The sequence below is a fragment of the Leclercia barmai genome, from assembly GCF_049312895.1.
Taxonomy (GTDB): Bacteria; Pseudomonadota; Gammaproteobacteria; order Enterobacterales; family Enterobacteriaceae; genus Enterobacter; species Enterobacter barmai.
In genome coordinates this window covers 1-87,383 of sequence record NZ_JBMNWZ010000010.1, presented here as the reverse complement: position 1 = coordinate 87,383, position 87,383 = coordinate 1, and the positions used below count along the sequence as shown (strand labels likewise).

The 87,383-nt window shown below is 56.6% G+C and carries 81 protein-coding genes and 5 tRNA genes; 27 read left to right on the top strand and 59 right to left on the bottom strand.

Annotated features, from left to right (window positions below):
* Positions 1-231: 231 nt before the first annotated feature.
* From hemG to pepQ, 4 genes are read right to left on the bottom strand one after another with little or no spacing between them, the layout of a single operon-like run.
* Complete coding sequence (gene hemG, locus ACOYA6_RS22580) at positions 232-774, bottom strand: menaquinone-dependent protoporphyrinogen IX dehydrogenase (protein WP_039031174.1); 543 nt, start codon at positions 772-774, stop codon at positions 232-234.
* Positions 775-784: 10 nt separating this feature from the next.
* On the bottom strand, positions 785-2,236 hold the full coding sequence (gene trkH, locus ACOYA6_RS22575) for a Trk system potassium transporter TrkH (RefSeq protein ID WP_039031175.1): 1,452 nt from the start codon (positions 2,234-2,236) through the stop codon (positions 785-787).
* 39 nt (positions 2,237-2,275) lie between these two features.
* Complete coding sequence (locus ACOYA6_RS22570) at positions 2,276-2,890, bottom strand: IMPACT family protein (protein ID WP_039031176.1); 615 nt, start codon at positions 2,888-2,890, stop codon at positions 2,276-2,278.
* A complete protein-coding gene (gene pepQ, locus ACOYA6_RS22565) occupies positions 2,890-4,221 on the bottom strand; it encodes a Xaa-Pro dipeptidase (RefSeq protein ID WP_039031177.1) in 1,332 nt (443 codons plus the stop codon). The genes ACOYA6_RS22570 and pepQ overlap by 1 nt, the downstream gene beginning before the upstream one ends.
* A gap of 187 nt (positions 4,222-4,408) precedes the next feature.
* Between pepQ and fadB the strand changes: the two genes are divergently transcribed.
* A complete protein-coding gene (fadB, locus tag ACOYA6_RS22560; RefSeq protein WP_422655453.1) occupies positions 4,409-6,598 on the top strand; it encodes a fatty acid oxidation complex subunit alpha FadB in 2,190 nt (729 codons plus the stop codon).
* Between the two features lie 9 nt (positions 6,599-6,607).
* On the top strand, positions 6,608-7,771 hold the full coding sequence (gene fadA / locus ACOYA6_RS22555; RefSeq protein ID WP_138370958.1) for an acetyl-CoA C-acyltransferase FadA: 1,164 nt from the start codon (positions 6,608-6,610) through the stop codon (positions 7,769-7,771).
* A 185-nt stretch (positions 7,772-7,956) separates the two neighbouring features.
* Here the strand turns inward: fadA and fre are convergent, their stop codons facing one another.
* Together fre and ubiD are read right to left on the bottom strand one after the other, a co-directional pair.
* Entirely contained in the window at positions 7,957-8,658 is a 702-nt protein-coding gene (gene fre, locus ACOYA6_RS22550) for an NAD(P)H-flavin reductase (RefSeq protein WP_039031181.1), read from the bottom strand.
* Positions 8,659-8,692: 34 nt separating this feature from the next.
* Positions 8,693-10,186, bottom strand: a complete 1,494-nt coding sequence (gene ubiD / locus ACOYA6_RS22545; RefSeq protein WP_422655452.1) for a 4-hydroxy-3-polyprenylbenzoate decarboxylase — start codon at positions 10,184-10,186, stop codon at positions 8,693-8,695.
* 183 nt (positions 10,187-10,369) lie between these two features.
* Between ubiD and rfaH the strand changes: the two genes are divergently transcribed.
* Positions 10,370-10,861 carry a transcription/translation regulatory transformer protein RfaH gene (rfaH, locus tag ACOYA6_RS22540; RefSeq protein ID WP_039031183.1) on the top strand — a complete coding sequence of 164 codons (492 nt, stop codon included), beginning with the start codon at positions 10,370-10,372 and terminating at the stop codon, positions 10,859-10,861.
* Here rfaH and tatD read toward each other — a convergent pair.
* From tatD to udp, 9 genes are all read right to left on the bottom strand, one after another.
* Positions 10,858-11,640, bottom strand: coding sequence for a 3'-5' ssDNA/RNA exonuclease TatD (gene tatD, locus ACOYA6_RS22535; RefSeq protein ID WP_422655451.1), 783 nt, complete (start codon positions 11,638-11,640; stop codon positions 10,858-10,860). The two genes, rfaH and tatD, sit on opposite strands and share 4 nt — an antisense overlap.
* 41 nt (positions 11,641-11,681) lie before the next feature.
* Positions 11,682-12,434: a Sec-independent protein translocase subunit TatC gene (gene tatC / locus ACOYA6_RS22530; protein WP_039031185.1), complete on the bottom strand. Its 753-nt coding sequence runs from the start codon at positions 12,432-12,434 to the stop codon at positions 11,682-11,684.
* A 2-nt stretch (positions 12,435-12,436) separates the two neighbouring features.
* Positions 12,437-12,964 (bottom strand): Sec-independent protein translocase protein TatB, encoded by a 528-nt coding sequence (gene tatB, locus ACOYA6_RS22525; protein ID WP_422655450.1) that lies wholly within the window; start codon positions 12,962-12,964, stop codon positions 12,437-12,439.
* 3 nt (positions 12,965-12,967) lie between these two features.
* The gene (gene tatA, locus ACOYA6_RS22520) at positions 12,968-13,222 is read right to left on the bottom strand and encodes a Sec-independent protein translocase subunit TatA (RefSeq protein ID WP_039031187.1); all 255 of its coding nucleotides are present in this window, start codon (positions 13,220-13,222) and stop codon (positions 12,968-12,970) included.
* A 76-nt stretch (positions 13,223-13,298) separates the two neighbouring features.
* On the bottom strand, positions 13,299-14,939 hold the full coding sequence (ubiB, locus tag ACOYA6_RS22515) for a ubiquinone biosynthesis regulatory protein kinase UbiB (RefSeq protein WP_039031188.1): 1,641 nt from the start codon (positions 14,937-14,939) through the stop codon (positions 13,299-13,301).
* Positions 14,936-15,541: a ubiquinone biosynthesis protein UbiJ gene (gene ubiJ / locus ACOYA6_RS22510; RefSeq protein WP_422655449.1), complete on the bottom strand. Its 606-nt coding sequence runs from the start codon at positions 15,539-15,541 to the stop codon at positions 14,936-14,938. The genes ubiB and ubiJ overlap by 4 nt, the downstream gene beginning before the upstream one ends.
* 13 nt (positions 15,542-15,554) lie before the next feature.
* Positions 15,555-16,310 carry a bifunctional demethylmenaquinone methyltransferase/2-methoxy-6-polyprenyl-1,4-benzoquinol methylase UbiE gene (gene ubiE / locus ACOYA6_RS22505; protein ID WP_039031190.1) on the bottom strand — a complete coding sequence of 252 codons (756 nt, stop codon included), beginning with the start codon at positions 16,308-16,310 and terminating at the stop codon, positions 15,555-15,557.
* A 66-nt stretch (positions 16,311-16,376) separates the two neighbouring features.
* On the bottom strand, positions 16,377-17,825 hold the full coding sequence (rmuC, locus tag ACOYA6_RS22500; protein ID WP_039031191.1) for a DNA recombination protein RmuC: 1,449 nt from the start codon (positions 17,823-17,825) through the stop codon (positions 16,377-16,379).
* Between the two features lie 140 nt (positions 17,826-17,965).
* Entirely contained in the window at positions 17,966-18,727 is a 762-nt protein-coding gene (udp, locus tag ACOYA6_RS22495) for a uridine phosphorylase (protein WP_138370961.1), read from the bottom strand.
* A 251-nt stretch (positions 18,728-18,978) separates the two neighbouring features.
* On the opposite strand from udp, the gene ACOYA6_RS22490 reads away from it, so the two are divergent.
* The 7 genes from ACOYA6_RS22490 (at position 18,979) to ACOYA6_RS22460 (ending at position 25,674) form a co-directional block, all read left to right on the top strand.
* Complete coding sequence (locus ACOYA6_RS22490; protein WP_039031193.1) at positions 18,979-19,785, top strand: dienelactone hydrolase family protein; 807 nt, start codon at positions 18,979-18,981, stop codon at positions 19,783-19,785.
* A 180-nt stretch (positions 19,786-19,965) separates the two neighbouring features.
* Positions 19,966-21,777: a beta-glucoside-specific PTS transporter subunit IIABC gene (locus ACOYA6_RS22485; RefSeq protein WP_039031194.1), complete on the top strand. Its 1,812-nt coding sequence runs from the start codon at positions 19,966-19,968 to the stop codon at positions 21,775-21,777.
* Positions 21,777-23,240 carry a glycoside hydrolase family 1 protein gene (locus ACOYA6_RS22480; protein WP_422655448.1) on the top strand — a complete coding sequence of 488 codons (1,464 nt, stop codon included), beginning with the start codon at positions 21,777-21,779 and terminating at the stop codon, positions 23,238-23,240. Before ACOYA6_RS22485 ends, ACOYA6_RS22480 begins: the two co-directional genes overlap by 1 nt.
* Before the next feature lie 23 nt (positions 23,241-23,263).
* Positions 23,264-24,100: a PRD domain-containing protein gene (locus ACOYA6_RS22475; RefSeq protein ID WP_223075761.1), complete on the top strand. Its 837-nt coding sequence runs from the start codon at positions 23,264-23,266 to the stop codon at positions 24,098-24,100.
* Positions 24,101-24,367: 267 nt separating this feature from the next.
* On the top strand, positions 24,368-24,865 hold the full coding sequence (locus ACOYA6_RS22470) for an Hcp family type VI secretion system effector (RefSeq protein ID WP_138370964.1): 498 nt from the start codon (positions 24,368-24,370) through the stop codon (positions 24,863-24,865).
* The gene (locus ACOYA6_RS22465; RefSeq protein ID WP_422655447.1) at positions 24,862-25,230 is read left to right on the top strand and encodes a tlde1 domain-containing protein; all 369 of its coding nucleotides are present in this window, start codon (positions 24,862-24,864) and stop codon (positions 25,228-25,230) included. The genes ACOYA6_RS22470 and ACOYA6_RS22465 overlap by 4 nt, the downstream gene beginning before the upstream one ends.
* On the top strand, positions 25,231-25,674 hold the full coding sequence (locus ACOYA6_RS22460; RefSeq protein ID WP_255296685.1) for a Shiga toxin A subunit: 444 nt from the start codon (positions 25,231-25,233) through the stop codon (positions 25,672-25,674).
* An 89-nt stretch (positions 25,675-25,763) separates the two neighbouring features.
* Here the strand turns inward: ACOYA6_RS22460 and metE are convergent, their stop codons facing one another.
* A complete protein-coding gene (gene metE / locus ACOYA6_RS22455; protein ID WP_422655446.1) occupies positions 25,764-28,025 on the bottom strand; it encodes a 5-methyltetrahydropteroyltriglutamate--homocysteine S-methyltransferase in 2,262 nt (753 codons plus the stop codon).
* Positions 28,026-28,141: 116 nt separating this feature from the next.
* Here metE and metR point away from each other — a divergent pair, with 116 nt between their 5' ends.
* Complete coding sequence (metR, locus tag ACOYA6_RS22450; protein WP_072036703.1) at positions 28,142-29,095, top strand: HTH-type transcriptional regulator MetR; 954 nt, start codon at positions 28,142-28,144, stop codon at positions 29,093-29,095.
* On the opposite strand, the gene ACOYA6_RS22445 is transcribed toward metR, so the two are convergent.
* The 3 genes from ACOYA6_RS22445 to pldB form a co-directional block, all read right to left on the bottom strand.
* The gene (locus ACOYA6_RS22445; protein ID WP_039031199.1) at positions 28,983-29,882 is read right to left on the bottom strand and encodes a carboxylate/amino acid/amine transporter; all 900 of its coding nucleotides are present in this window, start codon (positions 29,880-29,882) and stop codon (positions 28,983-28,985) included. The genes metR and ACOYA6_RS22445 overlap by 113 nt on opposite strands.
* Before the next feature lie 81 nt (positions 29,883-29,963).
* The gene (yigL, locus tag ACOYA6_RS22440) at positions 29,964-30,764 is read right to left on the bottom strand and encodes a sugar/pyridoxal phosphate phosphatase YigL (RefSeq protein ID WP_039031200.1); all 801 of its coding nucleotides are present in this window, start codon (positions 30,762-30,764) and stop codon (positions 29,964-29,966) included.
* A 25-nt stretch (positions 30,765-30,789) separates the two neighbouring features.
* Positions 30,790-31,782 (bottom strand): lysophospholipase L2, encoded by a 993-nt coding sequence (gene pldB, locus ACOYA6_RS22435; RefSeq protein ID WP_422655445.1) that lies wholly within the window; start codon positions 31,780-31,782, stop codon positions 30,790-30,792.
* A 109-nt stretch (positions 31,783-31,891) separates the two neighbouring features.
* On the opposite strand from pldB, the gene rhtB reads away from it, so the two are divergent.
* Positions 31,892-32,512, top strand: a complete 621-nt coding sequence (gene rhtB / locus ACOYA6_RS22430; RefSeq protein ID WP_139563808.1) for a homoserine/homoserine lactone efflux protein — start codon at positions 31,892-31,894, stop codon at positions 32,510-32,512.
* Here rhtB and rhtC read toward each other — a convergent pair.
* The 3 genes from rhtC to pldA all read right to left on the bottom strand — a co-directional run bounded on the left by rhtC (position 32,509) and on the right by pldA (position 35,972).
* The gene (gene rhtC, locus ACOYA6_RS22425) at positions 32,509-33,129 is read right to left on the bottom strand and encodes a threonine export protein RhtC (RefSeq protein ID WP_039031203.1); all 621 of its coding nucleotides are present in this window, start codon (positions 33,127-33,129) and stop codon (positions 32,509-32,511) included. The two genes, rhtB and rhtC, sit on opposite strands and share 4 nt — an antisense overlap.
* Before the next feature lie 61 nt (positions 33,130-33,190).
* Complete coding sequence (gene recQ / locus ACOYA6_RS22420) at positions 33,191-35,020, bottom strand: ATP-dependent DNA helicase RecQ (protein WP_422655444.1); 1,830 nt, start codon at positions 35,018-35,020, stop codon at positions 33,191-33,193.
* Positions 35,021-35,111: 91 nt separating this feature from the next.
* Positions 35,112-35,972, bottom strand: a complete 861-nt coding sequence (gene pldA / locus ACOYA6_RS22415) for a phospholipase A (protein WP_039031205.1) — start codon at positions 35,970-35,972, stop codon at positions 35,112-35,114.
* Between the two features lie 158 nt (positions 35,973-36,130).
* Here pldA and yigI point away from each other — a divergent pair, with 158 nt between their 5' ends.
* Complete coding sequence (gene yigI / locus ACOYA6_RS22410; RefSeq protein WP_039031206.1) at positions 36,131-36,598, top strand: acyl-CoA thioesterase YigI; 468 nt, start codon at positions 36,131-36,133, stop codon at positions 36,596-36,598.
* 51 nt (positions 36,599-36,649) lie between these two features.
* Positions 36,650-37,546, top strand: coding sequence for an EamA family transporter RarD (rarD, locus tag ACOYA6_RS22405; protein WP_422655443.1), 897 nt, complete (start codon positions 36,650-36,652; stop codon positions 37,544-37,546).
* Positions 37,547-37,626: 80 nt separating this feature from the next.
* Here rarD and corA read toward each other — a convergent pair whose 3' ends face one another.
* The 8 genes from corA to lptM all read right to left on the bottom strand — a co-directional run bounded on the left by corA (position 37,627) and on the right by lptM (position 44,555).
* On the bottom strand, positions 37,627-38,577 hold the full coding sequence (corA, locus tag ACOYA6_RS22400) for a magnesium/cobalt transporter CorA (RefSeq protein WP_422655442.1): 951 nt from the start codon (positions 38,575-38,577) through the stop codon (positions 37,627-37,629).
* 151 nt (positions 38,578-38,728) lie between these two features.
* Positions 38,729-38,872 carry a YsgD/CorL family protein gene (gene ysgD / locus ACOYA6_RS22395; RefSeq protein WP_353620505.1) on the bottom strand — a complete coding sequence of 48 codons (144 nt, stop codon included), beginning with the start codon at positions 38,870-38,872 and terminating at the stop codon, positions 38,729-38,731.
* Between the two features lie 62 nt (positions 38,873-38,934).
* A complete protein-coding gene (gene uvrD, locus ACOYA6_RS22390; protein ID WP_039031209.1) occupies positions 38,935-41,097 on the bottom strand; it encodes a DNA helicase II in 2,163 nt (720 codons plus the stop codon).
* A gap of 78 nt (positions 41,098-41,175) precedes the next feature.
* A complete protein-coding gene (yigB, locus tag ACOYA6_RS22385) occupies positions 41,176-41,892 on the bottom strand; it encodes a 5-amino-6-(5-phospho-D-ribitylamino)uracil phosphatase YigB (protein ID WP_039031210.1) in 717 nt (238 codons plus the stop codon).
* A complete protein-coding gene (gene xerC, locus ACOYA6_RS22380) occupies positions 41,892-42,794 on the bottom strand; it encodes a tyrosine recombinase XerC (RefSeq protein ID WP_422655441.1) in 903 nt (300 codons plus the stop codon). The genes yigB and xerC overlap by 1 nt, the downstream gene beginning before the upstream one ends.
* Positions 42,791-43,498, bottom strand: a complete 708-nt coding sequence (locus ACOYA6_RS22375) for a DUF484 domain-containing protein (protein WP_039031212.1) — start codon at positions 43,496-43,498, stop codon at positions 42,791-42,793. The genes xerC and ACOYA6_RS22375 overlap by 4 nt, the downstream gene beginning before the upstream one ends.
* Positions 43,495-44,319, bottom strand: coding sequence for a diaminopimelate epimerase (gene dapF, locus ACOYA6_RS22370; protein WP_039031213.1), 825 nt, complete (start codon positions 44,317-44,319; stop codon positions 43,495-43,497). Before dapF ends, ACOYA6_RS22375 begins: the two co-directional genes overlap by 4 nt.
* Positions 44,320-44,351: 32 nt before the next feature.
* On the bottom strand, positions 44,352-44,555 hold the full coding sequence (gene lptM, locus ACOYA6_RS22365; RefSeq protein ID WP_039031214.1) for an LPS translocon maturation chaperone LptM: 204 nt from the start codon (positions 44,553-44,555) through the stop codon (positions 44,352-44,354).
* Positions 44,556-44,693: 138 nt separating this feature from the next.
* Here lptM and cyaY point away from each other — a divergent pair, with 138 nt between their 5' ends.
* Entirely contained in the window at positions 44,694-45,014 is a 321-nt protein-coding gene (gene cyaY, locus ACOYA6_RS22360) for an iron donor protein CyaY (protein WP_039031215.1), read from the top strand.
* A 91-nt stretch (positions 45,015-45,105) separates the two neighbouring features.
* Here cyaY and cyaA read toward each other — a convergent pair whose 3' ends face one another.
* Positions 45,106-47,652, bottom strand: coding sequence for a class I adenylate cyclase (gene cyaA / locus ACOYA6_RS22355; protein ID WP_039031216.1), 2,547 nt, complete (start codon positions 47,650-47,652; stop codon positions 45,106-45,108).
* 344 nt (positions 47,653-47,996) lie between these two features.
* Between cyaA and hemC the strand changes: the two genes are divergently transcribed.
* From hemC to ACOYA6_RS22330, 5 genes are all read left to right on the top strand, one after another.
* Positions 47,997-48,938, top strand: coding sequence for a hydroxymethylbilane synthase (gene hemC / locus ACOYA6_RS22350; protein ID WP_039031217.1), 942 nt, complete (start codon positions 47,997-47,999; stop codon positions 48,936-48,938).
* On the top strand, positions 48,935-49,675 hold the full coding sequence (hemD, locus tag ACOYA6_RS22345) for a uroporphyrinogen-III synthase (RefSeq protein ID WP_039031218.1): 741 nt from the start codon (positions 48,935-48,937) through the stop codon (positions 49,673-49,675). The genes hemC and hemD overlap by 4 nt, the downstream gene beginning before the upstream one ends.
* 21 nt (positions 49,676-49,696) lie before the next feature.
* A complete protein-coding gene (gene hemX, locus ACOYA6_RS22340; protein WP_039031219.1) occupies positions 49,697-50,869 on the top strand; it encodes a uroporphyrinogen-III C-methyltransferase in 1,173 nt (390 codons plus the stop codon).
* A gap of 2 nt (positions 50,870-50,871) precedes the next feature.
* Positions 50,872-52,071 carry a protoheme IX biogenesis protein HemY gene (hemY, locus tag ACOYA6_RS22335; protein ID WP_039031220.1) on the top strand — a complete coding sequence of 400 codons (1,200 nt, stop codon included), beginning with the start codon at positions 50,872-50,874 and terminating at the stop codon, positions 52,069-52,071.
* A gap of 158 nt (positions 52,072-52,229) precedes the next feature.
* On the top strand, positions 52,230-53,435 hold the full coding sequence (locus ACOYA6_RS22330) for an MFS transporter (protein ID WP_422655440.1): 1,206 nt from the start codon (positions 52,230-52,232) through the stop codon (positions 53,433-53,435).
* Between the two features lie 501 nt (positions 53,436-53,936).
* Here ACOYA6_RS22330 and ACOYA6_RS22325 read toward each other — a convergent pair.
* The 17 genes from ACOYA6_RS22325 to trxA all read right to left on the bottom strand — a co-directional run bounded on the left by ACOYA6_RS22325 (position 53,937) and on the right by trxA (position 69,152).
* Positions 53,937-54,013, bottom strand: a tRNA-Pro gene (locus ACOYA6_RS22325).
* Positions 54,014-54,057: 44 nt separating this feature from the next.
* Positions 54,058-54,143: transfer RNA gene (locus ACOYA6_RS22320), tRNA-Leu, on the bottom strand.
* 21 nt (positions 54,144-54,164) lie between these two features.
* Positions 54,165-54,240: transfer RNA gene (locus ACOYA6_RS22315), tRNA-His, on the bottom strand.
* A 64-nt stretch (positions 54,241-54,304) separates the two neighbouring features.
* Positions 54,305-54,381 (bottom strand) — tRNA-Arg (locus ACOYA6_RS22310).
* 106 nt (positions 54,382-54,487) lie between these two features.
* Positions 54,488-55,870, bottom strand: coding sequence for a bifunctional threonine/serine APC transporter ThrP (thrP, locus tag ACOYA6_RS22305; RefSeq protein WP_422655439.1), 1,383 nt, complete (start codon positions 55,868-55,870; stop codon positions 54,488-54,490).
* Between the two features lie 268 nt (positions 55,871-56,138).
* Complete coding sequence (gene wecG, locus ACOYA6_RS22300; protein WP_138370977.1) at positions 56,139-56,879, bottom strand: lipopolysaccharide N-acetylmannosaminouronosyltransferase; 741 nt, start codon at positions 56,877-56,879, stop codon at positions 56,139-56,141.
* A gap of 12 nt (positions 56,880-56,891) precedes the next feature.
* Positions 56,892-58,244 (bottom strand): ECA oligosaccharide polymerase, encoded by a 1,353-nt coding sequence (wzyE, locus tag ACOYA6_RS22295; RefSeq protein ID WP_422655438.1) that lies wholly within the window; start codon positions 58,242-58,244, stop codon positions 56,892-56,894.
* Complete coding sequence (locus ACOYA6_RS22290) at positions 58,241-59,320, bottom strand: TDP-N-acetylfucosamine:lipid II N-acetylfucosaminyltransferase (RefSeq protein ID WP_422655437.1); 1,080 nt, start codon at positions 59,318-59,320, stop codon at positions 58,241-58,243. Before ACOYA6_RS22290 ends, wzyE begins: the two co-directional genes overlap by 4 nt.
* A complete protein-coding gene (gene wzxE / locus ACOYA6_RS22285; RefSeq protein ID WP_039031226.1) occupies positions 59,317-60,567 on the bottom strand; it encodes a lipid III flippase WzxE in 1,251 nt (416 codons plus the stop codon). Before wzxE ends, ACOYA6_RS22290 begins: the two co-directional genes overlap by 4 nt.
* 1 nt (position 60,568) lies before the next feature.
* A complete protein-coding gene (gene rffA / locus ACOYA6_RS22280) occupies positions 60,569-61,699 on the bottom strand; it encodes a dTDP-4-amino-4,6-dideoxygalactose transaminase (protein WP_422655436.1) in 1,131 nt (376 codons plus the stop codon).
* A 4-nt stretch (positions 61,700-61,703) separates the two neighbouring features.
* Positions 61,704-62,381 (bottom strand): dTDP-4-amino-4,6-dideoxy-D-galactose acyltransferase, encoded by a 678-nt coding sequence (gene rffC, locus ACOYA6_RS22275; RefSeq protein ID WP_422655435.1) that lies wholly within the window; start codon positions 62,379-62,381, stop codon positions 61,704-61,706.
* On the bottom strand, positions 62,378-63,640 hold the full coding sequence (wecC, locus tag ACOYA6_RS22270; RefSeq protein WP_422655434.1) for a UDP-N-acetyl-D-mannosamine dehydrogenase: 1,263 nt from the start codon (positions 63,638-63,640) through the stop codon (positions 62,378-62,380). The genes rffC and wecC overlap by 4 nt, the downstream gene beginning before the upstream one ends.
* Complete coding sequence (gene wecB / locus ACOYA6_RS22265; protein ID WP_138370983.1) at positions 63,637-64,767, bottom strand: non-hydrolyzing UDP-N-acetylglucosamine 2-epimerase; 1,131 nt, start codon at positions 64,765-64,767, stop codon at positions 63,637-63,639. Before wecB ends, wecC begins: the two co-directional genes overlap by 4 nt.
* A 57-nt stretch (positions 64,768-64,824) precedes the next feature.
* Positions 64,825-65,871, bottom strand: a complete 1,047-nt coding sequence (wzzE, locus tag ACOYA6_RS22260; RefSeq protein WP_039031231.1) for an ECA polysaccharide chain length modulation protein — start codon at positions 65,869-65,871, stop codon at positions 64,825-64,827.
* Between the two features lie 12 nt (positions 65,872-65,883).
* Entirely contained in the window at positions 65,884-66,984 is a 1,101-nt protein-coding gene (gene wecA, locus ACOYA6_RS22255) for a UDP-N-acetylglucosamine--undecaprenyl-phosphate N-acetylglucosaminephosphotransferase (protein ID WP_039031232.1), read from the bottom strand.
* Positions 66,985-67,224: 240 nt separating this feature from the next.
* The gene (gene rho / locus ACOYA6_RS22250) at positions 67,225-68,484 is read right to left on the bottom strand and encodes a transcription termination factor Rho (protein ID WP_001054528.1); all 1,260 of its coding nucleotides are present in this window, start codon (positions 68,482-68,484) and stop codon (positions 67,225-67,227) included.
* Positions 68,485-68,822: 338 nt separating this feature from the next.
* Entirely contained in the window at positions 68,823-69,152 is a 330-nt protein-coding gene (gene trxA, locus ACOYA6_RS22245) for a thioredoxin TrxA (RefSeq protein ID WP_006179218.1), read from the bottom strand.
* A gap of 144 nt (positions 69,153-69,296) precedes the next feature.
* Between trxA and rhlB the strand changes: the two genes are divergently transcribed.
* Positions 69,297-70,562, top strand: a complete 1,266-nt coding sequence (gene rhlB / locus ACOYA6_RS22240; RefSeq protein ID WP_039031233.1) for an ATP-dependent RNA helicase RhlB — start codon at positions 69,297-69,299, stop codon at positions 70,560-70,562.
* Between the two features lie 5 nt (positions 70,563-70,567).
* Positions 70,568-72,052, top strand: coding sequence for a guanosine-5'-triphosphate,3'-diphosphate diphosphatase (gppA, locus tag ACOYA6_RS22235; RefSeq protein WP_422655433.1), 1,485 nt, complete (start codon positions 70,568-70,570; stop codon positions 72,050-72,052).
* A gap of 43 nt (positions 72,053-72,095) precedes the next feature.
* Here the strand turns inward: gppA and rep are convergent, their stop codons facing one another.
* On the bottom strand, positions 72,096-74,117 hold the full coding sequence (gene rep, locus ACOYA6_RS22230; protein WP_138370986.1) for a DNA helicase Rep: 2,022 nt from the start codon (positions 74,115-74,117) through the stop codon (positions 72,096-72,098).
* A gap of 112 nt (positions 74,118-74,229) precedes the next feature.
* Here rep and ppiC (ACOYA6_RS22225) point away from each other — a divergent pair, with 112 nt between their 5' ends.
* Entirely contained in the window at positions 74,230-74,511 is a 282-nt protein-coding gene (gene ppiC / locus ACOYA6_RS22225) for a peptidylprolyl isomerase PpiC (RefSeq protein ID WP_039031236.1), read from the top strand.
* Between the two features lie 49 nt (positions 74,512-74,560).
* Positions 74,561-74,842 (top strand): peptidylprolyl isomerase PpiC, encoded by a 282-nt coding sequence (gene ppiC, locus ACOYA6_RS22220; RefSeq protein WP_039031237.1) that lies wholly within the window; start codon positions 74,561-74,563, stop codon positions 74,840-74,842.
* An 86-nt stretch (positions 74,843-74,928) separates the two neighbouring features.
* Here ppiC (ACOYA6_RS22220) and ilvC read toward each other — a convergent pair whose 3' ends face one another.
* A complete protein-coding gene (gene ilvC / locus ACOYA6_RS22215; protein WP_039031238.1) occupies positions 74,929-76,404 on the bottom strand; it encodes a ketol-acid reductoisomerase in 1,476 nt (491 codons plus the stop codon).
* A gap of 149 nt (positions 76,405-76,553) precedes the next feature.
* Between ilvC and ilvY the strand changes: the two genes are divergently transcribed.
* Entirely contained in the window at positions 76,554-77,444 is an 891-nt protein-coding gene (gene ilvY / locus ACOYA6_RS22210) for an HTH-type transcriptional activator IlvY (RefSeq protein ID WP_039031239.1), read from the top strand.
* Here ilvY and ilvA read toward each other — a convergent pair.
* From ilvA to ilvL, 7 genes are all read right to left on the bottom strand, one after another.
* The gene (gene ilvA, locus ACOYA6_RS22205; RefSeq protein WP_138370987.1) at positions 77,441-78,985 is read right to left on the bottom strand and encodes a threonine ammonia-lyase, biosynthetic; all 1,545 of its coding nucleotides are present in this window, start codon (positions 78,983-78,985) and stop codon (positions 77,441-77,443) included. The genes ilvY and ilvA overlap by 4 nt on opposite strands.
* Positions 78,986-78,987: 2 nt before the next feature.
* Positions 78,988-80,838: a dihydroxy-acid dehydratase gene (gene ilvD, locus ACOYA6_RS22200; protein ID WP_039031241.1), complete on the bottom strand. Its 1,851-nt coding sequence runs from the start codon at positions 80,836-80,838 to the stop codon at positions 78,988-78,990.
* A gap of 60 nt (positions 80,839-80,898) precedes the next feature.
* The gene (ilvE, locus tag ACOYA6_RS22195) at positions 80,899-81,828 is read right to left on the bottom strand and encodes a branched-chain-amino-acid transaminase (RefSeq protein WP_039031242.1); all 930 of its coding nucleotides are present in this window, start codon (positions 81,826-81,828) and stop codon (positions 80,899-80,901) included.
* Positions 81,829-81,844: 16 nt separating this feature from the next.
* A complete protein-coding gene (ilvM, locus tag ACOYA6_RS22190; RefSeq protein WP_039031243.1) occupies positions 81,845-82,114 on the bottom strand; it encodes an acetolactate synthase 2 small subunit in 270 nt (89 codons plus the stop codon).
* A complete protein-coding gene (gene ilvG / locus ACOYA6_RS22185) occupies positions 82,111-83,757 on the bottom strand; it encodes an acetolactate synthase 2 catalytic subunit (protein ID WP_422655432.1) in 1,647 nt (548 codons plus the stop codon). The genes ilvM and ilvG overlap by 4 nt, the downstream gene beginning before the upstream one ends.
* Positions 83,758-83,759: 2 nt before the next feature.
* Positions 83,760-83,810 carry a peptide IlvX gene (ilvX, locus tag ACOYA6_RS22180; RefSeq protein WP_205735748.1) on the bottom strand — a complete coding sequence of 17 codons (51 nt, stop codon included), beginning with the start codon at positions 83,808-83,810 and terminating at the stop codon, positions 83,760-83,762.
* A gap of 86 nt (positions 83,811-83,896) precedes the next feature.
* Positions 83,897-83,995: an ilv operon leader peptide gene (gene ilvL, locus ACOYA6_RS22175; protein ID WP_023620831.1), complete on the bottom strand. Its 99-nt coding sequence runs from the start codon at positions 83,993-83,995 to the stop codon at positions 83,897-83,899.
* Between the two features lie 342 nt (positions 83,996-84,337).
* Here ilvL and ACOYA6_RS22170 point away from each other — a divergent pair, with 342 nt between their 5' ends.
* Entirely contained in the window at positions 84,338-85,858 is a 1,521-nt protein-coding gene (locus ACOYA6_RS22170; protein ID WP_138370988.1) for a YifB family Mg chelatase-like AAA ATPase, read from the top strand.
* Positions 85,859-85,883: 25 nt separating this feature from the next.
* On the opposite strand, the gene ACOYA6_RS22165 is transcribed toward ACOYA6_RS22170, so the two are convergent.
* Positions 85,884-86,222 carry a MaoP family protein gene (locus ACOYA6_RS22165; RefSeq protein WP_039031246.1) on the bottom strand — a complete coding sequence of 113 codons (339 nt, stop codon included), beginning with the start codon at positions 86,220-86,222 and terminating at the stop codon, positions 85,884-85,886.
* Between the two features lie 118 nt (positions 86,223-86,340).
* Between ACOYA6_RS22165 and hdfR the strand changes: the two genes are divergently transcribed.
* Complete coding sequence (gene hdfR, locus ACOYA6_RS22160) at positions 86,341-87,162, top strand: HTH-type transcriptional regulator HdfR (protein WP_422655431.1); 822 nt, start codon at positions 86,341-86,343, stop codon at positions 87,160-87,162.
* A gap of 100 nt (positions 87,163-87,262) precedes the next feature.
* Here the strand turns inward: hdfR and ACOYA6_RS22155 are convergent.
* Positions 87,263-87,338: transfer RNA gene (locus ACOYA6_RS22155), tRNA-Trp, on the bottom strand.
* Positions 87,339-87,383 lie beyond the last annotated feature (45 nt).

Sequence of the window (87,383 nt, the reverse complement as noted above, 5' to 3'; positions counted from 1 at the left end):
CGCTTCGCTTTTTCGCTGCGGCGCGGGGTGTGCATATTACGCTTTCCCGCTTCAGAGTCAAGCAATTATTTTTGCTTTTCTCCGTGAGGTTCTTATCGAACCCCGCTGACCCGGCGGCTTGTTTGCCGTTGTTCCGTGTCAGTGGAGGCGCATTATAGGGAGTTATCTGACGGTGACAAGCATAAATCTTAAAAAGTTTTCCGTTCGATTACTTTTCGACCTTTACGTTTATTAAAGCCGCGACATGCGGGTTAATTGCGCAATTTCCCGGGCGAAACTGGCGACCTGTGACCAGTCGGTGTAGACCACTTCTTTACGGGTATCCGTTTCTCCGCCGGTCATCTTCATAATAAGACGGATCATAAAGCGATCGTACCAGCGATAGCGTGGGTAACGCAGGGCACCGGCAAAGACAGCGCAGGCAGCTGGCTTCCAGGGGGAGCTCAGCAAAAACTTGCGCGTATAGCTGTTGGTTTGCGGCGTACGCTTTTCCGCTTTACGTGCCACCAGGTTCACCGAGTAGAAAGCGCCCGGCAGGCTGTTCAGCGTTGCCGTATGTTTTTTCACAAAGCGATCCACCGCCGGATGGAAATGGCCATAACGAATGGAGGCGCCTATCACCACGCGGTCATACTCCTGCCACGCAATCTCTTCGGTGCGGTTCAGATTGATGACATCTGAATAGATACCCTGCTCTTTTAACTCCGAAGCCAGAAAGGCGGCAATCTCCCGCGTCTGCCCGTCGCGCGTTGAAAATAGAATTAATGTTTTCATAACGGTTCCCTTATTCGCGCCAGAATGTTGGTGTAAAGAGGACCAACAGCGTAAAGACCTCAAGACGTCCGAACAGCATGTTAGCAATCAGGATCCACTTCGCGACTGGATTCATGCTGGCAAAGTTGTCTGCAACCACGCCAAGACCTGGCCCCAGGTTGTTCAGTGTGGCGACAACGGAGGCAAACGCCGAGAAGTCATCGACCCCCGTCGCGATAATCGCCAGCATGCTGACAATAAAGACCAGCGCGTAGGCGGAGAAGAAGCCCCATACCGCTTCCAGAATACGTTCCGGCAGCGCGCGGTTACCCAGCTTGATGCTGTAAACCGCATTCGGGTGGACCAGACGTTTCAGCTCGCGGTTCCCCTGTTTAAACAGCAGCAGGATGCGGATCACCTTCAGGCCACCACCCGTCGAACCGGCGCAGCCGCCGATGAAAGCCGAACAGAGCAGCAGGACAGGCAGGAAGAGCGGCCAGCGCGCAATACTGTCGGTGGTAAACCCTGCCGTGGTCGCCATCGACACGACCTGGAAGAACGCCTGGTTAAGAGTAGTGAGCGCCGAGTTATAGACATCGTGTAGCCACAGCACCAGGGTACAGATAGCCACCAGCGTCAGCTGCACGCCGATAAACATGCGAAATTCCGGGTCGCGCCAGTACACCTTCAGGTTACGGCCGCTTAATAAAGAGAAGTGCAGGCCATAGTTACAGCCGGAGATCAGCAGGAAGACCGCAATAATGGTGTTGATCGTCGGGCTGTCAAAGTAGCCAACGCTGGCGTCATGGGTAGAGAACCCGCCAATAGCGATGGTGGCAAAGCTATGGCCGATAGCATCAAAGGCGGGCATCCCGGCGAACCACAGCGCCAGCGCGCAGGCCACCGTCAGCAATACATAGATAAGCCATAACGTTTTGGCCGTCTCGGCAATACGCGGGCGCATTTTGTTATCTTTCAGCGGCCCCGGCATCTCGGCACGATAGAGCTGCATCCCCCCGACGCCCAGTATGGGCAGGATAGCCACGGCCAATACGATGATCCCCATACCGCCGAACCACTGCAGCATCTGCCGGTAGAAGAGGATGGCATGGGGTAACGAGTCCAGCCCCACCAGCGTCGTGGCCCCGGTTGTTGTCAGGCCAGAGAAGGATTCAAAAAACGCATCCGTAACGCTCAGGTTGGGTTGTTCGGAGAAGATAAAGGGCAGCGAACCCACGCTTCCCAGTACGGTCCAGAACAGCACCACGATAAGGAAACCTTCGCGGGATTTCAGCTCCCCTTTCTGACGACGGTTAGGCCACCACAGCAGGGAACCAATCATCAGCGCGACAAAAAAGGTCTGCGTAAAGGCGCGGCCCGCACCATCCCGATAAATAAGCGCCACCAGTCCAGGGAGGATCATCGTCCCGGAAAAAAGTATGACCAGCAATCCAACGATTCGGGTTATGGCACGAAAATGCATCTCTGCCGCTTCCTTAGGTATTCAAAAGTAAGGTGGGGATTATTCTTCAATCGGCCGTAATTGCAACGAACCACGACTAAAATCAGCCAGTTTTGCTGAGAATGCCGGAAGCGACGCCTGGGGTAGCGCCACCCGCAATTGCACCATCGCCTGGTAATCACTGTGCACGATCAGGCCCTGATACTGCTTCAGCAACGCTTCGATGCCGGATAACTGGGCGTAATCGCACAATAAAGTATATTCGGTAAGTGGTGTTTTGCGGAGGGTAGTCAGATGATTCAGCGCCTGCTGGACCCCACCGCCATAGGCCTTGACCAGCCCGCCCGTTCCTAACAGTACGCCGCCGTAGTATCGCACCACGACGGCGGTGATTTCGCCAACGCCGCTGCCCATTAGCTGAGAGAGCATGGGTTTGCCCGCCGTGCCCGCCGGTTCACCATCATCCGAGAAGCCGAGTTTTTGAGAGTCGTCAGGCGGCCCGGCCACCCATGCCACACAGTGGTGGCGGGCGTCAGGATGTTCCGCGCGTACCGACTCAACAAAGGCTTTTGCCGCCTCCACGCCGTCGGTATGGGCCAACAGCGTGATAAAACGACTTTTCTTAATCTCTTCCGTAAAGGTGACCGGCGCTGCCGGTATGAGCCAGCTTTCCATTACGCCAGCTTCAGGTCTCGCGTCATGTTTTCAGTACCGTTTTCGTGGATCACCACGTTATCTTCGATACGGATCCCGCCAAACGGCTTCAGCGCTTCAATCTTCTGCCAGTTGAAGTGTTTGCTGAACTGCCCTTCACGCCACGGTGCCAGCAGCGACTCAATAAAGTAGATGCCCGGCTCGATGGTCAGCACCATGCGCGGCTGCAGGATGCGCGTACAGCGCAGGTACGGATATTTGGACGGCGCTGCCAGATGCGTACCGGTGTCATCCTGCATAAAGCCTGCGGTGTCGTGTACCTGCAAACCCAACGGGTGACCGATGCCGTGCGGCATAAATGGCCCGGTCAGGTCGTTTTCCACCATCGCCTCTTCGCTCATATCGCTGACGATCTGGTGCTTACGCAGCAGCTTCGCAATGCGTTGATGGAACTGGACATGGTAATCCACGTAGCTTACGCCCGCCTTCATGGTGGCGATCAGGGCCAACTGCTCGTCGTTCACGTCTTTGATAAGCGCAGCGAACTCGGTGTCGCTGTTTCCGGCCCAGGTACGGGTGAGGTCAGCGGCATAGCCGTTATATTCCGCACCGGCATCCAGCAGGAAGCTGCGCATTTCGGACGGCGCGCGGTGATCGAGTTTGGTGTAGTGCAGCACCGCCGCGTGCTCGTTCAGCGCCACGATGTTGCTGTAAGGAACGTCGGTATCACGATGGCCGGTGGCCGTCAGGTAGGCCTGGTTAATATCAAACTCGCTCATGCCGGACAGGAAGGCTTCATGCGCCGCACGATGGCCGTTCACCGCGGTTTTTTGCGCTTCACGCATGCACGCCAGTTCATAGTCGGTCTTATAAGAGCGGTAGTAATGCAGATAGTCGATAACGCCTTTCGGGTTGATGTTATCCGCAGCGATCTCCAGACCGCGCGCGCGTTCAGGCACCGGGCCAATATAGGCGATGTTGCCGCGTGCTGCAGGTAACTGGCTGCCAATGCCGTCAGCTTTCGGCAGGGCAATCACCTCGACTTCGTCCGTCCAGAAGGAGGTCGGCAGCGGTTCCACGTTGTGCCAGTAATCCACCGGCAGGTAGAACCACAGTTTCGGCTTGTTCACGCCATCCACCAGCAACCAGCAGTTGGGAACCTGCGTAACCGGCACCCAGGCTTTAAATTGCGGATTCACCTTGAAGGGATAAGCATGATCGTCGAGGAAGACATTGAACAGCTCGCCGGAGTGGATTAGCAGGGCATCCAGCTTAAAGCGAGCCAGTACGTCGCGGGTACGTTCCTGTAAGGTAACAATATGATTTTTGTAGAGCGCGGCCAGTGAGTCCATCATTATTCCTTTCGTTTTGACCTCAAGTCTCCGCATCTTAGCACACCTCAGAAAGGCTGCGTGATCTTCACCGAGCGTGATCGGGCCTACAATTATTTAATGACTAATTTGCATTTCATTAACACAAAACCCACACTCCGATTCATCTGGTATGACCAGATCCAATTGCTGGATTCAGGAGACTGACATGCTCTACAAAGGCGACACCCTGTACGTAGACTGGCTGGAAGGTGGCATTGCCGAACTGGTATTCGACGCCCCCGGCTCAGTGAATAAGCTGGACACCGCAACCGTGGCCAGCCTTGGCCATGCTCTGGACGTTCTTGAAAAACAAACCGATTTAAAAGGTCTGCTGCTGCGTTCCGAAAAAGCGGCATTTATCGTCGGCGCGGACATTACCGAATTCCTCTCGCTGTTCCTGGTGCCTCAGGAGCAGCTGAGCCAGTGGCTGCATTTCGCCAACAGCGTCTTTAACCGTCTGGAAGATCTCCCGGTCCCGACGATTTCCGCAGTCAATGGCTATGCGCTGGGCGGCGGCTGCGAATGCGTACTGGCCACCGATTACCGTCTGGCGACGCCGGATCTGCGCATCGGCCTGCCGGAAACCAAACTGGGCATTATGCCGGGCTTTGGCGGCTCGGTCCGTCTGCCGCGCCTGCTGGGTGCCGACAGCGCCCTTGAGATCATCGCCGCCGGTAAAGATGTCGGTGCCGATCAGGCGCTGAAGCTCGGTCTGGTTGATGGCGTGGTGAAGCCTGAAAAACTGCGCGAAGGGGCAGTGGCGATCCTGCGCCAGGCAATTAACGGCGATCTCGACTGGAAAGCAAAACGCCAGCCGAAACTGGAGCCACTGCACTTAAGTAAGATTGAAGCCACCATGAGCTTCACCATCGCCAAAGGCATGGTGATGCAGACGGCGGGTAAACACTATCCGGCGCCTGTTACGGCGGTGAAAACCATTGAAGCTGCTGCAAAACTGGGCCGTGACGAAGCACTGAAATTAGAAAACCAAAGTTTCGTCCCGCTGGCTCACACTAACGAAGCGCGTGCTCTGGTGGGTATTTTCCTCAACGACCAGTTCGTGAAGGGCAAAGCGAAGCAGCTCACCAAAAATGTCGAGACGCCAAAACAGGCCGCAGTGCTGGGCGCAGGCATCATGGGCGGCGGCATCGCATATCAGTCCGCCTGGAAAGGCGTGCCTGTAGTCATGAAAGATATCAACGACAAATCGCTGACCCTGGGCATGACCGAAGCGGCCAAGCTGCTGAATAAACAGCTGGAACGCGGCAAGATTGACGGCCTGAAGCTCTCCGGGGTGATCTCCACCATCCATCCGACCCTGGAATACAGCGGGTTCGATCGCGTGGACGTGGTTGTTGAAGCGGTCGTCGAAAACCCGAAAGTGAAAAAAGCGGTGCTGGCGGAAACAGAAGAGAAGGTGCGCCCGGATACCGTGCTGGCGTCCAACACCTCGACGATTCCCATCGGCGAACTGGCCAGCGTCCTGAAGCGCCCGGAAAACTTCTGCGGGATGCACTTCTTTAACCCGGTGCACCGCATGCCGCTGGTTGAAGTGATCCGCGGAGAGAAAACCTCCGATGAAACCATCGCCAAAGTGGTGGCGTGGGCCAGCAAGATGGGCAAAACCCCGATTGTGGTTAACGACTGCCCGGGCTTCTTCGTCAACCGCGTGCTGTTCCCGTACTTTGCCGGTTTCAGCCAGCTGCTGCGCGACGGGGCTGACTTCCGCAAGATCGATAAAGTGATGGAAAAACAGTTTGGCTGGCCAATGGGCCCGGCCTATCTGCTGGACGTCGTCGGCATTGATACCGCCCATCACGCCCAGGCGGTGATGGCGGCAGGTTTCCCGGAGCGGATGCAGAAAGATTATCGCGATGCTATCGACGCGCTCTTCGAATCCAGTCGCTACGGTCAGAAAAACGGCCTCGGTTTCTGGCGTTATAAAGAAGACAGCAAAGGCAAGCCGAAGAAAGAGGAAGACGCCACCGTGGATAGCCTGCTGGCAGACGTCAGCAACGCGAAGCGCGATTTCAGCGACGAAGAGATCGTTGCCCGCATGATGATCCCGATGGTCAACGAAGTGGTGCGCTGTCTCGAAGAGGGCATTATCGCCAGCCCGGCGGAAGCCGATATGGCGCTGGTCTACGGCCTGGGCTTCCCTCCGTTCCACGGCGGCGCGTTCCGCTGGCTGGATACGCTCGGCAGCGCCCGCTATCTGGATATGACGCAGCAGTACGAGCATCTCGGCCCGCTGTATCAGGCTCCGGAAGGTCTGCGTAATAAAGCGCGTCACAACGAAGCGTACTATCCCCCGGTTGAGCCTGCCCGTCCGGTTGGCGCACTGAAAACGGCTTAAGGAGTCACAATGGAACAGGTTGTCATTGTCGATGCAATTCGCACCCCGATGGGCCGTTCGAAGGGCGGCGCATTTCGTCACGTGCGTGCGGAAGATCTCTCCGCACATTTAATGCGTAGCCTGCTGGCGCGCAACCCGGCGCTGGAGGCTACCGCGCTGGACGATATCTACTGGGGCTGCGTGCAGCAGACCCTGGAGCAGGGCTTCAACATCGCCCGTAACGCCGCGCTGCTGGCGGAAATTCCGCACTCGGTACCGGCTGTCACCGTCAACCGCCTGTGCGGTTCGTCGATGCAGGCCCTGCACGATGCGGCACGCATGATCATGACCGGCGACGCGCAGGTGTGCATGATTGGCGGCGTGGAGCACATGGGTCACGTGCCGATGAGCCACGGCGTCGATTTCCATCCCGGCATGAGCCGCAATGTGGCAAAAGCCGCGGGCATGATGGGGCTGACGGCGGAGATGCTCTCCCGCCTGCACGGTATCAGCCGCGAAATGCAGGACAGCTTTGCCGCCCGCTCGCACGCCCGCGCCTGGGCTGCGACGCAGTCCGGCGCCTTCAAAAATGAAATTCTGCCAACCGGCGGTCACGACGCCGATGGCGTGCTGAAGCAGTTCTACTTCGACGAAGTGATCCGCCCGGAAACCACCGTCGAAGCGCTCTCGACACTGAAACCGGCCTTTGATCCGGTGACCGGCACCGTGACGGCGGGCAGCTCTTCCGCCCTGTCTGATGGTGCAGCCGCTATGCTGGTGATGAGCGAAAGCCGCGCCCGCGAACTGGGGCTGACGCCGCGCGCCCGTATCCGCTCGATGGCGGTAGTGGGCTGCGATCCGTCGATTATGGGTTACGGCCCGGTACCGGCGTCGAAGCTGGCGCTGAAAAAAGCCGGGCTTACCACCAGCGATATCGACGTTTTCGAGATGAACGAAGCCTTCGCCGCGCAGATCCTGCCGTGCATTAAGGATCTGGGACTGATGGATCAGATCGACGAGAAGATTAACCTCAACGGCGGTGCCATCGCTCTGGGTCATCCGCTGGGCTGTTCCGGGGCGCGTATCAGCACCACGCTTATCAACCTGATGGAACGCAAAGATGCCCAGTTTGGTCTGGCGACCATGTGTATCGGGTTGGGTCAGGGGATCGCGACGGTATTTGAGAGGGTGTAACACCGAGAAAGGTATCTCAAAGCCAATGGCGTCAGAACAAGGCGGCAAGCGAACGAATCCCGATGAGCTTACTGAAGTAAGTGATTCGGGTGAGCGAGCGCAGCCAACGCAGTTATGGCGTCATTGGCGAAGAGAGACAGTTTAGTTGCCGTTTTCCCGCCTGTCAGGGGCGGGTTTTTTTCGTCTCAGATAAACGCAAACGCGTCGCCAAACAGACGATCTTCACGCGCGCCACGCTCGTTGCAGAACAGGTCGCGGGCAATTTTCGCCATCTCGAAACGACCGGCAATATAGATATCGTGGTTTACCAGAGTGCCATGATCCTGCAGTACCGCCGTTAACACGGTGCCGCTGCGACCGCGCCAGCCCTCTTCCGGCTGCTCCACCACTGGCTCAACGCGCAGGTTAGGATGGGTCACGCTCAGCGCTTCCAGCTCGGAGAGATCGTAAAGGTGCTTCGACTCACGGCCACCCCAGTAGATGGTGATATCGCGGTCCGGGTTACGCGCCAGCGCCGTCAGCAGGATGGAGCGCGCGTAGGAGAAACCGGTGCCGCCGGCAATCAGGATCAGCGGACGCTCTTCATCATCGCGCAGCCAGGCTTCCCCGTGAGGGATATCAATCTCGATCTCGTTCTCTTTCAGAATGCGATCCATCACCGCCATCGCATACAGGTTGAGCTCTGACGCCCCAATGTGCAGCTCGATAAACTCTTGCTCGTCCGGCGTGGAGGCCATTGAGAAAGGACGCTTATCCCGCTCATCCATCACCACCATCAGATACTGGCCAGCGCGGAAGGAGAACGCCGATTCAGGTACTAAACGGACGCGATATACAGTGTCGGTGATAGCGTCTACCGAGGTCACTTTACAGCTTAAGGTTGTCATTCGCTCTCTCTGTCAGTCGGTAAGTCTATAAGGCTTAACGGTCGGAATCCGGCGTACCGTTATTCATTATGGCCAGTTCATCCCAGATCGCGTCAATTCGCGCAGTCACCTCAGGATCCTTTTTGATCGGTCGACCCCATTCACGTTGGGTTTCGCCGGGCCATTTATTGGTGGCATCCAGTCCCATTTTTGAGCCAAGACCGGAAACCGGCGAGGCAAAATCCAGGTAATCAATCGGCGTGTTTTCAACTAACACGGTATCGCGTGCCGGGTCCATACGGGTGGTGATGGCCCAGATAACGTCATTCCAGTCACGGGCATTGACGTCATCATCGCAAACGATCACAAACTTGGTATACATAAACTGGCGCAGGAAAGACCATACGCCCATCATCACCCGTTTTGCGTGACCCGCGTACTGCTTCTTAATGGTCACCACCGCCAGGCGATAAGAGCATCCTTCCGGCGGCAGATAAAAATCAACAATTTCCGGAAACTGCTTTTGCAGAATAGGCACAAACACTTCGTTAAGCGCCACGCCGAGTACGGCAGGTTCATCCGGCGGACGTCCGGTGTAGGTGGAGTGGTAAATTGCATCTTCCCGCTGGGTAATGTGCGTCACGGTAAATACCGGGAAGTTGTCAATTTCATTGTAATAGCCGGTGTGGTCGCCATACGGCCCTTCCGGAGCCATCTCACCCGCCTCGATGTAGCCTTCGAGGACAATTTCGGCGCTGGCGGGCACTTCCAGATCGTTAGAAATGCACTTCACCACTTCGGTTTTGGTGCCGCGCAGTAACCCGGCAAAGGCGTATTCGGACAGCGTGTCCGGCACCGGCGTCACCGCGCCGAGAATGGTGGCCGGATCGGCACCCAGCGCTACGGATACCGGGAAGCGTTCGCCCGGATGCGCCGCACACCACTCCTGGAAATCAAGCGCGCCGCCGCGATGCGACAGCCAGCGCATAATGAGTTTGTTCTTGCCGATCAGCTGCTGACGGTAGATTCCGAGGTTCTGGCGCTCTTTATGCGGACCGCGCGTCACGGTCAGACCCCATGTGATCAGCGGGGCGGCGTCTTCTGGCCAGCACTGCATGATCGGAATACGCGTCAGATCGACCGCATCGCCTTCCACAATTTTCTGCTGGCAGGGTGCGCCGCGCAGACGTTTGGTCGGCATGTTCAGCACCTGCTTAAACTGCGGCAGCTTATCAAAGAGATCGCGCAAACCTTTTGGCGGCTCAGGCTCTTTCAGAAAAGCCAGCAGCTTACCCACTTCACGCAACGCGCTGACATCCTCCTGGCCCATGCCCATCGCCACACGCTTTGGTGTGCCAAACAGGTTACAAAGCACCGGCATGGTGTAGCCTTTCGGGTTTTCAAACAGGAGCGCGGGCCCACCGGCACGGAGGGTGCGGTCGGCAATCTCTGTCATCTCCAGATAAGGATCGACAGGAAGGGTAATACGTTTGAGTTCGCCCTGCTTTTCCAGCAGTTCCAGGAAATCGCGTAGATCGTTGTATTTCATGCAGTTAGTCAAGCTCTCTCTGTAAGCGTTTCATTATACGGCGTAAGACTGCGTGATGCTGTATTTTTGTTAAATTAGCGTGAAGATTCATGCCTTCTTCTGCGTACTGCCATTATAATCAGCTTAGCGATCCCGCCAGGGTTTTGATATGCTTGCCGGCATAACAAGCGGAAAAGAGTCATTATGCAGGCCTGGTATTTACTGTATTGCAAGCGCGGGCAACTTCAGCGTGCTCAGGAACATCTGGAACGCCAGGCGGTGAACTGCCTGACGCCCATGATCACGCTTGAAAAAATGGTCCGCGGTAGACGCACAACGGTCAGCGAGCCGCTGTTCCCGAACTATCTGTTTGTTGAATTCGACCCCGAAGTGATCCACACCACCACCATCAATGCGACGCGCGGTGTCAGCCACTTCGTGCGCTTTGGCGTGCATCCGGCTACGGTGCCCTCTTCCGTCATCCACCAGCTCTCGGTCTATAAACAGCCAGAAGACATTACCGATCCTGATACGCCCTTCTCCGGCGATGATGTGGTGATCACCGAAGGAGCGTTCGAAGGGCTGGTGGCGATTTTCGCTGAGCCGGACGGTGAAGCCCGCTCCATGCTGCTGCTGAACTTACTGAATAAAGAAGTGAAGCAGAGCGTGAAAAACACCAGTTTCCGCAAAGTTTAAAATTCAACGCCAAACAGACGGCGCACGTTGTCATCCGTCTGCGCCGCCAGCCACTGCGCATCCTCTGTGCGCCAGTGCGCAACCCGCTCAAGGATATGCCCTAAATACGCCGGTTCGTTGCGGCGTGATGCCGGTTTGGGGCTGAGATCGCGCGGTAGCAGGTATGGCGCATCGGTCTCAATCAGCAGACGATCGGCAGGAATGACCGGCAGCAGCTCGCGTAACTCCAGCCCGCGTCGTTCATCGCAGACCCATCCGGTTATCCCCAGATACAGACCGCGATCCAGACAGTCTGTCGCCTCCTGTCGCGTGCCGGTAAAACAGTGCAGCACCGCACCGGGCAGCTTATCCAGCCATGGCTCCAGCAGCGCCAGAAAACGTTCATGGGCGTCGCGGCAGTGCATAAACACCGGCATCCCCAGCTCCGCTGCCAGCGCAAGCTGGGCGCTGAAGGCGTGTTCCTGCTCGGCGGGAGTAGAGAAGTTGCGATTAAAGTCGAGGCCACACTCACCGATAGCCACCACTTCCGGCGAGGCGGCCAGTGCCCGCAGCCTGTCTGCGCTTTCGGCCGTCCATTGACTGCTGTCATGAGGATGGACGCCCGCCGTTGACCAGCAACGGTCGTAACGCTGCGCCAGCTGGTGCGCCTGCTCACTTTCATGCAGGTTGGTGCCCGTCAGCAGTAATCCGTTTACGCCTGCGGCGAAGGCCCGGGCGACGACCTCATCGCGATCCTGGGCAAACTGCGGGCTGGTCAGGTTCAGACCGATATCAAACATGCTCGCTCCCATATGACAACCGCCCTGGCGGGCGGTTGATATTACTCTTCTGACTCTTCCTCGTGATCTTCACGTCGCTTGCCGGTATAGAAGCGCGAGAAGAAGACACCCACCTCAAACAGGCAATACATCGGGATCGCCAGCAGGGTTTGCGAGAAAACATCCGGCGGCGTTAACAGCATGCCAACCACAAAGGCGCCCACCAGAATGTACGGGCGTTTTTTACGTAAATCTTCCGGGGTGGTGACCCCTACCCAGCAGAGCAGCACGATGGCAACCGGCACCTCAAACGCCACGCCAAACGCCATAAACAGCGCCATGACGAAGCTCAGATAGCTGGCGATATCGGTTGAAACCTGCACCCCTACCGGCGCGGTATTTGCCAGGAAGCCAAACGCCAGCGGGAAGACCACGAAGTAGGCAAAGGCCATGCCGATATAGAACAGCAGCGAGCTGGAGACCAGTAGCGGGATCACCAGACGGCGTTCATGCTTATACAGCGCCGGGGCGATAAAGGCCCAGACCTGATAAAGGATCACCGGCGCAGAGGCAATCAGCGATACCCAGAAGGTCAGCTTGATCGGCGTGAAGAACGGCGAGGCGACGTCGGTCGCAATCATGGTCGCGCCGAGCGGCATCTGCTTAATCAGCGGCGCAGAGACCACCTGATAGATGTCGTTGGCGAAATAGACCAGGCCTAAAAAAATGAGGCAAACCGCAATAATGCAGTTCATCAGGCGCTTACGCAGCTCGATCAGGTGCGTAATCAGCGGTTGAGTTTCATCTACTGCCATGTTTACGATTTATCACTCGACGAGGAGGACGGCTCAGCGGCGGGTGCAGGCTTTTGCTCTGCGGGCGCTGGCGTCGGTTCTTGTTTTTTGATCACCGGCTCTGAAGGCGTCTGTTCGGGCGCACTGGCCTGGTGTTCAGCAGTGGCAGGCGTCACGCCTTCGTGCTGCGCTTCGTTATCTTTGACCAGCGGATTGCGAATGGTATTGGCTTCATCACTCGATTTTTCCGGATCGTTGACGCTGTAGGAGCGCTTCATGGATTCCGCCGCTTCGCGCAGTTCGTCCATAGAGGCTTTGAGTTCCGGCGTCAGGTTATCCATGCTCGCCTTCTCTACTTTTTTCAGGCTATCCTGAAACTCCTGCAGCTTAAGCTCCTGCGCCAGCTCGTTCTGAACCGTTGTCGCCAGCGATCGTAGCGCGCGCACCCAGCCTGCAATTGTTTTGACTGCCACCGGCAGACGCTGAGGCCCCAGAACGATGAGGCCAATCACGAATACCAGCAGCAGTTCGCTAAAACCGATATCAAACACGTATTACACCTGCTCGTTATCGTGGCGTTTAGCATTTTCCTTTTTGACATCGTCTTGTTTATCGGCGATGGATTTAGCAGTGAAATCCGCATCCTGGCTGGATTTATCCTGCTTCTCGTCATCATCTTTGATCGCTTTCTTGAAGCCTTTAATGGACGCGCCCAGATCGGAACCGATAGAGCCAAGCTTTTTGGTACCGAACAGCAGCACGACGATGACGGCAATGATCACTAATTGCCAGATACTGATACCACCCATACATCTTCCTCAGTTGTAGATGATAAATTAATCAGGCCGCATTATACGTTATGCGGCCCTGCGATAGCGATGCAATTCAGCGCGTTTTACGCCATCCCGCCAGCCAGACCACCACGCCGCCGGCCATCAGCCAGGCGGGCATTAACTCCCAGTCAGGGCGGTTTATCAGCAACAGCGTGCCGCTTAACAGCAGCGTGGCGCCAATGCCAAACAGATATCGGGACTGGCCCTGACGCACGTGGTTGGTTTGCAGTTCGCGAGCAATTTTATCCACGCTGTGTTCCAGGTTCTTGCTCTGACGCAAACTGTCATACACCAGTTCCGGCAATTCGGGCATTTTTTCAATCCAGAACGGCGCTTTCTCTTTCAGGGAGCGGAACAGGGCAGGCAGACCCACCTGATCTTTGATCCATGACTCAAGGAAAGGTTTTGCCGTTTTCCATAAGTCTAACTGAGGATAGAGCTGTCTCCCCACCCCTTCAACGTAAAGTAATGTTTTCTGAAGTAAAACTAACTGCGGCTGCACTTCCATATTAAAACGGCGGGCGGTGTTGAACAGGTTCAGCAGCACATGGCCAAACGAGATCTCAGCCAGCGGCTTCTCGAAGATCGGCTCGCACACCGTACGAATGGCGAACTCAAACTCTTCGACGTTGGTATCCGGCGGAACCCAGCCGGAGTCGACGTGCAGTTCGGCCACTTTGCGGTAATCGCGATTAAAGAAGGCGATAAAGTTCTCTGCCAGGTAGCGCTTATCTTCTTTGTTCAGCGAGCCGACGATACCGCAGTCGATGCCGATGTATTGCGGATCTTCAGGATGTTCGTAGCTGACGAAGATGTTGCCCGGGTGCATGTCGGCATGGAAGAAGCTGTCGCGGAACACCTGGGTGAAGAAGACCTGCACGCCACGCTCTGCCAACAGCTTCATGTTGGTGCCCTGCTTTTCCAGGGTCGCGACATCAGAGACCGGGATCCCGTAGATGCGCTCCATCACCATCATGTCCTGACTGCAGTAGTCGGAATAGACTTCCGGCACATACAGCATCGGGCTGTTTTCAAAGTTACGGCGCAGCTGAATGGCGTTTGCCGATTCACGCAGCAGGTTCAGCTCATCAATCAGCGTCTTTTCATATTCGCGCACCACTTCCAACGGGCGCAGGCGGCGGCCATCCGGCAGCAGGCGCGGCACCCAGCGGGCGAGACGGTAGATAAGCTTCATGTCGGCTCTGATGATTGGCAGAATATCCGGGCGGATCACCTTGATGACCACCTCTTTGCCATTCTCTTTCAGCCGTGCGGTATGCACCTGGGCAATGGAGGCCGAGGCCAGCGGTTGAATGTCAAAATCATCAAACCAGCTCTCTACCGGGATATCGCCCATCGCTTTTTCGATCTGCTGCTTTGCCAGCCGACCGTCGAACGGGGCGACTTTGTCCTGCAGCAGGGCCAGTTGATCGGCAATCAGGGGTGGGAAGAGATCGCGGCGGGTCGAGAGCATCTGGCCGAACTTGATCCACACCGGACCCAGCTCCTGCAGCGCCAGACGCAGCCGCTCACCAAGCAGTTTGTCTTTATGACGATTTGGCATCCAGAAAAGCGTTTGCCGCCAGAGGCGCAGCGGCAACGTGATGCGCATTCGAGGGATCAACTCATCGAGCCCGTAGCTCAAAAAGGTGCGGATGATAAAATAGAGGCGCCGAATTTCACCTGGCGTCATTTGCCCTCCAGCTTTTCAAGCCGTTTTGTCAGTGCGTCAACCGAACGCTCAACCGCGGCGGTTTCTTCTGCAAACCATGCCGCTTCCAGCGGCCCGGGCGCCATGCGCCACTCTTCGGTAAGCACTTCCGCAGCATAGCGCTGCTGACGCTGAAGACCTTTCTTCAGAAAAGAGGCGCCGCCGCGCAGCACTTTACCGATCCCCTCTGCGGCAATATCGCCCGTCCAGGGGGCCAGCAGCTCGGCCGGGTCGAATTCCGCCAGATCGGCCAGCGCAACGAAGTTCTGCACCACCTGAATGTCGCCTTCAACCTCCAGCTCACCGCTGCGGATCAGAGCGGTGAGCTGCTGGCGATCGCGCAGTTTAGGCAGCGTGCTCATATGGGTGATAACGGAGCAGTCCGCCTCGCCTTCCCACTCGCCCAGCACGTCGAGTTGGCGCTCGCTGAAAACCAGCACCAGAGGGGTCGAAAACTCTTTTACCACCACCCGCAGCACCTTGCCGTTCAGCCGCTGACGCGCCGTTTTCAGCGCAGGTGAGCGATACAGAAAAGTATTGAGTACGTTCTCAACGCCCGCTGTGATCAAGGGTTTAAACGGCATTCGCCACCTCCACTCAGAACTTGTAACCGCGATGCAGCGCCACAACGCCCGCCGTCATGTTGAAGTAATTAACATTGTCGAAGCCTGCATCCTGCATCATGGCTTTCAGGGTGTCCTGGTTGGGGTGCATACGGATAGATTCGGCCAGGTAGCGATAGCTGTCGGCGTCGTTAGCCACCACTTCGCCAATGCGCGGCAGAATGTGGAACGAATAGGCGTCGTACGCTTTGCTCAGCGGCTCAATAATCGGTTTGGAGAACTCGAGCACCAGCAGGCGTCCACCCGGTTTCAGCACGCGGTACATGGAACGCAGCGCTTTCTCTTTATCGGTGACGTTACGCAGACCGAAAGAGATGGTGATGCAGTCAAAGGTGTTATCCGGGAAAGGCAGCGCCTCGGCGTTAGCCTGGACATATTCAACGTTGCCGACCACGCCGATATTGCGCAGTTTTTCACGACCCATTTTCAGCATGGAGTCGTTGATGTCAGCCAGCACAACGCGACCGGTTTCACCCACCAGACGCGAGAATTTCGCCGTCAGGTCGCCGGTACCGCCCGCCAGATCCAGCACGGTTTGCCCACGACGTACGCCGCTACAGTCAATAGTGAAGCGTTTCCACAAGCGATGAATGCCAAATGACATCAGGTCATTCATTACATCGTACTTCGCCGCCACGGAATGGAATACGTGGGCCACCATGTCAGCTTTCTGCGCTTTAGCGACAGTCTGAAAGCCAAAGTGCGTTGTGTCTTGTGAATCTTCAACCATCTCAGAGCCTGCTTATCAGTCAAATGTACGAGAAGTGTAACAGATTGGGCGCATTTGCCCTACGATTCAACCTCCCCGGGAATAACGCTCCAGGGGGTCTGCCGGTGCGTGAGCATCCGCTAAGGTGTTGTTTGTCTTTTGAACAGCCCCGTCACTGCGCAGCCGGTACTCTTCATCCTGCGCGGTGGCCTGTTCGACCAATTCCGGATTAATCTCGCGTTTAACTTCCACGCCAAGGCTGCGGAAGGATTCGGCCTGTGCCAGCAGGTTTCCGCGCCCGGACGCCAGCTTTTTCATCGCCTGGCGATAGTTCTCCTGGGCGCGATCCAGGCTCTGCCCGACCGAAGACATATCATCGACGAACAGGCGCATTTTGTCGTACAGGCGGCTGGCGCGATCGGCAATCTGCTGGGCATTGCGGCTCTGGTGCTCGTAGCGCCAGAGGTTGGCGATGGTGCGCAGCGCCACCAGCAGCGTGGTCGGGCTCACCAGCATAATGTTGTTTTTCAGCGCCTCGGAGATCAGCTCCGGCTGACGGTCCAGCGCCAGTAAGAAGGCCGGCTCAACCGGGATAAACATCAGCACGTAGTCCAGCGAACGCAGGCCGGGAAGCTGCTGATAATCTTTGCGCCCCAGCAGACGGATATGGTTACGCACCGAGGCGATATGCTCCTGCAGCGCCGCCTCGCGGGTGTAGTCGTCCTCGGCATTGAAGTAGCGCTCATAGGCCACCAGCGTCATTTTGGCGTCGATGACCACGTCTTTTTCCTGCGGCAGACGGACGATGACGTCGGGCTGCATTCGCGCGCGATTCTCCGTTTCAATGCTGACCTGGGTCTGGTATTCATGCCCTTCACGCAGACCGGAGGCTTCCAGCACGCGAGTCAGCACCACTTCCCCCCAGTTACCCTGAGTTTTATTGTCGCCTTTCAGCGCTTTGGTGAGGTTGATTGCCTCCTGCGCCATCTGGGCATTCAGCTGCTGGAGATTGCGGATCTCATGGGCCAGAGTGTGCCGCTCCCGCGCCTCCTGGCCAAAGCTGTCCTGCACCTGGCGACGAAAACCGTCCAGCTGTTCACGCAGAGGCGTCAGCAGGCCGTTCAGGCTCTGGCGGTTTTGTTCATCGACACGGCGATTGCTCTGCTCAAAAATGCGGTTCGCCAGGTTTTCGAACTGCTCGCTCAGACGCTGTTCGCTGTTGATCATCTGGCGGATTTTGTCTTCCGCATGCAGCTGGGTCGATTCCAGCCGGGTGGTGACTTCGCGCAGGTCGGCTTCCAGCGAGGTGTTGATATCCCGCAGATTGCGCAGTTCGTTATTGAGCAGCTCGCACTCGTCGCGCCAGTGCCCGCTTTGGGCAATGTTCTGTCGCAATGCGCTGAGATCGGCCACCATCTCTTCACGTTCGGCCAGCTGATCGGCTTTTTGCTGCGCATGCTGGTAGCTGGCGAACAGCCAGCCCACGCCGACGCTAACCAGCGCAATAACGGCATAAAAAAGGACAGAGATATCCACGACGCCCCCTGCATCAAGGTATGACCCGCACAAAATAGAATTGTGCTGTATAAACGTCCAGTTTGAAAAGAGTTTTCTGCGAGGCGTTACGCAAAGAAAAAGGCCGAACGGGTCGGCCTTTAGCGTAGAAAAGGGGAGAATTACAGCAGGCGGCGGGCCGCTTCCACCACGATTTTCACCGCGTGGCTTTCGGTCTGCTTCATGGTCTCGGCGTTCGGGATCTCTTGCTGAGTCCGGTTAACAATGACACCTGCAACCATACCGGCACGCAGACCCTGGCTTGCGCACATGGTCAGCAGCGTGGCGGATTCCATTTCATAGTTCATCACGCCCATGGACTGCCACTCTTCCATCGAGCCTTTGAAGCGGCTAACCACGCGACCGGAGAAGGTGTCGTAGCGCTCCTGGCCCGGGTAGAAGGTGTCAGACGAGGCGGTTACGCCAATGTGGGTGGTTGCGCCAACGGATTTCGCCGCTTCCACCAGCGCGGTGGTGCACTCGAAATCGGCCACTGCCGGGAACTCCATCGGCGCAAAGTGCAGGCTTGCGCCATCCAGACGAACGGACGCCGTGGTGACCAGCACGTCGCCAACGTTGATATGCGGCTGAATTGCGCCGGTGGTACCGATACGCAGGAAAGTACGGATGCCCAGCTGCGCCAGCTCTTCAACAGCGATAGAGGTAGACGGACCACCGATACCGGTTGAACAGACGATCACCGGTTTTCCGTCCAGCTCTGCGCGCCAGGTGGTGAATTCACGATGAGATGCCAGCTTAACCGGCTTATCCATCAGCGCGGCGATCTTTTCCACACGCTCTGGATCGCCAGGGACGATAGCGAGCGTAGCCCCTTGTAAATCGTTTTTAGTGAGGCCGAGATGAAAAACATCAGACTTAGACATAGAAAACTCCTCTGTGGGTCAGTTTGTCAGCAGAAGCAAAGCGGTACTTTACCGAAGCAAACAGCTTATTTTCGTGACAGACATCACCGGGAATGAAATTGATTGCAGTTAATTACCATAAAAAGGTGACTAACATCACATTAACAAGTTATATCGATCACGCTTGCACAAAAGATAGCCTGTTTCGGGCACTGTGGATTGATAACCTGCGGACTATATTTACCTTTGCGCTAATTGGTACGGAGAATGCCATGACTGGAAAAACTGGATTTGCACCTGCTGCTGACCTACAAACGTCAACCGTAGTCACCACCGCCGGCGATGCGATTTCCGCCGGAGAGACCTCCATTCCGACCCAGGGCGACAATATGCCCGCTTATCATGCCCGGCCAAAAGAGGCGGAAGGGCCGCTGCCGATCGTCATTGTGATTCAGGAAATTTTCGGCGTGCATGAACATATTCGCGACCTCTGCCGTCGTCTGGCGCTGGAAGGGTATCTGGCGGTCGCGCCGGAGCTCTATTTCCGTCAGGGCGATCCGAACGAGTACAGCGACATCCCCACCCTGTTCAGCAACCTGGTGAGCAAAGTGCCGGACGCACAGGTGCTGGCGGATCTCGATCACGTCGCCAACTGGGCAGCGCGCAATGGCGGCGATCCCCATCGCCTGCTGGCGACCGGCTTCTGCTGGGGCGGGCGTATCAGCTGGCTGTATGCCGCGCACAACCCGCAGCTGAAAGCGGCCGTGGCGTGGTATGGCAAGCTGGTCGGCGAGAAGACCCTGAATTCACCGAAGCATCCGGTTGATATTGCCACCGATTTAAACGCCCCCGTGCTTGGGCTCTATGGTGCCGAAGACACCGGCATTCCGCTGGATACCGTCGAGACGATGCGTCATGCCCTGCGGGCGGCAAACGCAACGGCGGAGATTGTGGTCTATCCGGGCGCGGGACACGCGTTTAATGCCGATTACCGACCGAGCTATCACGAAGAGTCAGCGAAAGATGGCTGGCAGCGAATGCTGGCGTGGTTCCGCCAGTACGGCGGTAAAAAAAGTTAAGCGGCTCACATTTCAATACGCAAAGAGACGTGACCGTTTGACTTTTAATCACAATCCGGACGATATAAAAACCACAGGCGTGTAACTACGATCCGTAGGCAAGACCTGAACCCCCTCTCCGTTTTCGAGCGCAGAGGGGGTTCAGGTCTTTTTTTTTGCTCTGGAGACAGGGGCCAGAACATGAACCACTTGCAAACAGCGCTGGAAATCATCGCCCAGGTCGGCGGTGCTGAGAATATCGAACATATCGAACACTGCTCTACCCGCTTGCGGCTGAGCCTGTATGACAATAACAAGGTCAATGAGACGGCACTGGCAAAGGTCGACGGCGTCCTGGGCGTGCGGGTGAACGTGCAGTGTCAGGTGATTATCGGTCATGACGTGGTGCAGGTTTTTGAAGCGGTGCGCTCGCTGGTGGGGTCGCCTCAGTCCGCAGGCCAACACGCGGCGGCTAAAACCTCGCGTGGCGCGCAGATTGTCGATTTCGTCATCAGCGTTTTTCAGCCGCTGGTGCCTGCCATTGCCGGTGGCGGCGTGCTGAAGTCGCTACTGCTGTTGCTGGACGTCATGGGCTGGCTCAGCCGCGACAGTTCAACCTACAAGGTGCTGGATAACATCGGCTCTGCGCCACTCTACTTCCTGCCCATTCTGGTGGCGATCACCACGGCGATGAAGCTGAAGGTGAACGTGCTGGTTGCCGTCTCGGCGGTCTCCGTCATGGTGCTGCCGGCAATGACCAAACAGCTGGCAGACGGCACGGCGTTCATGTCGTTTGATCTGCGCAACGTGGCCTATGCCTCGCAGGTCTTCCCCGCCATTCTGTGCGTACTCTTTTACGCCCAGACGGAAAAGCTGTTTAACCGCTATTCCCCCGGCGCGCTGCGCATTTTCCTCTCGCCGATGCTCTCTCTTCTGGTGACGGTCCCGGTCACGCTGCTGATCCTGGGGCCGCTGGGTTACGAGCTGGGTGCAGGCCTGGCAACGGTGATTTTGTGGCTGTACGGCAAACTTGGCTTTGTGGCAACCGGGCTGCTGGCCGCCGCCCTGCCCTTTATGGTCGCCGCCGGGATGCACAAGCCGATGCTGCCGTACGCCGTGGCCTCCATGAGCCAGTTCGGGCGCGAGATGCTCTATCTTCCGGCCTCTCTGGCGCACAACATTGCCGAGTCCGGGGCTTGTCTGGCGATTGCGCTCAAAAGCAAAGATAAGGTGCTGAAATCCACCGCCTTCTCCGCCGGGATCTCCGCGCTGTTCGGCATTACCGAACCGGCACTCTATGGCGTCACTTTGCTGAATAAAAAAGCGCTCTACAGCGTGATCCTCGGCAGCATCGTGGGCGGGGCATTTATCGGCTGGATGGCGATTGAGGCCTTTGCGCTCGTCGGCCCTGGGCTTGCCAGCATCTCGATGTTTGTCTCGCCGGATAACGCCATGAATATCGTCTGGGCCTTTGCCGGGGCAGGGTTATCTTTTGCCGTGGCGTTTATCAGCGCCCTGCTGCTCTGGCGCGATAAAGCGCCTGAAAAAAGCGACGCGCTGAGTTTCACCCGTCCGGTCGAGGGGCAAATCATCCCGCTTGAGAAGGTAAACGACGACGTTTTCTCCCGCAAGATCATGGGCGATGGGATCGCCATTATCCCTTCTCAGGGGGTGCTGCGTGCCCCGGCGAATGGAACCATCGTGAACGTATTTGAAAGCGGCCATGCGCTGAGCCTGCTCACCGATGCGGGCGTCGAGCTGATTTTCCACATCGGTATCGACACCATCAGGCTGCAGGGCGAAGGCTTTTCCCCACGGGTGGTGGAAGGCCAGCACGTAAAGAGCGGCGACACGCTGATTGAATTTTCTCTCGATACCATCACGGCCGCCGGGCTCGATCCGGTGGTGATGATGGTGGTCACTAACGGCGAACGCTTTTCGCTGACACCAGGTAATACCGACGATAAGAATCCAGACCCGCATATCATCATGACGCTTAAGGAGTCCGTGTAATGGAAAAATCCCTCCCGTTTCCGCAAGGTTTTTTATGGGGCGGCGCGATAGCCGCCAATCAGGCCGAAGGGGCATGGAATGTGGATGGCAAAGGGCCGTCCGTCGCTGACGCCATCACCTGGAAGCCCAACCTGTCCGTGAAGGATTACAGTGGCCATATGGCGCTGACGGACGAGAATATCCGCGACGCGTTTGAAGGTAAAAACGACGCGCGCTACCCCAAGCGCCGCGGCATCGATTTTTATCACCACTACAAGGACGACATCGCCCTGTTTGCCGAGATGGGCTACAGGGTGCTGCGCGTGTCCATCGCCTGGTCACGTATCTTCCCCACCGGCGAAGACAGCGCGCCCAATGAGGCGGGACTGCAGTTTTATGAAGACATGTTCCGCGAATTGCGTCGCCATAACATTGAGCCGCTGGTGACGCTTTCTCACTACGAGATGCCGCTGGCCCTGAGCGAAAAATATAACGGCTGGGTGCACCGCAACGTGGTGGATGCTTTCGTGCGCTTCAGCAACGTCTGTTTTGACCGCTACAAAGAGCTGGTGCGCTACTGGCTGACGTTCAATGAGATCGACAGTATCCACCGCCACCCGTTTACCACCGCGGGCATCCGCGAAGAGAAAAGCGCCCCCGGCAAAGCGCAGCAGGATATCTACCAGGGGCTGCATCACCAGTTTGTCGCCTCTGCGCTGGTGACACGCGACTGCCATGCCAAAATCCCGGGTAGCCAGGTCGGGTGCATGCTGACCAAGCTCACGACCTATCCCCACAGTTGTCGTCCCGAAGATGTGGAAGCGACGCTGAAAAAGAATCTGGAGAACTACTTCTACGCCGACGTTCAGGTATTTGGCGAATATCCGCCGTTGATCCTGCGCGATCTTGCGCGTCGGGATATCCAGATCCAGATGCAGGCCGACGATCGGCATATTTTAAAGGATCATACCGTCGACTTCGTCTCCTTTAGTTACTACATGTCGATGACCGAATCGACCCAGCCGGACGTTGAGCGCATCCCGGGCAATACCGTTCTCGGGGTGAAAAACCCCTACCTGCCCGCGTCCGAATGGGGCTGGCAGATCGATCCTGTCGGCTTGAAAATCTCCCTGCTGGAACTGTACGACCGTTATCAGAAGCCGCTGTTTATCGTTGAGAACGGCCTGGGTGCGAAGGATGTGGTCGAAAACGGCGAGATCCACGACAGCTACCGTATCGACTATTTCCGCGCCCACTTCGAGCAAACTTTGGCAGCTATTAATGAAGGGGTGGATGTGATGGGATTCACCACCTGGGGATGCATCGACATTATCAGTGCGGGCACCTCGCAGATGTCCAAGCGCTACGGTTTTATCTATGTCGATCAGGATGATGAAGGCAACGGCACGCTAAAACGCCTGAAAAAAGACTCCTTCTGGTGGTACAAAAAAGTGATCGCCAGCAATGGCGCAGACATGAGCTAACCGGCCATGCCGCAGGAATAACCGTGATAACGATAAAAAAGTCGCTTAATAACAGTATGCTGCTGGTCGACAGCGATCAGCGGGAGATGATTTTGTTCGGCAAGGGGATCGGCTTTGGGGCGAAACCCGGTACCAATATCGACCTGACGCAGGTGGAGAAAGTATTCCTGCCGCTGAGCGATCTTAAATCCCGCCATTTTTTATCCCTGACGGACACCATTCCTGCGGCCTTCTTCGACATTAGCCATGACATTCTTACCCTCGCGCGCAGCCTGTGCGGAGATAAGCTCAATTCCGTCTTGCTGTTTACCCTGGCGGAGCATCTGCATTTTGCGGTGGAGCGCAGCCGGAGCGGGCAGACAATCCTGAATAAGCTGAGCTGGGAAGTGAAGCGCTACTATCCGCAGGAGTACAGCGTGGGGTTGCAGGCGCGCGCGCAGGTCAATGAGAAGTTTGACGTTGCGTTACCTGAAGACGAGGCGGTAAACATCGCCTTTCATCTGATCAACGCCAGCAGCCAGGACGACGACAGCACCGCTCATCAGCAGGTCGAACTGGTCAACCGCATCGCCGATATCGTGCGCTATAAACTGGGCAAAGCCGTCGATACCCGGTCGGTTAACTACATGCGCTTTATCACCCATCTGCGTTACTTTGCGGAGCGGGTACTGGCCGGGAAAATCGCCCTCAGCGAGACCGAAGATTTTTATCAGGAACTGATGCGCCACCGCCCGGACGCGATGACCGTGGCATGGGCGATCCGCGATTACGTGCAGGATAAATATCAGCTCACCCTGCCGAAAGATGAGTTGACGTGGTTAAGCATTCATATCAGCCGCCTGATGGACGGGCAGGCGTAAAATGCCCGGTGGCGGCTACGCCTTACCGGGCCTACAACGGCAGCGAATTGTAGGCCGGGCAAGCGAATGCGCCTCCCGGCAATCGTGCCGCCGGGATTAACCCTGGCGCAAATTCTGCGCTGCCTTCACCATGTTCGCCGCCTGATTTTGTGAGCCATCACCAAATACAAACGCTTTAAGAAATTAACCAGACTTTTAGGGTTCTCTATTCGGCATGTCAGGCGTACGCTGATTTTAATATCTACTCTTAAAACAGGAGGTTATAAGATGGCTATTCCAGTCTATCTTTGGTTAACAGATTACGCAGGCAATCAGATTAAAGGTTCCGTTGATATACGAGGAAGAGAAGGAAGCATTGAAATTGTAGAGTTTATGCATTCTGTCGATCTTCCCATAGACAACCTTACCGGTAAAATTACTGGCAAACGAATTCATGGTGATTTTGCTTTAATTAAAGAAATAGATAGTTCTTCACCTTACCTTTATAAAGGCGTATCTACCGGTAGTAAATTCAAGCAAGCAGAACTTAAATTTTATCATATAAACCATAATGGTCAGGAAGAAGAGTACTTCCGGATAACGATGATGGATGTCAGGGTGAATGGAATAGAGCCATTAATGTTCGACATCAAAAACGCCACCTTTGAAAGACATAATCATCTTGAAGCTTTTTATTTGGCTTATGAAAAAATCACATGGCATTACCTAGATGGAAATATTATTCATTCAGATAGCTGGGATGCCAAGCAGGAGGCCAGAGTATGACCTGGTTTTATAAAGTTAGTTCACATTCTTTTTATCTGGATGGCACCTATCAATTTGATGGCCAGTATGCGGGTAGGCCTGGCTTTAAGAATAATTCTGAATATGAGTGTGTAAAAAATAAAGGCCCGTTGCCAAGAGGAACCTATACCATTGGGGCTGCCTTCTATCACCCTAAAACTAAAGCATGGACAATGAGGCTAACACCTTATGACGGGAATGACATGTGCGGCAGGGATAGTTTCATGATACATGGAGAAAGTTCATTGCATCCGGGGGAAGCATCCGATGGTTGTATCATTCTGAATATTTCTGGTCGTAAAATTATCGCTGCAAGCAGTGATAAAATATTAGTCGTGGAGGATTAAATGCTTAATAAAATACTCTTGTGTATGATAATCATTATTCCTCTGTTCTCACAAGCGCAAAGTAATAGATGTGCTATTGTCGGAGCGACAATGGAAACAACTTTATTCAATGCGCTATCTCGTGATTTACAGATTGACACTTCGACTATTCATCGAAACAAAACAGTCGTTGATATTATCGATATTTCTCCCGTATCCAGGCTGTATGCTGCAACACTTGCCAGATTTGATTATGAAAGTGCTATGACACAGGGTAAAGCGAATATACCTCAGAGTGCTTATCTTGATAGCTATTACGAAAACAACACCCAATCACTTACAGCAAAATATTCATACATTAATAAAGAAATGAAGAAAGATGTCTTTATTGCTTCCAGCCTTATAAATAAAGACGAATGTTCTGTCAGGTTTAATGGTTATATTGTGCTATCAAGAGAATTTTAATCTCTCTGAAAGGCCCTACCGGACCTATAACGGCAGCGAATCGTAGGCCGGGCAAGCGAACGCGCCGCCCGGCAATCGTGCCGCCGGGATTAACCCTGGCGCAAATTCTGCGCTGCCTTCACCATGTTCGCCAGCGCGGCGCGGGTTTCTGGCCAGCCGCGGGTTTTGAGGCCGCAGTCCGGGTTCACCCACAGGCGCCCGGCCGGGATACGCTGGGCCGCTTTCTGCAGCAGGGCTTCAATCCACTCCACGCTGGGCACATTCGGGGAGTGAATGTCGTATACGCCCGGCCCGATTTCGTTCGGGTAGTCGAACTCTTCAAACGACTCCAGCAGCTCCATATCGGACCGTGAGGTTTCGATGGTGATCACATCGGCATCCAGCGCGGCGATGGAATCCATAATGTCGTTGAACTCGCAGTAACACATGTGGGTGTGGATCTGGGTATCATCCTTGGCCACCGCGGCGTTAATGCGGAAGGCCTCCACGCCCCATGCCAGGTAGGCATCCCAGTCGCTGCGACGCAGCGGCAGACCTTCGCGCAGCGCCGGTTCGTCAATCTGGATAATGCCGATGCCCGCCGCTTCCAGATCCGCCACTTCGTCACGCAGCGCCAGGGCGATTTGCTTGGCGATGGTTTCACGGGTCACGTCTTCACGCGGGAAGGACCAGCAGAGGATGGTCACCGGACCGGTCAGCATGCCCTTCACCGGCTTGTCGGTCAGAGACTGGGCATACTTCGCCCACTCCACGGTGATCGCTTCCGGACGGCTGACGTCGCCGATCACCACCGGCGGCTTCACGCAGCGGGAGCCGTAGCTCTGCACCCAGCCGTTCTGGGTAAAGACGAAACCGTCCAGGTGTTCACCGAAGTATTCAACCATGTCGTTACGCTCGGCTTCGCCGTGAACCAGCACGTCCAGACCCAGGCGCTCCTGCTCCACAATCGCCTGTTTGATGTGTTCAGCAATGCCGGTGCGGTAGTTGCCCGCATCCAGGTTGCCCTTTTTGAAGTCCAGGCGCAGGCCGCGGATCTCGGTGGTCTGCGGGAAGGAGCCGATAGTGGTGGTCGGCCATGCCGGAAGCTTAAAGCGTGCGCGCTGGGCTTCAGCACGCACTTCATAGGCGCTCTGGCGCTGGCTGTCCTGAGCGGTGATGGCGGCCAGACGCTTCGCCACTGCGACATTGTGCACGCGGGTCGAGTGGCGACGGGCCTGGATTGGCGCGCTCCACGCGGTAATCGCCGTGGTATCGCCGCTGTTCAGCGCATCGCGCAGCAGGGCCAGTTCTTCACACTTTTGCAGGGCGAAGGCAAACCAGCTCTTCACTTCCTCATCAAGCCGGGTTTCGACGCTCAGATCGATCGGGCTGTGCAGCAGGGAGCAGGATGAGGCCACCCACAGATCACGAACGCCTGCGATGTCTTTAATCTGGGCATATTTCTCGGTCAGATCGGCACGCCAGACGTTACGACCATTTACCAGACCCGCAGAGAGCAGCCAGTCGGACGGCAGGCGGGCATTCAGTTCCGCAACATCATCTTTACCCTGCACCAGGTCAACGTGCAGGCCCTGCACCGGCAGCGCGGTGATGGTATCGAGGTTCGGCGTGACTCCTTCAAAATAGGTGGTGAGCAGCAGCTTCACCTGACCCGCGAGGGCGTCGTAAGCCGGTTTGAAGGCATCCAGCCACGCCTGCGGCAGCTCCAGCACCAGGGCCGGCTCGTCGATCTGCACCCATTCCACACCGCGTTTTGCCAGCTCGCCCAGCACCTGCTGGTACACCGGGAGGATGTCATTCAGCAGGCTCAGGCGGTCAAACTGCTCGCCCTTCACCTTGCCCAGCCAGAGATAAGTGACCGGCCCCAGCAGAACAGGTTTTACCTTGTGGCCCAGGGCCAGCGCTTCGTCCACTTCGTCCAGCAGTTGGGTCCAGGTCAGTCTGAACTGCTGACCCTTCACAAATTCCGGCACCATGTAGTGGTAGTTGGTGTTGAACCATTTGGTCATTTCCGCTGCGGCAGCCGGTTCACCGGTGGGGGCGCGGCCACGGCCAATGCGGAACAGGGTGTCGAGATCGACCGATCCATCTTTGTTCTGATGACGAGCCGGCACGTTGCCAAGCAGCAGGCTGGTAGTCAGAACATGGTCGTACCAGGCGAAATCGCCCACCGGCAGCAGATCAACGCCTGCCTGTTTTTGCTGATCCCAGTGACGGGCGCGCAGCTCGCGGCCGACGGCCAGCAGCTCGTCACGGGTGGCGTTGCCCGCCCAGTAGCTCTCTTGCGCTTTTTTCAGCTCGCGACGAAGACCGACGCGCGGGAAACCGAGGGTGTGATTAATGATTGTCATGATATGTCCCCTGTGAATTTTTAGGATTTAGCCGTCCAGATGTTTACACTTCCATAATGTGAAGGTACTGTATATTCCTCAAGCGCAAATTGCTCATGGCGAAGTGAAGGACATTCATGATCGAGATTAAACACCTGAAAACGCTCCAGGCGTTGCGGAACTGCGGTTCTCTTGCGGCGGCGGCGGCCACGCTGCATCAGACCCAGTCCGCCCTTTCCCACCAGTTCAGCGATCTGGAACAGCGCCTTGGCTTTCGTCTGTTTGTGCGTAAGAGTCAGCCACTACGCTTTACGCCGCAGGGTGAGATCCTGCTGCAGCTGGCGAATCAGGTGTTGCCGCAGATCGCCAGCGCGTTGCAGGCCTGCCATGAGCCGCAGCAGACCCGACTGCGCATCGCCATCGAGTGTCACAGCTGTATCCAGTGGCTGACTCCCGCGCTTGAGAACTTCCGCCAGCGTTGGCCGCAGGTGGAGATGGACTTTAAATCCGGGGTGACCTTTGATCCACAGCCCTCCCTCCAGCAGGGCGAGCTGGATCTGGTCATGACCTCGGATATTCTGCCGCGCAGTGGCCTGCACTATTCGCCAATGTTTGATTTTGAAGTGCGCCTGGTGCTGGCCCCGGATCACCCGCTGGCCTCCAGAACGCGTATTACGCCGGAAGATCTGGCGACCGAAACGCTGCTGATCTACCCGGTTCAGCGCAGTCGTCTGGATATCTGGCGTCACTTCCTGCAGCCGGCCGGCATCAGCCCGCAGCTGAAAAGCGTGGATAACACCCTGCTGCTGATTCAGATGGTGGCGGCCAGAATGGGCATCGCGGCGCTGCCGCACTGGGTGGTGGAGAGCTTTGAACGCCAGGGTCTGGTGGTGACCAAAACCCTGGGCGAGGGATTGTGGAGCCGGCTGTACGCCGCCGTGCGCGACGGCGAGCAGCGACAACCGATTACCGAAGCCTTTATTCGCTCAGCGCGGAATCACGCTTGCGATCATCTGCCATTTGTCCGGAGCGCGGAGCGACCCAACGGCGATGTACCCACAGTGAAGCCAGGATCACCGTCCCCCCAATAATGAAACTTGGCCAGTGCGGTTGTTCCTGCCAGATGGCGAGGTTCACCAGCAGGCCCGCAGGGACGTGAACGTTGTTCATAATCCCGAGCGTCCCGGCGTCCACCTGCGTGGCGCCATAGTTCCACATGAAGTAACCCAGCCCCGATGCCACTACGCCCAGCCACACCAGCACGCTCCACTGCAGCGTGGTGGTCGGCAGCTTCTGTGGGTTCCCCAGCATGAACCACGCCGCAACCGCAACGATCGCCGCTCCCATATAGAACCAGGCAAAGGCGTTATGCTGCGGCATCGGGCGGGTTTCCATCAGACGCTTGTAGCCCACCATGCCGATGGCAAAGCTGATATTGGCGAGCTGGACGAACATCAGCCCGGTCCAGAAATGGTCGCTTACTTTGTCGTAGCGAATGATCGCCGCGCCCACCACCGCCAGCGCCGCGCTCAGCAGATAGCCCCAGCGCAGTCGGCGTTTGCTGAGCAGATCGTAAATCAGGGTGATATAGAGCGGGGTGAGAACGGTGAACAGCAGGAATTCCGATACCGACAGGTAGACGTAAGCCCGGAAGCTGAACAGATACATGATGCCGAGCTGCATCGCCCCCACCAGCATGTAGAGCAGAATGGTTTTCAACGTTTGCCCGCGCGTACGCAGGAACGGCAGGAACACCAGCGCCGCCAGCCCCACGCGCATCAGCACCGAGAAGTAGCTGTCGACATGGCCGGCAAGGTATTCGCCGATCAGGCTAAAAGAGAAGGCCCACAGGATAGTGGTGATAATGAGTAGCGCCACAATGCTTGTCTCTTGAAAAGATGGACAGGCATTGTAGCGAACTATTCGGTTGACAACTGAACGTTAAATAACCAGGTGAGATTATTCAAGAAACAGCTTACGCAGGTATTTTGGCACCGCGTTGTCAGCGTTGGTGCCGATCACCTCCAGCTCCGGATGGAGATCTTTCAGGCGCTGGTGAGCGTTTTCCATGATGCAGCCCTTACCCGCCATCGACAGCATCTCGGCGTCGTTCATGCCGTCGCCAAAGGCGATGCAGTCCCGCAGATCAAAGCCCAGACGTTTAGCCACCGCTTCCAGGGCATGCCCCTTGGAGACGCCGCCTGCCATCACTTCCAGACAGGTCAGCGTGGAGAAGCTGACGTTAACCCGGTCGCCCCAGCGGGCATTAATCGCCTGCTCCAGCGGGAGCAGCGCTTCGTGGCTGTCGGAGGTGAAGAACACTTTGCTGATGCCTTCCGGATCCAGCAGGCCCGGTTCATACAGCGAATAGTTAAAGACCGCCTCTTTGAAGAAACGCATCTCGTCCGGGCGGTGACGGTTCATAAACCACTCATCATCGCGATACACGTTAGTGATGATGTCGGGGCTGTTATGCATGATACCGAACAGATCGGTGGCAATGTCGCGATCGAGGTTATGGGTGAAGATCAGATTCCCGTCCAGATCGTGCACGCGGGCACCGTTGGAGGTGATCATGTAAGATTTGATCTCCAGATTATCGCGGATCTGCCCCACATCGACGTGGTGGCGGCCGGTAGCGAAGACAAAGTTCACGCCACGGGCGGTCAGGAGTTTTAAGGTCTCTTTCGCGTAAGGCGATAAAGTGTGGTCGGGAGAGAGCAGCGTGCCATCTAAATCAGACGCGACAACCTGGTACATAGAAAAATTTAACCTCTGGTGAATATCAGTTATGCCTGCCGAAAAAGTCGACGATGGCGTGGAGTGCGACTGAGCGCATGGCGTCCTTTTCGAAAAGGATCTCATGGTACGCGCCGTTTATGACCAGCGGTTTACCCCCTTCACAAGGGTGTCCGGCTGCGGCTCGCAGTTCACAAAAGCGGTCGTGCATGCGGTTATCCACCACCCGCTCCTCTTCAGCCTGAAGAATGAGCGTTGGCGTGTCGTCCTGACCTGCACCTGCCAGCGCCTGTTCCCCTGCCAGTATGCCTTCGCGAACCCAGTGCCAGGTGGGGCCGCCAACGCGCAAGCGCGGTTCATCGGCATAGAAACGCAGGTTACGGCGATAACGCTGCTGGCTGTGGGTTAAGACGTTGATGGCAAAAGGCAAAGCCCGCCAGCGCCCTGTTCCGATGGCGTAGCTTTCACGAATGCGCTGATGGCCCTCAGCCCAGTCGAGAAGATGGCGCACCATCCATTCCGGAAAACGTATCACAATGCCATACATTGGCGCGGTAAGCGCAATGGCATCGCACTGGTGATCGTAGCGCTGCAAAAAGAGCGTAGAAATAGCACCGCCCATGGAGTGCGCAAGAATATAGCGCTTGCGCCACGGGCCGGGCTGCACTTCCTGTTGCCAGAATGCGGCCAGATCGTCGACGTAATCACTGAAGTTATCCACGTGACCACGATGGGTATCCGGCAACATCCGACCGGAAAGCCCCTGTCCGCGATGGTCGATAATTAACACATCAAAACCCAGATGGAACAGATCGTACGCCAGCTCGGCATATTTGATGTAACTTTCGATACGCCCGGGGCAGACTACAATCACCCGGTCATTTTTTTCATCACGGAAACGAACGAAGCGTACCGGAATATCCCCGACGCCCGTAAACGCATCTTCCTCACGCTGACGCCAGAAATCGGTCAATGGCCCCATGGAGAAAGCAGCAAATGCCTTTTCTCGCGTTTCCCAGTCTTTATTCTGCTGAAACATCGGGTTTACGCCCCTGTAAGCCAAGGAATATCGTTTTTTCGGGACAGGCCGCATAATGACGTAACATTAGCGTATTGTGGCATAAAAATAGACGATTCGGGAGTTTCAAATGTCCTTCGAGTGGTGGTTCGCTTACCTGCTGACATCCATTATCCTCAGCCTTTCGCCGGGCTCCGGGGCGATCAATACCATGACCACCGCCATGAACCACGGCTATCGCGGCGCAGCGGCATCGATTGCCGGGTTGCAGACCGGGCTGGGCATTCACATCGTGCTGGTGGGCGTGGGGCTCGGCACGCTGTTCTCCCGTTCGGTGCTGGCCTTCGAAGTGCTGAAATGGGCCGGGGCCGCCTATCTTATCTGGCTGGGTATTCAGCAGTGGCGCGCCGCGGGAGCACTCGATCTGAACACGCTCGCCCACACGCAAAGCCGGGGCAAGCTGTTTAAACGGGCGGTGTTTGTGAATCTGACCAACCCGAAAAGCATCGTCTTTCTGGCTGCCCTGTTTCCGCAGTTCATCGTGCCGCACCAGCCGCAGATCATGCAGTACGTGGTGCTCGGCGTAACGACCATCGTGGTGGATATCATTGTGATGATTGGCTATGCGACGCTGGCGACGCGGATTGCGGTATGGATTAAAGGGCCTCGCCAGATGAAGGCCCTGAATAAAGTATTTGGTTCGCTGTTTATGCTGGTAGGCGCGCTGCTGGCTTCAGCAAGGCACGCTTAACGCGACAGGATGAGGTGAATGCCGAAGCCGGCGAACAGCGCGCCGGCAACGCCGTCAATCCACTTCGCCAGACGCTGATAGCCACGACGCATCGACGGCAGCGCAAACAGGCTTGCCACCACGGTGAACCAGGCGAAGGTCTCCACCACGATCAGCAGGAAAATGCCCCAGCGCGCACCGGCGCCGACGTCTTCACCCACGAACAGTGAAAATACCGAGCCGAAATAGATAATCGCTTTTGGATTGGCGAGGTTGGTCAGCAGCCCTTTCACGAAGCTGCGTCCGCCAGCCGCCAGCTCCATTTTTGGCTCTGGCGCTTCGCGATCGTCTTTCTTAAACGCCCCACGCAGCATCTGGTAGCCCATCCAGCACAAATACAGCCCGCCGCCGACCATAATGATGTTATGCAGCCAGGCCATCTTAGCGAGGATCAGGTTCAGACCCAGCAGCGCCAGGGCAGCCCAGACCATTACGCCAAGGGTAATGCCCAGCACGCCCATCATCGCCTCTTTGCGCGAACGGCTCACCGCCGTTTGTGAAACGAAGAAAAAGTCGGGGCCAGGGCTCATCAGCGCCACAATATGCACCAGCGCCACGGTCAGAAACAGGGTTAACATAATTAACTCGCGGGGGAATAGTTCAGGGAGCAATCATCCTGGCACTTTTTTGCCGGGCTGACTACTCCTCATCATCACCATCGGCATGGGAGCGAATAAGCGCCATAAACTCTTTGCCAAAGCGCTCCAGTTTGCGCGTTCCGACGCCGTTGACGCTGAGCATTTCGCTGGCGCTGAGCGGCATCTGCTCGGCCATCTCAATCAGGGTGGCATCATTGAACACCACATACGGCGGGATATTTTCTTCGTCGGCGATGGCTTTGCGCAGCTTACGCAGCTTGGCGAACAGCTTACGGTCATAGTTGCCGCCGTAGGATTTCTGCATCACCCGCGGTTTCAGCGCCACCACGCGCGGCACGGCGAGCTGTAATTCGACCTCACCGCGCAGCACCGGACGGGCGGCTTCGGTGAGCTGCAGCGCCGAATGCTGGGCAATATTCTGGGTGGCAAAGCCGAGGTGGATAAGCTGGCGGATCACGCTGACCCAGTGCTCGTGGCTCTGCTCGCGGCCAATGCCGTAGACCGGCAGCTTGTCATGCCCCATCTCGCGGATACGCTGGTTATTAGCCCCGCGCAGCACTTCCACCACGTAGCCCATCCCGAAGCGCTGGTTGACGCGACCAATGGTGGAGAGCGCCTTACGTGCGTCCATCAGGCCGTCATACTGCTTCGGCGGATCGAGGCAGATATCGCAGTTGCCGCACGACTCCTGTCGGCCCTCGCCAAAGTAGTTCAGCAGCACCAGACGACGGCAGGTTTGCGCTTCGGCAAACGCGCCCATCGCGTTGAGCTTGTGGCGTTCGATATCCTGCAGCGCCCCCTGAGGCTTCTCTTCCAGGCAGCGGCGCAGCCAGGCCATATCCGCCGGATCGTAAAACAGCATCGCCTCGGCGGGCAGGCCGTCACGTCCGGCGCGGCCGGTCTCCTGATAGTAGGATTCGATATTGCGCGGGATGTCGAAATGCACCACAAAGCGCACGTTCGGCTTGTTGATGCCCATCCCGAAGGCGACGGTGGCCACCACGATCTGCAGGTCGTCGCGCTGGAATTTCTCCTGCACGTCGGCACGAATGTGGTTTTCCAGCCCCGCATGATAGGCGGCGGCGCTGAACCCGCGGCTTTGCAGACGGGCGGCGGTGTCTTCGACCTTCGCCCGGCTGTTGCAGTAGATGATGCCGGATTTACCGCGCTGCTCCTGGACATAGCGCAGCAGCTGATCGAGCGGCTTGAACTTCTCCATCAGCATATAGCGGATATTCGGACGGTCGAAGCTGCTGACCTGAATCAGCGGATCGTTGAGCCCCAGCAGGCGCACGATATCCAGCCGGGTGGTGTCGTCGGCGGTAGCGGTAAGTGCCATAAACGGCAGCTCGGGGAAACGCTGACGCAGCTGGCCGAGCGCGGCATATTCCGGACGGAAATCATGCCCCCACTGGGAGATACAGTGCGCTTCGTCCACCGCCAGCAGCACCGGGTTCCAGTAGGCCAGATGGTCAAGGAAGTTATCCAGCATCAGGCGTTCCGGGGCAATATACAGCAGGCGAACCTGCCCGGTGCGGCACCCGGCCATCACCTCCTGCTGCTGCTCGCGGGTCTGGGTGGAGTTTAGACAGGCCGCCGCCACGCCGTTTGCCAGCAGCTGATCGACCTGGTCTTTCATCAGCGAGATCAGCGGTGAAACCACCACCGTCAGGCCATTCAGAACCAGCGCGGGAACCTGATAGCACAGCGATTTGCCGCCACCGGTTGGCATGACCACCAGACAGTCACGGCCCTTAAGGGCGGTGTTGATGATGGTTTCCTGGCCCGGGCGGAACTGGTGATAGCCAAAGGTTTCATGCAAAACCTGTTTAGCCAGCGACTCCTGATTAACGACTTCCGCCTGCACCACATCAACCCCATTTGCCCGAAATAAAAACAGGCGCTATTTTCAGCGCCTGCGAGAGAAACTTCAACGTTTAAGACAAAAACATTCGAGGAGGCTAGAAAAGATCGTTCAGCATCACGCCCACACCGACACGGGTCTGGCTGAAGTTGTAGTCGATCAGGGATTCGCCATAGCCGCTGTAGACCTGCGTATAGAGACGAACATGTTTGGTCAGCGGGTAGCTGACGCCCATCTCGGCGCCGCCATAGCCGGTGTTCCAGTTGTACTGCCCCTTCACGCTCAGCACCGCCTCGCCCAGCTGATACCCTACCCGCAGCTGGTAGTAGCCCATGTATTTGGTGATATCCGGGTTATCGTCGGTGTTGCCCACCACGTACCAGGGCTTCACCTCCACCAGCCAGTTACCGTTCTGCGCCATCAGGCGGGTATAGAGACGGTTCCAGCTACGCGAGGTGGGGTCGGAGCGACCGTTGGATTGATGGTTATAGCCAAACTCCACGTCCCGCAACGTCCAGCCCGCCAGCGAGTAATCGGTGGCAAAGCCGAGGAACAGCTGGGGCTCGTAGTTGGTTTCACGAAACGGCGAGGATTCATCGCTGTTGGATAACTGCCACCAGGATTTCTGCGTGTAGGAGCCACCCAGAATGGAATTCGGCCCCAGAATGCCGCGCCACAGCGGGAAGGCGAGACTCAGCTGGAATTTCACCTCATCTTTATGCGAATCGTCGGCCCAGTCGTAGGTTTTGATCGCCTCTTTGTTGAGGTCGCTGGTGGCGGTATAGATCAGATAATTGCTGTCGTAAGGATAGAGCGTGAAGGGATTATCGTGCTCCTCCAGCAGGTTAGCGATGATGCTGCCCCGCACGGCAGGCACCTCCTGCGTTGTCGCTTCCTGTGCAAATGCCGTAAAGGGCAGCGCAGCCGCCGCCGTTAGCCCGGCCAGATATGTCCGCATCGGTGATGCTCTCCTGCAAAAGCGTTTTAATGAAGAATTATTTGGATCCCTTTTAACATATTTAATTATTAGTGGCTTCACCTGCGCTCCGAATCTGGCAATTCATATTGCTGAGGAATAAAATCAACATTCTTTTAACAATAAGGATGTGACGTGCTATGTCTGCCACGCTTACTGCCGAAGAAGCGCTGAAGCTTGTCGGCGAGATTTTCGTCTACCATATGCCGTTCAACCGCGCGCTGGGGCTGGAGCTGGAGCGCTACGAGAAAGATTTCGCCCGGCTCAGTTTTAACAACCAGCCGATGATGGTCGGCAACTGGGCGCAAAGCATTCTCCACGGCGGCGTGATCGCCTCTGCCCTCGACGTCGCCGCCGGCCTGGTCTGCGTCGGCAGCACCCTGACCCGCCACGACACCATCAATGAAGATGAGCTGCGCCAGCGCCTGTCGCGGATGGGCACCATCGACCTGCGCGTAGACTATCTGCGCCCTGGCCGCGGCAACCGCTTTACCGCCAGCAGCAGCCTGCTGCGTGCAGGTAACAAAGTCGCCGTCGCCCGCGTGGAGCTGCATAACGAAGAGCAGGTCTATATCGCCAGCGCAACTGCCACTTATATGGTGGGTTGAGAAGGTAAAATCGGGTAAAATTGCGTTACTTTTTTGTAACGGGTTTTCCTGATGGATGCTAAACAGACGCGGCAGGGCGTTTTACTCGCTCTTGCCGCTTATTTTATTTGGGGTATCGCGCCCGCGTACTTCAAGCTGATTCACTACGTCCCTGCCGACGAAATTCTTACCCACCGCGTGATCTGGTCGTTTTTCTTCATGGTGGCGCTGATGAGCGTGAGCCGTCAGTGGTCTGGGGTTAAAACGCTCCTGCAAACGCCGAAAAAGATCTTCCTGCTGGCGCTGTCCGCCGTGCTGATTGGCGGCAACTGGCTGCTGTTCATCTGGGCGGTGAACAACCAGCACATGCTGGAGGCGAGCCTCGGCTACTTCATTAACCCGCTGGTGAATATCGTGCTGGGGATGCTGTTCCTCGGCGAGCGCTTCCGCCGGATGCAGTGGCTGGCGGTGATCCTCGCCCTCTGCGGCGTACTGGTTCAGCTCTGGACCTTCGGCTCGCTGCCGGTCATCGCCCTGGGGCTGGCGTTCAGTTTTGCCTTCTATGGCCTGGTGCGTAAGAAAATCGCCGTGGAAGCACAAACCGGGATGCTGTTTGAGACCCTATGGCTGCTGCCGGTCGCTGCGATTTACCTGTTCGGCATCGCCGACAGCAGCACCAGCCATATGGGCAGTAACCCGTGGACGCTGAACCTGATGCTGATGGCGGCCGGTGTGGTCACCACCATCCCGCTACTGTGCTTTACCGGGGCCGCGACGCGTCTGCGCCTGTCAACGCTGGGCTTCTTCCAGTACATCGGCCCGACGCTGATGTTCCTGCTGGCGGTGCTGTTCTACGGTGAAGTTCCGGGGGCGGATAAGATGGTGACCTTTGGGTTTATCTGGGTCGCGCTGGCGGTGTTTGTGACGGATGCGATCTATACCCAGCGCAGGACGCGCAAAGGGCTTTGATTTTTGCCGGATGCGCTTCGCTTATCCGGCCTACATTTCGCGTAGGCCGGGTAAGGCGTAGCCGCCACCCGGCATAACCGTCACAGCCAGTTACGGCGCTTGAAGTAGAGATACGGCGCCAGTCCCGCGAGCACCATAAAGACAATCGCACCAGGGTAGCCAAAGCTCCATTTCAGTTCAGGCATAAACTCGAAGTTCATCCCGTAGCTCGACGCCACCAGCGTAGGCGGCAGGAACACCACCGAAACCACCGAGAAGATCTTGATGATGCGGTTCTGCTCGATGTTGATAAAGCCCATCGCCGCCTGCATAAGGAAGTTCACCTTCTGGAACAGGGATTCGTTGTGCGGCAGCAGGGATTCGATATCGCGCAGGATCTCGCGCGCCTGCTCCAGCTGACCGCCCGGCAGACGCGCCTTGCGCACCAGGAAGTTCAGCGCGCGCTGGGTATCCATCAGGCACAGACGCACTTTCCAGCCGATATCTTCCAGCTCTGCCAGCGTTGACAGCGCTTCGTCGTACTCATCGCCCTGGTGCCCTTCCATGATCACCCGGCTCAGCTCTTCCAGATCGCTGTAGATGTTTTCAATCTCATCCGCCAGCTGTTCGATTTTGGTTTCAAACAGGTCGAGCAGCAGCTCGTAGGCGTTGCCGTCCACCATCGCCTGGTTACGGGCGCGCATACGGTAGAGACGGAACGCAGGCAGCTCACGCTCGCGCAGGGTAAACAGGCGGCCATCGCGGATGGTAAATGCGACGGTGGAGTTACCGGCGTGATCTTCGGCGTCTTCAAAGAAGAAAAAGGAGTGAATGTGCAGGCCGTCTTCGTCTTCGAAGAAACGGGCGGATGCTTCGATGTCTTCCAGTTCCGGGCGGGTTGCCAGGCTTTGTCCGAGCTCAGATTGCACGCGCAGGCGTTCTTCGTCATCCGGTTCGACCAGATCCACCCATACGGCATCAATGAGGGGTTGTGACTCTTCAGCTTCAAGCCGAATCAGTCGGTTTTTTTCCAGTTGAAATGCGCTCAGCATGACCGGGACTCCCAATGCAAAAAATATCGGACAGTTCGGTGGGCACACAGAAACATATTGGGTTTCAGACCATTAAACAGCCTGACTCAGCGCGACGGGAATAATGCAGGTCGCTGACAACCACTAAGGCCATCAGCAAGAGGAGATAGCCTTAGGAGTTGTTCCTGGATGACAGGGAATTGAGCCAGTATTTACTGGGTGTGTCCAAGGCGAATGTCCTCTTAGCGTAATCGTGCGCGCATGTTACGCCAGCAGTAACGGCGGCGTCAACTCGCAACGAAACGCTGAAGAACATTAAATGCCCTTCAACGTATAAGCCTGGCAGATTATTACAAAATAGTGATATTTTTCTGAATCTTAAACCGCTTCGAGCCTGGCGTAAGCCGCAACCAGCCATTTGATCCCCTGGCCCTGGAACGCCACCTGCAGGCGGCTGTGCTCGCCGCTGCCTTCCAGATTCACAATGGTGCCTTCGCCAAATTTAGCATGACGTACGCGCTGGCCGAGCTTGAATCCGCTGTCGCTTTCCGACACCGGCGTACCCAGACGCTGATGGCTCACCGGACGGCTGATGCTGGCGCGCAAGCGCACCTCTTCCACGCACTCCTCCGGCAGTTCACCAACGAAGCGCGACGGACGGTGATACACCTCTTTGCCGTACAGACGGCGGGTTTCGGCGTAGGTCAGGGTCAGCTTTTGCATCGCGCGGGTCACGCCCACGTAGGCCAGACGACGCTCCTCTTCCAGACGCCCGCCTTCATCCAGCGACATCTGGCTCGGGAACATCCCCTCTTCCATACCGACGATAAACACCTGCGGGAACTCCAGACCTTTGGCGGAGTGCAGGGTCATCAGCTGAACCGCATCCTGCCAGGTGTCGGCCTGCCCTTCGCCCGCTTCCAGCGCGGCATGGGACAGGAACGCCTGCAGCGGCATCAGGTCTTCGTCTTCTTCGTTGTAGCTGAACTGGCGCGTCGCCGTCACCAGTTCCTCTAAGTTCTCGATACGCGTCTGGCCCTTCTCGCCTTTCTCCTGCTCGTACATCATGCGCAGGCCGGAATCTTTGATCACCCGGTCGGTCTGAACGTGCAGCGGCATATCGGCGGTTTCCTGAGCCAGCGCGTCGATAAGCTCCAGGAAGCGCTGCAGCGCGCTGGCGGCACGCCCGGCGAGCGCCCGCTCCTGCAACAGCTCGCGACACGCCTGCCACAGGGTCAGCTGCCTGTCGCGGGAGGTCTGACGCACCACGTCCAGGGTGCGATCGCCTATGCCGCGGGTTGGCGTGTTGACCACGCGCTCAAACGCCGCGTCGTCGTTGCGGTTGGCAATCAGGCGCAGATACGAGAGCGCGTCTTTAATCTCCTGGCGTTCGAAGAAGCGCATGCCGCCATAGATGCGGTACGGCATCCCCACCTGGAGCAACGCCTCTTCCAGCACACGCGACTGGGCGTTGCTGCGATAGAGAATGGCGCACTGCTCAAGCGCGCCGCCGTTGTCCTGCCAGGTTTTGATCCGGTTAACCACGAAGCGGGCTTCGTCCAGCTCGTTAAACGCGCAGTAGAGAGAGATCGGCTCACCGTCGACGCCGTCGGTCCACAGCTTTTTGCCCAGACGCCCATTATTGTTTTCAATCAGGGCGTTGGCCGCGCTCAGAATGTTGCTGGTTGAGCGGTAGTTTTGTTCCAGGCGAATGGTCTCTGCGCCCGGGAAATCTTTCAAAAAGCGCTGGATGTTCTCGACCTGCGCGCCGCGCCAGCCGTAGATCGACTGGTCGTCGTCGCCGACGATCATCACTTTGCTGGAGTCGCCCGCCAGCAGGCGGATCCAGGCGTACTGAATGTTGTTGGTATCCTGGAATTCGTCGACCAGGATGTTGGTAAAGCGTTCGCGATAGTGCTGCAGGATATGCGGCTTGTTCAGCCACAGCTCGTGGGCGCGCAGCAGCAGCTCGGCAAAATCCACCAGCCCGGCGCGATCGCAGGCTTCCTGATAGGCCTGATAGACCTTCTGCCAGGTCTGCTCAATCGGGTTGCCAAAGCTCTGGATGTGATGCGGGCGCAGCCCTTCGTCTTTCTGGCTGTTGATGTACCACATCGCCTGACGCGGCGGCCACTGCTTCTCGTCGAGGTTCATCGCCTTGATCAGGCGCTTGAGCAGACGCAGCTGGTCTTCGCTGTCGAGGATCTGGAAATCCTGCGGCAGGTTGGCGTCCATATGGTGCGCACGCAGCAGGCGGTGCGCCAGCCCGTGGAAGGTGCCGACCCACATGCCGCCCTGGCTGGTGCCCATCAGCTGGGCGATACGGTGGCGCATCTCTGCCGCCGCCTTGTTGGTGAACGTCACCGCCATAATGGAGTACGGCGAGCAGTTTTCCACGCTCTGCAGCCAGGCGATACGGTGAACCAGCACGCGTGTCTTACCACTGCCCGCCCCTGCCAGCACCAGCATATTGGTGCGCGTCGCGGCAACCGCGTCACGCTGTTTGTCATTAAGGCTGTCGAGCAGGTAAGAAACGTCCATTGGGCACCGCCGCAAAGAGGTAATCCGGCGGCATTTAGCCGCCGGATACACTGTTAATTTATACAGAACTGCTGGTGATTATATCAGCGTGGTGAGGGATGCCAACCGTGAAATTTCGATGTGCGGCAACAGGCGGCTGTCGGCGGTCTGCATCAGATCGGCATTTTCCGGCTTGATCCAGCAGGCCTGCATCCCGCAGCGGATCGCCCCTGCGACGTCGGTCGTCAGGTCATCGCCCACGTGAAGAATTTGCCCCAGCGGCAGGCTAAGCTTCTCCGCCGCCAGATGGTACATATCGTTGAACGGCTTGGAGCGCCCGTGCGGGCCTGCGCGCAGTACAAACTGGAAGTAATCGCCAAGGCCGAACAGTTCCGGCTGGGCGTTGCCGTTGGTGATGGCCACCAGCGGCCACTTTTCGGCCAGCGCAGCCAGCGTGTCATGCGTCTCCTGCGGGACGTCGATGCGGCTGCGCCACTGGGCAAAGTGCGCCATTGAGGCCTCGGCACCCAGCGCAGCCTCGGCCGCGGTCAGCCCCGCGTTCAGCATCGCCAGCTCCACGGCACGGCGACGCCATTCGGTCACGTCGTGATAGATTTCCGGCTCGGTCTGGCGTAACGCCTGGCGCAGGCGGTGGAACTCTTTGTTTTCCAGCGTTTTTAAGGCCGGGTGATAGTTTTGTACAAACGTCAGCGCTTCCTGCTCGGTACGCAGGATCACCTGACGGTTGTCGTAAAGGGTGTCATCAAGGTCGAATGTCAGGGCAGAGATTTGGCCTAATGGACGATAAAAACGCATTATTTCCCCCGTTTGGCGCGTGGATGCGCCGCGTCGTACACCGAGGCAAGGTGTTGAAAATCGAGATGGGTATAGATTTGGGTGGTGGAGAGATTAGCGTGGCCCAACAGCTCCTGGACGCCACGCAGGTCGCCGCTGGACTCCAGCATGTGCGTGGCGAACGAATGGCGCAGTTTATGCGGATGAACATGGCTGTTCAGTCCCTGCTTGATCCCCCACTCGGCAAACCGCTTTTGCACGTTACGCGCCGAGATGCGCTTGCCCAGCTTCGAGAGGAACAGCGCCTCTTCCTCGGTGCCAAACAGGCCGCGCAAATCGAGCCAGTGTTCAATCCATACCACGGCGTTACGGCCAATGGGCAGGCGGCGCTCTTTGCTGCCTTTGCCCATCACCCACACTTCGCCGGACTCCAGATCGAGATGTTTAATATCGAGGTTCACCAGCTCGGAAAGACGCAGACCCGCGCCGTACATCACCTCCAGCATGGCGCGGTCGCGCACCGCCAGCGGATCGTTAAGATCGATATCCAGCAGGCGGTTAACGTCATCAACGTCGATATTTTTGGGCAGATGGCGCGGCGCTTTCGGCGCGGCAATCCCTTTCGCCGGGTTGGCGTTGAGTTCGCCCTGGCTGACCAGCCAGTCGAAGAAGCTGCGCAGTGCCGACAGACGCAGCGCAAGGCTGGCCGGGCCAAGCCCTTTACGGCGGCTACGCACGGCAAAGGTCCGCACCGTGGCGGCATCACATTGTTGCCAGCACGTCAGGCCGATCTCGTCGGCTAACTGCATGATGACATCAAGCTGACGCTGATAGTTCAACAGGGTGATCGGGCTGAGCTGGCGCTCAACGCCCAGATAGCGCAGAAAACGCGTGACGGCCGGTGACAGCAGAGCGTCCGTCATACGCGCTCAATCCAGCGCTCCAGCAGCTCGGGCAGCATCTGCGCGATCTCCTGCAGCAGCTGCGTGCCTTGTCCCTGCTGGTAATGATGCGGATCGCGGCTGGTAAACAGCATCACGCCAAGCTCGCCGTCGCGCCCCATCAGGGACATGGCGACCGACCCGATCGCTTTGGCCTCCGGCAGCACCACCAGCAGCTCAGGGCCATTCAGCTGACCAAGGTAGTGGTTATCCTGCCCCATACGCTGAATGCGCAGGGGTTCAAACGCCTGACGCGATAGGGCCAGATGGGTAAAACTGGACGGTGCGCCAATGCGCCAGCGATCCGGGAACAGGCGCAGGGTTGCCCCTGCCAGCCCCATGTCACGCGCCCAGCGATGCAGGCGGAGAAGAAACTCGTCGAGGCTGCTGGCCGAGGCCAGCCGGGACTGCAGGTGCAGCAGGCGATAGAACAGGCCTTCATTACTGCTGGCCTGCTCCATCAGCAGCGAGATGTTTTCTTCAAGATGGTTGATATGGTTGCGCGCGCGCGCCATATGCCACTCAACCAGCGAGACCGTCCCGCGAACCGGGTGCGGGACGCGCATCTCTTCCACGACACGTGCATTGCGAATGAAAAAGTCAGGATGGCGCAGCAGATAATCAACAACCGCCCGGTCGTCCATCTCCGTCAGCGTCTCCTGCAGTTCTTCTCCTGGTTGTTTCATAGATGGATAAACCCGTCGTAAACTTGTGTCGCCGGACCCGTCATATACAGCGGCTGGCCCGGGCCTTTCCAGGCGATATCAAGACGCCCGCCTGGCAAATCCACGCGAACCTCCTGCGCCAGTAACCCCTGCGTAATCCCCACCGCGACGGCCGCACAGGCACCGCTGCCGCACGCCTGCGTTTCGCCTGCCCCACGTTCAAAAACGCGCAGGCGGATGTGTTCGCGAGTGAGAACCTGCATAAATCCAATATTGGCGCGTTCCGGGAAACGTTCGTGGCTTTCCAGCACCGGTCCGAGCGTCTCGACGGGCGCCGTCGCCACGTCATCAACCTGAATCACGCAGTGCGGATTGCCCATGGAGACCACGCCGCACAAGACTGTCTGTTCCGCGGCGCGCATGATATAGGTCTTTTCCGCTTTGTTGGCGCGGAATGGCACCTGAGACGGCTCGAAGTTCGGCTCGCCCATGTTGACCCGCACCAGCTCGTCGTCGGTGACGCTCAGTACCATCCGTCCGTTGGCGGTGCTGACGCGGATATCACGCTTATTGGTGAGCCCCTTCAGGCGGACAAAACGGGCAAAACAGCGCGCGCCGTTGCCACACTGGGACACTTCGCTGCCGTCGGCATTGAATATCCGGTAGTGGAAATCGAGATCCGGATCGTAAGGCGGCTCAACCACCAGCAGCTGATCAAAGCCGACGCCAAGGTGCCGATCGGCCAGACGGCGGATCAGCTCCGGAGAAAAGAAGACATTCTGCGTTACCGCGTCGACAACCATAAAGTCATTGCCAAGGCCATGCATCTTAGAGAACTGCATTATTTACTCCATTGCGCGGATCGGAGCGCTTGTCAGTAATTGACCTGGCTTGGACCGTTGTTATCGCCACGATCGTTACGACCCGGCATGGTGGACTCAACAGGACTTTCCACTTTTTTAGTCGGCGGTGGCGCGGTTTTATCTGCTGGCGGGAAATAGAGCGGCCCTTTAAGACCACAACCGGTCAGGCTAAACAGCGTGAGGAGAACGGCAAGCGTTCGAAAAACGTTTTTCATTATTGGTTGCCTGTAAGTTCGTGCTTTATGTGTTCTATCATCGCAGGAGAAGGCACAAAAGCAAGAGTTAGCCGCTAACCTGCAACCGGAATTATTTAGCGTTATACTGCCGCCATCACGAAAAACAGGAACAGAACCATGAATGACAGTGAATTCCATCGCCTTGCCGATAACCTGTGGCAAACCATCGAAGAACGCCTTGATGACTGGGACGGCGACAGCGACATCGATTGTGAAATCAACGGCGGCGTGCTGACCATCAGCTTTGAAAACGGCAGCAAAATCATTATTAACCGCCAGGAGCCGCTTCACCAGGTCTGGCTGGCCACCAAACAGGGCGGCTACCATTTCGACCTGAAGGGCGACGAGTGGGTTTGCGATCGTAGCGGTGAGACGTTCTGGGATCTGCTGGAGCAGGCAGCGACCGCGCAGTCAGGGGAAGAGGTTAGCTTCCGCTAGGGCTGTTTTGCCGGATGGCGCTTCGCTTATCCGGCCTACGGGTTCGTGCCATTGCAGGCCCGGTAAGCGTAGCGCCACCGGGCAATGGTCGTCAGGAGAAATACTGCTGCAACAGCGGGGTGCTGGCGTCCTGTCTGTCAGGCACGACCGGCGTAATGGCCTGGGTGCGGAACGGGATCACCTGCGCACGGCCATCCACCTTCACAATCTGATAGAACTGCGGCAGGTTGAAGTTGATGAAACTTGAGCCGTAGGTGAAGCGATCGTGTGAAGAGGAGTAGAAGCGGCTGACGTCGCGCACCAGCTCCTCTTTGCTGCCTTCACAGTGGTGATACACTTCGGCGCGGTTGGTTTCATCGAGGATGTAGATGTTGAACCCGGCGTCATCCCCCGACTCTTCAAAGAAGAACTGAATAATCCCTTCGCTGGCAAAACCGTCCACTACCTGCGGCAGTTTGACGTGGTTGGTCTCAACCTGCACCGACAGACCGTGCAGCTTGTTGTGCGAAATAGCGCCGTAGAACTCGATGGCGTTTTCCAGTTTCTGCACCGAGACGTTCAGGCGTTCAAAGAACAGGCCCCAGGTCTGGCCGGAGACGCGCAGCGCTTTGAAGCGCCCGGTTTCCTGACGGGTGCTGGAGAGGCGCAGATCGATGCATTCGGAAACCAGCTGCTGCACGCGGGTACGGATCAGGCCGCGCAGATGCTGGCTGTAGCAGAACACCTCGACGCTGTCCGGCGGTGCGGCATCCTGATGCATCTTGCCGAGGATCGTTTTCAGCGCTTCGATCATCGCCTGCTCGCCGTTGAAGTGCAGGGTACGCACTTCGTTCCACGAGTTGCGGTACAGCAGATCGACGCTGCCCACCAGGCAGTTTTGCTGCTCGCCAAAGCTGAACACATCCAGCTTACGGAAATCGAAATGGACCACCTGATTGCGGAAGGCCGCCGTCGGGTCATATTCCAGGTTGACGATAATCGCCAGATGGCGAATTTCGCAGGGACTGTAGAGCGCTTTTGGCGTCGGCGCAGGCAGACGCAGCGGGAAGTGGTGAGATACGTCGGCGACCATTTCCTGCAATTTGGCTAAATCGACAATCTCGTTGCCTTTGATAAACAGGCGCGTGCGAGAGGTCAGCAGGCCGTTAAACCAGGCCCAGGCCACCAGCTTGTTCAGGTAGCGGTTATATTCCAGCGGCTGATGGCTGATGATCGAATCCATGCTTGGCGCACGGTTGTAGAGATACCACCCGGTGCGGTTCGCGCGGCCCGGCGGCACATAGATAAAGGTCAGGTTCGGTTCAGACAGGTCAGGCGAAATCTGCGGGTTCACCAGCGTCACTTTACCCGGTAGCGCTTCAAACGCGGCGTACAGCTTACGGGTCAACACCCCGATGTCCTGCGGGCTGGCGGAAACGCTGAGGTTGTTACGACGGGCAAAGCGGATCAGGTTACGGTAGCTCTGCATCATCGCATCGAGCAGCTCGTTGTGCGCCTCACGCACCTGATCGATCTTCCAGTTGGCGCGGTTATCAAGCATCGAAAGACGCTCTTCGTCCCATCCCCACTCTTTGACTAACTGACTGACCACTTCACGACGCCAGCCGACGCAGGCGCGCTCGCGGCTGAGCTTCTCACACACTTTGAGATAGAAACATCGACGGACCAGATCCAGACGGGTGGGATCGTCGATGGCTTTCAGGTATTCGGTAACGCGCTCGAGCATCATGCAGTAGGCATCAAGACCGTAAGAGACGATCTCGCCATCATGCAGACGCTGTTTGATGTCTTTCGCCAGCAGGCGCGGCGTCGGGTATTCCCAGGAATAGGCTTCGAGCAGCAGGGTTTTCAGCACTGCTTTATACGGGGAATCGATACTTTTATACAGCTGCCACAGGCTGGCACCGAAGTACTCTTCCGCAGACAGCGAACTCAGGCCGCCCAGATCCAGCCATTCATTTGGCGTCAGGACACCCTGGGCGTAGAGCTTCATGACGTAGTCGTCGTAGTGCTCTTCTTCATCGCACGGCACCATACTCCACAGGATACGCTTCCCGGCCAGGCGCACGGCGGTACGGTAAAACTCATCCAGCAACAGGATGTGCTGAGTCGAGCCGCAGTCTTCACCACCCAGACTGCCGCTTTCATTATGGCGGAAACGGTTTTCATCAATCAGGAAGAAGCTGACTTCCACACCGAGCGATGCCGCCCAGCTCTCAAGCAGGCTGCATTTACGCTGCAGCAGCTGGCGCTCTTCGTTATCGAGCCAGGATTGATGGCAAACCCAGATATCGAGATCCGACGAACAGCTTTGCCCCACCGAAGAGGTGCTGCCCATGGTGTAGACGCCGGTGATCGGCAGTTCGCCTTTCGGGGACTCTTGTGCCGGCATGCCACGATAGAGTTCCAGCTCTTTCAGATAGTGCTGTTGGGTTTCATCAGGCGTGAAAAGGCAGATGCCCTTGGGAACGTTACCGTCAAGGTAACCCGGCATCAGCGGATGGTGATAGTGCAGCAATGTCGGCAGTAGACTGTAAACCTGTTGAAAAGCAGGTCCCATGGCAGCAAGCGCACGATCGACGCGCAGTTGATTGATGGCATCCAGTCGCTGTTTCAGAGTCTCAATATAGAGGTACAAGACGTATCGCCTGATGTTCAGAAGGCTCTAATCGCCAGTCAGACTGAGGATTAGGCGTTCACAGTATTTCGAAAGTAGCCGTCGCCTTTTTTCGCCCTTATCTTTATGGTCATGGAGACGAAAAAATGGTCTAAAACGTGATCAATTTAACACCTTGCCGTTTGACCGTAAAGAAAGATGCGCTACATACAAGTGTAGCACCGTTCTGTACGTGTAAATTCCTGAATACGGCAGCAGGCAACTTCTATCGCAGCCTTGTCCTGTCCCCCTCAACGTCCGTAAACCTGACAGTGCTGAGACAACAATGTTAGGATGGTCAACAGACGATTAAGACGGTAACAAGCATGTTAGACAATGTTTTAAGAATTGCCACACGCCAAAGCCCCCTTGCGCTCTGGCAGGCACATTATGTTAAGCAGCGCCTCGAGGCCTGTCATGCCGATTTGCGTGTAGAGCTGGTGCCCATGGTGACGCGCGGTGATGTCATTCTTGATACGCCTCTGGCGAAAGTGGGCGGTAAAGGCCTGTTCGTGAAAGAGCTTGAGCTGGCACTGCTTGACGGTCGTGCTGATATCGCGGTCCACTCTATGAAGGACGTCCCGGTTGATTTCCCTGAAGGGCTGGGGCTGGTCACCATTTGCGAGCGTGAGGATCCGCGCGATGCCTTTGTCTCCAGTCACTACGACTCGCTGGATGCCCTGCCTCAGGGGAGCATTGTTGGCACATCAAGTTTACGCCGCCAGTGCCAGCTGGCCGAGTACCGCCCGGACCTGATCATCCGCTCCCTGCGCGGTAACGTCGGTACCCGTCTCGGCAAGCTGGATAACGGTGAATATGATGCCATTATTCTGGCGGTTGCCGGTCTGAAGCGCCTGGGCCTGGAGTCGCGTATTAAGGCGGCGCTCTCCCCGGAACAGTCGCTGCCGGCCGTCGGTCAGGGCGCGGTGGGCATTGAGTGCCGACTCGACGACGCCCGTACCCATGCGCTGCTGGCGCCGCTCAATCACGACGAGACCGCAATCCGCGTTCAGGCGGAGCGTGCCATGAACACCCGCCTTGAAGGGGGATGTCAGGTGCCGATTGGCAGCTATGCTGAATTAACCGATGGCGAACTGTGGCTGCGCGCGCTGGTTGGCGCGCCGGACGGTTCGCAGATGGTGCGCGGCGAACGTCGCGGTAAACCACAGGATGCAGAACAGCTGGGGATTTCACTGGCGGAAGAGCTGCTGAATAACGGCGCCCGTGAAATTCTCGCGGACGTCTATAATGGAGAACCCCCGGCATGAGTATACTCGTCACCCGCCCTTCTCCCGCTGGAGATCAGTTAGTGAGCCGACTGCGCGCACTGGGGCAGGTGGCGTGGAGCTTTCCGCTGATTGAGTTTTCTCCGGGCCGGGAGCTGCCCCAGCTCACCGGTCATCTTGGCGCGCTGCAGGCTGGCGATCTGCTGTTTGCCCTGTCACAACATGCCGTGGAGTTTGCCCACGCCCGGCTGCAGCAGGACGGCCAGCGCTGGCCTGATGCGCCGCGCTATTTCGCCATCGGCAGAACCACTGCCCTGGCGCTGCATACCGAAAGCGGCCAGCACATTCGCTATCCGTTGGATCGGGAAACCAGCGAAGTGTTGCTACAATTACCTGAATTACAAACTGTTGTGGGGAAGCGCGCGCTGATTTTGCGTGGCAACGGTGGGCGAGAATTGCTGGGCGACACGCTGCGTGAGCGTGGAGCAGAAGTGACATTTTGTGAATGTTATCAACGTAGCCATAAACACTATGACGGTGCGGAAGAGGCGATGCGCTGGCAGGCTCGCGGCATCACCACCCTGGTGGTAACCAGCGGGGAGATGCTGCAACAGCTCTGGACACTCATCCCACAATGGTATCGTGAAAACTGGTTACTCCGCTGTCGGCTTCTGGTCGTCAGTGAGCGTCTGGCGAACCTCGCCCGGGAACTGGGCTGGCAAGATATTCGGATCGCTGATAACGCCGACAACGATGCGCTGCTGCGCGCATTACAATAACTCTCATAATGGGAAGCCATAATGACGGAACAAGAAAAATCCTCCGCCGTGGTTGAAGAGACCAGGGAGACTGTGGACACCACGCCACAGCCAGAAACGACAGAGAAAAAGCATGGCAGCAATAAAACCAGTCTGGCGCTGAGCGCGATTGCCATCGCCATTGCGCTGGCCGCGGGCGTGGGCCTGTATGGTCTGGTGAAAAAACAGGCGACCAATCAGGTTGCGACGAACGATGAGCTGGTGACGCAAATCACCGCCTTACAACAGGCGCAGCAGTCGCAGAAAACCGAGCTGGACGGCGTCATCAAACAGCAGGCCGACCAGCTGGCTGCAGCCACTCACAAACAGGACGAGCTGGTCAAACAGCTGGATGAGATGCAGCAGAAAGTGGCGGCTATTTCGGGTACCGACGCCAAAACCTGGCTGCTGGCGCAGGCTGATTTCCTGGTTAAACTGGCCGGACGCAAGCTGTGGAGCGATCAGGATGTCACCACCGCTGCCGCGCTGCTGAAAAGCGCCGATGCCAGCCTGGGCGATATGAACGACCCGAGCCTGATTACCGCCCGCCGCGCGCTCACTGCGGATATCGCCAGCCTGTCGACCGTTTCGCAGGTGGATTACGACGGCATTATTCTGAAAGTGAATCAGCTGTCGAACCAGATCGATAACCTGCGTCTGGCAGACAATAATGACGACGACTCCCCGATGGATTCCGACAGCAGCGAACTCTCCAGTTCGCTGAGCGAGTGGCGTATCAACCTGCAAAAAAGCTGGCAGAACTTTATGGACAGCTTTATCACCGTCCGCCGCCGCGATGAGACCGCCGTGCCGCTGTTAGCCCCGAATCAGGACGTCTACCTGCGCGAGAACCTGCGTTCACGCCTGCTGGTAGCCGCACAGGCCGTGCCGCGTCATCAGGAAGAGACCTACAAGCAGGCGCTGGATAACGTCTCCACCTGGGTACGCGCTTACTACGATACCGACGACGCCACTACTACGGCCTTCCTCGAAGACGTAGATAAGCTGAGCCAGCAGAACATCACCATGAACGTACCGGATAAGCTGGAGAGCCAGCCGATTCTGGAGAAATTGATGCAGACGCGCGTGCGTAACCTGCTGGCACAGCCGGGCGAAGCGGCGGCGCAGACTCCTGCCCCGGCTCCGGCCCCTGACAGCGCGCCGCAAGGAGAGTAATTATGTTAAAAGTCCTGTTACTCTTCGCACTGCTGATCGCAGGGATCGTTCTCGGCCCTATCCTGGCAGGTCATCAGGGTTACGTGCTGATCCAGACCGATAACTACAATATCGAAACCAGCGTCACGGGCCTGGTGATCATTCTGATCCTGGCGATGGTGGCGTTTCTGGCGATCGAATGGATCCTGCGCCGCATCTTCCGTACCGGCGCGCATACCCGCAGCTGGTTTGTCGGTCGCAAGCGCCGCCGTGCCCGCAAGCAGACCGAACAGGCGCTGCTGAAGCTGGCTGAAGGTGACTATCAGCAGGTTGAAAAGCTGATGTCGAAGAACGCCGATCACGCTGAACAACCGGTAGTGAACTATCTCCTGGCTGCAGAGGCTGCACAGCAGCGCGGCGATGAAGTGCGCGCCAATCAGCATCTGGAGCGCGCCGCTGAGCTTGCTGAAAACGACCCGATCCCGGTTGAGATCACCCGCGTGCGCCTGCAGCTGGCGCGCAACGAGAATCATGCCGCCCGTCACGGCGTTGATCGCCTGCTGGAGATCACCCCGCGCCATCCGGAAGTGCTGCGTCTGGCAGAGCAGGCCTACATCCGCACCGGCGCCTGGGGCTCGCTGCTGGATATCATCCCGTCGATGGCGAAAGCCGACGTGGGAGACGAAGAGCAGCGCGACAGCCTGCAACGTCAGGCCTGGATTGGTCTCATGGACCAGGCGCGTGCCGATCAGGGCAGCGATGGCCTGAAAGAGTGGTGGAAAAATCAGAGCCGCAAAACCCGTCAGCAGGTGCCACTGCAGGTTGCCATGGCGGAGCATCTGATTGAGTGTGACGATCATGATACCGCCCAGAGCATCATCGTTGATGGCCTGAAGCGTCAGTATGACGATCGTCTGGTGATGGTGATCCCGCGCCTGAAAACCAATAATCCGGAGCAGATCGAAAAAATGCTTCGCCAGCAGATCAAAGCCGTGGGCGATCGCCCTCTGCTGTGGAGCACCCTGGGTCAGTCGCTGGCAAGACATGGCGAGTGGAAAGAGGCCAGCCTCGCCTTCCGCGCCGCGTTAAAACAGCGCCCGGATGCCTTCGACTACGCCTGGCTGGCGGATACGCTGGATAAGCTGCATCTGCCGGAAGAGGCCGCCGCGATGCGACGCGATGGCCTGCTGCTGACGCTACAGAATAATCCTCCGCAACAATAATTTAACAGGAGGCCTGACGGCCTCCTTTTTTATTTGCTACATTCTTTGCATCATCTTCAGAGACCGACTCCGCCAATGTAACGAACTCCTTTCATTAAACAATTTTCTGCACACGCCTTTTACGGCGTGGACTATATCGTTTTTGAAAGGATCGTTTCATGAACACGCTTCTGTATGCGCTTTTTCACGCGCTGCGCTGCCATCGCTGGCTGCGCCTGCTGGCCTGCGCTTTTCTTTTTACCTCGCTGGGCAATGGCTTAACCCAGGTGATGGTCTTTGGCCTGCTGCTTGACTGGCAGGCACCCGCATCCTTACTGACAATGGCATACCTGTTTGCCACCCTGCCGGGGTTTCTCGGCAGCCTCGTCGGGGAAAATCTCTGTATGCGCTATTCCCCTGTCCACCTGCTGCTGCTGACGGAGGGGCTGGGTCTGCTCGCCCTGCTGTTCCCTCTGCTGGGTATTCAGTATCACAGCGTTACGGCGCTGCTGGCGGTACAGTCTACCGAGGCCTTTCTGATGGGCATGACCTGGCCAGCCCTGACCCTGCTGTTCAGACGCGGCCTGTCAGAAGCCGAACTGCCTGCGGCCACCTGTCTGGAGAATATGATTTTTGCTTCGCAGGTATTGGTCGGGACGGGGCTGGGCATCGTGCTGTTTCACCATCTGCCTGTGCTGGCTTTGGTGGGGATCGACGCGCTCACCTTTGCCGGCTCGCTGCTGATGTTAGTACTCACGGGCAAGGCGTTACCCTCTCTGGCACCCGAGCACGCAGCCGAAGCAGAAAAACCGGTGGCGGTACGCTGGCAGACGCTGGTTTCGCAGCAAAAGCGCAGCCTGTTATTGCTCCCGGCACTCGCCGCAGTGGGATCGCCTGCCATGGCGCTGTTGCCTGCCCTGGCGCAGCACATTGAACCGGATGATGCCACCGGTCTGGCTCTGCCTCTGCTGTTTGCCCGCAGCATGGGGCAACTGTGCGGCCCGCTACTGCTCAAAAGAGAAAGCCTGGCCCGCTACGCCGGACAAAACCGCCGTCTGCTGGCCTGCCTGGGGCTGTTTTTACTCTCGTATGGCGCGATCCCGCTGTTGCCCGGGATGCAGGCGCTGGGGGTCGTATTTATCGCCCATCTGGCCTCTAATATCGTCTTTGCGGCCGGAACCTACAGCGTATTGAGTAGCTTTCAGGCAGCGCAAGTCTCTGCTGCCAGCGGTAAGGCATGGCGATGGCAAACCATCAGCGCTGCCCTCTCTACCTGCGTCACTGCCGTGGCGGCTGACGCGCTGGGACCGGTAGAAGCGCTGTACGGCGTTTCAGGCGGTGCCTTGCTGATTGTGGTGGGGATCATGATGCGATACCGCAGATAAGGCATAAAAAAACGCCTGCTAAAAAGCAGGCGTTAAACAGGTCTGTTTGACAACTTGTGGTGCTTCACTCAACGTTGTGCCCATGGTGTTTGATGAGGCCGAAGCGACATCTGTCAGTGGACGATAAGCACCGTAAATGGCTCTGCGTCATTCCGGAGTTTATGAGGCGCTAAGGCGAACATAAGAGGTGGAATGAGCATCTACAGGTAGATTATTGCACGCAACGTGCCAAAGTTGCATCCCGAAGTTGTATGTATCCCAACTTTTTAAGATAAAAGGAAATTATCCCTGTAAGGCGGTAAACAGGCAGCAGAATGCTTCGACAAATACGGGAAACTGTCTCCTGGAAGAGACGCCCATAACGCTAAAGGGATATATTTTTATATTTCAAAGAGTTAAGTGTCACTTATTCACGACAGGCCAGCATATCGCTGTCGGCAATAAACAACAGTGGCAGGAATGACAGAAAACAAAAAACCCCGCCGAAGCGGGGTTCAAAATTGGTCGGCGAGAGAGGATTCGAACCTCCGACCCACTGGTCCCAAACCAGTTGCGCTACCAAGCTGCGCTACTCGCCGAAATACTGCTTTTTTGAATTTTTAGTTCAATTCATTAAAAGTCGTGGTGCGAGGGGGGGGACTCGAACCCCCACATCCTAAGGACACTAACACCTGAAGCTAGCGCGTCTACCAATTCCGCCACCTTCGCAATTCACAACTCTTTAAATAATGGGGTGGCTAATGGGATTCGAACCCACGACAACTGGAATCACAATCCAGGGCTCTACCAACTGAGCTATAGCCACCACTGTATTCTTTCACGCGGTTCTGCCTACTTCACAGACCACCGCAGCTCGAGCACCGGGTAAATGGTGCGCCCGACAGGATTCGAACCTGAGACCTCTGCCTCCGGAGGGCAGCGCTCTATCCAGCTGAGCTACGGGCGCTTAGCGCCGTTGCGGGGCTGGATATTACGGAGGTCTCGGTCTGCTGTCTAGTGCTTTTTTAAAAATAAATGCGCGTTTGCTTAGACTTTGCGCACTTTGCCGCATATTACTGCGTTTTTGTCCGATCTATGTGGCGACCCAGGCCAAAAAGCTTATATCCCGCGCTCACGGCGGCCAGGAAGATCATTCCGACATACAGCGACATGCGGGTGTCTTCGTTGAAGTACATGCCGATCAGCACGCAGATCAGGAACGCCATCGTTACGTAGTTCGCCCACGGGAACAGAATGGAGCGGAACGGATGGCTGGCAATCGCTTTTTTGTGTGCCTGGCGAAAACGCAGCTGGCTTATCAGGATCACAAACCACGGTACCATGCCCGGCAGAACGCTGGCGCTGTACACGTAAACAAAGACACGCTGCGGGTTCGGGATGATGTAGTTCAGGCATGACCCCACCAGCAGGATGACAATAGAAATGGCTACACCCGCCACCGGCACGCCCGCGCGGGAGACTTTGCCCACCGCCGCCGGAAGCTGGCGATTTTTCGCCAGGGCGTAGAGCATACGTCCGCAGCTGTACATGCCGCTGTTACAGCCGGACAGCGCCGCCGTCAGCACCACAAAGTTGATAATCGCCGCCGCCGCGGTAATGCCAATTTTGGCAAAGGTCAGCACGAACGGGCTACCGTTACTGCCAATCTCATTCCACGGGAAGATAGTGACGATGACGAAAATCGCGCCCACGTAGAAGATCAGGATACGCCACAGCACCTTGCCTACCGCGCTGCGCAGGGTCACCTGCGGATTTTTCGCTTCACCGGCAGTAATCCCAATCAGCTCAACGCCCTGATAGGACGCCACCACGATACAGAGCGCGGTCAGGAAGCCTTTCCAGCCGCCGGCAAAGAAGCCGCCGTGTTCAGTCAGATTACTAAAGCCAATCGCCTGGCCGCCGTTACCCAAACCGAAGAAAATCACCCCCACGCCGATGACAATCATCACGATAATGGTGGTGACTTTGATCATCGCGAACCAGAACTCGATCTCACCGTACAGACGCACGGCGGCCAGGTTCGCCAGCGCCACCAGCCCCACGGCGATCAGCGCGGGTATCCATTGCGCCATCTCCGGGAACCAGAACTGCACGTAGACCCCGATGGCGGTTATCTCTGATATCCCCACCGCCATCCACATAAACCAGTACGACCACGCCGTGAGATAGCCAAAAAACGGGCTCATGTAGCGGTGCGCATAGACGGCAAACGAACCGGCGACCGGTTCAAGGAACAACATCTCGCCCATGGAGCGCATGATAAAGAAGACGAACAGCCCGGCGATGATATACGCCAGCAGGACCGACGGCCCGGCCCATTTCAGGGTGCTGGCGGAGCCCATAAACAGGCCCACGCCAATCGTCCCGCCAAGGGCGATAAGTTCAATATGACGAGCTTCCAGCCCACGCTGAAGCTCCGGTTTTTTCTCTGCCATAAATCCTCGGTTGTGCTTGCGACTCTCCCGGCCTTAGCCGGTTATTGTTATAGGTACAGATGCGCTATCACAGGCTGTGCGTAATGGACCGTTTATGTTAACGGTTGATGCAAAAACAGCCTGGTACGGTAGTGACGGGGGGGAATGGTTTCTTAAATTTTGTGAAATGGCAAACGATGCGTTAAAAAAATGAATGTATTGCACATAAAAGCAGCATGTTTGCAGGTGAGTTGCAGCGCGAACAGCATATCGCGCTGCTAATAAGATATTAAAGCCGTCCTGAGTAGTGCCAGCCGAGATAACGCAGCAGACGTAGCTGGCGGGTGATGCGGCTGGGCTGGGATAACAGACGATACAGCCACTCCAGCCCCAGGTTCTGCCACACTTTTGGCGCACGCTTCACATGGCCGGTAAAGACATCATAGGTGCCGCCCACGCCCATATAGAGCGCGTCCGGGTAGACCAGGCGGCAGTCGCGCATCAGGATCTCCTGGCGCGGAGACCCCATGGCGACGGTGACGATCTTCGCTCCGCTGTCACGAATGCGGGCAAACAGCGCCTGCTGATCGTCCGCGCTGAAATAACCGTCCTGGCTACCGACGATATTCACCTGCCACTGCGCACGCAGTTTCTGCTCGGTTTGCGCCAGCACCTCAGGCTTGCCGCCGACGAGAAACACCGGCGTGCCGTCTGCGCCCGCCCGCGCCATCAGCGCTTCCCAGAGATCGGCACCTGCCACGCGGGAGATATTGGCAGACGGATATTTCTTACGCACGGAGCGAACCACGCTGATCCCGTCAGCGTATTTAAACTCGGCCGCTTCGATAAGATCCCGCACCTGGGCGTTATCCTCAATGGTAAGCATTTTTTCTGCATTGATGGCCACCAGCGTGCCGGTTTTGATCCCATCCCCGGCGCACAGATAGTCCAGCGCATGCTGCATATCACGCCAGCCGATCAGCTTCAGCCCCCGCAGGTCATACTGCGGTGCAGAGGTATTGTCAGTCATTATTATCCTTACTCAGACTCGCGAAAGCGCCCTGCCGCCAGCCGGTTCGCGCTTATGCACTAACCCGGCGCTGTCGAGCAGCCAGTACAGCAGCTTCGCCAGCAGCAGACAGACGCCAAAAACCACCATGAAAAAGACCACGCGGGAGACGAACGAATCCAGTCCTTCTCGCGCCAGCACGATCATATTGAAAATGGCACCGAAACAGAAACTATGCAAAATCGCTGCCTTATAGCGATTGGTCTCCTGATTGCCCAGGGTATAGAGCCAGTCGAACCACTTGATAATCAGCCCCACGGCAATGGCGCCAGGCAGGATAAACCAGCCGCCGCCCATCACCACCAGCGAGCCGATCAGCGTCGGTGAAATCGCCAGTCCGGAGTGGTTGTTCAGCACTTCCCAGGTAAAGTAGTTCGCGGTGTTCAGCACCACGCCGGGCCTGTCCGGCCACAGCCAGGTGGGGATAAAGACATAAAAATCGCGCACGATGGGCGCCAGCCCCTGGAAGTCGATTTTGTCGTAGTTCTGCAGCAGCAGGGCCAGGTTTTCCCACGGCGAGAAGGTGTCGCGGGTGAGGTACAGAAAGGTGTAAAACGCCTCGTCGCCGCTGACGTCCATGCCATAGCGCTTCAGCGCCAGCCAGAACATCCCCACGATCCCCATCACGCCCGCAGCCGCCAACATCCACAGCGAGATCCAGCCGCGAATAATGCCGATAAACAGGAAGATGGCGAAGGCGATAATGATGTTCGCGCGCGTGCCGCCGACAATCATGTAGGTCAGCAGGCCAAACGCCACGGTGCTGACCAGGAAGAACAGCCACGCCCGGGCATCCTGACGCAGAAAATAGACCACCAGCATCGCCGGAATGAAGAAATAGAAGAAGCGCTTGAGCGCCACGCCGGAGACTTCGCTGGAGAAGATCTGGCTGTAAGAGTGCAGCTTAAACAGCAAAAATCCGTTGTGCATGAAGAAGATACCGACGGTGACAAGGGCAATCCCCATCAGCATCATCCAGGCCAGGTGCGTCTCGACCCGGTTCATGGTGAACAGCGGCCGTCGCGACACGTTGCTGCTGGCCGGTTTTAGCCGCGTCTTATAGGCGACGTAATAGACCCCATAGAAGCAGGTGGCCGACAGCAGCGCCTGCATCAGGATCTCCGGCGGGACGACGGCCACATCGAAGCGGAAGACCAGAATGCTGGTCAGCGGGAAGCCGAAGTAAAAGGTCAGCAGAAACAGCAGCGAGAAGAAGACGTTAAAGTTGAAGCGCACCCGGCGGAACTCGAACCACGTCAGGGTGGCGATAAACAAGCTGCTCAGAAGCCAGATGACCAGCAGGCCGCTAAATTGCAACTGGCTCATGCATTCTCTCCTGAGGCGATCCGCAGCGCCTGATGCCACGGCGTGAGGTAGTTCGGGCTGAAGAAGTCGATGGCGTTTTTATCCACCTGCGCCAGCTGTCGCTGGGCTTCACGCACCACCTCTTCGTTCAGGTCATCCGTGGTGAACAGCACCGGAATGTGCTGCTCAGCCATATCCTGCCAGAACGGGTTTTCGCGATTAAGCACGCAGGGTACGCCCGCCTGGATCAGCAGACACAGCGTGCCAATCCCCTGCTGGCGCGCAAAGATAAAATAGCCCAGATCGCACTGGCGCAACAGCGCCAGGTAGTCGTCAAAGGCCAGCTTATCGCTGAGGATCTGCAGGTTGTCAGCGCTGAACAGCGCCAGCCCGCTCTGACGGACTTCATCGATGTACGCAGCGTTATTAGCAGGATAGCCCATCGGCACGATCACGTTGACCGTATCGCCAAATTGCTGATGTACCGCCTTCAGAGCCGCAACGTGCTCGTTGCTGCGATCCCCGGAGTTGCCCACCAGAATCGTCAGCTTGCCCTCGCGTTTCACGTCACTGGCTAAACCGTTCAGCGCCGGGTCCATGCGGGTCGGGAAATAGAGCAGCTCGCCGCGCACGTTCGGATGCTGTTTCGCGAAGTAGTTCAGATCGCCGCGGGTGGCAAAGATACAACCCACCCGGCCCTGCGCCATGCGCCGCAGCGGGTAGAAGAGACGGAATTTCCAGCCCCGGGAGACTTCATACAGATCAGCGCCCCAGATATGCCAGTTAAACTGCGCGGGCTTGATCCCGCCGTTCAGCAATGCCAGCCACAGGCCGGTATTAAACTGCCCGTGGAAAAAGAAACGCTGCTGACGATTCGCTTTGGCTTTGGCGATCACCGCTTTCGCAAGCGAGGCTTTGTCCGGCCAGAAGGTCAGCTGCAGTGCCGGGCAGGCGGCGCCAAGGCCGGTGTCCTTGCCCACCACCATAAATTCGCGGGCCAGCGCGCTGCCGGGTGCCAGTTCATCGTTGAAGAACCGCAGTACGGTCTGGTTATGATGTGGGATATCCGATCCCAGGACGTGAATCAGTGCAGTCATGCGCGTTTATGCCAAAGTAAAAAGACGCCGCAACAGGCAGCAAAATAGACAATGTAGGTGGCCATGTAGGCCTGAGCCGCCCCCAGCGCGCCGTGCGCAGGGATCAGCCAGTGCGAGAATGCGGTGAGCAACGCAAACTGGCTGATTTCCGCCAGGATATAGAGTCGCAGCGACGCCTTAGCGATCACCAGATAGCCAAAGACGTAAGCGCCTACTTTCAGCACATCCCCCACCAGCTGCCAGGCGAACAGATCGCGCATCGCGGTAAATTTGTCAGAGAACAGCAGCCAGATGGCGACATCGCGCAGCAACCAGACGGTAAAACTGGCCACCGCGACCGCCGGTAATACGAAGCGCAGCGAGCGGAGAATTTCGCGGGTGATCTCCTGCCGCGCCGTCAGACGAGACAGGGTTGGCAGCAGGTAGACGCTAAAGGAGGCGGTAATAAACTGCAGGTAGGCATCGGAGATACTGCTGACCCCCTGCCAGATCCCCACTTCATCCCAGCTGTAGTGCGCCGCCAGCAGGTTTCGCATCATCACATAGGCCACCGGCAGGGTGACGGAGGTGATGAGCGCCATCAGGGTAAATTTGCCCAGTTGGCCCGCGAGGATGTTGTCCCATTTGGGCTTGAGATAGTGCAGCGGAATGGTGCCCCTGCGCATCAGCATAAAGGCCGCCGGAACAACCACCAGCGCTGGCACCAGCGCCAGTCCCAGCAGCGCGCCTTCGTAGCCGCCCAGCCGGTAGCAGAAGTAATAGGCAATGACCCCAATTACGCTGCCGATAATCAGCGCCAGCGCATTGCCCGCGGCATCGCGAAAGCCCTTCATCAGCGCCAGCAGCAGGTTCGCCCAGGCGATGCCCATTTGAACCAGCGCCACCAGCCGCACCAGGCCCTGATAATTTGGATGACCAAACAGGCCCTGACTGATGGGCGCCGCCGCCAGTAAAAAGATGACCGCCAGCAGGGTGGAAAAGCCCAGTACCATCGCCGATGAGGTGCCGACAACCGTGCGCAGCTGCGCCGCATCGTCATGATACTGCGCGACGTACTTGGTCACGCCGTTGAAGATCCCCGCCCCGGCCAGTACGCCCAGTACGGTAACCAGCTGGCGGAAGTTACCCGCCTGCCCGACACCGGAAGGACCAAAGGAGACGGCCAGCAGTTTTACGACCAGCAATCCCACGCCGATCTTGACGAGTGTGGACGCGGCGGTCCACACCGATGCTTTCGCCAGAGACATATCAGCCGAAATAACTCAGAAGGGTATTAATCACCGTGCGCTGGTTAACCGCAGCGAGGTTGTAGAACAGCGGTAAGCGGAGTAACCGCTCACTTTCTTTCGTGGTGAAGCGATCTTCACCCACGAACTCGCCAAAGGCTTCGCCCGCCGGGCTGGAGTGCAGCGGAATATAGTGGAACACCGCCAGGATCTCAGCCTCTTTCAGATACGCGATAAGCGCGCTGCGATCGTCGTTATCCCGCAGCTTGATGTAGAACATATGGGCGTTGTGCACGCAGTCCGCCGGGATGGTCGGCAGTTCGATACGGCCTTTGCGCGCCAGCGGGGCCAGGGCATCGTGATAGGTCTGCCACAGGGCCAGACGCTGCTGGTTGATGCGGTCTGCCGCCTCCAGCTGGGCCCAAAGGTACGCCGCCTGCAGATCCGCCATCAGGTAGCTGGAGCCAATATCGCGCCAGGTGTACTTATCCACCTGCCCGCGGAAGAACTGGCTGCGGTTGGTGCCTTTCTCACGGATGATCTCTGCACGCTCCACCAGGGCACGATCGTTAATCAGCGTCGCCCCGCCTTCACCGCCCGCGGTGTAGTTTTTGGTTTCGTGGAAGCTGAAGCAGCCAATGTGCCCGATGGTGCCCAGCGCGCGGCCTTTGTAGGTGGACATCACCCCCTGGGCGGCGTCTTCCACCACGAACAGGTTGTGCTTTTTGGCAATCGCCATGATGGTGTCCATCTCACACGCCACACCGGCATAGTGAACCGGCACGATGGCGCGGGTTTTGTCGGTGATCACCGCTTCAATCAGCGTCTCGTCGATGTTCATGGTATCCGGGCGGATATCCACAAAGACGATTTTTGCCCCGCGCAGCACGAAGGCGTTGGCGGTAGAGACGAAGGTATAGCTCGGCATGATCACTTCATCACCGGGACCCAGATCAAGCAGCAGCGCCGCCATCTCCAGCGACGCCGTGCAGGACGGGGTCAGCAGAACTTTAGGACTCTGGAAACGCTGCTCCATCCACTGCTGGCAACGACGTGTATAACCGCCATCGCCACAAAGTTTGCCGCTGCCCATCGCAGACTGCATGTAATCGAGTTCGGTGCCCACCACAGGAGGCGCATTAAATGGGATCATCTTGTCACCTGTATAGCCAGTAAGCGGTCGATTCGATGTTGCCGCCGCTTGCGATGTAACGTTTAAGCGCGGCGGTGTTGCCCATCTGGGTCGCCACCCGCAAAGTAGAAATCTGCTGTTGCTGCGCCCAGTGCAGCGCCGCCTGCATTAACTTTTCGCCCATGCCGCGCCCGGCCAGCAGGCCGATACGCGCCTCGTCGTCGCTGAGCTCACGCAGGGAGACAAAGCCCTCGATGGCACCATCCGGCGCACGGAACACGAGGCAAAGATGGTCGAAGGTGCCTTTTACCGCATTTTCGATCCACTGGGCATAGAAGCGGCCGCTGTCGTCCGGGGCGTACCAGGGCGCGCGAAAGCGGCTCCGGGCAAAGGCCTGCGCGGCCTGCTGGCGCAGCGCCGGAATATCCTGTTCGGTTGCGGGTACAGCACCCGGGCAGGCATGCTGCGTTACGGTAATGGCAAGATCGACTTCGCCTTCTACCAGCCTGAACCCCAGCTGCTGCAGCGCATCCAGCCAGTCGGCGCGGGTGGCCGGAATTTTGGCCTGCACCCGCTGCCAGGCGTCTAAACCGGAGGCCGCCAGCAACGGCGCATCATCAGAGAGGCGCACAATCGCCGTGGGGAGGGCAAAAAACTCACTCTCCCACGCCAGCGGCTGTAATTCGCCGAAGAGCTGGCTCAACGCCAGACACCTTTGGTATCAACGATATAATCCTGACGCACAGCCTCGCCCTTGATGGCTTTAAACTCGCTGTGATCCACCAGCAGCACCAGCACATCGGCGGTGGCCAGCGCATCATCAACGCTTACCAGGGTGCAGTGGCCAGCCAGTTTTTTTGGCAGCTCGTGGATATTGGGTTCAACCACCTGGGTTTCGCCGCTGTGCCACTGGGCAATCATTTCGGCAATTTCCATCGCCGGGCTTTCACGCAGATCGTCAATGTTCGGCTTAAAGGCCAGACCAAAACAGGCGATGGTCACTTCACTGGCCCGCTTGCCGCTCTGGGTCAGGTAATCTGCCACCGTGGCTTTCACCTGATTCAGTACCCAGTGAGGTTTGCTGTCGTTTACTTCGCGGGCGGTACGGATAAGACGCGCCTGCTGCGGGTTCTGCGCCACGATAAACCACGGGTCGACCGCGATACAGTGACCGCCCACGCCCGGTCCCGGTTGCAGGATATTGACGCGCGGATGGCGGTTCGCGAGGCGAATCAGTTCCCAGACGTTAATCCCCTGATCGGCACAGATGAGCGACAGTTCATTGGCAAACGCGATGTTGACGTCGCGGAAGCTGTTTTCAGTCAGTTTGCACATTTCGGCGGTGCGGGAGTTGGTTACCACACATTCGCCTTCCAGGAAGATGTTGTACAGCTCGCTGGCGCGGGCGGAACAGACCGGGGTCATCCCGCCAATCACGCGATCGTTTTTAATCAGCTCGACCATCACCTGCCCCGGCAGCACGCGCTCCGGACAGTAGGCGACGTTGATATCGGCCTGCTCGCCCGCCTGCTGCGGGAAGGTCAGGTCCGGGCGGGCCTCCGCCAGCCACTCGGCCATCTGCTCGGTGGCACCCACCGGCGAAGTGGACTCGAGGATCACCAGTGCGCCTTTCTTTAACACCGGGGCGATAGATTTCGCTGCCGCTTCGACATACACCATATCCGGCTCGTGATCGCCCTTAAACGGCGTCGGCACGGCGATGAGATAGGCATCGGCGACCACCGGCGTGGTGCTGGCCTTCAGGTATCCCCCTTCAACGGCGGTTTTTACTACCTTGTCGAGGTCCGGCTCAACGATATGAATTTCACCTTTGTTGATGGTCGCAACCGCATGCTGGTTGATATCAACACCCACTACCTGTTTTTGACGGGAGGCAAATGCCGCCGCCGTTGGCAGCCCGATATAGCCAAGACCAATGACAGAAATGGTAGTAAAACTCATAGCGATACCCGATTGTGTTTGAGTGCGAACAAAATACGGTCACAGGCCTGGCCATCACCATACGGATTATGGGCCCGGCTCATGGCCTGATACTCTTCGTTGTTGTGCAGCAGGCGCGTCACCTCTTCGACGATGGTTCGCGAATCGGTGCCCACCAGTCTGACCGTTCCCGCTTTAACCGCTTCAGGACGCTCGGTGGTTTCACGCATCACCAGCACCGGTTTCCCGAGTGAAGGGGCTTCTTCCTGAATACCGCCTGAATCCGTCAGGATCAGCCAGGCATGGTTCATCAGCCAGACGAAAGGCAGATAGTCCTGCGGCTCAATAAGTATGACGTTTTTGACGTGCCCCAGGATGCGATTAACCGGCTCGCTGACGTTAGGGTTCAGATGCACCGGATAGACGATCTGGACATCTTCGTTCTGCGCGGCGATTTCGGCCAGCGCATGGCAAATTTGCTCAAAGCCCTGACCAAAGCTTTCCCGCCGGTGCCCGGTGACCAGAATCATCTTTTTACCGTTGGCGAGGAAGGGATACTGCTCGGCCAGGTGTCCGCGCAGGCTCTCGTTCGCCAGCACCCGGTCGCGCACCCAGATCAGCGCGTCGATCACCGTATTGCCAGTGACAAAAATATGCTGGTCGTTGACGTTTTCACGCAGCAGGTTCTGCCGGGAATTTTCGGTTGGCGCAAAGTGATACATCGCCAGATGGCCGGTCAGGGTCCGGTTGGCCTCTTCAGGCCACGGAGAGGAGAGATCCCCGGTACGTAAGCCGGCTTCGACATGACCAACCGGAATACGTTGATAGAACGCCGCCAGACTGGTGGCGATGGTAGTGGTGGTATCGCCATGCACCAGCACCACATCCGGTCTGAACGACTCCAGAATAGGCTTTAACCCTTCCAGAATACGGCAGGTGATTTCAGTTAATCCTTGCCCCGGCTTCATAATATTGAGGTCGTAGTCGGGAACAATGGAAAAGAGTTTAAGGACCTGATCCAGCATCTCCCGATGCTGCGCGGTAACGCAAACTTTCGCCTCAAAATAAGGATCGTTTGCGAGCGCATGAACCAGAGGCGCCATCTTGATGGCTTCCGGCCTTGTACCAAAGACGGTGAGTACTTTCACATCGATTCTCTTCGATTAAGCGATGAAGGCCAGCAGCCTTCATCGTAGATGGCGTTCTTAAATTTTGCGACGACGGGTTAATGCCACGCCTGCGCCAATTAAAGCACCCACAATCCCCCACATAATCATCAGGAATGCGCGACGTGGACTATCGCGTTTTACAGGTTCTTCAGGTGTACGCAAATAACGATAGGTCTGAAAACGTGGGTCCAGTGTCGGACCGACGTTGAGGGTCGTGAGCATGGCGCGGTTCTGGTCGTAATCGAGATCAAAATCTGGCCCTACGGCCTGCAGATTTTCCAGGCGCGCCTGGAGCATAGGACGGCCCAGCAGGAACATTTCAGAATCTGGCAGTTCATCGGCAGGCACGTCGGTTTCGCTGCGGGAGATATTGCTCTTTTCGGCAATCTTCAGCGCCTGCTCGATGTTATGCACCCGACGATTAAAGATAGCTTTCGCCACCTCTTCCTGACGTTTGACCTGGGCTTTCGTCTGTACGGTACGCGCCGACCAGGCACCTTTCAGCTCATCATTAAGATGGCTTGCCGCACGCTGGCTGGCGAAAGCAACGTACTGACGCAGCAGGTTATTCGCATCCGGCGCGGTTTCAGCGATCAGCTTGACGCTATCGTTGATGTTGCGCAGCGGGTCGCCCGCCATAAACTGAATGTTGTTGATCAGTTCATCCAGCAGGGCCGCATCCGCTTTGCTGTTGCCGACCATCCGCTGTTTGAAATAGTCGGTCTGGTTCCAGAAATCGCGGCGCGTATCCCAGGAGGCGAGCTGCATAACGAACTCTTTGTAGGACTCATCCATCACTGAAGGCTGGTCAGCGGAGGCCGGATTTGCTTTTACATCCAGGTTACGCAGAAACTGTTGCTGAGAGTAGAAGCCTCCGAGCATGTTCACCGTAGGACGGTCGGTAATTGCCGTCGCGCTCCACTCTTGTCTGGCGAAAAAGGTATAAGCCAGGGCGATAAGTGCAAAGCCCAGCGCAATACCTGCAATCCAAAACTTGCCCGCCCATAACACGCGGAACAAGCCACGAACATCCAGCTCATTCTCAGTTACCACTGATTTTGCTCCCGCCAACGGTTGAGTCATTACAGTCCCGATTTACTTAGTTAAAGTTGGGTTATTACCATTTCTACGCATACGGCGTTTTACACGTTTAATAAAGCGCGCCACTTTCCATGCACGTTTAATACAGTAGCCGTACAGGAAAAATGCAAGCAAGAATAATACCAACATTACCCATTCAGGAATGAAATGCGCGTATTCTGCGGCAACGCCAATCCCGGCTAACAGCGCAGCGGCCAGCGTAATGAGGACAAATGCCTGACGTGAGGTGAAGCCTGCGCGCATAATAAGATGGTGAATATGCTGGCGGTCCGGGGAGAACGGGCTCATCCCTTTGCGCAAACGGCGGTACATAATCGCCACCATATCCATCAGCGGAATGGCAATAATCCACAGAGCCGTCACCGGACTGATGGGATGGGTATTACCCTGGGTGGTTTCCAGCAGGATCCAGATAACGGTAAAACCAATCAGCGTACTTCCGGCATCGCCCATAAAGACTTTGTAGCGACGCCCCAGCACACCGAGGTTAAGACAGATATAAGGCAGAATGGCGGCGATCATCGCGAAGCACCACATCGACAGGCTGTACTGGCCGTCGAACCACAGGATGATACCGATAGCCGCGAACGAGACGCTTGAGAGCCCGCCGAGCAGGCCGTCGATGCCGTCCACCATGTTAAAGGCGTTAATCGCCGCCCACACGGCAAACAGCGTCAGGAAGTAGCCGAATGGCCCCAGTACCATCTCCCAGGTGCCAAAGATGTAGCCGAGGCTGCTGAGGTACAGCTTCCCCACCACCATCATAATGACGCCAATAGCCGCCTGAACCGCGGCACGGAATTTGACGCTGATGTCGTATCGGTCGTCCAGCGCCCCGACCAGCACCAGCACACCGGCACAGGCCAGATAGAGGGCCGCATGAGGGATATAATAATCCGCAATGCTGAAGGTGAAGCAGATACCCGCGTAAACAGAGATCCCACCAACCAGCGGAATCAAGCCTTGATGGCGTTTACGATAATTGGGCTTATCCACCAGTCCTACTCTCTTCGCCACCTTACGGGCGAGGAATAAAAAGCAGGTGGTGAAAAGAAAAATACTGATTAGCTCAGTCACCGCAGTGAGTAGATTCACAATGGATGCTCTCAACAAATGTTAATCCCGGAAGTATAACCTTGAAGGCTCAGCTCCAGAAGGAAAAAGCAGGCCTCACCCAAGTCCCTTTGTTTATTTTTCAGACAATTACTTTTCTGCTTTGACGAACATTCCGATTTTCGTCCCCGGCAGTATAATTTGACAGCTTACGTTTACAGCGTATAAGTCATAAAAGAAAAACGCCACGTAAAAACGTGGCGTTTCGGCGCTTTATTTACTTTACGAGCGTTTCATCATATCGAAGAAATCATCGTTAGTTTTGGTCATCGCCAGCTTGTTAATGAGGAACTCCATAGCGTCGATTTCACCCATTGGATGGATAATTTTGCGCAGGATCCACATTTTCTGCAGCTCTTCCTGAGTGGTGAGCAGCTCTTCTTTACGGGTACCGGAACGGTTGTAATCGATAGCCGGGAAGACGCGTTTTTCAGCGATTTTACGGGAGAGGTGCAGTTCCATGTTGCCTGTACCTTTAAACTCTTCGTAAATAACTTCATCCATCTTCGAACCGGTGTCGATCAGCGCAGTTGCGATGATGGTCAGGCTACCGCCCTCTTCCACGTTACGCGCAGCACCGAAGAAACGCTTCGGACGATGCAGGGCGTTGGCATCCACACCACCGGTCAGTACTTTACCGGAAGCCGGGACCACGGTGTTGTAGGCACGCGCCAGACGGGTAATAGAGTCGAGCAGGATAATAACGTCTTTTTTGTGCTCAACCAGACGCTTCGCCTTCTCGATAACCATTTCAGCAACCTGAACGTGGCGGGAAGCCGGTTCGTCAAAGGTAGACGCAACCACTTCACCTTTCACCAGACGCTGCATCTCGGTAACTTCTTCCGGACGTTCGTCAATCAGCAGTACCATCAGCACGCAGTCTGGGTGGTTGTAAGCGATGCTCTGCGCGATGTTCTGCAGCAGCATGGTTTTACCTGCTTTTGGCGGCGCAACAATCAGACCACGCTGACCACGACCAATTGGAGATGCCAGATCCAGAACGCGAGCGGTTAAGTCTTCGGTAGACCCGTTACCACGCTCCATGCGCAGGCGAGAGTTCGCGTGCAGCGGCGTTAAGTTTTCAAACAGGATCTTATTGCGCGAGTTTTCTGGTTTGTCGTAGTTAACTTCGTTAACTTTCAACAGCGCAAAGTAGCGTTCACCCTCTTTAGGAGGACGAATCTTACCTGAAATGGTGTCACCAGTGCGGAGGTTGAAACGGCGGATTTGGCTGGGGGAAACGTAGATATCATCAGGACCGGCGAGGTAGGAGCTGTCTGCAGAGCGGAGGAAACCAAATCCGTCCTGCAATATCTCCAGCACACCGTCGCCAAAGATATCTTCGCCACTCTTTGCGTGCTGCTTCAGGATGGCAAAAATGATGTCCTGCTTGCGCATACGGGCCTGGTTTTCCAGTCCCATATTTTCGCCGAGAGTGATCAGCTCAGAAACCGGCGTATTCTTTAATTCGGTAAGATTCATAATGGTGTGGGTTCTTAAACTCGGGGTGATACTCGAACTTAATTTGTGAATGGTATGGCAGGGTCATCCATGCCTGTTAACGGCCATCAACTCATGTCTGTTCGCTGTCTGGTCACAGGGAAAGCACAGAACTGAAACGACAAGACGGATTGAGTGACAAGCCCGGAATCTATCCACTTCACGCACTGTTTAAAAGGAAACAACGGGAAGTATCGGGTAAAACAAGATTCAAACAACAAGGTATGTTTAAAACGAAGTCATAGGTAACTTAGCACGACTCTAGCCGGGCGTCCAGAGATCCAAACAATTTAGAAACCCTGGACGCACAGACGAGAACCTTACGCCAGGTTGGCGTCCAGGAACTCTTTCAGCTGACCTTTGGACAGTGCGCCCACTTTGGTCGCTGCCACTTCACCGTTTTTAAACAGCAGCAGAGTCGGGATGCCGCGGATGCCATATTTTGGCGCGGTGCCCGGGTTCTGGTCGATGTTCAGTTTAGCCACGGTCAGTTTGCCCTGATATTCGTCGGCGATCTCATCCAGAATCGGGGCGATCATTTTGCAAGGACCACACCATTCAGCCCAGAAATCGACGAGGATCAGCCCGTCAGCTTTAAGTACGTCCGTGTCAAAACTGTCGTCAGTCAGGTGAATAATTTTATCGCTCATATATAACTCCACAGGAATAAGCCTGGTGCGTTGATCTCGCTTTCATCAACGACCTGTTGATGTAGCATTAACCAACTAAAGGTTGACTTTATTTCACCGGATACGCTTTCGTAAAGCAATAGATAGCTGATATTCTACCACACTATGAGCAAAACACATTTAACAGAACAGAAGTTTTCCGACTTCGCCCTGCACCCAAAAGTCATCGAAGCCCTTGAAAATAAAGGGTTTCATAACTGCACGCCCATTCAGGCTCTCGCCCTTCCGCTGACGCTGGCGGGCCGCGATGTTGCAGGGCAGGCGCAAACCGGTACCGGCAAAACGATGGCGTTTCTGACGTCAACGTTTCATTATTTACTTTCTCATCCGGCAATTGATGACCGCAAAGTTAACCAACCGCGCGCGCTGATTATGGCGCCGACGCGAGAACTGGCGGTACAGATCCATGCTGACGCAGAACCGCTGGCGCAGGCTACTGGCCTGAAGCTCGGCCTGGCCTACGGCGGCGACGGTTATGACAAACAGCTGAAAGTGCTGGAGAGCGGCGTCGATATCCTGATCGGCACCACTGGCCGTCTTATCGATTACGCGAAACAGAACCACATTAACCTCGGCGCTATCCAGGTTGTGGTACTGGACGAAGCCGATCGTATGTACGATCTGGGCTTTATCAAAGATATCCGCTGGCTGTTCCGCCGCATGCCTGCCGCTAACCAGCGTCTGAACATGCTGTTCTCGGCAACGCTGTCTTACCGCGTCCGTGAACTGGCGTTCGAACAGATGAACAACGCCGAATACGTTGAAGTGGAACCGGAACAGAAAACCGGCCACCGTATTAAAGAAGAGCTCTTCTACCCTTCTAACGAAGAGAAAATGCGTTTACTGCAAACGCTGATTGAAGAAGAGTGGCCAGATCGCGCGATCGTTTTCGCCAACACCAAACACCGTTGCGAAGATATCTGGGGCCACCTGGCTGCGGATGGACACCGCGTTGGTCTGTTGACCGGCGATGTCGCACAGAAAAAACGTCTGCGCATTCTTGAAGAGTTCACCCGTGGCGATCTGGATATTCTGGTTGCAACGGACGTCGCCGCACGTGGTCTGCACATCCCGGCGGTAACGCACGTCTTCAACTATGACCTGCCGGATGATTGCGAAGATTACGTTCACCGTATAGGTCGTACCGGTCGTGCGGGCGCCAGCGGTCACTCCATCAGCCTGGCCTGTGAAGAGTACGCGCTGAACCTGCCAGCGATTGAGACCTATATCGGGCACTCAATTCCGCAGAGCAAGTACAATCCGGAAGCGCTGTTAAGCGAACTTCCACCGCCGAAGCGCCTGACCCGCGCCCGTTCCGGCAATGGCCCGCGCCGTAACAGCGCACCGCGTAATCGTCGTCGTTCAGGCTAAATAATATGCTCCGGTCTACCTCGCTTTATGCAGCTATTGATTTAGGTTCAAATAGTTTTCATATGCTGGTTGTACGCGAGGTAGCGGGAAGTGTACAAACGCTGACGCGTATTAAGCGCAAGGTCCGCCTCGCGGCGGGCCTGAGTGCTGATAATCAGCTCTCGCCAGAGGCCATGGAGCGCGGCTGGCAATGCCTGCGCCTGTTTGCCGAACGTCTGCAGGATATCCCACCTCAGCAAATCCGCGTTGTCGCCACCGCAACCCTGCGTCTGGCGGTGAATGCCGGAGAGTTTATTGCTACCGCCCAGCAAATCCTCGGTTGCCCGATACAGGTGATCAGCGGTGAAGAAGAAGCCCGCCTGATTTATCAGGGTGTGGCGCATACCACGGGCGGTGATGAGCGTCGTCTGGTGGTGGATATCGGTGGCGCAAGCACTGAACTGGTTACCGGAAATGGCGCCCAGGCGACATCCCTGAACAGCTTATCCATGGGCTGCGTCACCTGGCTTGAACGCTACTTCACCGATCGCAATCTGGCTCAGGAAAACTTCGATGAGGCGGAAAAAGCCGCACGCGAAGTGCTGCGTCCGGTGGCGGATGAGCTGCGCTATCACGGCTGGAAAGTCTGCGTGGGTGCTTCCGGCACCGTTCAGGCGCTGCAGGAAATCATGATGGCGCAGGGGATGGATGAGCGCATCACGCTGGCGAAACTTCAGCAGTTAAAACAGCGCGCGATCCTCTGTGGCCGCCTGGAAGAGCTGGAAATTGAAGGCCTCACCCTTGAGCGCGCCCTGGTATTCCCCAGCGGACTGGCGATCCTGATTGCCATTTTCACCGAACTGAACATTCAATGCATGACGCTTGCGGGCGGCGCGCTGCGTGAAGGTCTTGTCTACGGCATGCTGCATCTGGCGGTCGACCAGGATATTCGCGACCACACCCTGCGCAACATTCAGCGTCGGTTTATGGTCGATATTGCTCAGGCACACCGGGTTGCCAATCTTGCCGACCATTTCCTCGATATGGTCGAAAACGAGTGGCATATTGAGCCGATCTGTCGCGAATTACTGATTAGCGCCTGTCAGCTGCATGAAATTGGCCTGAGCGTCGACTTCAAGCAGGCACCGCTGCACGCGGCGTATCTGGTTCGCAATCTCGATTTGCCGGGTTTTACCCCTGCGCAAAAGAAACTCCTGGCCACGCTGCTGTTAAACCAGACCAACCCTGTCGATCTCTCTTCGCTCCACCAGCAAAACGCGGTACCGCCACGCGTGGCGGAACATCTGTGCCGCCTGCTGCGTCTGGCGATCCTGTTTGCCAGCCGTCGCCGGGATGATTTACTGCCGGCCATCACGCTGATGGCGGAAGGTGAAACGCTGACGCTAACCCTGCCGGAAAACTGGCTGGATACGCACCCGCTGGGTGCCGAAATGCTGATGCAGGAGTGTCAGTGGCAGAGCTACGTCCACTGGGTGCTTGAAGTCCACTAACCACCACTCTGCCCGGCAGCGCTACGCTTACCGGGCCTTCAGACTAACGATTTTTAGCCTTTTCCATCATCGCACGAATATTGGCGATACTGGCCTGCCCTTTGTGCATCCGCTCTTCGGCGGTAATCACTTTGCGCTCCTGCTCCCAGAGCACATCATCCTGAGGTAGCTCCAGCAGGAAGCGGCTCGGCTCCGGCCGTACCAGCTCACCATACTGACGCCGCTCCTTACACAGCGTAAAGGTCAGCTCTTTCTGCGCTCGCGTAATGCCCACGTAGGCCAGACGACGCTCTTCATCGACGTTGTCCTCGTCGATGCTGCTCTGGTGCGGCAGTAAGCCCTCTTCCATCCCCACCAGATAGACGTACGGGAACTCCAGCCCCTTCGAGGCATGCAGGGTCATCAGCTGCACCTGATCCGCCTCTTCTTCACTTTCCCCGCGTTCCATCATATCGCGCAGGGTAAAGCGGGTGACGACCTGGGTCAGGGTCATCGGCTCGTCGATGTCGGAACCTTCCAGCATTTCGGTCATCCAGGTAAAGAGCTGGTTGACGTTCTTCATACGCATCTCGGCCGCTTTCGGGCTGGCGGAGGTCTCATACAGCCAGGATTCATAGTCGATGCCGCGGATCAAATCCCGCACCGCATTGATCGGTTCCCGCTCGCTCAGCTGCTGGATCTCGCGCAGCCAGTGGGTAAAACGGGTCAGCGATTCATAGCCGCGCCCGGTTAGCGTATGGCTCAGGCCCATATCAAAACTGGCCGTAAGCAGGCTCTTGTTGCGGGTCATCGCCCACTCGCCCAGTTTTTGCAGTGTCGCCGGGCCAATCTCACGCTTCGGCGTATTCACGATCCGCAGAAAGGCGCTGTCATCATCCGAATTGGTCAGCACCCGCAGGTAGGCGAGCAGATCTTTGATTTCCGGACGCGAGAAAAACGACGTCCCGCCAGAAATTTTGTACGGGATGCGGTTCTGCATCAGCATCTTTTCAAAGACGCGCGACTGGTGATTCCCGCGATAGAGAATGGCGTAGTCTTTATAGTTGGTTTTATTCACAAAGTGGTGAGCAATCAGTTCACCCGCGACGCGTTCGGCTTCGTGATCTTCGTTATTGGCGCTGAGCACCTTCAGCTCCGTGCCATACCCGAGTTCGGAGAACAGGCGTTTTTCAAACACATGTGGGTTATTGGCAATCAGGATGTTGGCCGCCTTCAGAATGCGCCCGGATGAACGGTAGTTCTGCTCCAGTTTAATTACCTGCAGCGCCGGGAAGTCTTTGCTGAGCAGGACCAGGTTTTGTGGCCGGGCGCCGCGCCAGGAGTAGATCGACTGATCGTCGTCGCCCACCACGGTAAAACGCGCCCGCTGACCCACCAGCAATTTCACCAGCTCGTACTGGCTGGTGTTGGTATCCTGATATTCATCCACCAGCAGATAGCGGATCTTGTTCTGCCAGCGCTCGCGCACCTCTACATTACTTTGCAGCAGCAGCGTAGGCAGCAGGATCAGGTCGTCGAAGTCGAGCACGTTACAGGCTTTGAGATGATCGTTATACAGGCTGTAGCAGTGGGCAAAGATCCGATCCCGCTCCCCTTTGGCGCTTGCCGCGGCCTGGGCCGGGTTCATCAGATCGTTTTTCCAGTTTGAGATCGTGGAGATCAGCTGCTGCAGCACCACTTTGTCGTCTTCGATCAGCCCTTCGGTCAGCTCTTTAAGCAGCGCCACCTGATCGGTATCGTCAAACAGCGAGAAGTTAGCTTTCATCCCCAACGCAGCGTATTCGCGCTTAATGATATCCAGCCCCAGGGTATGGAAGGTGGAGATCATCAGGCCGCGCGCCTCTTTGCGCCCTAACGTCTGACCGACACGCTCTTTCATCTCGCGCGCCGCTTTGTTAGTAAAGGTCACCGCGGCGATATGGCGTGCCTGATAGCCGCAGCCGCGGATCAGGTGGGCGATTTTGTTGGTGATGACGCGGGTTTTACCGGAACCCGCCCCTGCCAGCACCAGGCATGGTCCAGTAACGAATTCGACCGCTTGTTGTTGTCCAGGGTTTAAACGCATGGGAATATTGCTCAATCTTCGAACGGGGTGGGGATTGTAGCAGAAAGCCGGGCGCAGATTTAACGGCTAATGATAAAGTGAAGAAAACGCGATTAACCCCGAGAGCAAAACCATGAAAAAGACCGCAGCCGCCCTGCACATTCTGGTAAAAGAAGAGAAGCTGGCGCAGGAGATCCTCACCAAACTGGAGCGCGGCATCAGCTTTGATCATCTGGCAAAGCGCTATTCTAAATGCCCGTCCGGGCGTAACGGCGGCGATTTAGGGGAATTTAAGCAGGGTGTGATGGTAGGGCCTTTCGATGAAGCGGTCTTTAGCTGTCCGCTCCTGAAGCCCTGCGGCCCGGTCAAAACCAAGTATGGCTACCACATCATTAAGGTGCTGTATCGCCGCTAACGCGTGGTATATTGCGCCCCGATTTAACTCAACCCTTCAAGGCACGATCATGGCAAAAACAGCAGCAGCACTGCATATTCTTGTTAAAGAAGAGAAACTGGCTCTGGATCTTCTGGAGCAGCTCAAAAACGGCGCCGACTTCGGCAAGCTGGCAAAAAAACATTCTATTTGCCCGTCAGGCAAACGCGGCGGTGACTTAGGTGAATTCCGCCAGGGTCAGATGGTTCCGGCGTTCGACAAACTGGTGTTCTCCTGCCCTGAGCTGGAGCCTGTCGGCCCACTGCATACTCAGTTCGGTTACCACGTCGTCAAGGTTCTGTACCGGAAATAAAAAGCCGGGTGGCGGCTTCGCCTTACCCGGCCTACTTGATGCGATTTTGTAGGTCGGGTAAGCGAAGCGCCACCCGACATTGGCATTTAGCCTGCAACCGCAATACGTTTCATATCGGTCATGTAGCCACGCAGTTTCTGGCCCACTTTCTCGATCTCGTGGCTGCGAATCGCTTCGTTCACGTCACGCAGCTGGGCATTATCTACCGCACCTTCAGCGATGGCTTTGCCCAGATCGCCTGCCTGCAGGGTGGTCATGAACTCTTTCAGCAGCGGTACGCAAGCGTAAGAGAACAGGTAGTTACCGTACTCAGCGGTATCGGAGATAACCACGTTCATCTCATACAGACGCTTACGGGCGATGGTGTTCGCGATCAGCGGCAGCTCGTGCAGTGATTCGTAGTAAGCAGACTCTTCGATGATGCCGGAATCAACCATGGTTTCGAACGCCAGCTCAACGCCCGCTTTCACCATCGCAATCATCAGAACGCCTTTATCGAAGTACTCCTGCTCGCTGATTTTGCCTTCAAACTGCGCGGCGGTTTCGAACGCGGTTTTACCGGTCTCTTCACGCCAGGTCAGCAGGTTTTTGTCGTCGTTCGCCCAGTCAGCCATCATGCCGGAAGAGAACTCGCCGGAGATGATGTCGTCCATATGTTTCTGGAACAGCGGTGCCATGATGGTTTTCAGCTGCTCGGACAGCGCGAAGGCACGCAGTTTCGCCGGGTTAGACAGGCGATCCATCATCAGGGTGATGCCGCCCTGCTTCAGCGCTTCGGTGATGGTTTCCCAGCCGAACTGAATCAGTTTTTCAGCATATGCCGGGTCGGTACCCTCTTCCACCAGCTTGTCGAAGCACAGCAGAGAACCGGCCTGCAGCATGCCGCAGAGGATAGTCTGCTCGCCCATCAGGTCAGATTTCACTTCCGCAACGAAGGAGGATTCCAGCACGCCTGCACGGTGGCCGCCGGTCGCCGCTGCCCATGCTTTGGCAATCGCCATGCCTTCGCCTTTCGGATCGTTTTCCGGGTGAACCGCGATCAGGGTTGGAACGCCGAAACCACGTTTGTACTCTTCACGCACTTCGGTACCAGGGCACTTCGGTGCCACCATCACAACGGTGATGTCTTTACGGATCTGCTCACCCACTTCAACGATGTTGAAGCCGTGGGAGTAACCCAGCGCCGCACCGTCTTTCATCATCGGCTGTACGGAACGCACAACGTCAGAGTGCTGCTTGTCTGGCGTCAGGTTAACAACCAGATCTGCCTGTGGGATCAGCTCTTCGTAGGTGCCTACTTTGAAGCCGTTTTCGGTCGCTTTGCGCCAGGAAGCACGCTTCTCAGCAATGGCTTCTTTACGCAGGGCGTAGGAGATATCCAGACCGGAGTCACGCATGTTCAGACCCTGGTTCAGGCCCTGTGCGCCACAGCCGACAATGACCACTTTCTTACCCTGAAGGTAGCTTGCGCCATCGGCAAATTCATCGCGCGCCATGAAGCGGCATTTGCCCAGCTGCGCCAGCTGCTGGCGCAAGTTCAGTGTGTTGAAGTAGTTAGCCATGGTGATACCTCGTGATGTTGTGTGTCTTATTGTTCGGTTCGCTTATGCGAGAATGAACTTACTATATGACAGGAAATTTATTGCGGAAATTGATATATTCACAACGTCACGTTGCAATATTTGCAATGTAAAAAGGGGGAGTGGAATCAGTGGATTTACGCGATCTTAAAATGTTCCTGCATCTGGCGGAAAGCCGCCATTTTGGCCGCAGCGCCAGGGCGATGCACGTCAGTCCCTCCACGCTTTCCCGTCAGATCCAGCGCCTGGAAGAAGATCTCGGCCAGCCGCTGTTTGTGCGTGATAACCGCACGGTGACGCTCACCGAAGCCGGGGAAGAGTTGCGCGTCTTTGCCCAGCAGACGCTGTTGCAGTATCAGCAGCTGCGCCACACCATCGATCAGCAGGGGCCGTCGCTTTCCGGTGAGCTGCATATTTTCTGTTCCGTTACCGCCGCCTACAGCCACCTGCCGCCGATCCTTGACAGGTTCCGCGCCGAACATCCCTCGGTCGAAATTAAACTCACCACCGGCGATGCCGCCGATGCGATGGAAAAGGTTGTGACGGGTGAAGCGGATCTGGCGATTGCCGGCAAACCGGAAACGCTGCCAGGCGCGGTGGCATTCTCAATGCTGGAAAATCTGGCGGTGGTGTTGATTGCTCCGGCGCTGCCCTGCCCGGTGCGCAATCAGGTGTCGGTGGAGAAGCCCGACTGGTCGACGGTGCCGTTTATCATGGCCGATCAGGGGCCGGTGCGTCGGCGCATTGAGCTGTGGTTTCGCCGTCAGAAGATCAGTAATCCTTCGATTTACGCGACGGTCGGTGGCCACGAGGCGATGGTGTCAATGGTGGCGCTGGGCTGCGGCGTGGCGCTGCTGCCGGAAGTGGTGCTGGAGAACAGCCCGGAACCGGTTCGCAATCGCGTGATGATTCTGGAACGCAGCGACGAGAAAACGCCGTTCGAGCTTGGCGTGTGCGCACAAAAAAAGCGGCTGCAGGAGCCGCTTATTGAAGCATTCTGGCAAATTTTGCCGAACCATTAACCCGCAAGGAAGAATCTGAACGCCGGGTTATGGGTCTCATCATGACACTCATAGCCCAGTTCGTTCAGCCGGGTTTCGAAATCTGGTTCATGCTCGCCCAGTTCGAACGCCGCCAGCACCCGACCGTAGTCGGTACCGTGGCTACGGTAGTGGAACAGGGAGATGTTCCAGTGCGTGCCCAGGGTATGCAGGAACTTCAACAGCGCGCCGGGTGATTCCGGGAACTCAAAGCTGAACAGACGCTCCCGTAACGGCTTCGATGGACGGCCGCCCACCATGTAACGCACGTGCAGCTTCGCCATTTCATCGTCGGAAAGATCCACCACGCTATAGCCGCCGTCGTGCAGCAGGTTGAGGATCTCTTTACGCTCTTCCAGACCCCGGCTCAGGCGCACGCCAACAAAAATGCAGGCATCTTTGGCATCGGCAAAACGGTAGTTAAACTCCGTCACCGAACGACCGCCCAGCAGCTGGCAGAACTTGAGGAAGCTGCCCTTCTCTTCCGGGATGGTCACCGCCAGCAGCGCTTCACGCTGCTCGCCCAGCTCGCAACGCTCAGAGACGTAGCGCAGGCCGTGGAAGTTCACGTTAGCGCCAGAAAGCACATGGGCCAGACGTTCGCCGCGAATGTTGTGCTGAGCGATGTATTTTTTCATTCCCGCCAGCGCCAGCGCGCCGGACGGCTCTGCCACCGCGCGCACATCCTCGAACAGATCTTTCATCGCCGCGCAGATCGCATCGCTGTCGACGGTGATGATGTCGTCGAGATACTCCTGGCAAACGCGGAAGGTTTCATCCCCGATGCGTTTAACCGCGACCCCTTCGGCAAACAGTCCGACGCGCGGCAGGTCGACCGGATGTCCGGCATCCAGCGCCGCCTTCAGGCAGGCAGAATCTTCCGCTTCAACGGCAATCACTTTGATTTGCGGCATCAGCTGCTTGATGAGTACCGCCACGCCTGCCGCGAGGCCGCCGCCGCCGACCGGGACAAACACCCGGTCAAGATGGGCATCCTGCTGCAGCAGTTCCAGCGCCAGCGTACCCTGACCCGCAATCACCATCGGGTGATCGAACGGCGGCACCCAGGTAAAGCCCTGCTGCTGCGCCAGCTCAATCGCTTTGGCTTTGGCTTCGTCAAAATTGGCGCCGTGGAGCAGCACTTCGCCGCCAAAACCGCGCACGGCATCGACTTTGATATCCGCCGTGGCCACCGGCATCACGATCAGCGCTTTCAACCCCAGACGCGCAGACGAGAACGCCACGCCCTGAGCATGATTCCCCGCCGACGCGGTGATCACGCCACGCGCTTTTTGCTCGTCGGTTAAGCCAGCCATCATCGCGTAGGCACCGCGCAGCTTGAAGCTGTGCACTGGCTGACGATCTTCACGTTTAACCAGGATGACGTTATCCAGGCGCGAGGAGAGCTTGTCCATTTTTTGCAGCGGCGTTACCTGCACCGCTTCATAGACCGGCGCACGTAGCACCGCCCTGAGATATTCCGCCCCCTCGGGGGCGGCGGATAAGGGTTGGGATTCGGCCATCATTAGCCCCCAAGTTTAGATTTATCGCGCACTGCGCCTTTATCTGCACTGGTGGCGAGGGTAGCGTAAGCGCGCAGGGCGAAGGAGACTTCACGCTGACGATCTTTCGGCGTCCAGGCTTTATCCCCACGCGCTTCCTGTGCTTCGCGGCGGGCTGCAATTTCCTGGTCGCTCAGCTTCAGCTGAATACCGCGATTCGGAATGTCGATTTCGATCAGGTCGCCGTCTTCGATGATGGCAATGTTGCCGCCACTTGCCGCTTCCGGCGAAACGTGGCCGATAGAGAGACCGGATGTGCCGCCTGAGAAACGACCGTCGGTGATCAGCGCGCAGGCTTTACCCAGACCCATCGATTTCAGGAAGGTGGTCGGGTAGAGCATCTCCTGCATGCCTGGCCCGCCTTTCGGCCCTTCGTAGCGGATCACCACGACGTCGCCCTCAACCACTTTGCCGCCGAGGATCGCTTCTACCGCGTCGTCCTGGCTTTCATAGACTTTAGCCGGGCCGGTAAATTTCAGGATGCTGTCATCCACGCCTGCGGTTTTAACGATACAGCCGTTTTCCGCGAAGTTGCCATACAGAACCGCCAGGCCGCCATCTTTGCTGTAGGCATTTTCCAGCGAGCGGATACAGCCTTCAGCGCGATCGTCATCCAGGGTGTCCCAGCGACAATCCTGCGAGAACGCCTGGGTGGTACGGATACCGGCAGGACCCGCGCGAAACATTTTTTTCACGGCTTCGTCTTTGGTCAGCATCACGTCGTACTGATCCAGCGACTGCGGCAGCGTCAGGCCCAGCACGTTTTTCACGTCACGGTTCATCAACCCGGCGCGGTCCAGCTCGCCGAGGATCCCCAGCACGCCACCGGCGCGGTGAACGTCTTCCATATGGTATTTCTGCGTGCTCGGCGCAACCTTACACAGCTGCGGCACTTTGCGGGAGAGCTTGTCGATATCACTCATGGTGAAGTCGATTTCCGCTTCCTGAGCAGCAGCCAGCAGGTGCAGAACGGTGTTAGTGGAACCGCCCATGGCGATATCCAGGGTCATGGCGTTCTCAAATGCCGCTTTGCTGGCAATATTGCGCGGCAGCGCGCTGGCGTCGTCCTGCTCGTAGTAGCGTTTGGTCAGCTCAACGATGCGTTTACCGGCGTTGAGGAACAGCTGCTTACGGTCGGCGTGGGTCGCCAGCAGCGAACCGTTGCCCGGCTGAGACAGGCCCAGCGCTTCGGTCAGGCAGTTCATCGAGTTGGCGGTGAACATACCGGAACAGGAGCCGCAGGTCGGGCAGGCTGAACGCTCAACCTGATCGCTCTGCTCGTCGGAAACTTTCGGGTCAGCACCCTGAATCATCGCATCGACCAGGTCGAGCTTGATGATTTTGTCGGAGAGCTTGGTTTTACCTGCTTCCATTGGGCCGCCGGAAACGAAGATCACCGGAATGTTCAGGCGCAGGGAGGCCATCAGCATCCCCGGGGTGATTTTGTCGCAGTTGGAGATACAGACCATGGCATCGGCGCAGTGGGCGTTGACCATGTATTCCACCGAGTCGGCAATCAGCTCGCGCGACGGCAGTGAATAAAGCATGCCCCCGTGCCCCATCGCGATCCCGTCATCCACGGCGATGGTGTTGAACTCTTTCGCCACGCCGCCGGAGGCTTCAATCTGCTCGGCAACCAGCTTCCCGAGATCGCGCAGGTGCACGTGGCCCGGCACAAACTGGGTAAAAGAGTTGACCACGGCAATAATCGGTTTCCCGAAATCGGCGTCGGTCATTCCGGTGGCGCGCCACAGCGCGCGGGCACCCGCCATATTGCGGCCGTGAGTGGTGGTGGCGGAACGGTACTTAGGCATGCGTTATTTACTCCCGTCTATCTGGTAAATGGGACGGTGCGTGCCGTCCCATATTTATGCTTATGGATTAACCTGATCCAACCAACCCCATTTATCTTCGGTTTCACCGGTAAAGAGGCCAAAGAAAGCTTCCTGGATACGTTTGGTGACCGGACCACGGCGGCCTTCGCCGACCTGGATACCGTCAACGCTGCGTACCGGGGTGATCTCAGCTGCCGTGCCGGACATGAACACTTCATCGGCCAGATACAGAGATTCACGGGACAGCACCTGCTCACGAACTTCGATGCCCAGATCCTGCGCCAGCTTGATGATGGCGTCACGGGTGATACCCGGCAGGGCGGAAGAGGTGAACGGTGGGGTAAACAGGATGCCGTCTTTCACTTCGAACAGGTTTTCACCTGCACCTTCAGAGATATAGCCGTTTACATCCAGGGCGATACCTTCCTGATAGCCGTGTCGACGTGCTTCGCTGCCAACCAGCAGGGAGGAAAGGTAGTTACCGCCCGCTTTGGCTGCGGTTGGGATGGTGTTTGGCGCCACACGGTTCCAGGAGGAGACCATTGCGTCGATCCCCTGTTCCAGCGCTTCTGCGCCCAGGTATGCCCCCCACGGGAACGCGGCGATGATCACATCGGTGGTGTAACCGGCTGGCGGGTTCACGCCCATGCCCACATCACCCACGAACACCAGCGGGCGAATATAGGCGCTGGTCAGGTTGTTTTTGCGCAGTACCGCGCGACAGGCTTCCATCAGCTCGTCGACGCTCTGAGAAACCGGGAAACGATAAATTTTGGCTGAATCACGCAGACGCTGCATGTGTTCACGATGACGGAACACCACCGGGCCTTTGTGTGAGTCGTAGCAACGGATACCTTCAAAGACAGAAGTACCGTAGTGAAGCGCGTGGGACATCACGTGGACTTTAGCGTCCTCCCAGCGAATCATCTCACCATTGGACCAAATGAAGTCAGCTTTTTTCGTCGTCATTTTTCTTCCTTTGCGCTCAGGCGCGGATTTGTTGTGTTTGTGATGAAGCGGCGCGCTGCTGGATATCAACCCGGGCGACGTCGACAAGTTTGCTCAACTGGCTAAACAGTAAGTCGACGGGGCGCTGGCTGGCAACGGTCAATTCAATATTTATGTTCTGTGCATCGGTGGCGGTTTCCATGTTCATTGAACAGATCTGGAACCCACGATGGCGCACCACGCGCAATACACGTTCTAACGTTTCCGGGTTGAAGCGAGCCTGCACGGCGACCTGATGTTGCATCATGATAATTTCTCCAGCATTTGTGAGTTACTGGCGCCGGGCGGCACCAACGGCCAGACATTCTCAAGCTCGTCGATTGAGACATGAAGCAGGTAAGGCCCCTTGCTTGACAGCATTTCATCAAGTGCCGCTTCAACCTGGTCTTTACGGGTGATGTGCTGGCCAGGAATGCCGAAGGCGCTGGCCAGAACGAGGAAATCGGGGTTATCGGTCAGGGTGGTTTCGCTGTAACGCTCCTGGAAAAAGAGCTGTTGCCACTGGCGAACCATGCCCAAACGTTGGTTGTCCAGCAGCACGATCTTCACCGGCAACTGCTTACGCTTGATGGTGCCGAGCTCCTGCACGTTCATCATGAAAGAGCCGTCACCGGAGATACAGATGACCGTATCGTCCGGGCGCGCTACCTGTGCCCCAACGGCGGCAGGCAGACCAAAGCCCATCGTGCCTAAACCACTGGAAGTGATGAAGTTTTCCGGACGCGTGTAGGTCATGTGCTGGGCTGACCACATCTGGTGTTGGCCCACATCGGTGGTTACTACGCTGTCAGCAGGTTTACGATCTGACAGCTGCTTCAGCAGCAACGGCGCATAGATGGCGTCGCCCGGATGGTCGTAGCGCCAGGCATGTTCGCGGCGCATCTCTGCCGCATGCTGGCGCCAGGCGTCGATAGTTAATGGCTGCTGTAACGCAGGCAGCAGCGCAATGAGATCGCCCTGCAGAGCCACGTGCGCCTGACGGAGTTTGTTCATTTCTGCCGGGTCGATATCCATATGGATAACTTTGGCATTCGGCGCGAAGGTGTTCAGCTTGCCGGTAACGCGATCGTCGAAGCGTGCGCCCACAGCGATCAGCAGATCACACTCCTGCACCGCGAGGTTAGCGGCTTTGGTGCCGTGCATTCCCAGCATGCCCAGATAGTACGGGTAATCGGCATCCACTGCGCCCAGCCCTTTCAGCGTGCAGGTCGCAGGCATTTGGGTTACTGCGATAAATTCACGCAGGGCCGGAACGGCCTGCGCCATCCCCACGCCGCCGCCAACATACAGAATGGGCTTTTGCGCATGGGCCAGCATCTGATATGCCTCTTGTACTTCGGCATGTGGGAAGTCATCTGCGTCTTCAACGGTGGAGAAGTGAGGCTCCAGTTCACCCAGCGCCACCTGAATATCTTTTGGAATATCAACCAGAACCGGGCCAGGACGGCCTGAGTTTGCCACCTCAAATGCCTCTGCCATTACGCGGGGCAACTCTTCCAGCGACTGGACGAGGAAGCTGTGTTTAGTACACGCCAGTGACAAACCGAGAACGTCCACTTCCTGAAAAGCATCGGTGCCGATGAAGGGAGAAGCCACCTGACCGGTGATGGCTACAACGGGAACAGAATCAAGCAGTGCATCAGCCAGACCGGTGATCAGATTGGTTGCGCCCGGGCCAGAGGTCGCCATACAGACGCCCGTTTTACCCGTAGCACGCGCATAGCCAATGGCCGCCATCGCCGCACCCTGCTCGTGTCGGCACAACAGATGTTCCACGCCGCCGTCATACAGAGCATCGTAAATCGGCATAATTGCGCCACCCGGGTAACCGAATACTGTCTCGACTCCCTGCGCTCGCAACGCATGTACTACCCACTGTGCGCCATTCATAGTTAGTTCCCCGTCGTAAATCGGGAGAAACAGAATTTTATGCTACTACTCATCGTCTGCTCCTCGCTTATGTTTTAAGGTCATAAAAAAACCCCCGGACCTTTCGGTGCGGGGGTCTTAGTTCGTTAAGGCTTGATTATTAAGCCTTTCCTCGTCCAAGTGCAGCCCCGCACGGTGGGATAATAATCACCACCACGCTAATCACGACCAGGCTAATCACTAGTAGAAGGGCTGTCATTTGCTGTTCTTTTTGCATCTTGTTCGAAGGAATACCTAAAGAGTTATCACAGATACTGAATGAAACACAACATTTTTTTATAAATGATTTTATTATGAGGCTAATAGTTTAGATAAAAATCGTTGTTTTTTATGATAAAAATAGAAAATGAATTATTTTCATTTTTTTCATGCGCAGCAACCGTCAGAAGGCATCCTTATCAACTTTTGCGAGCCGAATTCCATGACAATGAAAATATTGCAATCTGAGGTGAGTTTTCAGGAACATACCGCGTAAAAACACGATTTGCCGATAAAAATTGCGATACACAAATGACATAGTGACTCATCAAGGAGGCCATATATGTCATTGTCGGTTGTCTATACCCGCGCTGCGTTAGGCGTAAAAGCGCCGCTTATTTCCGTTGAAGTTCATCTCAGTAATGGCCTGCCTGGCTTAACGCTGGTCGGCTTGCCCGAAACCACCGTCAAGGAAGCCAGAGACCGGGTACGCAGCGCGATCATCAATAGCGGCTACACCTTTCCGGCCAAAAAGATCACTATTAATCTGGCACCTGCCGATCTCCCTAAGGAAGGGGGAAGATACGACTTACCTATCGCCATTGCGCTTCTCGCCGCCTCTGAGCAACTCTCCTCCTCGAGGATAAGTGCATATGAGTTTGTGGGGGAACTGGCGCTTACAGGAGCATTAAGAGGGGTTCCTGGCGCGATATCTGGTGCTCTGGCGGCTATACGCGCTGGTAGAGAGATTATAGTTGCCAGAGATAATGCTGCCGAAGTTAGCCTTATCGAAGAAAAAGGCTGTCTGGTGGCAGAACATCTGCAGGAGGTTTGTGCCTTTCTGGAAGGGCGTCATGAGCTGGCAGCGCCCGCTGGTGAGCCTTTCGTTGCAGAGCATAACGATTGTGACATCAGCGATATCATCGGTCAGGAACAGGGTAAAAGGGCGCTGGAGATCACCGCTGCCGGTGCGCATAACCTGCTGCTTATTGGTCCACCCGGCACCGGCAAGACCATGCTCGCGAGCCGGCTTAACACCCTGCTTCCGCCGCTCAGCAACCATGAGGCGCTGGAGAGCGCTGCGATCGTGAGTCTGGTTAGCGCCACATCCATGTATAAGCAGTGGCGCCAGCGCCCCTTTCGCGCACCGCATCATAGCGCCTCGCTGGTGGCGATGGTGGGCGGAGGCGCTATCCCCGGCCCGGGAGAAATCTCGCTGGCGCATAATGGCATCCTCTTTCTGGATGAGCTCCCCGAGTTTGAACGCCGCGTGCTGGATGCTTTACGCGAGCCCATCGAATCCGGTCAAATCAATATCTCCCGTACGCGCGCCAAGATCAGCTACCCGGCGCGCTTCCAGCTTATCGCCGCCATGAATCCCAGTCCGACAGGGCACTATCAGGGCAATCATAATCGCTGCACGCCCGAACAGACGCTTCGCTATCTTGGGCGCTTATCGGGCCCGTTCCTCGATCGTTTTGATTTATCGCTTGAGATCCCTCTCCCGCCGCCAGGCTTATTAAGTCAGGCGCATAAAACGGGAGAATCCAGCCTCACCGTACGAAACAGAGTGATCGCTGCGCAGGAAAGACAGCTGGCGCGACAGAATAAACGCAATGCACATCTGGATAACGCGGAGATCCGCACCTTTTGTCAGCTAACCGCAGACGACGCGCTGTGGCTGGAGGAGACACTGACCCGCTTCGGCCTGTCCGTGCGTGCCTGGCAGCGGTTATTAAAGGTTGCGCGTACGATTGCCGATCTTGAAGAGTGTGAGAAGATTGAACGCAGGCACCTGCAGGAGGCCCTGAGCTATCGGGCTATTGACCGTCTGCTGTTGCATCTGCAGAAGATGCTGACATAAAAAAAGGGGCCGTAGCCCCTTCTTTTTAATCGTCTGAATCGGTGTAGTCTTCTGCACCTTCCATCTGTGGCTTACCACCAGACAGAGTATGGAAACGCTTTGGACGCTTGATACGCGCCATATACTTGATCCATACGCGCTCCGCTTCCGTTACCGGCTCACGTTCACCACGGCAGACGGCAACAAAAGATTTTTCGTCTTCAGTGGAGGGTTCACGTTTCCCCAAATCCAGTTCATTGAAGGCATAACCGTGGCGCTCAAGCAGTTGTGCTTCTTTGATGGTGAAATCACCGTGGCGAGAAAATCCGCGTGGATAATTTTTATTGTCGAAAAAACGATTAGTCGTCGTAAAGCTTTCCGCCATCCTACACGCTCCTATATCTTTGGCCGAGCTATTTATGGCGCGGAGTATTAGTTACGCTTGACAGAGCGTCCAACAAAACATTTAAATCATTACGACAAATAATTTTGCGGAGAAAGCTGTGGATACGGAATTGCTAAAAACTTTCCTCGAAGTGAGCAGAACTCGCCACTTTGGGCGCGCCGCAGAAGCGCTTTATCTGACGCAATCGGCAGTGAGCTTTCGTATTCGACAGCTTGAAAATCAGCTCGGCGTGAACCTTTTCACCCGTCATCGCAACAACATACGCTTAACGCCAGCGGGAGAGAAACTTCTGCCCTATGCAGAAACGCTGATGAACACCTGGCAAGCCGCGCGCAAAGAGGTTGCCCATACCTCCAAGCATAATGAGTTTTCTATCGGAGCCAGCGCCTCGCTATGGGAGTGCATGCTCAGCCCATGGCTTAGTCGATTGTATCGCTCATATAGCCACTTACAGTTTGAGGCGCGTATTGCGCAACGGCAGTCGCTGGTTAAGCAGCTGCATGAAAGACAACTGGATCTGCTGATCACGACAGAAGCACCGAAGATGGATGAATTCAGTAGCCAGGTCCTCGGGCAATTTAGCCTTGGGCTGTATGCGGCTGAACCCTCCGCTATCAAAAGCGATCTGAATTATCTGCGCCTTGAATGGGGTCCCGATTTCCAGCCGCACGAGGCAGGTCTGATTGCGACTGATGATGTGCCGGTGCTGACTACCAGTTCTGCAGAAATAGCATGCCAGCAGCTCGCAGCACTCAAAGGTTGCACCTGGTTGCCGCAATGCTGGGCAAGTAATAAACAGGGTTTGTATACGGTGACAGATTCAGCCCTGCTTCAGAGACCGCTTTATGCCATCTGGCTTCAGAACAGTGACAAGCAAGTGCAAATCAAAGATCTGCTAAAAATCAGTGTGATGGAGTAATTTAGCCAGTTGCAGGGACGCAATTAAGGCTTAGAGAGGAGAAAGTGGGATTTATTGCAGGCAAAAAAAAATCCTTCGCCGAAGCAAAGGATCCTTTATATGGCAGGGGCGGAGAGACTCGAACTCGCGACACCCGGTTTTGGAGACCGGTGCTCTACCAACTGAGCTACGCCCCTAAATTTCTTACTACTAAGCCTGCTAATGTAGCAGGCTTAGTTTAA

Bases quoted from the DNA above. Each gene is read 5' to 3' on its own strand.
- hemG (WP_039031174.1), bottom strand. From the start codon at position 774: ATGAAAACATTAATTCTATTTTCAACGCGCGACGGGCAGACGCGGGAG.
- trkH (WP_039031175.1), bottom strand. From the start codon at position 2,236: ATGCATTTTCGTGCCATAACCCGAATCGTTGGATTGCTGGTCATACTT.
- ACOYA6_RS22570 (WP_039031176.1), bottom strand. From the start codon at position 2,890: ATGGAAAGCTGGCTCATACCGGCAGCGCCGGTCACCTTTACGGAAGAG.
- pepQ (WP_039031177.1), bottom strand. From the start codon at position 4,221: ATGGACTCACTGGCCGCGCTCTACAAAAATCATATTGTTACCTTACAG.
- fadB (WP_422655453.1), top strand. From the start codon at position 4,409: ATGCTCTACAAAGGCGACACCCTGTACGTAGACTGGCTGGAAGGTGGC.
- fadA (WP_138370958.1), top strand. From the start codon at position 6,608: ATGGAACAGGTTGTCATTGTCGATGCAATTCGCACCCCGATGGGCCGT.
- fre (WP_039031181.1), bottom strand. From the start codon at position 8,658: ATGACAACCTTAAGCTGTAAAGTGACCTCGGTAGACGCTATCACCGAC.
- ubiD (WP_422655452.1), bottom strand. From the start codon at position 10,186: ATGAAATACAACGATCTACGCGATTTCCTGGAACTGCTGGAAAAGCAG.
- rfaH (WP_039031183.1), top strand. From the start codon at position 10,370: ATGCAGGCCTGGTATTTACTGTATTGCAAGCGCGGGCAACTTCAGCGT.
- tatD (WP_422655451.1), bottom strand. From the start codon at position 11,640: ATGTTTGATATCGGTCTGAACCTGACCAGCCCGCAGTTTGCCCAGGAT.
- tatC (WP_039031185.1), bottom strand. From the start codon at position 12,434: ATGGCAGTAGATGAAACTCAACCGCTGATTACGCACCTGATCGAGCTG.
- tatA (WP_039031187.1), bottom strand. From the start codon at position 13,222: ATGGGTGGTATCAGTATCTGGCAATTAGTGATCATTGCCGTCATCGTC.
- ubiB (WP_039031188.1), bottom strand. From the start codon at position 14,939: ATGACGCCAGGTGAAATTCGGCGCCTCTATTTTATCATCCGCACCTTT.
- ubiJ (WP_422655449.1), bottom strand. From the start codon at position 15,541: ATGCCGTTTAAACCCTTGATCACAGCGGGCGTTGAGAACGTACTCAAT.
- ubiE (WP_039031190.1), bottom strand. From the start codon at position 16,310: ATGGTTGAAGATTCACAAGACACAACGCACTTTGGCTTTCAGACTGTC.
- udp (WP_138370961.1), bottom strand. From the start codon at position 18,727: ATGTCTAAGTCTGATGTTTTTCATCTCGGCCTCACTAAAAACGATTTA.
- ACOYA6_RS22490 (WP_039031193.1), top strand. From the start codon at position 18,979: ATGACTGGAAAAACTGGATTTGCACCTGCTGCTGACCTACAAACGTCA.
- ACOYA6_RS22485 (WP_039031194.1), top strand. From the start codon at position 19,966: ATGAACCACTTGCAAACAGCGCTGGAAATCATCGCCCAGGTCGGCGGT.
- ACOYA6_RS22480 (WP_422655448.1), top strand. From the start codon at position 21,777: ATGGAAAAATCCCTCCCGTTTCCGCAAGGTTTTTTATGGGGCGGCGCG.
- ACOYA6_RS22470 (WP_138370964.1), top strand. From the start codon at position 24,368: ATGGCTATTCCAGTCTATCTTTGGTTAACAGATTACGCAGGCAATCAG.
- ACOYA6_RS22465 (WP_422655447.1), top strand. From the start codon at position 24,862: ATGACCTGGTTTTATAAAGTTAGTTCACATTCTTTTTATCTGGATGGC.
- ACOYA6_RS22460 (WP_255296685.1), top strand. From the start codon at position 25,231: ATGCTTAATAAAATACTCTTGTGTATGATAATCATTATTCCTCTGTTC.
- metE (WP_422655446.1), bottom strand. From the start codon at position 28,025: ATGACAATCATTAATCACACCCTCGGTTTCCCGCGCGTCGGTCTTCGT.
- metR (WP_072036703.1), top strand. From the start codon at position 28,142: ATGATCGAGATTAAACACCTGAAAACGCTCCAGGCGTTGCGGAACTGC.
- yigL (WP_039031200.1), bottom strand. From the start codon at position 30,764: ATGTACCAGGTTGTCGCGTCTGATTTAGATGGCACGCTGCTCTCTCCC.
- pldB (WP_422655445.1), bottom strand. From the start codon at position 31,782: ATGTTTCAGCAGAATAAAGACTGGGAAACGCGAGAAAAGGCATTTGCT.
- rhtB (WP_139563808.1), top strand. From the start codon at position 31,892: ATGTCCTTCGAGTGGTGGTTCGCTTACCTGCTGACATCCATTATCCTC.
- rhtC (WP_039031203.1), bottom strand. From the start codon at position 33,129: ATGTTAACCCTGTTTCTGACCGTGGCGCTGGTGCATATTGTGGCGCTG.
- pldA (WP_039031205.1), bottom strand. From the start codon at position 35,972: ATGCGGACATATCTGGCCGGGCTAACGGCGGCGGCTGCGCTGCCCTTT.
- yigI (WP_039031206.1), top strand. From the start codon at position 36,131: ATGTCTGCCACGCTTACTGCCGAAGAAGCGCTGAAGCTTGTCGGCGAG.
- rarD (WP_422655443.1), top strand. From the start codon at position 36,650: ATGGATGCTAAACAGACGCGGCAGGGCGTTTTACTCGCTCTTGCCGCT.
- corA (WP_422655442.1), bottom strand. From the start codon at position 38,577: ATGCTGAGCGCATTTCAACTGGAAAAAAACCGACTGATTCGGCTTGAA.
- ysgD (WP_353620505.1), bottom strand. From the start codon at position 38,872: ATGTTCTTCAGCGTTTCGTTGCGAGTTGACGCCGCCGTTACTGCTGGC.
- uvrD (WP_039031209.1), bottom strand. From the start codon at position 41,097: ATGGACGTTTCTTACCTGCTCGACAGCCTTAATGACAAACAGCGTGAC.
- yigB (WP_039031210.1), bottom strand. From the start codon at position 41,892: ATGCGTTTTTATCGTCCATTAGGCCAAATCTCTGCCCTGACATTCGAC.
- xerC (WP_422655441.1), bottom strand. From the start codon at position 42,794: ATGACGGACGCTCTGCTGTCACCGGCCGTCACGCGTTTTCTGCGCTAT.
- ACOYA6_RS22375 (WP_039031212.1), bottom strand. From the start codon at position 43,498: ATGAAACAACCAGGAGAAGAACTGCAGGAGACGCTGACGGAGATGGAC.
- dapF (WP_039031213.1), bottom strand. From the start codon at position 44,319: ATGCAGTTCTCTAAGATGCATGGCCTTGGCAATGACTTTATGGTTGTC.
- lptM (WP_039031214.1), bottom strand. From the start codon at position 44,555: ATGAAAAACGTTTTTCGAACGCTTGCCGTTCTCCTCACGCTGTTTAGC.
- cyaY (WP_039031215.1), top strand. From the start codon at position 44,694: ATGAATGACAGTGAATTCCATCGCCTTGCCGATAACCTGTGGCAAACC.
- hemC (WP_039031217.1), top strand. From the start codon at position 47,997: ATGTTAGACAATGTTTTAAGAATTGCCACACGCCAAAGCCCCCTTGCG.
- hemD (WP_039031218.1), top strand. From the start codon at position 48,935: ATGAGTATACTCGTCACCCGCCCTTCTCCCGCTGGAGATCAGTTAGTG.
- hemX (WP_039031219.1), top strand. From the start codon at position 49,697: ATGACGGAACAAGAAAAATCCTCCGCCGTGGTTGAAGAGACCAGGGAG.
- hemY (WP_039031220.1), top strand. From the start codon at position 50,872: ATGTTAAAAGTCCTGTTACTCTTCGCACTGCTGATCGCAGGGATCGTT.
- ACOYA6_RS22330 (WP_422655440.1), top strand. From the start codon at position 52,230: ATGAACACGCTTCTGTATGCGCTTTTTCACGCGCTGCGCTGCCATCGC.
- thrP (WP_422655439.1), bottom strand. From the start codon at position 55,870: ATGGCAGAGAAAAAACCGGAGCTTCAGCGTGGGCTGGAAGCTCGTCAT.
- wecG (WP_138370977.1), bottom strand. From the start codon at position 56,879: ATGACTGACAATACCTCTGCACCGCAGTATGACCTGCGGGGGCTGAAG.
- wzyE (WP_422655438.1), bottom strand. From the start codon at position 58,244: ATGAGCCAGTTGCAATTTAGCGGCCTGCTGGTCATCTGGCTTCTGAGC.
- ACOYA6_RS22290 (WP_422655437.1), bottom strand. From the start codon at position 59,320: ATGACTGCACTGATTCACGTCCTGGGATCGGATATCCCACATCATAAC.
- wzxE (WP_039031226.1), bottom strand. From the start codon at position 60,567: ATGTCTCTGGCGAAAGCATCGGTGTGGACCGCCGCGTCCACACTCGTC.
- rffA (WP_422655436.1), bottom strand. From the start codon at position 61,699: ATGATCCCATTTAATGCGCCTCCTGTGGTGGGCACCGAACTCGATTAC.
- wecC (WP_422655434.1), bottom strand. From the start codon at position 63,640: ATGAGTTTTACTACCATTTCTGTCATTGGTCTTGGCTATATCGGGCTG.
- wzzE (WP_039031231.1), bottom strand. From the start codon at position 65,871: ATGACTCAACCGTTGGCGGGAGCAAAATCAGTGGTAACTGAGAATGAG.
- rho (WP_001054528.1), bottom strand. From the start codon at position 68,484: ATGAATCTTACCGAATTAAAGAATACGCCGGTTTCTGAGCTGATCACT.
- trxA (WP_006179218.1), bottom strand. From the start codon at position 69,152: ATGAGCGATAAAATTATTCACCTGACTGACGACAGTTTTGACACGGAC.
- rhlB (WP_039031233.1), top strand. From the start codon at position 69,297: ATGAGCAAAACACATTTAACAGAACAGAAGTTTTCCGACTTCGCCCTG.
- gppA (WP_422655433.1), top strand. From the start codon at position 70,568: ATGCTCCGGTCTACCTCGCTTTATGCAGCTATTGATTTAGGTTCAAAT.
- rep (WP_138370986.1), bottom strand. From the start codon at position 74,117: ATGCGTTTAAACCCTGGACAACAACAAGCGGTCGAATTCGTTACTGGA.
- ppiC (WP_039031236.1), top strand. From the start codon at position 74,230: ATGAAAAAGACCGCAGCCGCCCTGCACATTCTGGTAAAAGAAGAGAAG.
- ppiC (WP_039031237.1), top strand. From the start codon at position 74,561: ATGGCAAAAACAGCAGCAGCACTGCATATTCTTGTTAAAGAAGAGAAA.
- ilvC (WP_039031238.1), bottom strand. From the start codon at position 76,404: ATGGCTAACTACTTCAACACACTGAACTTGCGCCAGCAGCTGGCGCAG.
- ilvA (WP_138370987.1), bottom strand. From the start codon at position 78,985: ATGGCCGAATCCCAACCCTTATCCGCCGCCCCCGAGGGGGCGGAATAT.
- ilvD (WP_039031241.1), bottom strand. From the start codon at position 80,838: ATGCCTAAGTACCGTTCCGCCACCACCACTCACGGCCGCAATATGGCG.
- ilvE (WP_039031242.1), bottom strand. From the start codon at position 81,828: ATGACGACGAAAAAAGCTGACTTCATTTGGTCCAATGGTGAGATGATT.
- ilvM (WP_039031243.1), bottom strand. From the start codon at position 82,114: ATGATGCAACATCAGGTCGCCGTGCAGGCTCGCTTCAACCCGGAAACG.
- ilvG (WP_422655432.1), bottom strand. From the start codon at position 83,757: ATGAATGGCGCACAGTGGGTAGTACATGCGTTGCGAGCGCAGGGAGTC.
- ilvL (WP_023620831.1), bottom strand. From the start codon at position 83,995: ATGACAGCCCTTCTACTAGTGATTAGCCTGGTCGTGATTAGCGTGGTG.
- ACOYA6_RS22170 (WP_138370988.1), top strand. From the start codon at position 84,338: ATGTCATTGTCGGTTGTCTATACCCGCGCTGCGTTAGGCGTAAAAGCG.
- ACOYA6_RS22165 (WP_039031246.1), bottom strand. From the start codon at position 86,222: ATGGCGGAAAGCTTTACGACGACTAATCGTTTTTTCGACAATAAAAAT.